The 115,343-nt window shown below is 54.1% G+C and carries 85 protein-coding genes, 6 tRNA genes and 3 rRNA genes (2 of these 94 cut by a window edge); 50 read left to right on the top strand and 44 right to left on the bottom strand.

All coding sequences use genetic code 11. The features are described from left to right. A protein-coding gene (gene mnmL / locus FH974_RS13290; protein WP_047886442.1) for a tRNA modification radical SAM protein MnmL/YtqA crosses the window boundary here: on the bottom strand, positions 1 to 324 show its start. The gene continues 618 nt to the left of window position 1, outside the view; 324 of the gene's 942 nt are visible here — the first part of the coding sequence; the start codon lies at positions 322 to 324; its stop codon lies off the left edge, out of view. A 599-nt stretch (positions 325 to 923) separates the two neighbouring features. On the opposite strand from mnmL, the gene gltB (FH974_RS13295) reads away from it, so the two are divergent. The 11 genes from gltB (FH974_RS13295) (at position 924) to FH974_RS13345 (ending at position 18,791) form a co-directional block, all read left to right on the top strand. After that, positions 924 to 5,501: a glutamate synthase large subunit gene (gene gltB / locus FH974_RS13295; RefSeq protein WP_207103340.1), complete on the top strand. Its 4,578-nt coding sequence runs from the start codon at positions 924 to 926 to the stop codon at positions 5,499 to 5,501. Further along, positions 5,494 to 6,963, top strand: a complete 1,470-nt coding sequence (locus FH974_RS13300; RefSeq protein ID WP_047886440.1) for a glutamate synthase subunit beta — start codon at positions 5,494 to 5,496, stop codon at positions 6,961 to 6,963. Before gltB (FH974_RS13295) ends, FH974_RS13300 begins: the two co-directional genes overlap by 8 nt. Positions 6,964 to 7,336: 373 nt before the next feature. Then, positions 7,337 to 11,800 carry a glutamate synthase large subunit gene (gene gltB, locus FH974_RS13305; RefSeq protein WP_047886439.1) on the top strand — a complete coding sequence of 1,488 codons (4,464 nt, stop codon included), beginning with the start codon at positions 7,337 to 7,339 and terminating at the stop codon, positions 11,798 to 11,800. Between the two features lie 12 nt (positions 11,801 to 11,812). Then, complete coding sequence (locus FH974_RS13310; RefSeq protein WP_047886438.1) at positions 11,813 to 13,225, top strand: FAD-dependent oxidoreductase; 1,413 nt, start codon at positions 11,813 to 11,815, stop codon at positions 13,223 to 13,225. 117 nt (positions 13,226 to 13,342) lie between these two features. Then, on the top strand, positions 13,343 to 14,041 hold the full coding sequence (gene mtnN, locus FH974_RS13315) for a 5'-methylthioadenosine/S-adenosylhomocysteine nucleosidase (RefSeq protein WP_047886437.1): 699 nt from the start codon (positions 13,343 to 13,345) through the stop codon (positions 14,039 to 14,041). Continuing rightward, positions 14,041 to 14,997, top strand: a complete 957-nt coding sequence (locus tag FH974_RS13320) for a cobalamin biosynthesis family protein (RefSeq protein ID WP_047886436.1) — start codon at positions 14,041 to 14,043, stop codon at positions 14,995 to 14,997. Before mtnN ends, FH974_RS13320 begins: the two co-directional genes overlap by 1 nt. After that, positions 14,998 to 15,819, top strand: a complete 822-nt coding sequence (gene btuF, locus FH974_RS13325) for a vitamin B12 ABC transporter substrate-binding protein BtuF (protein ID WP_053061902.1) — start codon at positions 14,998 to 15,000, stop codon at positions 15,817 to 15,819. Positions 15,820 to 15,935: 116 nt separating this feature from the next. Continuing rightward, positions 15,936 to 16,547 carry a TRIC cation channel family protein gene (locus FH974_RS13330; RefSeq protein WP_047886435.1) on the top strand — a complete coding sequence of 204 codons (612 nt, stop codon included), beginning with the start codon at positions 15,936 to 15,938 and terminating at the stop codon, positions 16,545 to 16,547. Positions 16,548 to 16,745: 198 nt separating this feature from the next. Next, entirely contained in the window at positions 16,746 to 17,174 is a 429-nt protein-coding gene (locus FH974_RS13335; RefSeq protein ID WP_047886434.1) for a VOC family protein, read from the top strand. Between the two features lie 46 nt (positions 17,175 to 17,220). Then, a complete protein-coding gene (locus FH974_RS13340; RefSeq protein ID WP_047886433.1) occupies positions 17,221 to 18,201 on the top strand; it encodes a questin oxidase family protein in 981 nt (326 codons plus the stop codon). After that, on the top strand, positions 18,198 to 18,791 hold the full coding sequence (locus FH974_RS13345) for a flavodoxin family protein (RefSeq protein ID WP_047886432.1): 594 nt from the start codon (positions 18,198 to 18,200) through the stop codon (positions 18,789 to 18,791). Before FH974_RS13340 ends, FH974_RS13345 begins: the two co-directional genes overlap by 4 nt. Before the next feature lie 137 nt (positions 18,792 to 18,928). Here the strand turns inward: FH974_RS13345 and tyrS are convergent, their stop codons facing one another. Continuing rightward, positions 18,929 to 20,116 carry a tyrosine--tRNA ligase gene (gene tyrS, locus FH974_RS13350; RefSeq protein ID WP_047886431.1) on the bottom strand — a complete coding sequence of 396 codons (1,188 nt, stop codon included), beginning with the start codon at positions 20,114 to 20,116 and terminating at the stop codon, positions 18,929 to 18,931. 127 nt (positions 20,117 to 20,243) lie between these two features. Between tyrS and FH974_RS13355 the strand changes: the two genes are divergently transcribed. Further along, complete coding sequence (locus FH974_RS13355; protein ID WP_047886430.1) at positions 20,244 to 21,563, top strand: peptidoglycan DD-endopeptidase ShyC; 1,320 nt, start codon at positions 20,244 to 20,246, stop codon at positions 21,561 to 21,563. A gap of 149 nt (positions 21,564 to 21,712) precedes the next feature. On the opposite strand, the gene erpA is transcribed toward FH974_RS13355, so the two are convergent. After that, the gene (gene erpA / locus FH974_RS13360) at positions 21,713 to 22,054 is read right to left on the bottom strand and encodes an iron-sulfur cluster insertion protein ErpA (RefSeq protein ID WP_047886429.1); all 342 of its coding nucleotides are present in this window, start codon (positions 22,052 to 22,054) and stop codon (positions 21,713 to 21,715) included. Positions 22,055 to 22,114: 60 nt separating this feature from the next. After that, positions 22,115 to 23,518 (bottom strand): H(+)/Cl(-) exchange transporter ClcA, encoded by a 1,404-nt coding sequence (gene clcA / locus FH974_RS13365; RefSeq protein WP_047886428.1) that lies wholly within the window; start codon positions 23,516 to 23,518, stop codon positions 22,115 to 22,117. A 262-nt stretch (positions 23,519 to 23,780) separates the two neighbouring features. Between clcA and hemL the strand changes: the two genes are divergently transcribed. From hemL to FH974_RS13385, 4 genes are all read left to right on the top strand, one after another. Continuing rightward, a complete protein-coding gene (gene hemL / locus FH974_RS13370; RefSeq protein ID WP_047886427.1) occupies positions 23,781 to 25,076 on the top strand; it encodes a glutamate-1-semialdehyde 2,1-aminomutase in 1,296 nt (431 codons plus the stop codon). A 356-nt stretch (positions 25,077 to 25,432) separates the two neighbouring features. Next, positions 25,433 to 26,518 (top strand): AI-2E family transporter, encoded by a 1,086-nt coding sequence (locus tag FH974_RS13375; RefSeq protein ID WP_047886426.1) that lies wholly within the window; start codon positions 25,433 to 25,435, stop codon positions 26,516 to 26,518. Between the two features lie 162 nt (positions 26,519 to 26,680). Beyond that, positions 26,681 to 27,703 carry a 16S rRNA (guanine(1207)-N(2))-methyltransferase RsmC gene (gene rsmC / locus FH974_RS13380; protein WP_207103341.1) on the top strand — a complete coding sequence of 341 codons (1,023 nt, stop codon included), beginning with the start codon at positions 26,681 to 26,683 and terminating at the stop codon, positions 27,701 to 27,703. Positions 27,704 to 28,017: 314 nt separating this feature from the next. After that, complete coding sequence (locus tag FH974_RS13385) at positions 28,018 to 31,404, top strand: response regulator (protein ID WP_047886425.1); 3,387 nt, start codon at positions 28,018 to 28,020, stop codon at positions 31,402 to 31,404. Here FH974_RS13385 and FH974_RS13390 read toward each other — a convergent pair. Then, a complete protein-coding gene (locus FH974_RS13390; protein WP_146149664.1) occupies positions 31,397 to 31,687 on the bottom strand; it encodes a hypothetical protein in 291 nt (96 codons plus the stop codon). The genes FH974_RS13385 and FH974_RS13390 overlap by 8 nt on opposite strands. A gap of 353 nt (positions 31,688 to 32,040) precedes the next feature. Here FH974_RS13390 and FH974_RS13395 point away from each other — a divergent pair, with 353 nt between their 5' ends. The 10 genes from FH974_RS13395 (at position 32,041) to FH974_RS13440 (ending at position 46,374) form a co-directional block, all read left to right on the top strand. After that, positions 32,041 to 33,723 carry an ABC transporter substrate-binding protein gene (locus FH974_RS13395; protein ID WP_047886423.1) on the top strand — a complete coding sequence of 561 codons (1,683 nt, stop codon included), beginning with the start codon at positions 32,041 to 32,043 and terminating at the stop codon, positions 33,721 to 33,723. A gap of 138 nt (positions 33,724 to 33,861) precedes the next feature. Continuing rightward, positions 33,862 to 34,848 (top strand): ABC transporter permease, encoded by a 987-nt coding sequence (locus FH974_RS13400; RefSeq protein ID WP_047886422.1) that lies wholly within the window; start codon positions 33,862 to 33,864, stop codon positions 34,846 to 34,848. 2 nt (positions 34,849 to 34,850) lie between these two features. Then, complete coding sequence (locus FH974_RS13405; protein ID WP_047886421.1) at positions 34,851 to 35,876, top strand: ABC transporter permease; 1,026 nt, start codon at positions 34,851 to 34,853, stop codon at positions 35,874 to 35,876. Next, positions 35,876 to 36,856: an ABC transporter ATP-binding protein gene (locus tag FH974_RS13410; protein ID WP_047886420.1), complete on the top strand. Its 981-nt coding sequence runs from the start codon at positions 35,876 to 35,878 to the stop codon at positions 36,854 to 36,856. The genes FH974_RS13405 and FH974_RS13410 overlap by 1 nt, the downstream gene beginning before the upstream one ends. Positions 36,857 to 36,871: 15 nt before the next feature. After that, positions 36,872 to 37,867: an ABC transporter ATP-binding protein gene (locus FH974_RS13415; protein ID WP_047886419.1), complete on the top strand. Its 996-nt coding sequence runs from the start codon at positions 36,872 to 36,874 to the stop codon at positions 37,865 to 37,867. A gap of 10 nt (positions 37,868 to 37,877) precedes the next feature. Then, positions 37,878 to 39,608 (top strand): glycoside hydrolase family 9 protein, encoded by a 1,731-nt coding sequence (locus FH974_RS13420; RefSeq protein ID WP_207103342.1) that lies wholly within the window; start codon positions 37,878 to 37,880, stop codon positions 39,606 to 39,608. Then, positions 39,601 to 40,488 carry a glucosamine kinase nucleotide-binding domain-containing protein gene (locus FH974_RS13425; protein WP_047886417.1) on the top strand — a complete coding sequence of 296 codons (888 nt, stop codon included), beginning with the start codon at positions 39,601 to 39,603 and terminating at the stop codon, positions 40,486 to 40,488. The genes FH974_RS13420 and FH974_RS13425 overlap by 8 nt, the downstream gene beginning before the upstream one ends. 8 nt (positions 40,489 to 40,496) lie before the next feature. Continuing rightward, on the top strand, positions 40,497 to 42,461 hold the full coding sequence (locus FH974_RS13430; RefSeq protein WP_047886416.1) for a beta-N-acetylhexosaminidase: 1,965 nt from the start codon (positions 40,497 to 40,499) through the stop codon (positions 42,459 to 42,461). A gap of 36 nt (positions 42,462 to 42,497) precedes the next feature. After that, positions 42,498 to 44,903: a glycoside hydrolase family 94 protein gene (locus FH974_RS13435; protein WP_047886415.1), complete on the top strand. Its 2,406-nt coding sequence runs from the start codon at positions 42,498 to 42,500 to the stop codon at positions 44,901 to 44,903. A gap of 58 nt (positions 44,904 to 44,961) precedes the next feature. Next, positions 44,962 to 46,374: a phosphoglucomutase/phosphomannomutase family protein gene (locus tag FH974_RS13440; protein WP_047886414.1), complete on the top strand. Its 1,413-nt coding sequence runs from the start codon at positions 44,962 to 44,964 to the stop codon at positions 46,372 to 46,374. A gap of 563 nt (positions 46,375 to 46,937) precedes the next feature. On the opposite strand, the gene FH974_RS13445 is transcribed toward FH974_RS13440, so the two are convergent. The 17 genes from FH974_RS13445 to FH974_RS13525 form a co-directional block, all read right to left on the bottom strand. Continuing rightward, positions 46,938 to 47,014: transfer RNA gene (locus tag FH974_RS13445), tRNA-Asp, on the bottom strand. Positions 47,015 to 47,057: 43 nt separating this feature from the next. Continuing rightward, positions 47,058 to 47,173: ribosomal RNA gene (gene rrf, locus FH974_RS13450) — 5S ribosomal RNA — on the bottom strand. A gap of 116 nt (positions 47,174 to 47,289) precedes the next feature. Then, positions 47,290 to 50,181 (bottom strand): 23S ribosomal RNA (locus FH974_RS13455). A gap of 313 nt (positions 50,182 to 50,494) precedes the next feature. Further along, a tRNA-Val gene (locus tag FH974_RS13460) sits at positions 50,495 to 50,570 on the bottom strand. A 30-nt stretch (positions 50,571 to 50,600) separates the two neighbouring features. Beyond that, a tRNA-Lys gene (locus tag FH974_RS13465) sits at positions 50,601 to 50,676 on the bottom strand. Between the two features lies 1 nt (position 50,677). Beyond that, positions 50,678 to 50,753, bottom strand: a tRNA-Glu gene (locus FH974_RS13470). A gap of 91 nt (positions 50,754 to 50,844) precedes the next feature. Further along, a 16S ribosomal RNA gene (locus FH974_RS13475) occupies positions 50,845 to 52,396 on the bottom strand. Together the 16S, 23S and 5S rRNA genes with 4 tRNA genes alongside form the textbook arrangement of a ribosomal RNA operon. Positions 52,397 to 52,741: 345 nt before the next feature. Continuing rightward, the gene (locus FH974_RS13480; RefSeq protein WP_047883760.1) at positions 52,742 to 52,951 is read right to left on the bottom strand and encodes a hypothetical protein; all 210 of its coding nucleotides are present in this window, start codon (positions 52,949 to 52,951) and stop codon (positions 52,742 to 52,744) included. 118 nt (positions 52,952 to 53,069) lie between these two features. Then, positions 53,070 to 54,512, bottom strand: a complete 1,443-nt coding sequence (locus tag FH974_RS13485; RefSeq protein WP_047883759.1) for an aminotransferase-like domain-containing protein — start codon at positions 54,510 to 54,512, stop codon at positions 53,070 to 53,072. Positions 54,513 to 54,693: 181 nt separating this feature from the next. Then, positions 54,694 to 54,779: transfer RNA gene (locus tag FH974_RS13490), tRNA-Leu, on the bottom strand. 107 nt (positions 54,780 to 54,886) lie between these two features. Then, positions 54,887 to 55,864: a LacI family DNA-binding transcriptional regulator gene (locus FH974_RS13495; protein ID WP_047883758.1), complete on the bottom strand. Its 978-nt coding sequence runs from the start codon at positions 55,862 to 55,864 to the stop codon at positions 54,887 to 54,889. 480 nt (positions 55,865 to 56,344) lie between these two features. Next, complete coding sequence (gene chbG / locus FH974_RS13500; protein WP_047883757.1) at positions 56,345 to 57,070, bottom strand: chitin disaccharide deacetylase; 726 nt, start codon at positions 57,068 to 57,070, stop codon at positions 56,345 to 56,347. 165 nt (positions 57,071 to 57,235) lie between these two features. Next, the gene (locus FH974_RS13505) at positions 57,236 to 58,552 is read right to left on the bottom strand and encodes a 6-phospho-beta-glucosidase (RefSeq protein ID WP_047883756.1); all 1,317 of its coding nucleotides are present in this window, start codon (positions 58,550 to 58,552) and stop codon (positions 57,236 to 57,238) included. 4 nt (positions 58,553 to 58,556) lie between these two features. Further along, the gene (locus FH974_RS13510) at positions 58,557 to 58,874 is read right to left on the bottom strand and encodes a PTS lactose/cellobiose transporter subunit IIA (protein ID WP_047883769.1); all 318 of its coding nucleotides are present in this window, start codon (positions 58,872 to 58,874) and stop codon (positions 58,557 to 58,559) included. A gap of 88 nt (positions 58,875 to 58,962) precedes the next feature. Beyond that, complete coding sequence (locus FH974_RS13515) at positions 58,963 to 60,297, bottom strand: PTS sugar transporter subunit IIC (protein WP_047883755.1); 1,335 nt, start codon at positions 60,295 to 60,297, stop codon at positions 58,963 to 58,965. Positions 60,298 to 60,415: 118 nt separating this feature from the next. After that, positions 60,416 to 60,724, bottom strand: coding sequence for a PTS sugar transporter subunit IIB (locus tag FH974_RS13520; protein WP_207103343.1), 309 nt, complete (start codon positions 60,722 to 60,724; stop codon positions 60,416 to 60,418). Positions 60,725 to 61,065: 341 nt separating this feature from the next. After that, positions 61,066 to 62,799 (bottom strand): AMP-binding protein, encoded by a 1,734-nt coding sequence (locus FH974_RS13525; protein ID WP_047883753.1) that lies wholly within the window; start codon positions 62,797 to 62,799, stop codon positions 61,066 to 61,068. A gap of 136 nt (positions 62,800 to 62,935) precedes the next feature. On the opposite strand from FH974_RS13525, the gene FH974_RS13530 reads away from it, so the two are divergent. Further along, entirely contained in the window at positions 62,936 to 63,220 is a 285-nt protein-coding gene (locus FH974_RS13530) for a hypothetical protein (protein ID WP_146149718.1), read from the top strand. A gap of 126 nt (positions 63,221 to 63,346) precedes the next feature. Here FH974_RS13530 and FH974_RS13535 read toward each other — a convergent pair. Next, positions 63,347 to 63,432, bottom strand: a tRNA-Leu gene (locus tag FH974_RS13535). A gap of 239 nt (positions 63,433 to 63,671) precedes the next feature. Here FH974_RS13535 and FH974_RS13540 point away from each other — a divergent pair. Then, positions 63,672 to 64,166 (top strand): RDD family protein, encoded by a 495-nt coding sequence (locus FH974_RS13540; protein ID WP_047883751.1) that lies wholly within the window; start codon positions 63,672 to 63,674, stop codon positions 64,164 to 64,166. 158 nt (positions 64,167 to 64,324) lie between these two features. On the opposite strand, the gene lptG is transcribed toward FH974_RS13540, so the two are convergent. Both lptG and lptF read right to left on the bottom strand, forming a co-directional pair. Next, a complete protein-coding gene (gene lptG / locus FH974_RS13545) occupies positions 64,325 to 65,395 on the bottom strand; it encodes an LPS export ABC transporter permease LptG (protein WP_047883750.1) in 1,071 nt (356 codons plus the stop codon). Continuing rightward, a complete protein-coding gene (lptF, locus tag FH974_RS13550; protein WP_047883749.1) occupies positions 65,395 to 66,495 on the bottom strand; it encodes an LPS export ABC transporter permease LptF in 1,101 nt (366 codons plus the stop codon). The genes lptG and lptF overlap by 1 nt, the downstream gene beginning before the upstream one ends. A gap of 195 nt (positions 66,496 to 66,690) precedes the next feature. Here lptF and pepA point away from each other — a divergent pair, with 195 nt between their 5' ends. From pepA to FH974_RS13575, 5 genes are all read left to right on the top strand, one after another. Next, positions 66,691 to 68,199, top strand: coding sequence for a leucyl aminopeptidase (gene pepA / locus FH974_RS13555; protein ID WP_047883748.1), 1,509 nt, complete (start codon positions 66,691 to 66,693; stop codon positions 68,197 to 68,199). A 50-nt stretch (positions 68,200 to 68,249) separates the two neighbouring features. Next, on the top strand, positions 68,250 to 68,702 hold the full coding sequence (locus FH974_RS13560) for a DNA polymerase III subunit chi (RefSeq protein ID WP_047883747.1): 453 nt from the start codon (positions 68,250 to 68,252) through the stop codon (positions 68,700 to 68,702). Positions 68,703 to 68,729: 27 nt separating this feature from the next. Beyond that, entirely contained in the window at positions 68,730 to 71,591 is a 2,862-nt protein-coding gene (locus tag FH974_RS13565; RefSeq protein ID WP_047883746.1) for a valine--tRNA ligase, read from the top strand. 198 nt (positions 71,592 to 71,789) lie between these two features. Next, on the top strand, positions 71,790 to 72,191 hold the full coding sequence (locus FH974_RS13570; RefSeq protein WP_047883745.1) for a DUF2061 domain-containing protein: 402 nt from the start codon (positions 71,790 to 71,792) through the stop codon (positions 72,189 to 72,191). A gap of 270 nt (positions 72,192 to 72,461) precedes the next feature. After that, complete coding sequence (locus FH974_RS13575; protein ID WP_047883744.1) at positions 72,462 to 73,367, top strand: bifunctional helix-turn-helix transcriptional regulator/GNAT family N-acetyltransferase; 906 nt, start codon at positions 72,462 to 72,464, stop codon at positions 73,365 to 73,367. A gap of 174 nt (positions 73,368 to 73,541) precedes the next feature. Here the strand turns inward: FH974_RS13575 and rraB are convergent, their stop codons facing one another. After that, positions 73,542 to 73,943 carry a ribonuclease E inhibitor RraB gene (gene rraB / locus FH974_RS13580; RefSeq protein ID WP_047883743.1) on the bottom strand — a complete coding sequence of 134 codons (402 nt, stop codon included), beginning with the start codon at positions 73,941 to 73,943 and terminating at the stop codon, positions 73,542 to 73,544. 767 nt (positions 73,944 to 74,710) lie between these two features. Between rraB and FH974_RS13585 the strand changes: the two genes are divergently transcribed. The 9 genes from FH974_RS13585 to FH974_RS13625 all read left to right on the top strand — a co-directional run bounded on the left by FH974_RS13585 (position 74,711) and on the right by FH974_RS13625 (position 85,316). Beyond that, complete coding sequence (locus tag FH974_RS13585) at positions 74,711 to 76,159, top strand: YfcC family protein (RefSeq protein WP_047883742.1); 1,449 nt, start codon at positions 74,711 to 74,713, stop codon at positions 76,157 to 76,159. A gap of 1,304 nt (positions 76,160 to 77,463) precedes the next feature. Further along, the gene (arcA, locus tag FH974_RS13590) at positions 77,464 to 78,687 is read left to right on the top strand and encodes an arginine deiminase (RefSeq protein WP_047883741.1); all 1,224 of its coding nucleotides are present in this window, start codon (positions 77,464 to 77,466) and stop codon (positions 78,685 to 78,687) included. Between the two features lie 131 nt (positions 78,688 to 78,818). Further along, entirely contained in the window at positions 78,819 to 79,730 is a 912-nt protein-coding gene (arcC, locus tag FH974_RS13595) for a carbamate kinase (RefSeq protein WP_047883740.1), read from the top strand. Between the two features lie 131 nt (positions 79,731 to 79,861). After that, the gene (locus FH974_RS13600; protein WP_047883739.1) at positions 79,862 to 80,872 is read left to right on the top strand and encodes an ornithine carbamoyltransferase; all 1,011 of its coding nucleotides are present in this window, start codon (positions 79,862 to 79,864) and stop codon (positions 80,870 to 80,872) included. A gap of 475 nt (positions 80,873 to 81,347) precedes the next feature. Next, complete coding sequence (pyrB, locus tag FH974_RS13605; RefSeq protein ID WP_047883738.1) at positions 81,348 to 82,277, top strand: aspartate carbamoyltransferase; 930 nt, start codon at positions 81,348 to 81,350, stop codon at positions 82,275 to 82,277. A 17-nt stretch (positions 82,278 to 82,294) separates the two neighbouring features. Next, positions 82,295 to 82,759: an aspartate carbamoyltransferase regulatory subunit gene (gene pyrI, locus FH974_RS13610; protein WP_047883737.1), complete on the top strand. Its 465-nt coding sequence runs from the start codon at positions 82,295 to 82,297 to the stop codon at positions 82,757 to 82,759. Between the two features lie 234 nt (positions 82,760 to 82,993). Further along, a complete protein-coding gene (locus FH974_RS13615) occupies positions 82,994 to 84,034 on the top strand; it encodes a serine protease (protein ID WP_207103344.1) in 1,041 nt (346 codons plus the stop codon). A gap of 248 nt (positions 84,035 to 84,282) precedes the next feature. Continuing rightward, entirely contained in the window at positions 84,283 to 84,762 is a 480-nt protein-coding gene (locus FH974_RS13620) for an arginine repressor (RefSeq protein WP_047883736.1), read from the top strand. A gap of 167 nt (positions 84,763 to 84,929) precedes the next feature. Further along, positions 84,930 to 85,316, top strand: a complete 387-nt coding sequence (locus FH974_RS13625) for an enamine/imine deaminase (protein WP_047883735.1) — start codon at positions 84,930 to 84,932, stop codon at positions 85,314 to 85,316. A 96-nt stretch (positions 85,317 to 85,412) separates the two neighbouring features. Here FH974_RS13625 and idi read toward each other — a convergent pair whose 3' ends face one another. The 8 genes from idi to nudF form a co-directional block, all read right to left on the bottom strand. Then, positions 85,413 to 85,946: an isopentenyl-diphosphate Delta-isomerase gene (idi, locus tag FH974_RS13630; protein WP_047883734.1), complete on the bottom strand. Its 534-nt coding sequence runs from the start codon at positions 85,944 to 85,946 to the stop codon at positions 85,413 to 85,415. A gap of 71 nt (positions 85,947 to 86,017) precedes the next feature. Continuing rightward, positions 86,018 to 86,743: a 1-acylglycerol-3-phosphate O-acyltransferase gene (locus tag FH974_RS13635; protein ID WP_047883733.1), complete on the bottom strand. Its 726-nt coding sequence runs from the start codon at positions 86,741 to 86,743 to the stop codon at positions 86,018 to 86,020. Between the two features lie 149 nt (positions 86,744 to 86,892). After that, the gene (parC, locus tag FH974_RS13640; RefSeq protein WP_047883732.1) at positions 86,893 to 89,157 is read right to left on the bottom strand and encodes a DNA topoisomerase IV subunit A; all 2,265 of its coding nucleotides are present in this window, start codon (positions 89,155 to 89,157) and stop codon (positions 86,893 to 86,895) included. A gap of 87 nt (positions 89,158 to 89,244) precedes the next feature. Next, a complete protein-coding gene (parE, locus tag FH974_RS13645) occupies positions 89,245 to 91,128 on the bottom strand; it encodes a DNA topoisomerase IV subunit B (RefSeq protein ID WP_047883731.1) in 1,884 nt (627 codons plus the stop codon). Positions 91,129 to 91,245: 117 nt separating this feature from the next. Next, a complete protein-coding gene (gene yqiA, locus FH974_RS13650) occupies positions 91,246 to 91,824 on the bottom strand; it encodes an esterase YqiA (RefSeq protein ID WP_207103345.1) in 579 nt (192 codons plus the stop codon). After that, the gene (gene cpdA / locus FH974_RS13655; protein WP_047883767.1) at positions 91,825 to 92,649 is read right to left on the bottom strand and encodes a 3',5'-cyclic-AMP phosphodiesterase; all 825 of its coding nucleotides are present in this window, start codon (positions 92,647 to 92,649) and stop codon (positions 91,825 to 91,827) included. 29 nt (positions 92,650 to 92,678) lie between these two features. Next, positions 92,679 to 93,107, bottom strand: a complete 429-nt coding sequence (locus FH974_RS13660; RefSeq protein ID WP_084712448.1) for a DUF1249 family protein — start codon at positions 93,105 to 93,107, stop codon at positions 92,679 to 92,681. Between the two features lie 39 nt (positions 93,108 to 93,146). Next, positions 93,147 to 93,770, bottom strand: a complete 624-nt coding sequence (gene nudF, locus FH974_RS13665) for an ADP-ribose diphosphatase (RefSeq protein WP_047883729.1) — start codon at positions 93,768 to 93,770, stop codon at positions 93,147 to 93,149. 292 nt (positions 93,771 to 94,062) lie between these two features. Between nudF and tolC the strand changes: the two genes are divergently transcribed. Continuing rightward, positions 94,063 to 95,346 (top strand): outer membrane channel protein TolC, encoded by a 1,284-nt coding sequence (gene tolC, locus FH974_RS13670; protein WP_047883728.1) that lies wholly within the window; start codon positions 94,063 to 94,065, stop codon positions 95,344 to 95,346. A gap of 119 nt (positions 95,347 to 95,465) precedes the next feature. On the opposite strand, the gene hldE is transcribed toward tolC, so the two are convergent. The 3 genes from hldE to FH974_RS13685 all read right to left on the bottom strand — a co-directional run bounded on the left by hldE (position 95,466) and on the right by FH974_RS13685 (position 101,669). Next, a complete protein-coding gene (gene hldE, locus FH974_RS13675) occupies positions 95,466 to 96,896 on the bottom strand; it encodes a bifunctional D-glycero-beta-D-manno-heptose-7-phosphate kinase/D-glycero-beta-D-manno-heptose 1-phosphate adenylyltransferase HldE (protein ID WP_047883727.1) in 1,431 nt (476 codons plus the stop codon). 203 nt (positions 96,897 to 97,099) lie between these two features. Next, positions 97,100 to 99,961 carry a bifunctional [glutamate--ammonia ligase]-adenylyl-L-tyrosine phosphorylase/[glutamate--ammonia-ligase] adenylyltransferase gene (glnE, locus tag FH974_RS13680; RefSeq protein WP_207103346.1) on the bottom strand — a complete coding sequence of 954 codons (2,862 nt, stop codon included), beginning with the start codon at positions 99,959 to 99,961 and terminating at the stop codon, positions 97,100 to 97,102. A gap of 106 nt (positions 99,962 to 100,067) precedes the next feature. Then, on the bottom strand, positions 100,068 to 101,669 hold the full coding sequence (locus FH974_RS13685; protein ID WP_047883725.1) for a methyl-accepting chemotaxis protein: 1,602 nt from the start codon (positions 101,667 to 101,669) through the stop codon (positions 100,068 to 100,070). Positions 101,670 to 101,823: 154 nt separating this feature from the next. Between FH974_RS13685 and FH974_RS13690 the strand changes: the two genes are divergently transcribed. After that, positions 101,824 to 102,609 carry a potassium channel family protein gene (locus FH974_RS13690; RefSeq protein WP_047883724.1) on the top strand — a complete coding sequence of 262 codons (786 nt, stop codon included), beginning with the start codon at positions 101,824 to 101,826 and terminating at the stop codon, positions 102,607 to 102,609. A gap of 74 nt (positions 102,610 to 102,683) precedes the next feature. Here FH974_RS13690 and FH974_RS13695 read toward each other — a convergent pair whose 3' ends face one another. Then, positions 102,684 to 104,201 (bottom strand): CYTH and CHAD domain-containing protein, encoded by a 1,518-nt coding sequence (locus FH974_RS13695; protein WP_047883723.1) that lies wholly within the window; start codon positions 104,199 to 104,201, stop codon positions 102,684 to 102,686. 184 nt (positions 104,202 to 104,385) lie between these two features. Between FH974_RS13695 and FH974_RS13700 the strand changes: the two genes are divergently transcribed. The 3 genes from FH974_RS13700 to FH974_RS13710 all read left to right on the top strand — a co-directional run bounded on the left by FH974_RS13700 (position 104,386) and on the right by FH974_RS13710 (position 107,108). Then, the gene (locus FH974_RS13700; RefSeq protein WP_047883722.1) at positions 104,386 to 105,066 is read left to right on the top strand and encodes a TIGR00153 family protein; all 681 of its coding nucleotides are present in this window, start codon (positions 104,386 to 104,388) and stop codon (positions 105,064 to 105,066) included. Between the two features lie 28 nt (positions 105,067 to 105,094). Continuing rightward, the gene (locus FH974_RS13705) at positions 105,095 to 106,363 is read left to right on the top strand and encodes an inorganic phosphate transporter (protein ID WP_047883721.1); all 1,269 of its coding nucleotides are present in this window, start codon (positions 105,095 to 105,097) and stop codon (positions 106,361 to 106,363) included. A 127-nt stretch (positions 106,364 to 106,490) separates the two neighbouring features. After that, the gene (locus tag FH974_RS13710) at positions 106,491 to 107,108 is read left to right on the top strand and encodes a TIGR04211 family SH3 domain-containing protein (protein WP_047883720.1); all 618 of its coding nucleotides are present in this window, start codon (positions 106,491 to 106,493) and stop codon (positions 107,106 to 107,108) included. A 196-nt stretch (positions 107,109 to 107,304) separates the two neighbouring features. Here FH974_RS13710 and FH974_RS13715 read toward each other — a convergent pair whose 3' ends face one another. Both FH974_RS13715 and FH974_RS26335 read right to left on the bottom strand, forming a co-directional pair. Next, the gene (locus FH974_RS13715) at positions 107,305 to 108,234 is read right to left on the bottom strand and encodes a general secretion pathway protein GspB (protein WP_053061715.1); all 930 of its coding nucleotides are present in this window, start codon (positions 108,232 to 108,234) and stop codon (positions 107,305 to 107,307) included. After that, on the bottom strand, positions 108,234 to 109,946 hold the full coding sequence (locus tag FH974_RS26335; RefSeq protein WP_207103347.1) for an ExeA family protein: 1,713 nt from the start codon (positions 109,944 to 109,946) through the stop codon (positions 108,234 to 108,236). Before FH974_RS26335 ends, FH974_RS13715 begins: the two co-directional genes overlap by 1 nt. Before the next feature lie 214 nt (positions 109,947 to 110,160). Between FH974_RS26335 and FH974_RS13725 the strand changes: the two genes are divergently transcribed. After that, positions 110,161 to 111,390, top strand: coding sequence for a multifunctional CCA addition/repair protein (locus tag FH974_RS13725; RefSeq protein WP_047883718.1), 1,230 nt, complete (start codon positions 110,161 to 110,163; stop codon positions 111,388 to 111,390). 154 nt (positions 111,391 to 111,544) lie between these two features. Here the strand turns inward: FH974_RS13725 and FH974_RS13730 are convergent, their stop codons facing one another. From FH974_RS13730 to folB, 3 genes are read right to left on the bottom strand one after another with little or no spacing between them, the layout of a single operon-like run. Beyond that, on the bottom strand, positions 111,545 to 112,348 hold the full coding sequence (locus FH974_RS13730; protein ID WP_047883717.1) for an undecaprenyl-diphosphate phosphatase: 804 nt from the start codon (positions 112,346 to 112,348) through the stop codon (positions 111,545 to 111,547). A gap of 9 nt (positions 112,349 to 112,357) precedes the next feature. Next, positions 112,358 to 112,843, bottom strand: coding sequence for a 2-amino-4-hydroxy-6-hydroxymethyldihydropteridine diphosphokinase (gene folK / locus FH974_RS13735; RefSeq protein ID WP_047883716.1), 486 nt, complete (start codon positions 112,841 to 112,843; stop codon positions 112,358 to 112,360). After that, on the bottom strand, positions 112,840 to 113,193 hold the full coding sequence (gene folB, locus FH974_RS13740) for a dihydroneopterin aldolase (RefSeq protein WP_047883715.1): 354 nt from the start codon (positions 113,191 to 113,193) through the stop codon (positions 112,840 to 112,842). The genes folK and folB overlap by 4 nt, the downstream gene beginning before the upstream one ends. Positions 113,194 to 113,396: 203 nt before the next feature. Between folB and plsY the strand changes: the two genes are divergently transcribed. Beyond that, a complete protein-coding gene (plsY, locus tag FH974_RS13745) occupies positions 113,397 to 114,020 on the top strand; it encodes a glycerol-3-phosphate 1-O-acyltransferase PlsY (protein ID WP_047883714.1) in 624 nt (207 codons plus the stop codon). Between the two features lie 76 nt (positions 114,021 to 114,096). Here plsY and tsaD read toward each other — a convergent pair whose 3' ends face one another. Further along, on the bottom strand, positions 114,097 to 115,116 hold the full coding sequence (gene tsaD / locus FH974_RS13750; protein WP_047883713.1) for a tRNA (adenosine(37)-N6)-threonylcarbamoyltransferase complex transferase subunit TsaD: 1,020 nt from the start codon (positions 115,114 to 115,116) through the stop codon (positions 114,097 to 114,099). Positions 115,117 to 115,300: 184 nt separating this feature from the next. Here tsaD and rpsU point away from each other — a divergent pair, with 184 nt between their 5' ends. Next, on the top strand, positions 115,301 to 115,343 hold the 5' portion of the coding sequence (rpsU, locus tag FH974_RS13755) for a 30S ribosomal protein S21 (protein ID WP_005301411.1). 173 nt of this gene lie beyond the right edge of the window; 43 of the gene's 216 nt are visible here — the first part of the coding sequence; the start codon lies at positions 115,301 to 115,303; its stop codon lies off the right edge, out of view.

Raw genomic sequence — 115,343 nt, forward strand, 5'->3', positions numbered from 1 at the left:
GGTGGTACGCAAGGCTTCTTCATACATCTGTTCCAGGCGCTGCACTTCCGCATAAGTACTGGTGTATGCCTGAAAATAAGCCAGATAGCGCTGGGCCCGGTTCACTTCTCCGGCGCGCGTCGCCAGCTGGACGCTGATGGGCTGATACTGGGCCTGCTCATCGGCAAAAGAGGCCACATTGCAAAACGTGCATCCTCCGCGCCCGATCGTACCGTCCCGGTTGGGGCAGCTGAATCCACCGTGCAGGGTCAGTTTATGGACTTTTTCACCGTAGCGGCGCTGTAAATCCTGGCCAAATGTATTCACCAGCTCATGCAGTTGCATTCTGTTTTTCCTCGGCTTGCAGGGAGTAACAAAGAGCCGCACAGCGTACCAGTCTCAGCACATTCCAAACTTGTGCCAAAGCAAGAAAGATACTTTTTATTTCATTTCACCAAGATGAAAATAACCTACATTTAAGAATGTAAAGAACATTCCACTTCCTTATTGGCTTTTTACTTACTTGACCCACACCTTCCAAAAATATGCAAAATGAGAACCATTATCGAATATTTAGCCAAATTAAATTACAAAACTATTCAAAGAGCACCTCGTTCAGGCTTTTCAGGGGCCAATTTTTGTTGGTAATTAATAAATCAAAAATGTAGGATAGTTACAGCTGTGTGCAATTAATGAACAATAAAAGCAACTGAACCTCACGTTTTGTAACGGTTTATGTTGCCTACCCTCAGAGCTGTCAGTGCTTTTGCATACCAGAGCAAAGAACAACAGCATTTCGTTTGCTTTGACAGACAACATCCCACAGCAACGCCATCGGCACAGCCGGACAGGAGTCCACCATAGGCTGACGCCGGTCGGAACAATAATCATAGGGATAACTCAAGTGCCCGGAAGGTACTTGTTGCAACTGGAAGGAAGTATCTATGACAGAGCAAGAGCTGAATGCTCAGGGCCTGTATGTGCCTGAACTCGAGCACGATGCCTGTGGTATCGGCTTTGTAGCCCACCTCAAGAACCGAAAATCCCACGACATTGTCACCCAGGCCCTGGATATGCTTGCCCGTATGGAGCACCGTGGTGGTCAGGGTTGTGACCCATGCAGTGGTGATGGTGCCGGTATTTTGCTGCAGAAACCCCACGAATTCCTCCTGGAGGAAGCCGTAAAACAGGGGATTCGTCTGCCGTCGTTTGATCAGTACGGCGTGGGGGTCGTTCTGTTCCCGAAAGATGAATACAAACGTCAGCAGTGCCGCGACATTCTGGAGCGCAATGCCAAACGCCTGGATCTGGAAGTGCTGGGCTACCGGGTGTTGCCGGTCGATAACTCGATGATCGGGGAAGACCCGCTCAGCACCGAACCCCAGTTTGAGCATGTGTTCATCAGCGGTGGCCCGAGCCTGGAGCCAGCGGCGCTGGAACGTAAACTGTATGTGCTGCGCAATTACACCATCCGTGTGTGCCTGGAAAGCATCTCGAATATCGGTGACGATTTCTACATTAACTCTCTGTCATACAAGACGCTGGTTTACAAAGGCCAGCTGACCACAGAACAAGTGCCGCAATATTTCCTAGACCTGCAAAACCCGTCGATGGTCACGGCGCTGGCGCTGGTTCACTCTCGCTTTTCAACCAACACCTTCCCGAAATGGCGCTTGGCTCAGCCTTTCCGTTACATTGCCCACAACGGTGAAATCAACACCGTGCGCGGTAACCTGAACTGGATGAAAGCCCGCGAAGCCATTCTGGAATCCGACCTGTTTACCCAGCAGGAAATCGACATGCTGCTGCCAATCTGTCAGGAAGGCAGCTCCGATTCTGCCAACTTCGACATGGCACTGGAACTGCTGGTACTTTCCGGTCGCAGCCTGCCGCACGCACTGATGATGCTGATCCCGGAAGCCTGGCAGGAAAACAAAACCATGGATCCGAAGCGTCGTGCGTTCTACCAGTACCACGCCAACCTGATGGAACCGTGGGATGGCCCGGCTTCGGTCTGCTTTACCGACGGCGTTCAGGTTGGGGCCACGCTGGACCGAAACGGTCTGCGCCCGTCTCGCTATACCGTGACCAAAGACGACTTCCTGATCATGGCCTCAGAATCGGGCGTGGTGGAAATCGTGCCGGAAAATATCCAGTTCCGGGGCCGCCTCCAGCCGGGCCGGATCTTTGTTGCCGATCTGGAACAAGGCCGCATCATTTCCGATGAGGAAGTGAAAGATACCATCGCATCGGCTCAACCTTACGAGCAATGGGTGCAAGACAACCTGCTGAGCCTGAAAGCGCTGCCGGATGCCGGGAACGTGCATCACCAGCCCTCACCGGAACGCCTGCTGCATCACCAGCAAGCCTTCGGCATCAGCTCGGAAGAAGTGAACGACATTATCGTGCCTCTAGCCCAGACAGGCTACGAGCCTCTGACCGCCATGGGGGCCGACTGGCCGCTGGCTGTGCTGTCACACCAATCCCAGCATTTATCGAATTACTTCAAGCAGCTGTTTGCTCAGGTGACCAACCCACCGATTGACCCAATCCGCGAACGGATGGTGATGTCGCTCAACACCTATCTGGGCAAAGATCAGAACCTGCTGACCGAAACCCCGCTGCACTGCCAGAAAGTGGAACTGGAATCCCCGGTTCTGAGCAACGCCGAGCTGGAAAAACTGCGCGCCATTGACAACGAGCACTTACAGGCGAAAACGCTGGATATCGTGTTCCGCGCCAGTGGAGAGCCGGGCAAACTGGAACGAGCTCTGAAGCGGATCTGCCAGTACTCGGAAGATGCGGTGATCGACGGTTACTCCATCATTATCCTGACGGACCGCGCCGTGAACTCCAACCATGCGGCAATTCCGGCCATGCTGGCTGTGGGAGCGGTTCACCACCACCTGATCCGCAAAGGTCTGCGCGCCAAGTGTGACATCGTGGTGGAAACCGGTGACGCCCGTGAAACCCACCATTTTGCCACCCTGCTTGGCTATGGGGCCAATGCCGTCAACCCGTATCTGGTGACGGAAACCATTGTGGATCTGCAGCGTACCCGCAAGCTGGATCCGGCAACATCCGCGGAAGCGCTGTTTGAAAACTACCGCAAAGGGATCAACGGCGGCCTGCTCAAGATCTTCTCAAAGATGGGGATTTCGACCCTGCAATCCTACCACGGCGCTCAGATTTTCGAAGCGCTGGGGATCAGCAAAACGGTGATCGACAAATACTTCACCGGCACTGTCTCCCGTATTCAGGGGCTGACTATCGACGACATCGCCAGAGAAGTGCTGATCCGTCACCGTGTCGGCTACCCGACCCGCGAAGTGCCTATCCAGATGCTGGATGTAGGCGGGGTCTACCAGTGGAAACAGCGTGGTGAGAAACACCTGTTCAATCCGGAAACCATTTCGCTGCTGCAACAGTCGACCCGTAACAAAGACTATGCTCAGTTCAAACAATACGCCAAAACCGTCGATGATCAAGGAGACCATGCGGCGACCCTGCGCAGTCAGCTGGAATTTGTGAAAAACCCGGCCGGTGCCGTACCGCTCGATGACGTTGAACCGGTTGAGCACATCCTCAAGCGTTTTGCTACCGGGGCGATGAGTTTCGGCTCGATTTCCTATGAAGCGCACTCGACGCTGGCCGTCGCGATGAACCGTATCGGCGCCAAATCCAACTCCGGTGAAGGCGGTGAAGATCCGGCGCGTTTCGAGAAAAAAGACAATGGTGACTGGGAACGCTCAGCCATCAAGCAGGTTGCCTCCGGTCGTTTCGGGGTCACGTCATACTACCTGACCAACGCCGATGAGCTGCAAATCAAGATGGCACAGGGCGCCAAGCCAGGAGAAGGCGGTCAGTTACCGGGAGATAAAGTCGATGACTGGATCGGGGCAACCCGTCACTCCACGCCGGGCGTCGGCCTGATCTCACCACCGCCGCACCACGATATCTACTCGATTGAGGATCTGGCGCAGCTGATCTATGACCTGAAAAATGCCAACCGCACCTCACGGGTTAACGTCAAGCTGGTATCCGAAGCCGGGGTCGGCACCATCGCCTCCGGCGTTGCCAAAGCCAAAGCCGATGTGGTCCTGATTGCCGGTTTTGACGGCGGAACAGGGGCATCACCGATGTCGTCAATTCGTCACACCGGCTTGCCGTGGGAATTGGGACTGGCTGAAACCCACCAGACGCTGCTGAAAAACGGCCTGCGTAACCGGATCGTTGTCCAGTCAGATGGCCAGATGAAAACGCCGCGCGACCTGGCGGTTGCCACTTTGCTGGGTGCCGAAGAATGGGGGATCGCCACCGCCGCGCTGGTCGTGGAAGGCTGTATCATGATGCGTAAGTGTCACAAGAACACCTGTCCGGTGGGTATCGCAACCCAGAACAAATCCCTGCGCGAGCGCTTTGATGGCCGCGTTGAAGACGTAGTAACCTTCTTCCATTACATGGCACAAGGTCTGCGTGAAATCATGGCTGAACTGGGCTTCCGTACGATAGACGAAATGGTTGGTCAGGCGCAGAAACTGAAAGTTCGTGACAATATCGGCCACTGGAAATACCAGAACCTCGATCTCAGCCCGGTGCTGTTCATCGAGCAGCCTCGTGACGAAGACGGCATCTACAACCAGCGTGAGCAGAACCACGGCCTGGAAGACGTGCTTGATCGTAAGCTGATCGAGGTTGCCGCCCCTGCCCTGTATGAAGGCAAACCGGTTGAGGCGGAATTTGACATCATCAATACCGACCGCAGCACCGGCACCATGTTGTCGAACGAGATCTCCAAGATCTACAAAGACAAAGGCCTGCCGCAGCCAATGAACATCAAGTTCAACGGCTCTGCCGGACAGAGCTTCGGTGCCTTCCTGGCCAAAGGGGTCAAGTTCGCCGTGGAAGGCGATGCCAATGACTACTGGGGCAAAGGCTTATCCGGCGGTACGCTGGTGCTGTACCCGGATGCCCGCGCCGACATTGTGCCGGAAGACAACATCGTGGTCGGTAACGTCTGCTTCTATGGCGCGACGTCCGGTGAATCCTTTATCCGCGGCAAGGCCGGTGAGCGCTTCTGTGTGCGCAACTCCGGTGCCCATGTGGTTGTAGAAGGTGTCGGCGACCACGGTTGTGAATACATGACCGGCGGGGTGGCGATCATCCTGGGTCAGACCGGCCGCAACTTTGCCGCCGGGATGAGCGGCGGGGTGGCCTATGTCTGGGATCAGTTTGACGACTTCGCGACCAAACTCAACCCTGAGCTGGTTGACTTGGATCCTCTGGACAGTGACGACCAGGCCCTGCTGCGAGACATGCTGACCAAACATGTGGAATACACCGGCAGTACCGTCGCACAGACCTTCCTGGCACATTTTGAAGCCAATCTGGGCAAAATGGTTAAGGTAATGCCGCGCGACTACAAAGCGGCACTCGAGAAACGCAAAGCGGAAGCAGAACAAGCGACAGTTGCAGAGGCAGACGTCGCAGACAAGGACGTGTTGGAGGCCATCGATGGGTAAGCCTACTGGATTTCTGGAATTTGGCCGCGAGCTGCCAAAGAAAGTTGACCCGAGCGTACGAATTCAGGACAACAAGGAATTTGTCCTGAACCAAGAGTTCGGAGAGAAAATCAACACGCAGGCTGCGCGTTGTATGGACTGTGGGGTGCCGTTTTGCCATAACGGTTGTCCTATCGGCAACATCATTCCGGAGTTTAATGACGCGGTTTACCGCGACAGCTGGGAAGAAGCCTGGAATATCCTGAGCTCAACCAACAACTTCCCGGAATTTACCGGTCGTGTCTGTCCGGCACCTTGTGAAAGCAGTTGTGTGTTGGGGATCAATCAGGATCCGATCACCATCTGTAATATCGAGAAAACCATTGTCGAGACGGCGTACCGTGAAGGGTACGCCAAACCGAGAACGCCTCGCAGCCGTACCGGCAAAACCGTGGCGATCATTGGTTCCGGACCATCCGGCCTCGCCGCCGCCGAGCAGCTAAACAGCGCCGGTCACAGCGTTACCGTGTTTGAGCGCGACGAAAAAGTGGGTGGCCTGCTCCGCTTTGGCATTCCGGATTTCAAGCTCGGCATGGACATCATTGATCGCAAAATCAACCTGATGGCCGACGCCGGGATCAAATTTGAAGTCAACGCGCATGTAGGAGTGAACATCAATGCCCAACAGCTGCGTCAGGACTTTGATGTGGTGCTGCTGACCGGTGGTTCCACCGTTCCGCGTAACCTGCCCATCCCGGGCCGAGAGCTGAAAGGCGTTCACTTTGCCATGGAGTTTCTGGCACAGAACAACCGCCGCGCCAACAACATGGATCTGAAAACGGAAGAAATCCATGCCAAAGGCAAACACGTGGTGGTCATCGGTGGCGGTGACACCGGCTCCGACTGTGTCGGCACCTCTAACCGCCACGGTGCGGCCAGCATTACTCAGGTGGAGATCATGCCGATGCCGCCGGAAAAACGCCCGGTGAATCAGCCATGGCCGTCTTACCCGATGATCCTGCGGACCTCGACGTCTCACGAAGAGGGCTGTGAACGTCACTGGAACATCCTGACCAAAGAGTTTATCGGCGACGAAGCAGGCAATGTCAAAGCCCTGCGTATTGCCGATATTCAGTGGCAGGATGCCAAGCCAGGCGAGCGTCCGGGGTTTGAGGAAATCCCAGGGTCAGAGCGCATTATCCCTTGTGATATGGCCTTCCTGGCGATGGGCTTCTTGCATCCGGAACCACACGGGGTGCTGGCACAGCTGGATATCGCCCTGGATGAACGCGGCAACGTGGCCACCCAAGGCTTCGCCACCAACCAGAAAGGCATTTTTGCCGCCGGTGACATGCGAACCGGCCAATCGCTGGTCGTCCGCTGTATCAATGAAGGACGTGAATGCGCCCGTGAAATTGATGCTTACCTGATGGGTAACAGCAATCTGGAAGCGAAAGCCGACTCCCTGATGCTTTCTGCCTAAGGGCAGAATCGCTGCCAAAATCAGTATTTGTAGCATATAAAACAAACCGGCCTAACCAGGCCGGTTTTTTATGCTTTTCGTTTTCCTGAACGTCATATTTATTCACTTTCAATTTGTTAACTCCGTCGCATTCTTTGCTTCCCGCGCACCAAATATTAACGGTTTGTTAAACCCGCGAACAATGTTTGACCTTTCTGTAATTAGCCGTTAACGTGAAAGGTCGCTGGAAGCACATGAATACCTTTAGCCGTACCTGAACAACAATAAAAACGTGGAAAGGAAACAGTGCTTAGGTAAGTTTTGGACGGTCAGGATGACTGTCAAAAAAATGCAGTAACACTGCTTATTCAGGCAGATGCTAGGGAGAGTTGCAATGACACTGTATGACCCAACGCTGGATAAGGACAACTGTGGCTTCGGGCTAATCGCCCATATAGAAGGACAAACCAGCCACAAGCTTGTACGTACCGCGATTTCCGCTCTTGACCGAATGACCCACCGTGGTGGTATTGCCGCCGACGGGAAAACGGGTGACGGTTGCGGACTTTTAATGAAGAAGCCCGATAGTTTTTACCGAATTATCGCCGAAGAAAAAGGCTGGAAACTCTCACGCGAATTTGCGCTGGGGATGGTTTTCCTCAGTCAGGATCCGGTATTGGCCGAACAGGCCCGTACCATCATCAATGAAGAGCTGGCCAAAGAAACCCTGTCGCTGGTGGGCTGGCGTGAAGTGCCTATCAACCCGAAAGTTCTGGGCCCGATTGCGACAGAAAATCTGCCGAACATCGAGCAGGTCTTTGTCAATGCCCCGGCCGGCTGGAAGCCGCGCGATATCGATCGCCGCCTATACGTTGCCCGTCGCCGTATCGAAAAACGCATCAGCAGCGACCCGGATTTCTACATCTGCAGCCTGTCAACGCAAGTCACGGTCTACAAAGGCCTGTGCATGCCGGCGGACCTGCCGCGCTTTTATAAAGACTTAGGCGACATCCGTCTGGAGTCTTCTATCTGTCTGTTCCACCAACGCTTTTCAACCAATACCCAGCCCCGCTGGCCACTGGCACAGCCGTTCCGCTATCTGGCGCATAACGGTGAAATCAACACCATTGCCGGTAACCGACAGTGGGCACGCGCCCGGGCATATAAATTCGCCTCGCCGCTGCTGCCGGATCTGCAAAATGCCGCGCCGTTCGTTAATGAGACCGGTTCGGACTCCTCCAGCCTCGATAACATGCTGGAGCTGTTCCTGTCCGGCGGGATGGATCTGTTCCGCGCCATGCGAATGCTGGTCCCGCCAGCATGGCAAAACCACCCGGACATGGATCCTGAGCTGCGCGCTTTCTATGATTTCAACTCCATGCACATGGAACCGTGGGACGGCCCGGCCGGGATCGTGATGTCCGACGGTCGCTACGCGGCCTGTAACCTAGACCGCAACGGCCTGCGCCCGGCGCGCTATGTGATCACCAAAGACAAACTGATCACCCTGGCGTCGGAAGTCGGGATCTGGGATTACGCTCCGGATGAAGTGGCTGAAAAAGGCCGCGTTGGCCCGGGCGAGTTGCTGGTAATCGATACCAAGTTCGGCAAGATCTGGCATTCTGATGACATCGATAATGATCTGATGGAACGCCATCCCTATAAAGAGTGGATGGACAGCCACGTTAAGCGTCTGGTGCCGTTTGAAGATCTCGGCGACGATCAGGTTGGCAGCCGTTCGCTGAGCGACAACGAGTTGTCGACCTACCAGAAGCTGTTCGGCATCAGCCGGGAAGAGCTGGATCAGGTCATCCGAGTGATGGGCGAGATAGGTCAGGAGGCAACTGGCTCCATGGGCGATGACGCCCCGATGGCCGTGCTCTCGTCCAAAGAGCGCGCGGTTACTGATTATTTCCGCCAGATGTTTGCCCAGGTCACTAACCCGCCAATCGATCCGCTGCGGGAAAAACACGTGATGTCGCTGGCCACCTGTATCGGCCGCGAGATGAACGTCTTCTGCGAAACCGACGGTCACGCATATCGGGTAGCCTTTGCCTCACCGGTCCTACTGTACTCAGATTTGGTACAGTTGCTGGAGCTGGACGATCAGCATTATCGCAACAGCATCATCGACATCAATTTCGATCCTAGCGAGAAAGATCTGAAGCAAGCGATTCTGGATGTCTGTGATCAGGCTGAGCGGCTGGTGCGTAACGGTACCGTTCTGCTGGTGCTGTCTGACCGTGGCGTAACGCCAGAGAAACTGCCGATTCCGGCAGCGATGGCGGTCGGCGCGGTCCAAAACCGACTGGTGGCGCAAAACCTGCGCTGTGATGCCAACATCATTGTGGAAACAGCTGCAGCACGCGATCCGCACCAATTTGCGGTACTGCTCGGCTTCGGGGCCACCGCGATCTACCCTTACCTAGCCTATGAATCACTGGGTAAGCTGGCTGACAGCGGCGCTCTGACCCACCCTTACCGCGAAGTGATGCTGAACTTCCGGAACAGTATCAACAAGGGTCTGTACAAGATCATGTCGAAGATGGGGATCTCAACCATCGCCTCTTACCGCTGCTCCATGCTGTTTGAAGCCGTGGGTCTCGACAGTGAAGTGGTTGATCTGTGCTTCAAAGGCGTCTCCAGCCGTATTCAGGGCGCAGGTTTCAGCGATTTTCAGCAGGATCTGTTTAACCTGTCCCGTCGGGCTTGGCTGAAACGCAAGCCTATCGAGCACGGCGGTCTGCTCAAATACGTCCACGGCGGTGAATTTCACGCCTATAACCCGGATGTGGTCGGCACCCTGCAAAAAGCCGTACGCAGTGGCGACTACCAGGACTACCTCGCGTTTGCCCGCGAGGTCAACGAGCGTCCGGTGGCCGCCATCCGTGACCTGTTCAAACTCAAAACCAGTGGCGACCCGATTGCCCTGGAGCAAGTGGAAGCGGCTACTGAGCTGTTCAAACGCTTTGACTCCGCGGCAATGTCTATCGGTGCTTTGAGTCCGGAAGCGCATGAAGCGCTGGCCATTGCGATGAATCGCCTCGGCGGTTACTCAAACTCCGGTGAAGGCGGTGAAGATCCGCGTCGCTTCAACACCGAACGTAACTCGCGTATCAAACAGGTGGCCTCCGGTCGCTTCGGGGTCACACCGCACTATCTGGTGAACGCCGATGTCCTGCAAATCAAGGTCGCCCAAGGGGCAAAACCGGGTGAAGGTGGCCAGTTGCCGGGGCACAAAGTCACGACGGAAATCGCCAAGCTGCGCTTTGCGGTACCGGGCGTCACTCTGATCTCACCACCGCCGCACCACGATATTTACTCGATTGAAGATCTGGCGCAGCTGATTTTCGACCTCAAGCAGGTCAATCCGGATGCACTGGTGTCCGTCAAACTGGTTTCTGAGCCGGGCGTCGGCACGATCGCGACCGGGGTTGCCAAAGCCTACGCCGATCTGATCACCATTTCCGGCTACGACGGCGGTACTGGTGCCAGCCCGCTCACCTCTGTGAAATATGCCGGTAGCCCGTGGGAATTAGGACTGGCCGAGACCCAGCAGGCACTGGTGGCCAACGGACTGCGCCACAAAATCCGCCTGCAGGTGGACGGCGGCCTGAAAACCGGGCTGGATGTGGTGAAAGCCGCCATTCTCGGGGCCGAAAGCTTTGGTTTTGGTACGGCGCCCATGGTAGCTCTGGGCTGTAAATACCTGCGTATCTGTCACCTCAACAACTGCGCTACCGGGGTCGCGACCCAGGATGAAACCCTGCGCCGTGATTTCTTTAAAGGGCTGCCGGATCAGGTCATGAACTACTTTATCGGCCTCGGCCAGGAAGTGCGTGACCTGCTGGCCACTCTGGGCGTCGAGAAACTGACTGACCTGATTGGCCGCACTGACTTACTGGAAGTTGTGGAAGGTTACACGGCCAAACAGAGCAAATTGGATCTGTCGCCTATCCTGGCAACCGCAGAACCGCAGCCGGGCAAAACGCTGTACTGCAGCGAGCCTAATACACCGTTTGACCCGGCAACCCTGAACGCCGCGCTACTGGAGCAAGCACTACCGGCCATCGAAAGCCGCAGCGGAGCCGATATTTTCCAGAATATCCGTAACACGGACCGCTCAGTCGGTGCCCGCCTGTCGGGTGAAATAGCCAAACGCTGGGGCAACCAGGGCATGGCAGCCTCACCGATCAACCTGCACCTGACCGGCACCGCCGGGCAGTCGTTCGGGGTCTGGAACGCCGGCGGCCTGAATCTGTACCTGACCGGTGATGCCAACGACTACGTCGGTAAGGGCATGGCGGGCGGCCAGATTGTGATCCGCCCACCGGTAGGCTCGGCATTCAAGTCCAGCGATGCCACAATCGTCGGTAATACCTGCCTGTACGGCGCCACCGGCGGTAAGTTGTATGCAGCCGGTAAGGCCGGGGAGCGTTTCGGGGTACGTAACTCCGGCGCCATTGCGGTGATTGAAGGAGCCGGGGATAACGCCTGTGAGTACATGACCGGCGGTATCGTGGCAATTCTGGGCAAAACCGGGGTGAACTTCGGGGCCGGGATGACCGGTGGCTTCGCGTATATTCTGGATGAAGACGGCGATTTTGCCGGCCGGGTAAACCCGGAACTGGTTGAAGCCCTGCCACTGGCAGAGCTGAAAATCCACCAGGAGCACCTGCGCGGCCTGATTGACCAGCATCTGGAACACACCGGCTCCAGCCGGGCTCAGGAGATATTGGCTGAATTTGACCAGTGGATTCCGAAGTTCTATCTGGCGAAGCCAAAATCTGCCGATGTAAATACCCTGCTTGGTCACCAAAGCCTGTCGGCGGCCGAGCTGCGCGTTCAAGCACAATAGGGAGGGAGTCCGATGAGCCAGAACGTATACCAGTTTATTGATGTGGCGCGTATCGACCCACCCAAGAAACCACTGAAAGTGCGCAAGATTGAGTTTGTCGAAATTTACGAGCCGTTTACCCAGCAGCAGGCCAGCGCACAGGCTGACCGCTGTCTGGATTGTGGCAATCCGTACTGCGAATGGAAGTGCCCGGTGCACAACTACATTCCGCAGTGGCTAAAACTGGCCAATGAGGGACGGATTATTGAAGCGGTGGAGCTGTCCCACCAGACCAACACCCTGCCGGAAGTTTGTGGCCGGGTCTGCCCGCAGGATCGCCTGTGTGAAGGGTCCTGTACCCTGAATGACGATTTCGGCGCGGTCACTATCGGTAACGTGGAAAAATACATTACCGATAAAGCGTTTGAAATGGGCTGGAAACCGGACATGTCGCAGGTGGAATGGACCGACAAAAAAGTCGCGATTATCGGGGCCGGCCCTGCCGGTTTGTCATGTGCCGACATTCTGGTCCGCAACGGGGTCAAACCGGTGGTGTTTGACCGCTACCCGGAAATCGGAGGCCTGCTGACCTTCGGCATCCCGTCGTTCAAGCTGGAAAAAGAGGTCATGATCAATCGCCGCAAGGTCTTTACCGAAATGGGGGTGGAGTTCCGCCTCAATACCGAAGTCGGCAAAGATGTCTCGCTGGCTGAGCTGGTCAATGACTACGACGCGGTTTTTCTTGGTGTCGGCACGTACCAAAACATGCGTGCCGGACTGGACAACGAAGACGCGCCGGGAGTGTACGATGCCCTGCCGTTTTTGATCTCCAACACCTACCGGGTGATGGGGCTGGAAAGCGGCCCGGATTACATCGACATGAAAGGCAAAAACGTGGTGGTACTGGGCGGTGGTGATACCGCGATGGACTGCGTGCGCACCTCTGTCCGTCAGGGTGCCAAGAACGTGATCTGTGCATACCGCCGTGATGAAGCCAACATGCCGGGGTCAAAGCGGGAAGTCAAAAATGCCCGAGAGGAAGGCGTAAAATTCCAGTTTAACCTGCAGCCGATTGGTCTGGAACTGAACGATAAAGGCCACATCTCTGGGGTGAATATGGTGAAAACGGCGCTGGGTGAACCAGACGAAGCCGGTCGCCGCCGCCCACAGCCTGTCGAAGGCAGCGAGCACGTTCTGCCGGCGGATGCCGTGGTCATGGCGTTTGGCTTTCAGCCTCATGCGATGCCTTGGCTGAGCGAGTTTGACGTGGCGCTTGATGACTGGGGACGCATTAAAGCGCCAGCTCAGGCCGAGTTTGCCTACCAGACCACCAACCCGAAAATCTTTGCCGGTGGCGATGCGGTACGGGGCTCAGATCTGGTGGTGACCGCCATCGATGAAGGCCGCAAAGCCGCAGACGGTATCCTCAGCTATCTGGAACTCTGAATCTGGGCGTAACAAGGGCGGCAATTTGGCAATTGCCGCCACGCTCATGTTACAATCACACCATTCTAATCAGGCTCCCATTCGGGAGCCTTTGTTCACCAGCAAGAGATCCTATTGATGAAAATCGGCATTATTGGCGCGATGGAGCAAGAGGTTGCGATCCTGAAATCGCAACTGGCAAACTGTGAAACTCACCAGAAAGCAGGCTGTACCTTCTACACCGGGACGCTGAACGGCGCCGATGTGGTTCTGCTTCAGTCTGGCATTGGTAAAGTGGCAGCCGCTGTTGGCACAGCCGTTCTGCTGGAAGTGTTCCAGCCAGATGTCGTACTGAACACAGGTTCAGCCGGTGGTTTCGACAGCTCACTGAATGTAGGTGATGTGGTTATCTCAACGGAAGTACGCTACCACGATGCTGACGTAACGGCGTTTGGCTACGAAATTGGCCAGATGGCACAGCAACCAGCCGCTTTCCAGTCCGACGAAAAACTGATGGCCGTGGCAGAAAAAGCCCTGGCAGCAATGGGGGATATCCACGCCGTACGCGGTCTGATTTGTACAGGTGATGCTTTTGTTTGCTCAGCCGACAAACAGGCCTTCATCCGAGAACACTTCCCGTCAGTCGTTGCCGTCGAAATGGAAGCCGCAGCTATTGCTCAGGCTTGTCATCAGTTCAACGTTCCGTTTGTCGTTGTCCGTGCGATTTCAGATGTCGCGGATAAAGAATCGCCAATGAGCTTTGAAGAATTCCTGCCACTGGCCGCGAAAAGTTCTTCAGCCATGGTCAGCAAAATGGCTGAGATTCTGAGCCAATAATGAACGAAGCCATTGCCCTGCTGACCGCATCCCCTTACCTCCTGGCACTGTGGGGTGCCCTGGCATTGCAATGGCTGCTCCCCCTGCCCGCCGCCCTTCATCCGCTGCAAATATGGCAGCAACTGGCCCGCGCCATAGCTGACAGAGTCAACCACCCTGATGACGCCCCCCGCCAGCAACAACTGGCTGGTGCGCTGGCCTGGAGCGTAATGTGGCTGACCGTGCTGGTACTGCTGATTTGCCTCTACCAGCTGGTATGGATAGAAACGGCCTTTCACCTGCTGCTGCTCTGGATTGCGCTAGACTGGCGCAACACCCGCCAATTCAGTCAGGCTTTTATCCGGCATTACAGCCGGGAAGACAAGCAAGGCTGCCGCTTTCTACTCTCCACCCGTATCAACCGCCACACCGACTCATTGTCGTTGCTGGGGCTGGGTAAAGCCGGTGCGGAAACCCAACTGCTGGCATACGGCCGTCTGGTCGCAGGCGTGCTGTTCTGGTTTGGCATTGCAGGCGGCATCGGCGCCATTCTCTACCGGCTGGCGGTGTCACTGGCGCGGGTGTGGTCGCCAAGCCGACAGCAATATCGCCAGTTTGGCTTGCCGGCAGTAAGAATTCTGGCGCTGCTGGATATCGTCCCGCTTCGCCTGTTTGCCGTCCTGATCAGCCTCGGCCAAAACGTGCGCGTCGCCTGGCGCGGGCTCGCCAGTCAGGGAGAAGCCTGGCTGCTACCCGGTCCGGGCTGGTTACTGGTGGCAACCGGACACAAACTGTCGCTCTCTCTCGGTGGCCCGGCCATTTACGATACGATCAAGCGGGAGCGTCCGCGCCTGGGCGGCCCCATCTCCCCCGCCGCGCTGCACCTTGCCCAGATTGATCGACTGGTTAACCAACGCCTGATTGGCTGGGTGATCCTGCAAAGCCTGTTACTACTTCTGACTCAAGGAATGTTCTGAGTGCGTCTGCTTGCTTTCTGTTTTCTGTTGCTCAGCGCAGCAACCGCGACCGCCGCTGTGGAGCGGGTGATCAGTCTGTCCCCCCACACCACCGAACTGGCCTATGCTGCAGGGCTGGGCGATAAACTGGTTGCCGCCAGCGACTACAGTGACTACCCGGAAGCAGCCAAAGCCCTGGAGCGGGTCGCCAACTACCGCGGCATTAAACTGGAACGTATCGTGGCTCTGCAACCGGATTTGATTCTGGCATGGCAGGGCGGTAATCCGAGCCGGGAGATGGAGCGACTGGAGCAGCTCGGCTTCACCGTTTTTTATTCCAATCCGAAGACACTGACTGACATTGCCACCAGCCTGGAGGCCCTCGGCAAGTATGCCGATTCCCCGCAGCAGGCGAACGCGGCCGCTACCGATTTCCGCCAGCAGTTAAACGCACTGCAGCAAAGCCACCAGACCCAACGCCCGGTGAAATACTTTTATCAGCTCAGCGATGCCCCGATGATCACCCTGTCCGGCGAAAGCTGGCCAAGTCAGGTTTTTGCCCTGTGCGGGGGCCAAAATGTGTTCGCAGACAGTCCGGCAGCCTACCCGCAGGTCTCCGAAGAGCAAGTCATTATTCGCCAGCCGGAAGTGATTTTTGGCACCAACCATGCGGGCAGCCAACTGGCGCGCTGGAACAAGTGGCAGCAACAATTACCGGCCGTTGCCCGCGGTAATCTGTTCTTTCTGACCTCCGACTGGCTGAACCGCCCGACCCCCCGTACGCTTAAAGCGGCCCAGGAGGTATGCCACTACTTGGATAAGGTTCGCCAGCAGCCACACTGAGCCTTGTTAAAGTTATGTGACAACACTCACAAAGCCAATGTATCCGGTTGTGCGGCGAACGATTCCTCGTACAATCACGCGGTTTTTTAACTGACTTTGCGCAGGCGAGTAACCCCATGCTTATCTACATTCTTGATATGTTCGGAACGGCCGTGTTTGCCGCTTCGGGCGTTTTGCTGGCTGGCCGTCTCCGGATGGACCCGTTTGGGGTCGTGGTACTGGCCAGCGTCACGGCTATCGGCGGCGGTACCATCCGTGATATGGCGCTCGGCGCAACGCCGGTCTTCTGGATCACCGATACCAACTACCTGTGGGTGATCTTTATTACCTGCCTCATCAGCATGGTGGCAATCCGGCGCCCGCGGCAAATGCCTTGGTATATCCTGCCGGTTGCAGATGCCATCGGACTTGCCGTATTTGTCGCGATTGGCGTCGAGAAAGCCCTGCGCTTTGGTGCCACCCCGATGGTCGCGGTCATTATGGGGGTCATTACCGGTTGTGGCGGTGGGGTGATACGTGATGTGCTTGCCCGCGAAATCCCGATGGTTCTGCGTACCGAAGTCTATGCGACCGCCTGTATTCTTGGGGGAATTGTGCACACGGTGGCGCTGATAATGGGCGTGGAAACCGCACTGGCAACGCTGGTCGGCGTCATCACCACCCTAAGCATTCGACTGGCCGCTATCCGCTGGCACCTGTCATTGCCAACCTTCGCCTTAAGAAATTGATCCAGCCGGCAAAATAGCCTCAGTTTTTGCACCCATACATAAAAAGACTGCCAAACAGGCGGTCTTTTTTACGTCCCACACCAATTAAATAAACAAAAAACTTTATTTATCTACACCACCGCCTATCCTATTAGTAAATCAAAAACATTACTAATATGCTTTTACTAAAACCATACGCAATATACTTCAGGAGGCAACATGAGCACTGATCACGTCCCGTATGTCGAACACGCCAATCTCACCGTCAGCAACATTGACCACAGCATCGCATTTCTGCAAACCGCCCTGCCCGGTTTCTCTGTCCGACATCGCGGTCAGAGCGAGCTCTATCGCTGGTGCCATATTGGCACTGAACACACTTACCTGGCCCTGCAGGATGTCGTGAATCGCGACAAGATCGATCGTGCGCCTTACCTCGACAGCGGAATCAATCACATCGGTCTGGTCACGCAGGATGTTAACGGCGTCAGACAGCGCTTACTGGCTGCCGGTTATCAGGAAAATGACATCGAAACCACACACCCGTGGCGAAAACGCTGTTACTTCTGGGATCCCAACGGCATTGAGTGGGAGTTTGTCGAATACCTCAGTGACGATCCCGCCCAGCGCAACGACTATCACCTATAACCAAAGTACCCATCCGTTTTCTGTTTACGGCAACCAGGAGAAAGGCATGTTTCATCCTATTTCTGAGCACTGCTTGCAACTGATTCGTCAAGGGCAACGGTATGATCCTGTCTACGGCCGCGGTCTGGCCAACCACTTGCCAATGGCGCTGGCCGCCCTGGCTTTTCAGGGGGCGTCCGAGAACCAACTGGATGCGTTTTATCACCACTATACCGGCCAGTTGGTGCCCATGCGTCCGGCCTGCACCGATGCACAAACGCCGACACTCGGCAACAGGGCCGATTTCGGCCGCTTTCTGTCCCGTTATCGCAGGCAAATCCACCAGCAGGGAATTGAGCAAACCGTGCGCCATGCCCTGCCCGAACTACTGCCAGGGCTGATCAGCGCCGCTTTTCATGGGGTGATCCGCCTCAGCTACGGCGTTACCCTGCAAGATCCCGACGAAGTGGCCATTGCCCTGGCCTACTGGGCCAGTGAATACCAAACCCTGGGGGCGTTGCACCAAAGTGAGACGATACAGGCCGAGCAGCAATTGCGTCTTGTGCAGCATCACTTTGCCGCGCACTCATATCAGCCCGGCCTCATTGTCGATCGGATCGCTGAACTCAGCAGCCTGCCCGAATTTGCATCGCTTGCCGTCACTCCGGCCGACCTAAACGAGCCGCTGGTCGCCCGGCTCACGATCCGTCACTATCTTGCCACCAACAATTTCACCCTGCTGCACGGGGTTACCGGTTTTCAGGCCCTGCACCAATTGCAGCCTTACCTCGCTGAGCCAGCGCTGGCGCTACGCTACTACTGGCAGGCCTTCGTCGCTGCGTTGGGGGTTGCCGGGACTGCTGCGCCTCCAGTCTCGATTAGGGATTGTCCGCCGTTACAGTGGGCCCACTGGCAGGCGCAAACCTGCACCAGCGATGATGATCACACTATCAAGCTGATCTATAGCTGCCAGTACCTGTATCACCATTTTTCGTTGCCGGAATACCCGGCCGCTATCATGAGGCGACTTGCCAAGGAGAACCCATGACCTCAGTCTTTATTGTCTACTTTTCCCAATCCGGCTGTACCGAACAATTAGCCCAGGCGTGCGCGGCGGGAATCAGCCAACAGCCAGGGGCACACGCGACGCTCTATCCGATCCGGGGGGAGCGCATCCTCAACGGCCGATTTCGCGATCCGGCGTTATTCAGGGCGTTGGCCAATGCCGATGCGATCATCTTTGGTACCCCGACGTTCATGGGCGGACCGGCGGCTCAATTTAAAGCCTTCGCCGATGCCAGCAGTGAAAATTGGGAGCAGCAACACTGGCGCGATAAGCTGGCCGCAGGTTTTACCGTCGGCGGTAGCTTCAATGGCGAGCAAGGGAGTACCCTGCAGTCTCTGATCACTCTGGCGTGCCAACATGGCATGTTATGGGTGGGAATGGATATGCCCTTCAGCTATACCGACAAATCAATCAACCGCCTTGGTGTCCAATACGGCAGTTCAGCCCATGCACCGGAAGGGACGGTTCATGCTCAGGATTTAGCCACAGTTCGCCATCTGGGCAGCCGTGTCGCGAGACTGGCAGCACAGCAAGTCATTGCCCGACAGTGTGCCCAAGCGACAGACAGCTAATTGGCCCCAGAACCTGTCTTATCGCAGTTGATGTAGCTGAAGCTGAAGCCATTTCCGGCTTTTGCATTTATCCGGAGGCATAAACAAACAAAGGCGCCTGAGGCGCCTTTGTGGTGTGTCACGGGTATAAATCGGAATTATTTTACGGTAACACGGGCAAATTTACGCTTGCCGACCTGGTATACGTTCGTACCAGCCGCTGGAACCAGCTTGGTATCATCCAGCTTTTCACCGTCGATCTTCACCGCGCCCTGACGAATCATACGCAGTGCGTCAGACGTTGAATTCACCAGATCAGCGTCTTTCAGCAGGTTAGAAATGGCAATTCCGGCTTCAAACTCGAATTCCGGCATTTCATCTGGCATTGCACCTTTCTGGAAGCGGTTGATGAACTCCTGCTCTGCCGCGTCAGCATCCGCTTCAGAGTGGAAACGAGCGATGATTTCTTTCGCCAGCAGAATTTTCACATCACGAGGGTTCTTACCTGCTGCGATGTCTGCTTTGAACTGCTCGATTTCTTCCAGCGGACGGAAAGACAGCAGCTCGTAGTAGTTCCACATCAGGTCATCAGAAATCGACATGATCTTACCGAACATTTCGCTTGGCGCATCAGCCACACCGATGTAGTTGTTAGCCGACTTAGACATTTTCTTCACGCCGTCCAGACCGACCAGCAGTGGCAGCGTCAGTACAACCTGTGGTTTCTGACCGTTGGCTTTTTGCAGCTCACGGCCCATCAGCAGGTTGAATTTCTGGTCGGTACCGCCCAGCTCAACGTCAGTGTGCATCGCCACCGAGTCATAGCCCTGCAGCAGCGGGTACATGAATTCGTGAATAGCGATTGGACGGCCTTCCGTGTAACGTTTTTTGAAGTCGTCACGCTCTAGCATGCGAGCAACCGTCTGGTTAGCCGCCAGACGAATCATGCCTTCTGCGCCCAGCTCGGACAGCCAGGTCGAGTTGAACTCAATCTTGGTTTTCGCCGGATCCAGGATTTTGAACACCTGCTCTTTGTACGTTTCAGCATTACGCAGTACGTCTTCGCGTGTCAGCGGCGGACGCGTGGTGTTTTTGCCGGTTGGATCGCCGACCATCCCGGTGAAGTCACCGATCAGAAACGTCACATCATGGCCCAGTTCCTGGAACGTACGTAGCTTGTTCAGAATAACAGTGTGGCCCAGGTGAATATCCGGTGCTGTCGGATCGGCACCCAGCTTGATGCGCAGTGGACGGTTTTCTTTCAGCTTGGCAATCAGCTCTTCTTCCGGAATCAGCTCATCAACACCACGCTTAATTTCAGCTAATGCTTGTTCAATACTGGCCATTCTTGTTCGCTCCCACAGAATTGGCAAAAAAGTAATAATCGTCAATATTACTTGAATAGCGATGTTTTTTGAAACCAGTTAGACTACAGGTTGATTTATTTTTTCCTAATACACAAAAAAATCACTAATGCTATTAACGATACTGCGCCGGCTGCCAAGGATGCACCAAGTCTCAATCACAGTGATTACCCTGTTTATGGGGTTGTTGCTGTTGTGGCCGGGCACCGAGGATAGCGCCCATCCGGAGCGAAAATTCGAACCCGGCAAACATTACCCGCTGGCTCTGGATCTGAACATCACCCAGCTTCGACCGATGGCCGGGGAAGAAAAACCGGCAATTCCGGCTTTGCGCTGGAAAGAGTATAAGGTAAAGCCGGGTGAAAGCCTGGCCGTGGTGTTTGATAAAGTCGGCCTCTCTCCTCTGGATCTCTACCAACTCGTCAACGCTGATGAAGGCACCAAAGAGCTCGCCAACCTGCGTCCCGGTGAAACCCTTCGCTTCGGGTTTGATGAAAAAAACCAGTTAGTTCAGCTTGTTCAGCCACAAAGCGCGACAGAACGCCTGATCGTCACGCGCACGGCTGACAGCTTCTACTCCGCCAAAGAAAGCAAACAAGTCGACATCCAGCTTAATTACGCCCAGGCTATTATCACTTCCAGCTTCTGGAACGCCGCCGACAAAGCCGGACTGACCGCCAACCAGATCATGGAACTGGCTGGCATTTTTGGCTGGGATATCGACTTTGCCCTCGACATTCGGGCCGGAGACAGTTTTTCCGTCCTGTTTGAAGAAAAGCTGGTGGAAGGCGAACCCATTGGCCGCGGCGATATTCTGGCAGCCACCTTCACCAACTTAGGCCAGACTTTTACCGCCGTGCGTAGTGAAGACGGTAAATACTATGATGCAGAAGGACGCGCCATGCGTAAGGCCTTCCTGCGCTCGCCGATAAACTTCCGCTACGTCAGCTCCAACTTCAACCCTCGTCGCCTTCACCCGGTCACCGGACAAGTGAAAGCACACCGTGGAACTGACTATGTCGCGCCGGTCGGCACCCCAATCTGGGCCGCCGGTGACGGAGTGGTCATGAAATCCGGCTATAACCAGTTTAACGGCAACTATGTCTTTATCCGCCACAGTTCCACCTACATCACCAAATACCTGCACATGACCAAGCGCAAGGTCAAAACCGGCGATCGGGTCAAACAGGGAGAAGTCGTCGGGACTCTCGGCGGCACCGGTCGGGTTACCGGCCCACACCTGCATTATGAGTTCCTGGTCAACGGCGTGCACAAAAATCCGCGCACGGTGGATCTGCCGCAGGCCCGCTCGCTGAGCGGCAAAGAGAAAACCCGCTTCAAAGCGCACGCCCGCGAGCGAATGGCGCAACTGAACCAGTTCAGCCAGTTCATTGCAGATAACAGCCCGCTACTGACAAACCGCAGTTAAGCGGTCCAAACCAGCGCGCCCCAAACACAGCCCCTAGACCAGGGCATTCCCAGATATGCAGCCCGGCGCCACAGGGCGCTTCCCGGACATAAAAAAACCGCAACATCAGGTTGCGGTTTTTTTTGTCTCGCGCAGGGCGCACAGTCAGCTTACACGCTGAATGATGCCCCACAACCACAAGTCGTGGTCGCATTCGGGTTGTTCACAAAGAAGCGTGAACCTTCCAAACCTTCGGTATAGTCAACAATGCCGCCGATCAGGTACTGCAGACTCATAGGGTCAACGACCAAGGTTACGCCACTGTTTTCGATGGTGAAATCACCTTCATTCACTTTTTCGTCAAAGGTGAACCCGTACTGGAAACCGCTACAACCACCACCAGTGATGTAAACACGCAGTTTCAGATTCGGGTTTTCTTCTTCGGCGATCAACGATTTGACTTTATTCGCTGCAACATCGGAAAAACTCAGCGGCAAATTAGCATCGCTCATTCAAAACCTCTCAAATACACTCGGTCATTGCGTTGATTATCTAATACCTGACTATCTCGTTCAAGTATTGACCACCTCTGAGGACGACTGCTGGGCCATTTTTTCTTTCGCAATGGTACGATGCAGCAGTTGCGAGTAAATAGGCTGTCCACCCAGAACCTGCGCCAGCATGGTCGCGCCCAGGGTCGTAATAATCAGCGGCAGGATCAGATGATAGTTGTTCGTCATCTCAATCACCAGCAATATACCGGTAATCGGTGCCCGCACCGTCGCGGCGAACAGCGCTCCCATTCCGGCAATCGCAAACATTCCGGCGTCCAGCCCCATATCCGGAAAAAGGTGTTGCGCCACGGCACCGAAGAACGTGCCGAATAAGGTCCCCAGAGCCAACATCGGGGCAAAAATACCACCGGGCGCGCCAGAGCCAAAACACAACAGGGTTGTCGCTACCCGCGCCACAAAAAGCAGAAACAGCAGCCCGACCCCGTACTCGCCCTGGGTCGCACTCGGAATCAGGCCGATCCCACCGCCGGTCAGCTCCGGCAAATAGAGCAGCAACAAGCCAAAACAGCCGCCTAATAAGGTACCGGTCAGCAGGTAACGGCGCCGCTCGTTACGGTGAACCCTGACGAACAAATCCTGCGCCAGCGTGATCAGGCGGTTAAAAATCACGCCGAAAATACCAAACAGCATCCCGAGGATCAGAAACAGCCACAGTGAATGCAAGTGCGGCGCGGCATATTGCGGCATGGTGATCACTGCGTTCTGGCCGGCGATACTGCGAAAGACGATATTGGCCACAACCGCTGAAATCATCACGCATTTTATCGAGATCAGGCTGTAACGAAACTGCGGCCGCATCTCCTCAACCACAAACATGATACCGGCCAGCGGAGCATTGAACGCTGCGGCCAGCCCGCCAGCTGCCCCGGACGCCAGCAACGCATGACGGCCTTCTTTGTCTTTCAGGCGGAACAGGTCGGAGACCATGCGCCCGATATTGCCGCCCATCTGCACCGAGGGGCCTTCCCGCCCCAGAACCATGCCGGAGCCCAGCGCCCCCAGCCCGCCGATAAATTTGACCGGCAGCACCCGCCACCAGCGTACCGGACGGATATCATCCATCGCCCCTTCAATTTCCGGGATCCCGGAGCCTGCCGCCTCGGGCGCAAATCGGCTGACCAAGTAATAACCGACCAGCGCCAGCCCGGCACTGATCAGAAACGCCGACAACCACAGCGGCAACACATTGCTGATTTCATTGCGCAGCCATTCGGTGCGCTGCTCCGAGACCCAATGCACCGAGATTTCAAACAGCGTTGACAGCAACCCGGCTCCCAGTCCGACCAGCGCCGACAGAAACAGAACTGAAATCGGGGTTTTATCGCGGGAAAGAAAGCGCCGTACCAGCCCGCTGGGCTGCAGTCGTTCAGGCGCAGGAGTGCCTTGGTTTGTATCCGTCATTGAACTCGCCGTATGTCGATGATATCCCGTGGAACCGGGGCAAAAAGAAAGGGACGCGAAGCGTCTTACCAAGGATAGTCGACCCGCTCTGGTTTTTACATCGGCATTCTTGAAAACTAGCTTTTCATTGCTGCACGCAATTTTCCGCGCTAAGAGGTTGAGCTGACGCAGAGTTCCCCCGCCGGGAAATTGAAAGCCCCCCACCGCCTAGGTACAATGCCGGGCAGTTCACATCGGACAATTATTCAAACAGGACAACCCTATGAGCAAATCAGCTGATTTATTTGCCAAAGCGCAACAAACAATCCCAGGTGGGGTTAACTCTCCGGTACGTGCTTTCACCGGTGTCGGCGGTACTCCGCTCTTTATCGAACGAGCAGACGGCGCGTATATCTTTGATGCAGACGGCAAAGCCTACATTGATTACGTGGGCTCATGGGGTCCGATGATTCTGGGCCACAACCACGTGGCAATCCGCGATGCCGTTATTGAAGCGGCTCAGCGCGGCCTGAGCTTCGGTGCGCCGACAGAAATGGAAATCACCATGGCTGAGCTGGTGTCGAAGCTGGTGCCGTCAATGGAAATGGTTCGTATGGTCAGCTCTGGTACCGAAGCCACCATGAGCGCCATTCGTCTGGCTCGTGGCTACACCAACCGCGACAAAATCATCAAGTTTGAAGGCTGCTACCACGGCCACGCCGACTGCCTGCTGGTGAAAGCCGGTTCTGGCGCCCTGACGCTGGGCCAGCCAAGCTCACCAGGTGTACCGGCAGATTTTGCCAAGCACACTCTGACCTGTACCTTCAACGATCTGGACTCAGTTCGTGAAGCCTTTGTTGAGCACCCAGAGCAGATCGCCTGTATCATCGTTGAGCCAGTAGCCGGCAACATGAACTGCATCCCACCGGTTGCTGGCTTCCTGGAAGGCCTGCGTGAGATCTGTGACGAATTTGGCGCCCTGCTGATTCTGGATGAAGTGATGACCGGTTTCCGTGTTTCACACGGCGGGGCACAGGGTTACTACAACATCAAACCTGACCTGACAACGCTGGGTAAAGTGATCGGCGGCGGGATGCCGGTAGGTGCCTTCGGTGGCCGTCGTGATGTGATGGAATACATTGCGCCAACCGGTCCGGTTTACCAAGCGGGTACCCTGTCCGGTAACCCAGTAGCCATGGCAGCCGGCCACGCCTGTCTGAGCGTTCTGACTCAGCCTGGCAATGAGCAGCGTCTGGCTCACACCACTCAGCGTCTGGCAGAAGGCTTCCAGGCTCTGGCTGACAAATACGGCATCCCACTGAAAACCCATCAGGTCGGCGCCATGTTCGGTTTCTTCTTCACTGACCAAGAAACGGTTAACTGCTACGGCGATGTGGCGAAGTGTGATATCGAACGCTTCAAGCGCTTCTTCAACCTGATGCTGGAAAAGGGCGTTTACCTGGCTCCGTCCGCCTACGAAGCCTGCTTTACCTCTCTGGCGCACGGTGACAAAGAGATTGAAGCCACGCTGGACGCTGCAGAATTCGCGTTTGCCAAACTGGCAGAAGAAGCGGCGTAATTCGCATCGTCCAACCCTACAATGCCGCTCAACGAGCGGCATTGTACTATCTGCAAGTCGCCGTTTTCAGCCCGAAAGCGTGCTAGGGTTGCCAGGCTGAGTTTTATATCTGGATATGGAGAACAACCTATTGCCAGAACAGCACAGTCAGAACCGCTATCCCCAAAACCACCCACAGTGCCAGTGGCACCCGGCGCTTTTTCTTTTCATCGCATCCGCAATCACAGCACCCCATCGCAAACTCCTTAATATTTCCTGAACAGGCTACATTGATAATTGCCACACCTGACCGGTGATGCAATCATAAGTACCACAAAACAGTATCATACAACACTGACCTTAATAAGGATTTGACCGTGCCGTCTTCCGTCAAAATCGAGTCCCGCCATTGGGTGCTCATTGCGGCGCTTGCGCTTGCCGCCTACGCCAGTTACCAGCTGATTGCGCCTTATCTCGGCCCCATCGTCATGGCCTTTATCATCTCGCTGTTGTTTTACCCGATCCACTGCCGGATCAGCCACCGACTGCCGACATTACCCAATCTCTCAGCCGTGCTGTCCTGCACCCTGCTGACCTTTATGATCGTGATCCCGCTGCTGGTGGTCTTCAGCTCTATCATTCATCAGGGCTCAACGTTTTCCCGCGACAGCTACAACTGGCTGACAACCGGGGGCGTCAAGGAGGTGCTGGGGCACCCGTATGTGGTCAAACTGATGGCACTGTTCGATAAATATCTGCCTTTTGAACCGCTGGATGCCCAGGAAATTGTCCGCAAAATCGCGGCAACAGCCTCTAAATTTGGCGCCCAACTGCTGAACACCAGCGCCAAGCTGCTCGGGGATGCCACTAACTTTCTGATCAACTTCATGCTGATGCTGTTTGTGCTGTTCTTCCTGCTGCGGGATCATGACCGCATCGTCGCCACGATCCGCCATGTATTGCCGCTCTCCCGCAGCCAGGAAGACGCCGTACTGAACGAAGTCGAGCAAGTGGCCAAATCGGCAGTACTGGGCTCTTTCCTGACGGCACTGGCACAAGGCGCAGCAGGTGGCTTTGCCATGTGGCTGGCTGGATTCCCAGGGCTGTTCTGGGGCTCAATGATGGCATTTGCCTCGCTGATCCCAGTGGTCGGCACCGCGCTGATCTGGATCCCGGCGACCCTGTATCTTCTGCTCGTCGGTCAATGGGAATGGGCTCTGTTCCTGGCCATCTGGTGTGCCGTCGTGGTGGGCTCCATCGATAACTTCCTGCGGCCAATGCTGATGCAAGGCAGCTCAGGCATGAGCACTTTGCTGATCTTTTTCTCAATCATCGGCGGGTTGAACGTCTTCGGACTGATCGGCCTGATTTACGGGCCAATTATTTTTGCCATCACTCTAGTGCTATTCAAACTGTATGAAGTGGAATTCAAAGATTTCCTCCGTCATCAGGATGAGCACTGAGTCAGGCGCCTCAGTTTTACCGCCGTCCCCGCACGGCTTATGCCCGGGGACACGGCACCTTGCCTAACATCAGCCGGACGGCCCCGCCCTCCGGCTTTTCTTATCCCTGAATTTATGGAACAATTCGCGCCCCATATTCCTGTCACCGTTTCTGAGGCCGATATGTCCTATAGTGCTGCAAGCCAAGTCGCTCTCCGCCAGATTGAGTTTTTTGAAAACCGCAATGTCCTGATTGCCGGTGAGCTGGCGGATGCGTTTCCGATTGAGCTGGCGCAAACCGCCGCCTCAGTCACAGTCTTTACCACCAACTACGGGTTCTACCGCTCTCTGGCTGCGCGCCCTCAGGTAACTGCCCATTTTGGTGCCGAATTTGACGGTGACGCCGCATCCATCGATATGATCCTGCTTTACTGGCCGAAAGCCAAAGCGGAAGCGGAATACCTAATGGCCATGCTATTGGCGAAAGTGGCGCCGGGCACCGAGATTTGTGTGGTAGGAGAGAACCGCAGCGGCGTGCGCAGCGCCGAAAAAATGTTTGGCCCGTTTGGTCCACTGACCAAATACGACTCGGCCCGACGCTGCAGTTTTTACTGGGGTCGCTGTGACCACAATGCACCGGCGTTTGTCCTGCAGGACTGGTTCCGCAGCTACCCGCTGGAGCTGGGCGGACAAAGCCTGACGATCCGTTCGCTGCCAGGCGTTTTCAGCCACGGGGAGTTTGATAAAGGATCCGAACTTCTGTTGAAAACTCTGCCGGCACTGCACGGCAAGGTACTGGACTTCGGTTGTGGTGCCGGTGTTATTGGTGCATTCATGAAAGCCAACCACCCGGACATTGACCTGGAGCTGTGTGACATCAGCGCGCTAGCCATCGCCTCAGCACAGGAAACCTTCCGTGTTAATCAGCTGGAAGCCCGTTTTACCGCGACGGATGTATACAGCGACCTTCAGGGTCACTACGATTTTCTGATCAGCAACCCGCCGTTTCACGCCGGCCTGAAAACCTTCTACGCCGCCACAGAAACCTTGATTGCTGAAGCCCCCCAGCACCTGACCACTGGTGGCGAGTTGATCATTGTCGCCAACAGCTTCCTGCGTTACCCGCCGCTGATCGAAGCCAGCCTGGGCCACTGTGAGCAGCCGGCCGGCAACAATAAATTCAACATTTACGCCGCGAAAAAATAGCGCAATGTTCTTTCGTTACCCGGTGAGTTTCACCGTCTCACCGGGTAAAAATACCGACAAATCCCGTCAATATGGGCAAAAAACAGCCCCTCCCAACCGTTAACTCCGTCAATTCTGTGTGTCGCCACACGCTTCCCCGCCTGCTTTCTTGATAATGCAAAAAAACCACGTATAAGGTGACAGAAGATCCCATTTTTCGTGTTATGACGTAAATTTCGTCAAAATAAGAGCATTTTTTCACTGTCACGCCAGTCAGCTTCTGCCAAAGAAGTCGGCTGCATTTAGAGTATTACAGGTAAATTTCAGGCACCGGAATGCAGAAGACTACCCGTTTCAAGCGACTGCAGCATACCCTAATGCTGGCATTTCTCGTTCTCAGTATCACTCCCCTGCTCCTCTCAGCATTATTTTTCCTTCGCTCCCACACCACTGATTTAGCAGAGCAAAGTACCAATCACCTGGCGTCATTGCTCGACAACAAACGCAAGCAGTTGGAGAGCTTCATTACGGCACGGGAATCGGAAGTGCAGAGCTTTGCCCGCTCTGAGCTGGCCAATGCCAGTGGCGGACGGTTCTACGGCCTGGTCGGTGCTTATAACCAACTGGGTGACATCAGCGGGCAATTGCAGGAACTCGGTCGCAGCACATATTTTACGGAGCGGCTGACCATGAGGGCGCCGGCTGAGAACGGAGTCACGAATTACGCCAGCCATGAACGATACCGGCTGATGTACAAACGCTATAACTGGGCTTTCGACGAATACCTTAAGCGGTCGCATTTCAGCGACATTCTGCTGGTCGACTTACAGGGCAATATTGTCTATTCCGCCAACAGTCCCGAGACATTCAGCGTCAACCTGCAGCAAACCACCCACACGTTTCAGGCACTGAGCACTACTTTTACCGCGATTTCGACCCTCACCCGGCAATCCGGCTACAGCGCGGATCAGGTTCCGGTCGTATTCACGGATTTCAGTGCTGAGCCAGATCACCCGGATCTCGCCGCCTGGTTTGCCGCCCCCATCATTCAGCAAGGCTATCTGCACAGTTATGTCTTTTTTAAGCTAAGTAACCGCTCCATCCGGGACATTCTCAGCGACACCGTGGCCACAACCAATCATCAGGTGCAGACCCTGTTGGTAGGCCAGGATCACCGCTCATTGCTGCCGCAAAGTACTCAGGCCCCCGCGACCTATTCCAGCCCGAGCATCGATCAGGCACTGGCCGGCAACAGCGGCGTGGGCAGCTTTGCCAACTTCAGCGGGGTGCCGGTACTGAGCGCCTTCGCCCCCATCAGCCTCAAGGGCAGTGAGTGGGCGCTGGTCGTCGAGCTGCCAGAAAAAGAAGCCTTCGCCCGCATTCGCCAGCTGGAAAAAATCTTCTTTGCGGCCATGCTGACGGCCGTGGTGCTGGTGATTATCGCTTCGCACTGGCTCTCCAACTCCATCACCGCGCCTTTGCTGCGCCTGACCTGGGCCGCTGAGCGGGTATCCGCCGGGGATCTGGATCAGAAGATAGGAAGCACCGAGCGCAGCGACGAAATCGGCCGCTTGGCCACCAGCTTTGCCCGCATGCAATCTTCCATTCGGGATAAAATCACCCTGATCCGCGAACAAAACACGGAGCTGGAGCAAAACCTGCTGGTGATACGGCAGAAGAACAACGAGCTGCAGACCGCTGATAAACTGAAAGATGAGTTTCTGGCCACCACATCCCATGAACTGCGGACCCCGCTGCACGGGATGGTCGGCATCGCCGAATCGCTGCTGGCCGGTGCCAACGGCCCGTTACAACATTCGCAACGACGCCAGCTGGAGATCATCATCAATAGCGGCCAGCGCCTGACCAACCTGGTCGATGATCTGCTGGATTATCATAAGATGCGTTATGGCGATCTTGATATACAGCGCCATGCGGTAGATCTGGCCTCGGCCGTGCGTCTGGTACTGGAACTGTCCAGCCACCTGCTGGGCAACAAGCCGATCCGCATCATCAACCAGATCCCTGATGACCTGCCGCTGGTGCTGGGCGATGAGCAGCGTATCGAGCAGGTACTGTACAACCTGGTCGGTAACGCCATCAAATACACCTCTGAAGGTAAGATCATCCTTTCAGCCACGATTTTGCAAAAGCAGCTTCGGATTCAGGTCGTAGATACCGGCCAGGGGATCCCTGCCGAGCAGCTGGAGCATATCTTTGAGCCGCTGACCCAGGCCAATACGCAATCCGCCCATTACCGCCAGGGCTCCGGACTGGGGCTGTCCATTAGCCGCCAGCTGGTGGATTTAATGGGGGGACGCCTGTACGTCAGCAGCCAACCGATGATAGGCACTACGTTCAGCTTCACCCTGAACCTGGCCAGCGAGCATGACATTGCTAACAGTCAGTTGGCCAACCGCAACCTTCACTTTCAGGCTCCGATCAGCGACCCAACGGTGTGTGAGCTGGAAGATTTACCGGATAATCCGGATGGCGACCTGTTGCTGGTCGTGGATGATGAACCGGTCAACCTGCAAGTTCTGCATAACTTCCTGCGACTGGAAGGGTATCGGGTGATCACTGCAGAAAGTGGCCAGCAGGCGCTTCAGCTGGTTGATGAACAACAGCCCGCACTGGTGTTGCTGGATATTATGATGCCGGAGATGTCCGGCTATGAAGTCTGTGAGCAACTGCGGAAAACCTACAGCATGCTGGATTTACCCATCATCATGCTTTCTGCCCTGGGACAGGTTCAGGATCGGGTACGCGGCTTTGAATCCGGTGCCAACGATTACCTGACCAAGCCATTCAATAAAGAAGAGCTGACCGCCCGGATCGGGGCACACCTGAAAGCTGGACAAACTGAACGCCAGCGCCTGGAAAATCAGATCTTGGCCGAAGAAGTGGCACGGCGAAAAGAAACGGAAGCGGGCCTGCTGGAAACCCAGAGCCGCCTGCTTGGGCTGCTCGAATCCACCAATGAAGCGATACTCTGTGTCCGTAACGACGGCCTTATACGCTATGCCAACAGCGCCGCCGGTAAACTGTTTGAACGCACTCCTGAGCAACTGGAGCGCCACAACCTTTACGATATTCTGGCCACTCATCTGCCGGAAGACATCGCCAGCCGCCACCATTTCCACGGCAAGCTGATGTTCCGCATCGGGGATGGCCTCAGTTCCCTGAGCACTGACGTGATTAACCTGCCGGAAGCCTCCGGGTTACAGCGGATGTTTATTTTTGACAACCACGGTCCGACTGAAGAGCACCGTATCAAAGTGCTGGAAAATGCCGTCGACGTTTTATCCGGCTTTGCCTTCAACCGTGACCGGCACAGCCTGGACCAACTCCGTCATCTGGGCGAGGAATTCAGCGAACTGGCGGATCGCCTGGATGACAAAGGCGGCAGCAAGCACGATACCCTGCGCGAACTGCTGGTCGATACCATGAAGACCACCCTTGGCGTCTGGGAACGCTATACCAGGAAAACCAAATTTGAACTGGCCGAAGAAAGCGGGCTCTGGCGGGTCTACCTCGACCGCAGTACCCTGCAAACCCGGACACTGGATAAATACCTGCACCTTGAAACTCTGCCCAAAACACCGCGCTGGCGCACGGTACTCAGCACCGTGGATTTTGTGCTGGAACGCTGTCAGGTGCCCGCCGATGAAAGAGAACAACTGCAACTGATGAGGCAGCAACTGCAACACCTTATCAGCTGATCTCTGCCGGGATGCCTCCTTGCTTCGGTATAAACCGCGCCTTTTTCAAGCCCGCCTGGCGGGCTTTTTTTCGCCTCAAATTATGCGTTGTAAAAACCGAAAAAACGCCTTCTCCAGTCGGATTTATACTGGTCAATTTCCCATCAAAAGCTGTTTTTTCAGCCTCGTTCCGTCTTGGAAACGGGGTTAATACGTATTCTGAGAGCATAATCACAACAAATGCAGGGGATAAATTTTCCGCAAGGAAATATCCTCCCAACTCCTCTCCCGTTACATCACTCACTCCAAAGTCAGCCACTAAACATCAATAAAATAAAAGTAAAAATCGATAGTAAACGCTCACATTGAAAATATAATCGATAAAATTATCTGTGAGATACCGCACAGAGGATTTCCGCCGCTGAGGCAGATCACACTCAGATATTTACGGTTTTAACGGTACCACCGGGTATTTTGACGGTTTTAACGGGAAGCCAGATTGACCTATTTGTTATTCCGGAGTTTCCTTAAGGTCACTGAGAGCCTACAAGGCCATTTGTTTGGGCCGCGTTACTCAGCTCAGATGAAGTAGGTTTGAGGGTCCCGTTCAACGGGTATTTTCATAAGTGAAACAAAAGCAAAGAGTAAGGAACAGCTATGCTTGCCAATATCAAAAAAACTCAGTTAGCACTCGCCGTTGTCGCCGCCGCGTCAACCCTAGTAACCGCGCCAGTGGCTTCTGCTGCTGAACGCAGTGAGCTGACTATCGTACCTCAGTTTTATCCTACAATGGTCCGTAACTTTAACCCGTTCCTGGATACCGATCTGGACACCACCACCGAGTTCATCTATGAGCCACTGGTGATTTTTAACCAGATGCACGGTAACGAGCCGGTTATGCGTATCGCGAAAAACTACTACATGTCTGACGACCTGATGCAGGTAACGTTTGAACTTCGCGATGGGGTTAAGTGGTCTGACGGCAAACCTTTCACCGCCAAAGACGTGGTTTACACACTGGAACTGCTGAAGAAAAAACCTGAGCTGGACCGTACCGGTATCAATAACTGGGTCACGGCAGTGAAGCAGCAGGGCAACAACAAAGTGATCTTCAGCCTAACAGAAGCCACTTCTAACGCGCCGTTTGAAATTGCCAAAGTGCCAATCGTGCCAGAACACATCTGGAGCAAGATTAAGAACCCAGAGTCGTTCACCAATGACAATCCGGTCGGCTCCGGTGCTTTCACCGAGATCGACACCTTCACTCCACAGCTGTATGTTCAGTGCCGTAACCCACACTACTGGGATAACGACAATCTGGACGTAGACTGTCTGCGCGTTCCTCAGATTGCCGGTAACGACCAGCTGCTGGCGAAAATCATCAACTCGGAGCTGGACTGGACCTCATCGTTCATTCCTGACATCGACAGCACGTATGCAGCAGCAAACCCTAACCACAAATACTGGTATCCTGCGGCCGGTACACAATCCTTCCTGCTGAACTACAAGTCGCCGAAAGAAGGCAACCACGAAGCAATCAATGATGTCGAGTTCCGCCGTGCTTTCTCTATGGCACTGGATCGCCAGACCATCATCGATATCGCGTTCTACGGCAACGGCAAACCTAACAACTACGCCTCGGGCCTCGGCGAAGCCTTTGCTTCCTGGTCTGACAATACCATCTACAACAAGTACAAAGGCTTCAATACCTACAACACCGCAAATTCCAAAGCGCTGCTGAAGAAAGCCGGCTACAAAGATATTGATGGTGACGGCTTTGTTGAAACCCCAACCGGTAAGAAGATTGAGCTGGAAGTTCAGTCGCCGAATGGCTGGACTGACTTCAACAACACCGTTCAGCTAGCTGTTGAGCAACTGCAGGAAGTCGGCATCAACGCCAAAGCCCGCACTCCGGACTTCGCGGTTTACAACAAAGCGATGCAGGACGGTACCTACGATGTGGCCTACACCAACTTCTTCCACGGTGCAGATCCTCACACTTACTGGAATGATGGCTACAACTCCGCACTGCAGGAAGGTGAAGGTAAGCCTCGTTTTGCCATGCACCACTACAAGAGCGCGGAGCTGGATAAACTGCTGAACAGTTTCTATAAGACCGCTGATAAAGATGAGCAGCTGAAAATTGCCCACATCATTCAGAAGATCATCGCTGAAAACCAGATCACTGTGCCTGTCATGTCCGGCGCATTTAACTTCCAGTACAACACGACCCGCTTTGACGGTTGGTGGAATGAAAACAATCCGAAAGGCCGTCCGATGATTTGGGCCGGTGTTCAGGAACGTGTTCTTCAGGTACTGGATCTGAAACCTAAGTCGTAAGTTCTGCTTCATTTGCGGTGCGCCCCTTGCGCACCGCCTCTTCCCCCTCACTTGTGCAATGTATGGCGCCAGTCGTCAGGGGGTTTTTCGTCCTGAATCCAGCCGCTAGTGAAGGGTTGGTTTGGAAAGGTGTGAGTTATGGGATTCTTTCTACGACGTTTGTCATTCTACTTTATCGCGTTCCTTGTGGCCGCTACGCTGAACTTTATCATACCGCGCGCCATGCCCGGCGACCCGGTGACCATGATGTTTGCTAACGCGACCGTACAGGTCACGCCAGAACGTATTGCCGCCATGTCAAAACTGCTCGGGTTTGTCGACGGGCCACTGTACGAACAGTATTTTACCTACCTTAAAAGCATTCTGAGCTGGAACCTGGGGATCTCTATCCAGACCTACCCTCAAACGGTCAACGACATGCTGGGTAACGCCGTCGGCTGGTCACTGTTCCTGGCCGGGACAGCAGTTATTCTTTCGTTCTGCATCGGCTCCATTCTGGGCATTTTTGCTGCCTGGAAACGCGGCAGTAAATACGATGCCTTCATCTCTCCGGCCATGCTGGTTGTGCAAGCTGTTCCTGCGGTGGTCACCGCCATGATCGCGCTGTACACCTTTTCCATCAGCATGCGCTGGTTTCCGACCGGTTATGCCTATACCCCCGGGGTAATTGCAGACTGGACCAGTCTTGAGTTCTACAAAAATGTGGCTTACCACGCCGTCCTGCCACTGGTTTGTGCCACCATCATCCAGATTGGCGGCTTCCTGATCAGCATGCGTAACAACATGATCAACCTGCTAAACGAAGATTACATCACCATGGCCAAAGGCAAGGGCCTGAGCGAAAACCGGGTCGTGTTCAACTACGCAGCCCGAAACGCCATGCTACCGAGTGTTACCGCTCTGTCGATGGCCCTAGGGATGGCTATCGGCGGCCAGTTGATTATCGAGATCATCTTCAACTATCCGGGTCTGGGTACCGTGCTGCTGAACGCCATTAACGGCCGGGATTACCAGGTTCTGCAAGGTCAGCTACTGATCATGACCCTGTTCATGCTGTTCTTTAACTTCCTGGCCGACCTGCTTATCGTCGCGCTGGATCCTCGCCTACGCAAGGGAGGGAAATAATCATGAATGCACTAATTAAACTACTGAGTAACAACGGTAAGGCACTGCTGGGCCTGAGCATTATCTGCACCTTTATTCTGGCGGCCATTTTTGCCCCACTGATCACCAAGCATGCGCCGGATCGTAAAACCGGTAACCCACACGAGTACCCGGCATTTATCGTCAAAGCCGCCCAAAACAACCCGGATGGCTGGGTGGCAACCAACCTGGCAGACAACCGCCGTACCCTGCTGATGTCAAAAGAGGCCGATCACATGATGGGAACGTCCCGCATGGGCCGCGATATCTGGTCTCAGGTGGTTTACGGCACCCGTACCTCACTGGCTGTCGGCTTCGGTGCCGGTCTGGTGGTTTGTTTTCTGGCCACCGTTATCGGGGTATCAGCCGGATACTTTGGCGGCCGGGTGGATGACATCCTCACTGCCGCGATGAATATAATGCTGGTTATTCCGCAGTTCCCGCTGCTGTTTGTGATTGCCGCTTTCATTGGCCAGGCCGGGCCGGTCACCATTGCGATCGTCATCGGAATGACCTCCTGGGCGTGGGGAGCAAGGGTCGTCCGCGCTCAGACCCTCTCACTGCGGGAGAAAGAGTTCGTCAAAGCGGCAGAGGTTCTGGGGGAATCGTCATGGCGCATTATTTTCGTCGAAATTCTGCCTAACCTAGTCTCGATTGTCGGCGCAAGCTTCATTGGCTCCGTCATGCTGGCCATCATGACCGAAGCCACCCTTTCCTTCCTCGGACTGGGCGACCCGAATTCCATCAGCTGGGGCGTCATGCTTAACAACGTCCGCACCTCTTCGTCGATGCTGGTCGGCGCCTGGTGGGAACTGTTTGCACCGTGTCTGGCCCTGATCTTCATCGCCATCGGCCTGGCGCTGCTCAACTTTGCCGTCGATGAAATTGCCAACCCGCAACTGCGCTCTCACAAGGGAATGCGCCGCTGGAAGAACATGGCCAAGCAACAAAACACTGAAACAGAAGCTGAAATTAACGCTAAGCCTGCACTGGAAGGGGGCGAAAAATAATGACCAATCCGCAAATTTCCATTCGAAACCTGTGCGTCGATTACATCACTGACGCCGGTGATGTCCGTGCCGTCAACAATGTCAGCTTTGACATCGGCAAGGGTGAAATCTTTGGTCTGGCGGGTGAGTCAGGCTGCGGTAAATCAACCGTTGCCTTCTCACTGATGCGCCTGCATAAGCCACCTGCATTCATTACCGGCGGTGAAGTCATTTTCGATGGTCACGGCGATATCCTTAAACTCAGCGACTCGCAAATGAGTGCGTTTCGCTGGAGCGAAATCTCAATGGTGTTCCAGAGTGCGATGAACGCCCTGAACCCGGTGCTGCGTCTGGAAGAGCAGTTCTGCGATGTGATTATGCGCCATACCAACCTCAGCCGTGAGCAGGCCGTACGCCGGGCCGAAGGGCTGCTGGAAATTGTCGATATCCACCCGAGCCGACTGCAGGATTATCCGCACCAGTTTTCCGGCGGGATGCGTCAGCGTCTGGTGATCGCGATTGCTCTGGCTCTCAATCCGAAGATGATCATCATGGATGAGCCCACCACCGCACTGGATGTGGTGGTACAGCGTGAGATCCTGCAAAAGATCTACGCCCTGAAAGAAGAGTTCGGGTTTTCTATCCTGTTTATTACGCACGATCTGTCCCTGATGGTCGAGTTCTCCGATCGCATCGGGATCATGTACTCCGGTGAACTGGTGGAAGTGGCGCCTTCCAAACAAATCCTGGAACGCCCGTACCACCCCTACACCGAGGGACTGGGTAACTCGTTCCCGCCGCTGACCGGCCCAAAAACCCGGCTGACCGGGATTCCGGGGAACCCGCTTAACCTGCTGGAAATTCCTCAGGGTTGCCGTTTCCAGGCTCGCTGTAGCAAAGCCCATGACGCCTGTTTTCGTCAGGCAACTCAGCTGCGTCAGCTTGAACCCGGCCGTTTCAGTAACTGCCACCTATTCAACCAAAGCCGTTCATCCCAATAAGAATATGGAGGCATGATGAGCAAGCCAACCGGACAACCAATTATCGAAGGGAAGAACCTGGTCAAAGACTTCCCGGTTAGCAGCAACTCGCTGAAAAAGTCCATGATGCGGGCAATCAATGACGTGTCATTCAAGATGTACAAGAGCCGTGGCTTGTCCGTTGTCGGGGAATCCGGCTCGGGCAAATCCACCACCGCGAAAATGATCGCCAAAATGTATGCGCCGACACACGGCCATATCGAATACTTTGGCCGTGACATCCGTACTATTGAAAAACGCGATGACCTGATGAAATACCGCCAGGGCGTCCAAATGGTCTGGCAGGATCCGTTTGGCTCCCTAAACCCGACCCATACCATTTTTCACCATATTGCCCGCCCGTTGCTGATTCATAACAAAGTCAGCAAAGGCAATAAAAAAGAGCTGGAAGACACCGTCTACAGCCTGCTGGAGCAAGTGGGCCTGATCCCGCCGAAGGCAACCGCCGAGAAATATCCGCACCAGCTGTCCGGGGGCCAGCGTCAGCGGGTCAACCTGGCGCGCAACATTGCGGTTGGGGCCGAAGTCGTGCTGGCCGATGAGCCCACTTCGATGCTGGATGTATCGATTCGCGCCGGAGTGCTCAACCTGATGGAAGAAATGAAATTCGAACGTGAAATGGCGCTGCTGTATATCACCCATGATATCGCAACGGCCCGTTATATCGCTGAAGATCTGGCTGTGATGTACGTCGGCCACATGGTTGAGTGGGGAGACACGGAAGAGATCATCCACGATCCGCAACACCCTTATACCCAGTTACTGGTTTCTGCCGTGCCGGATCCGAAAAAATCGATCCATGAGAAGCTGAAGGGGAATAAAGGGGAAATTCCACTGTGGACACCAGAGAGCCTCGGCTGCCCGTTTGCAGGTCGCTGCACCCACGCAACCGACAAATGCCGGACGCAACTACCAGGCATTACCCAGTTATCTGACAACCACTTTGTTCGTTGCTATCTGTATGAAAACTGATGGAGGCATCATGCAGCTGCTAACCAATCACCTGGGCTATGAGCGTTTCGGTACCAAGCAGGCCGTCATCCAGACAGCAATGCCACTGACAATCACAACGGCACAGATTGTTTGCGACACCAGCCAGCAACCTCTGCTGACACTGCCGGTGCAAACACATGGCGAGGTGGATCAATGGCATACCGGACTGACTTATCTGGTCGACTTTTCCGCGCTGCAGCAATGCGGCTGGTTCCGGCTGCAGGTGGGTGAGCAGCTGTCTGCACGTTTTCAAATCGCCGACGGGCTGCTGATGAAGCAGACCTTCAGCGATGTTCTGCACTATTTCAAATCGCAGCGCTGCGGCGGCAAATTTGATCAGGCGGATCATCAGGTGCGTCTGTTTGACTCCAGTCAGACCGTGGATGCGCATGGTGGCTGGTACGACGCCTCCGGGGATGTCAGTAAATACCTGAGCCACCTGTCGTACAGCAATTATTTCAACCCGCAGCAGACACCGTTGGTGGTCTGGAACATGCTCACCGCGTTCAGCCAGCTGAGTAACCAGCCGGAGGTGGCGCCGTTCACCCGTGTTCGCCTGCTTGAAGAGGCCCTCCACGGTGCTGATTTCCTGTGCCGGATGCAGTCACCGCAGGGTTACTTTTACATGACGGTATTCGATACCTGGAGCAAAGACACCGCCCAGCGCGAAATCTGCGCATACGCGACCCAGAACGGCCATAAATCTGCCCAGTATCAGGCAGGCTTTCGTCAGGGCGGAGGGATGGCGATCGCCGCCCTGGCCGCTGCGGCCAGGATTCTGGGTTCGCACGGCACATCACTGGGATTCGATACCGCCTCCCGGGCGCAATACCTGACGGCCGCGCAGCAGGGCTATTGGCATCTGGTAGAAATGAACACCCGGTATGTAGATGACGGGGTTGAAAACATCATTGACGAGTACTGTGCACTGCTGGCTGCCGTGGAACTATACCGGGCAACGGACGACAGGCGCTTTCTGACCGGGGCGCGCCGCTGGGCAGGCCGCTTGGCCCAACGGCAGATGAGCGATGACCAGTACCGCTATTTCTGGTCCGCCAATCATGACGGCAGTCGGCCGTATTTCCATGCCTCTGACGCCGGACTACCGGTACTCAGCCTGCTGCATTACCTCGATATTGAGCCGGACCACCAGCAACAGCAGACCGTAACGACCGTCATCCTGCAAGCGCTACAGTTTGAACTGGCGATCACTGCGGAAGTGACTAACCCGTTCGGCTATCCGCGCCAGTATGTCAAAGCGGTAGAGGGCGACAAGCACAGCAGTTTTTTTATTCCGCATCACAATGAAACCGGTTACTGGTGGCAAGGGGAGAACGCCCGGCTGGCTTCTCTGGCCAGCATGGCGTATCAGGCAGCCGCCCTGCCCGCTTTCCGCGATCTGAAACTCCCGTTGGAAATCTATGGTCAGCGACTGCTGAACTGGATACTGGGGCTCAATCCTTTTGATATGTCCATGCTGGATGGGCATGGTCGCAATAACCCGGATTATCTGCCAGACCTAGGGTTCAGCAATGCCAAAGGCGGCGTCTGCAACGGGATTACGGCCGGTTTTACCAACGAGCGGGACATCGCCTTCAACCCGCAGCCACAGGCAAACGACATGCTGCAAAACTGGCGCTGGGGAGAGCAATGGATCCCCCATGCCGGCTGGTACCTGCTGGCCGTGACCCTGCAATACAAGGAGAGACAAGATGTCTGATTCCGTTCAATTTTATGTCGGTGTCGACGGCGGCGGAACCTCATGCCGAGCCCGGATTACCGAGCTAAACGGCCAGGTGCTTGGTGAAGCCAAAACCGGCAGCGCAAATATTTTGCTGGGAAGCGAAGTCGCGATGGCATCCATTCAGGATGCTATCGCAACCGCAGCCGCGCAAGCTCATCTCGGGCCGGAGCACTACGCCCATATGCGGGTCGGCCTGGCTTTGGCCGGGGCCGAGCAAAAAAGCGCCTGGTATGACTTTATGGCCCAGCCCCATCCGTATGCTGCCGTCACTCTCAATACCGATGCCTACGGTGCCTGTCTCGGCGCATGGGCTGGGAAGGACGGCGCCATCCTGATTGCCGGCACCGGCTCATGCGGGATTTACCTGAGTGAGGGGACACAACATGTGGTTGGCGGCCGTGAATTTCCTATTTCCGATCAGGGCGGTGGCGCGGTCATGGGGCTGCGCCTGATCCAGCAGGTCCTGCTCGCCCAGGATGGTCTCAGGCCGGTGACCCCGTTGGTCAGCCATGTCATGGCCCATTTCCGACACGACATTGATGCCATTGTCAGCTGGTCGAAATCCGCCAGGCCTTGCGACTACGGTCAGTTTTCGCCAGCCATTTTTGACTATGCCTATCAGGGAGATGCGCTGGGTATCGACTTGCTCAACCAGACCGCGGCCGATATTGAAATGTGGATGAAAGCCCTGATTCAGCGCGGGGCCAGCCGTATCTGCCTGATGGGCAGCATAGCGGAACGCATTATTCCCTGGCTGATTCCTCCAATGCAGCAACGTGTCGCCGTCCCTCAGGGCGACGCCATGGATGGTGCTCTGGCCATGGCCCGAGGGCATCACAACCTTTACCCACTATGAGTCAACCTATGAGCTATCGCCTAGATTTAACCGTCATAGAGCAGCAGGAGAACCTGTCCCGCTTTGCGCTCACATTGCATAACCTGGCTGACCAGCCGCTGGAAAACTGGTCCCTGCATTTTGTGATCGGACGTTGGATCAATCAGGATTCGCTGAGCAACGGTCGCCTGCACCAGATAGGCAGCTACTGCACCCTGACGCCTACCACATCCGAACCGCTGGTCTCCAACGGGCATTTTTATACCGAATTCACGGCCCACACCAAGCCGTTCACCTTATTTGATGACGGCATTCCGGAAGCCTTTATCCACTCGACAGCGCACAATCCCAGCGGGGATGACATCGCAACTAAGATGCAAACGCTGATCCACCCCCAACCAGTCGAAGTCACCACGATCAATCTGGCCTCGCCAAGCCAGGAGCGTTTCACGACGCCCCTGCCGGCAGCCAAATCCATCAACCTGATCCCAGCCCCCCATGCGCTGAAAGTTCTGGGGGGGAGCTTTTCGCTGCACCGCCACAGTGCGATCAGTGCCGAACATGAAGCCGCGCAAGGCAGCAGCCACTGGCTGCAAGCCACTCTGACCGGGTACTTGCATGACGAACTGCCGCTTCAGCCAAACGGCAACATCATCTATCAGTACAATCCGAAGCTGCCGGAAGGGGCATACAAACTCTTGGTCGAATGGGATCACATCTGGCTACAAGCAGGCTCCGAAGCCGGTTTCTGTCATGCGACGGCAAGTCTGATCCAGCTGTTACCCAATGCATCCAGCCACTCCGCGCACGCGGCATGTCTGCTCCCTATGGTCGAAATTGAGGATGCCCCGCATTATGGCTATCGGGGAATGATGCTGGACTGTGCCCGCCACTTCCACCCGGTGCCGCGCCTGAAGTTTTTGATTGACCAACTGGCACGCTACAAATTCAATACGTTCCACTGGCATCTGACCGATGATGAAGGCTGGAGGCTGGAAATTGATGCCTACCCGGCACTGACCGACATGGGTGCATGGCGTGGTCCGAACGAAACCCTTGCCCCACAGTTCACCACGATCAGCCAGCGTTATGGCGGTTACTACACCAAAGATCAGGTCAGGGAGCTGATTACCTATGCAGCTGATCGCGGCATCACCATTATCCCTGAGATCGACATGCCAGGGCATTGCCGCGCCGCCATTCGTGCGCTCCCAGAGTTGCTGGTGGATCGCAACGACCACTCCCAGTACCGCAGTATCCAGGGCTACCCGGATAACATTCTGACCCCAGCCCTTCCGGGAACCTATGCCTTCATCCAAACCGTTCTGGCTGAAGTGTGTGAGCTGTTCCCCGCCCCGTACGTACACATTGGTGGTGATGAGGTGCCCCATGGCGTCTGGACCGACAGCCCGGGCTGCCGGGCTCTGATGGTAGAACATGGTTACCGCGATCCAAAAGAGCTGCAGGGCCATCTGCTGCGCTATGCCGAAGAGTGTCTGGCAGCGCACGGCAAGCGCATGATGGGCTGGGAAGAAGCGACCCACGGCGACAAAATCAGCACCAATACCGTGATATTTTCCTGGCAGAACGAAGAGGCCGGCGAGCAGGCGGCGAAGGCAGGCTTTGACGTCATTATGCAGCCGGCGCAGTACACCTACCTCGATCTGGCACAGGGCTTCTCGGCGGATGAGCCCGGCGTTGACTGGGCCGGGAAACTCCCGCTGGACAAAGTCTATCAATATCACCCGCTGGCTAACCTGCCAGCCAGCGATCCGGCGCAACAGCGCATTCTGGGAATTCAGTGTGGCCTGTGGTGTGAACTGGTTAACAGCCAAAGCCGCCTCGAATACATGCTTTTTCCACGCCTCCTGGCGATTGCCGAACTGGGCTGGACCTCACCAGATCAACGCAGCTGGCCAGATTTCAAAGCGCGTCTAAACGGACAATTAGCTTACCTGGACAAAGCAGGCATTAACTACCGTCGCTGCGAATAACGCTGCAGCTGACTGATTAAACAAGGATTGAAAACCATGAATTACGGCTATTTTGACAATACCAACCGAGAGTACGTCATTACTCGCCCTGATGTGCCTGCACCCTGGACCAACTACCTGGGTACAGAAAAGTTCTGTACTGTCATTTCTCACAACGCCGGGGGCTACTCGTTCTACAACAGCCCGGAGTACAATCGTGTAACCAAGTTCCGTCCAAACGGCACCTTCGACCGCCCGGGCCACTATGTCTACCTGCGCGACGACGAAACCGGTGATTACTGGTCAATCTCCTGGCAGCCGGTGGCAAAAAGCCTGGAAGAAGCCACGTATGAAGTGCGTCACGGCCTGTCTTACTCCAAATTCAAATGTGAATACAACGGCATCACAGCGCAGAAAACCCTGTTCGTACCAAAAGGCGAAGACGCGCAAATCTGGGATGTAAAAATCAGGAACGACGGCGATCAGCCACGCACCATCAGTGCATTCTCGTTCGTGGAATTCTCGTTCAGCCACATCCAGTCTGACAATCAGAACCACCAGATGAGCCTCTACTCAGCCGGAACGGCGTACAACGAAGGCGTAATTGAGTACGACCTGTACTACAACACCAACGATTATGAAGGCTTCTACTACCTCGCTTCCAGCTTCGATCCAGACAGCTATGACGGTCAGCGTGACAGCTTTATCGGTATGTATCGTGACGAAGCGAATCCCATCGCGATCGAAACCGGTCGTTGTTCTAACCATGTGCAAACCTGTTACAACCACTGTGGCTCACTGCACAAGCAATTCGTAATTCAGCCGGGCGAGGAAGTTCGTTTCGTCCTGATTCTGGGGATCGGCAAAGGTGAAGGCCAGCGCCTGCGAGCGAAATACCAGGACGTTGCAAATGTTGACGCTGCGCTTGCTGACATCCGCGCGCACTGGGATACCCGCTGTGCCAAGTTCCAGGTGAAATCACCGAACGAGGGGCTGGACACCATGATCAACGCATGGACCTTGTACCAAGCGGAAACCTGCGTGGTGTGGTCACGCTTTGCCTCTTTCATCGAAGTAGGCGGCCGTACGGGTCTGGGTTACCGTGATACCGCGCAGGACGCGATTTCCGTGCCTCACGCAAACCCACGCATGACCCGCAAGCGCCTGGTGGATCTGCTGCGCGGTCAGGTGAAAGAAGGCTACGGCCTGCACCTGTTCGATCCAGACTGGTTCGATCCAGAGAAAGCCGATGTTAAACCATCTAAATCACCAACCGTGGTACCAACCCCAAGCGACGAAGACAAGATCCACGGCATCGAAGACACTTGCTCTGACGACCACCTGTGGCTGGTGCCAACCATCTGCCGTTACGTACAAGAAACCGGTGAAGAGAGCTTCCTGGATGAAACCATTCCTTACGCCAACGGCGGCGACGCGTCTGTTTATGAACACATGAAAGCGGCGCTGGACTTCTCTGCTGAATACGTGGGGCAAACCGGTATCTGTAAAGGTCTGCGTGCAGACTGGAACGACTGCCTGAACTTGGGTGGCGGAGAGTCAGCAATGACGTCCTTCCTGCATTTCTGGGCACTGCAGGAATTCATCAAACTGGCGAAATACAAAGGCTTGGATGCGGACGTACAGAAGTACACCGAAATGGCAGCCAATGTGCGCGAAGCGTGTGAACAGCATCTGTGGGACGAAGAAGGCGGCTGGTACATCCGTGGCCTGACCAAAAACGGCGACAAGATCGGCACCGCGCAACAAGCTGAAGGCCGCGTGCACCTGGAATCTAACACCCTGGCTGTTTTGTCTGGCCTGGCGTCGCAGGAGCGTGGCGAAAAAGCGATGAACGCCGTTGATGACAACCTGTTCTCTGAATACGGCCTGCACCTGAACTCGCCATCATTCGCAACGCCCAACGACGACATCGGTTTTGTTACCCGCGTCTACCAAGGCGTGAAAGAAAACGGCGCGATCTTCTCGCATCCAAACCCATGGGCTTGGGTAGCCGAAGCGAAACTGGGACGTGGTGATCGTGCCATGAAGTTCTACGATGCACTGAACCCATACAACCAAAACGACATCATCGAGAAGCGAGTTGCCGAGCCGTATTCATACGTTCAATTTATCATGGGCCGCGACCACGAAAACCATGGCCGTGCCAACCACCCATGGCTGACCGGTACGTCTGGCTGGGCATACTTCGCAGTCACCAACTTCATCCTGGGTGTCCAGACCGGTTTCGACGGCCTGACCGTGAATCCATGTATCCCGACCAGCTGGCCTGGCTTTGAGGTGACCCGCGAATGGCGCGGCGCGACTTACCACATCAAGGTACAAAACCCGAACGGCGTCAGCAAAGGCGTCACGGCCATCACCTTGAATGACACTCCTGTTGAAGGAGCAATCCCGGCTCAACCGGTCGGCAGTATCAACACTGTCAACGTGATCATGGGCTAATTGAATTGGGGCGCCCGATTGCGCCCCGTATACCGACGAGAGAAATAGGAGTTCCATCATGATCCAATTCGGAACCGGTGGCTGGCGCGCCTTAATTGGCGAAACCTTCACCAAGGATAATGTCCGGTTAGTCGCTCAAGCGCTAGCCAATATTATGGTCGCCGAGCAGGTGACCCAGAACGGCTTTGTCATTGGCTACGACCGGCGTTTCTTATCTGATAAAGCCGCAGCCTGGTTTGCTGAAGTCCTGGCGGCCAATGACATTAAAGTAAGCTTTATCAACAAGTTTGTGCCAACGCCGATTGTTATGTTTAAAGCCAAGCATATCGGTGCCACCTATTCGGCCTGTATCACCGCTTCGCATAATCCCGCGGACTACAACGGGATAAAAGTGTTCATCGAAGGGGGACGAGACGCTGACGAGATCATCACAGCTAAGATTGAACAGCAAATTTCCCAGTTAACTTACGATTATATTCAATCCGTGGATTTCGATGACGCCATCGCATCACAACAAATTACCCTGATCAATCCAATGAATGAATTTGTGGATTCCATTGTCGATTTCATCGATATCGAAGCCATTAAACGCGCGAATCTGCGTGTGCTGATTGATCCTATGTTTGGGGTGGCTAAAAATGCCTTACAAACTGTGTTGATCAGCGGCCGCTGTGATGTCGATGTAATTCACGACGGGCACAACCCATCATTTGGCGGTCTGATGCCTTCACCCAGTGCAGCAACGTTATACCGCCTGAAACACTTAGTGGCTCATGAAGGTTACGACATCGGTATCGGCACCGATGGCGATGCCGATCGCCTGGGGATCATTGACGAAAAAGGAAACTTCGTTCACCCCAATGAAGTCCTGATGCTGCTCTATTACTACTTACTGGAATACAAAGGCTGGAAAGGGTCAGTCGTACGTAACATTGCAACCACCCACCTTCTCGACAGAATTGCCGCCGCACATGGTGAGAAGTGTTTTGAAGTACCAGTAGGCTTCAAACATATCAGCGCCCAGATGGAGGCCGATGATTCATTGATTGGCGGTGAAAGCTCCGGTGGCCTAACCATCCGAGGACATATCAAAGGAAAAGACGGTGTCTTCGCTTCCAGCCTGTTAGTGGAAATGATCAGCGTAACAGGTAAGAAGCTCTCCGAACTGCTTAGTGAAATTTATGGCAAGTACGGCTTCGCCTACACTGCAGAAGGTGACTGTACTTTCCGCGCGGCCGATCGCCAGCGGCTTTACGACAAGATTTACGTGGAAAAATCCCTTCCTGAATTTGAATGGGAAATCGAGCAGGTCAGCTACGCGGATGGCGTAAAAGTCTACTTCAAAAATGGCGGATGGGCCCTGGCACGCTTTTCCGGCACTGAGCCACTGCTACGTCTCTTCTGTGAGATGGCATGTCAGGAAGAAGCCGAAAAAGTTGTCCTCCAGATGAAAAGCTTTCTTAACCTCTGAGTACACCGATGCCCGCTCAACACTGCCTGACGGGCGTATTGGCTGCATAGCGGTACGTTGCGCAGGCTGCTCACCAGCCTTAGCGCCAAGGGTAGATTCTCAGCTACCCTTTTCTTTTTTACTTTCCCAGAAACACATTCCGCTTAACTCAGCATACAGATTTTATTCTGCCCTTCATCTCTCACCCATAGGTTCTCTCTGCGAGTTTATCATCGTCTAAATACACGTGCTTTTAACTATCATGTCAGACCATACTCAAGGGCCAATTGTGAAAGAAAGCCATCATCGGACGAGGTTCCATCGACTAGCTCTACGCTATTGAGTCAAGGTCAGCCTCGCTAGTTTCAGCCATGTAGTTAAAACAATTTCCCCCCAAACGAAACGCAAAAAGACAGTACCTCGCATTTTGTCTGAACATACGGATGCAAAAAGCCCGAATCTTTCAACTCGGGCTTCGTATGAACGGCCGGGCTGGCGCTCCAGCGGGACTCATTCGACCTCAGGGCGAACATTATCTTTAAACGTAAAAAAGCCCAGTCTTTCGACTGGGCTTTTTTAAAGAGTGGCGGAGCGGACGGGACTCGAACCCGCGACCCCCGGCGTGACAGGCCGGTATTCTAACCAACTGAACTACCGCTCCACTCAGAATTAGCGTTTGTTCAGAACGCTAACCTAAATTGGGTGCCTGGCGATGTCCTACTCTCACATGGGGAGACCCCACACTACCATCGGCGCTGCTGCGTTTCACGTCTGAGTTCGGCATGGGATCAGGTGGGTCCACAGCGCTATGGTCGCCAGGCAAATTCTTTGATTCACCGCCCGCAGGCCGCAAATCACAATCTTGGAAAAAACTGACTAAAGTTCAAGCACACCATTCAAGTGCTCGTGGAGTCCGTAAAACCCCTTGGGTGTTGTATGGTTAAGCCGCACGGGCAATTAGTACAGGTTAGCTCAACGCCTCACAGCGCTTACACACCCTGCCTATCAACGTTCTAGTCTCGAACAACCCTTCAGAGAGCTTAAAGCTCTGGGGATGACTCATCTTGAGGCTCGCTTCCCGCTTAGATGCTTTCAGCGGTTATCGATTCCGAACTTAGCTACCGGGCAATGCGTCTGGCGACACAACCCGAACACCAGAGGTTCGTCCACTCCGGTCCTCTCGTACTAGGAGCAGCCCCTCTCAATCATCCAACGCCCACGGCAGATAGGGACCGAACTGTCTCACGACGTTCTAAACCCAGCTCGCGTACCACTTTAAATGGCGAACAGCCATACCCTTGGGACCGACTTCAGCCCCAGGATGTGATGAGCCGACATCGAGGTGCCAAACACCGCCGTCGATATGAACTCTTGGGCGGTATCAGCCTGTTATCCCCGGAGTACCTTTTATCCGTTGAGCGATGGCCCTTCCATTCAGAACCACCGGATCACTATGACCTGCTTTCGCACCTGCTCGAACCGTCATTCTCGCAGTCAAGCGGGCTTATGCCATTGCACTAACCTCACGATGTCCGACCGTGATTAGCCCACCTTCGTGCTCCTCCGTTACGCTTTGGGAGGAGACCGCCCCAGTCAAACTACCCACCAGGCACTGTCCGCACCCCCGATGAGGGGGCGACGTTAGAACATCAACACTACAAGGGTGGTATTTCAAGGACGGCTCCACAGATACTGGCGTACCTGCTTCGAAGCCTCCCACCTATCCTACACATGTAGGGTCAATGTTCAGTGCCAAGCTGTAGTAAAGGTTCACGGGGTCTTTCCGTCTAGCCGCGGGTACGCAGCATCTTCACTGCGATTTCAATTTCACTGAGTCTCGGGTGGAGACAGCGTGGCCATCATTACGCCATTCGTGCAGGTCGGAACTTACCCGACAAGGAATTTCGCTACCTTAGGACCGTTATAGTTACGGCCGCCGTTTACCGGGGCTTCGATCAAGAGCTTCTCCCTAAGGATAACCCCATCAATTAACCTTCCGGCACCGGGCAGGCGTCACACCGTATACGTCATCTTTCGATTTTGCACAGTGCTGTGTTTTTAATAAACAGTTGCAGCCACCTGGTATCTGCGACTGCCAGCAGCTCCAAGAGCAAGTCTCTTCACCGCCGGCAGCGTACCTTCTCCCGAAGTTACGGTACCATTTTGCCTAGTTCCTTCACCCGAGTTCTCTCAAGCGCCTTGGTATTCTCTACCCGACCACCTGTGTCGGTTTGGGGTACGATTTCTTGCTATCTGAAGCTTAGAGGCTTTTCCCGGAAGCATGGCATCAATGACTTCAGCACCGTGGTGCCTCGACATCGGGTCTCAGCCTTAAGATGGTCCGGATTTGCCTAAACCATCAGCCTACACCCTTGAACCTGGACAACCGTCGCCAGGCCCACCTAGCCTTCTCCGTCCCCCCATCGCAATAGCAAGAAGTACGGGAATATTAACCCGTTTCCCATCGACTACGCCTTTCGGCCTCGCCTTAGGGGTCGACTCACCCTGCCCCGATTAACGTTGGACAGGAACCCTTGGTCTTCCGGCGAGGAGGTTTTTCACCCCCTTTATCGTTACTCATGTCAGCATTCGCACTTCTGATACCTCCAGCGCCCCTTACAGGACACCTTCAGCGGCTTACAGAACGCTCCCCTACCCAATACGCTAATGCGCATTGCCGCAGCTTCGGTGTATCGCTTAGCCCCGTTAAATCTTCCGCGCAGGCCGACTCGACCAGTGAGCTATTACGCTTTCTTTAAATGATGGCTGCTTCTAAGCCAACATCCTGGCTGTCTGAGCCTTCCCACATCGTTTCCCACTTAGCGATAACTTTGGGACCTTAGCTGGCGGTCTGGGTTGTTTCCCTCTCCACGACGGACGTTAGCACCCGCCGTGTGTCTCCCGGATAGTACTTACTGGTATTCGGAGTTTGCAAAGGGTTGGTAAGTCGGGATGACCCCCTAGCCTTAACAGTGCTCTACCCCCAGTAGTATTCGTCCGAGGCGCTACCTAAATAGCTTTCGGGGAGAACCAGCTATCTCCGAGTTTGATTGGCCTTTCACCCCTAGCCACAAGTCATCCGCTAATTTTTCAACATTAGTCGGTTCGGTCCTCCAGTGCGTGTTACCGCACCTTCAACCTGCCCATGGCTAGATCACTCGGTTTCGGGTCTAATCCCAGCAACTGCACGCCCAGTTAAGACTCGGTTTCCCTACGGCTCCCCTATACGGTTAACCTTGCTACTGAAATTAAGTCGCTGACCCATTATACAAAAGGTACGCAGTCACAGGACAAAGCCTGCTCCTACTGCTTGTACGTACACGGTTTCAGGTTCTATTTCACTCCCCTCACAGGGGTTCTTTTCGCCTTTCCCTCACGGTACTGGTTCACTATCGGTCAGTCAGGAGTATTTAGCCTTGGAGGATGGTCCCCCCATCTTCAGACAAGATAACACGTGTCCCGTCCTACTCGTTTTCACGCCAAATGTGTTGTCGGCTACGGGGCTGTCACCCTGTATCGCTGAGCTTTCCAGCTCATTCGCCTGACACCTAAAGCGCTTAAGGGCTAATCCGGTTTCGCTCGCCGCTACTGCCGGAATCTCGGTTGATTTCTCTTCCTCGGGGTACTTAGATGTTTCAGTTCCCCCGGTTCGCCTCATCAAGCTATGTATTCACTTGATGATAACTGCTTATGCAGCTGGGTTTCCCCATTCGGAAATCGTAGACTCAAGTGGCTCTTACTGCCTCATCTACGCTTATCGCAAGTTAGTACGTCCTTCATCGCCTCTGACTGCCCAGGCATCCACCGTGTACGCTTAGTCACTTAACCATACAACCCCAAGAGGTTTCGTATGTTCAAACAACCAAGGTTTTTCCATCTGAGTTAAGATGGTTAGTTTGTTTTGCCGGACTCTTCTTACACAAGACACTTGAATGTGTATTGCTTGAGAACTCGTTTCTCTTTCGAGAAACAATAATTTCGATTCATCTGAATCGAATTACTAGTCAGCTTTCCAGATTGTTAAAGAGCATGTGCTTGCCTTGCGGCAGCCACTTTCTAAAGACTTTCAGCGTCACGAAACTGACCCAACAACATTACTGCTATTGAATCTGCGGCTCCGTGCAGAAAAGTATTTAGAGAGTGGTGGGCGATACCGGGCTCGAACCAGTGACCCCCTCCTTGTAAGGGAGGTGCTCTCCCAACTGAGCTAATCGCCCTCCGATGTTTTACATCTTCCGAGGAGAAGATGGTGGGTCGTGCAGGATTCGAACCTGCGACCAATTGATTAAAAGTCAACTGCTCTACCAACTGAGCTAACGACCCGTGGCGTCCCATAGGGGAGTCGAACCCCTGTTACCGCCGTGAAAGGGCGGTGTCCTAGGCCTCTAGACGAATGGGACCTTTTGTTTCGGGTTTGGGTACCCGAACACATGTTCTCTACATTTCGACCAAGCAATCTGTGTGGACACTACGCAAAGCGCAGTCTTTAGGTAAGGAGGTGATCCAGCCCCAGGTTCCCCTAGGGCTACCTTGTTACGACTTCACCCCAGTCATGAACCACACCGTGGTAAACGCCCTCCCGAAGGTTAAGCTATCTACTTCTGGTGCAGCCCACTCCCATGGTGTGACGGGCGGTGTGTACAAGGCCCGGGAACGTATTCACCGTGGCATTCTGATCCACGATTACTAGCGATTCCGACTTCATGGAGTCGAGTTGCAGACTCCAATCCGGACTACGACATACTTTGTGGGATTCGCTCCACCTCGCGGTCTTGCTGCCCTCTGTATATGCCATTGTAGCACGTGTGTAGCCCTACTCGTAAGGGCCATGATGACTTGACGTCGTCCCCACCTTCCTCCGGTTTATCACCGGCAGTCTCCCTGGAGTTCCCACCCGAAGTGCTGGCAAACAAGGATAAGGGTTGCGCTCGTTGCGGGACTTAACCCAACATTTCACAACACGAGCTGACGACAGCCATGCAGCACCTGTCTCACGGTTCCCGAAGGCACTCCCGCATCTCTGCAGGATTCCGTGGATGTCAAGAGTAGGTAAGGTTCTTCGCGTTGCATCGAATTAAACCACATGCTCCACCGCTTGTGCGGGCCCCCGTCAATTCATTTGAGTTTTAATCTTGCGACCGTACTCCCCAGGCGGTCTACTTAACGCGTTAGCTCCGAAAGCCAGTGTTCAAGACACCAACCTCCAAGTAGACATCGTTTACGGCGTGGACTACCAGGGTATCTAATCCTGTTTGCTCCCCACGCTTTCGCATCTGAGCGTCAGTCTTTGTCCAGGGGGCCGCCTTCGCCACCGGTATTCCTTCAGATCTCTACGCATTTCACCGCTACACCTGAAATTCCACCCCCCTCTACAAGACTCTAGCCTGCCAGTTCCAAATGCGATTCCGAGGTTGAGCCCCGGGCTTTCACATCTGGCTTAACAAGCCGCCTGCATGCGCTTTACGCCCAGTAATTCCGATTAACGCTCGCACCCTCCGTATTACCGCGGCTGCTGGCACGGAGTTAGCCGGTGCTTCTTCTGCAGCTAACGTCAAACGATACCGCTATTAACGATACTGCCTTCCTCACTGCTGAAAGTGCTTTACAACCCGAAGGCCTTCTTCACACACGCGGCATGGCTGCATCAGGGTTTCCCCCATTGTGCAATATTCCCCACTGCTGCCTCCCGTAGGAGTCTGGACCGTGTCTCAGTTCCAGTGTGGCTGATCATCCTCTCAGACCAGCTAGGGATCGTCGCCTAGGTGAGCCGTTACCTCACCTACTAGCTAATCCCACCTGGGCCAATCTTAGCGCGAGAGGCCCGAAGGTCCCCCTCTTTGCTCCGTAGAGATTATGCGGTATTAGCCATCGTTTCCAATGGTTATCCCCCACACTAAGGCATGTTCCCAGGCATTACTCACCCGTCCGCCGCTCGCCGCCCAACAAATCCCCCGAAGGGTCAATGTTGTCGCTGCCGCTCGACTTGCATGTGTTAGGCCTGCCGCCAGCGTTCAATCTGAGCCATGATCAAACTCTTCAATTAAAGTTTTGGCTCGATGAATACTGAATTAAATTGACTGTGCCAAAATAACCGAAGTCATTTTGAATTGGTCACTCAGTTCATCGATAAATCTTTTTGACTATCAGTTCACGAGTGCCCACACAGATTGCATGGTCAAATTGTTAAAGAACTTTTCTTTCACGTCGCTGGCTTATCTCGCCGTGCTCCGTGTCAGTGAGGCGGCATTATAGAGAGATTAGTTTTCTGCGCAACCCCAATTATCAAAAAAAATGCCCCACACGAACCAACCGAACAAAAAACAATCACACCTACCTTTTTATGCTTATTTTCATCTCATCAGGGCATTCACTTTCGTCAAAAACAGCTTTATGAGCATTTATCATTAGCTAACGCAAACTTCACCGCGAATACCCCAATGCCGAATAACAGAAATGGAATCGCGGCAGCCAAATACTCAACCCACAACTTGTCAGCCAGGCTTTTTGCCAGAATGAGATGCCCAATGACCAGCAGTGCCGCACAAATTAATGAAACCGCAATGAGTTTTACTTCCGACCGTTCGTTTGTTTTTAACATATAGCCATGTCCCTTCTCTTATTAATGAAGGCGCAATTGCAACATGGCACAACACAATGAAGGTAGTACAGAGCAAAGGGTTAACCTCTAGAACAGTGAGGTCTTAATTTGAACTGGATTATTGTTCCAGGCACTGCTGGCGCAAAAACTCAGCCAGAACCAATAAGGCTTGTTCTGTTTTTTCACTCCAAGCGTAAGATCCGTTTATTCGCAGACAGTGACGATATCTGGCATCTGATGAAAATAACGTACCGGGTGCGATACTAATTTGATGTATCTGCAATACAATCGATAAAACCTGTGAGGTATCTACTCGTTGGTTCGGTAACTCGACCCATAAAAAATAACCTCCGCTGGGTTGAGTCACTTGAGTTCCATCGGGAAATGCCGCAACGATGGCCTGACGCATTTGTTTCAGTCGCTGCATCAGTGTACGGCGTAATTGTCTGAGGTGGTTGTCGTACCCGCCATGCTGAACATACTGAGCTAACGCATATTGATTGGGCACCCCGACCGAAAGCGTTGACATAAATTGCAGCTCTTCAATTTGCTTAGCATACCGCCCTGCCGCCACCCACCCGACGCGAAACCCCGGCGCCAGGCATTTAGAAAATGAGGAGCAATGTAAGATCAGCCCTCTGTCATCCAGTGATTTGATGGGAGCTGGTTTTTCTTTCCCAAAATACAGCTCGGCATAAACATCATCTTCTATTAAAGGAACATCATTCTTGGCCAGCAGCTCATAGACAGCTTTTTTCTTTGTTAAAGACAGGCTGGCACCAAGAGGATTCTGAAACTTGCTCATCAGCCAGCAGGCTTTGACTGACTTATCAGAAAGCGCTGCTTCTAGCTCCTTGATCGAAACTCCCGAATAAGGATCTGTCGGCAGCTCAATCGCCGTTAAGCGAAGCCGCTCAATCGTTTGTAACGCGCCGTAAAAAACCGGTGATTCAATCAGCACTGTGTCACCCGGCTGAGTGACGGCCGCCAGACTTAACCCCAATGACTCCATTGCACCAGAAGTGATGACGATATCATCCAGACTTACCGGCACTCCTTCGCGCAAATAACGTTGCGCCAACACCCGTCGTAGCTCTAGGCTGCCAGGCGGTAAGTCCACCAACCCACTGTTAGCAGGTAACCCCTTACAGGACTGACTGAATATTCGGCCCAGTTGTTGAAGCGGAAATAGATTGGGATCAGGGAAGGCGGAACCAAAGGGCATGACATCCGGCTGCTTGCAGGCACGTAAGACATCAAAAACATGTTTATTAATGTTAATGGAGCGGTTTACCCGCTGCGGAATGCTCACATCCGGTGAGGGCAAGCGATTAAAATGAGGTGACACAAAATAGCCAGTCTTGGCTTTGGCATGAATCCAGCCTTCACTTTCGAGATACTCATACGCTTTGAGGACCGTCATTACACTGACCCCGTGCGCTTTACTCATTTCCCGGACAGAAGGAACCCGTTCGCCCGGTCGCCAAATCTTTTGCTGAATTTCAGATTTCACCCGTTCGACAATGCTGCCGTAGCGGCTGTTAGCTAATCGCGAAGACAACGTCCCTGCTCTCTTAAATAATTAAAAAGAAAGATGTATTTTAGCGGGATATTGGTCCGATTCAGAGCTGAAGTAGAATGATCACAGGTTAATTGTGATAAAGAACAAAAATGGGGGAGAAAATGAGGCATGGCAGAAACAACAAAGCCCCGACTTTCGTCGAGGCTTTGTTGTTTGAAATTGGTGCCCGGGGCCGGACTTGAACCGGCACAGTTATTCACCGGCGGATTTTGAATCCGCTGCGTCTACCAATTTCGCCACCCGGGCAGATGGCGCTCATTATACGTATACGGATTTGATATACAATTATTTTTCTCGCATTTCACGCTGCTGCACGTTCAATCGCTGAAATTTTCCGCAACGGGCAACAAAACTCAGCGTAGTCTAAGTTGAGGGGCAAAGTGTTGGGGGCCCCAGAAGCTGGTATCATTGATTTTGCTAATCAATAATTTAACCGCTGATTGGGCCATTTCGCTGAGAGGAAAATACACTTCGGACACTGGAGGATAAAGCCCCTGACACAAATCCACACTGTCAAAGCTAATCAGGGCGACCTGACGAGGGATATCAATCGCGTGCTCATGGAAATACAACACCGCTCCCAGCATCATTTCTTCATTACAGGAAAACAGAGCCGAAAACGTCATCCCGGTCTGATACAGCTCCCGAACCGCCTGATATCCGCTTTCCCGTTTGTAATCACCAAACACAGTCAGCCCTGGGTTAACCGGTAACCCGGCTTCCTGCATAGCCAGTAGGTAGCCCTGGTAACGCTGTTGGCTGCTGATTCTGTCCATCGGGCCGGAAATACAGGCGATATTCCGATGCCCCTGCTGAATCAGATGCTGTACAGCCATTTTCGCGGCCAACGTATGATCAAACGTGATACAACGATCCTCTAACCCTTCGACCAGGCGATCCAGCAATACAAAGGGTGTGGACTCGGCAGCCAGCTCTCTCAGCTCGTCATCACTTAAATAACGGCTGTTAAGCACGTACCCCTCACAGCGCAAAGCGTGGAAGCGATCAATCGCCTCTCTTTCTCCATCAGCACTGTGGTGTCCCTGCGCAGTAATCAGAAATTTTTTGTGCAGATCCAGTTCATTCTGTACCTGCTCCATCATCTCACCAAAAAAGCCACCGGTGTAATAGGTCACCAACAAACCCGTCATGTTCGAAGATGCGGTCGCAAGAGAGCGGGCTATTGCACTGGGACGATAATTTAGCGTCGCCATAGCCTGCTCAACCTTGCGTCTGGTATCAGAACGAAACTTTCCTTCGCCATTAATAATGCGCGACACTGTTGAACGATGCACACCGGCCAGACTGGCCACATCCTGAATACTTGCCATTCTTTACATTTAGCTCCCTGAGACCGCTTGCCACTTATTGCTATGATAGATACCTGTGCCAAAGGGCACTGTTTATTCCCTGACGATGGTATTCAAAACCACACCCGTCCAGCCAAACTTCAGCACTTTACAAAACACGCTCGGCAAAATCGACCCGCCTGCCGTAAAGAACCGCAAAGCCCCCCAAGAAAGGGTAAGCCGCCGGTAACCTGTGCCTGCAAAAGGGGGAAAGGCCGGTACCGGCAGCTTACTTAACCTGACATCATGTCACCAGTTCGACAGCGCCCGATTCAACGGTGATTGTAACGTCAACGCTGATAGTGCCTGTGATCTTGGCGACCATGTTCACGAATAGCTCACAATTTTGCCGCGCTTCTGTTCAGGGCGTTTGCAGAACATTTGCCGTAGCTTGCCACGCCTTACCGTACAAAGGTATCCGCTCCACCCCATTCAGACATCTCTGAGCATCATCGGGGGGGATCAGAATAATGACGAATAATCCGCAACGGTTATTCCCCGCTGCTTCAACAATTCAGGCAAACGAGGATCCGTCAGGACCGCCAGTTCACGGGTACGGGCGATGTTGTACGAGCTCAGCTCGAGCAACGACTGATCAACCAGAGCCGGGTGGGTCATGACTTCCAGCACATCACACCGCCCCTGATGGCCATCAAGCAGTGCCGTCAATCGGGACAAGGTCAGCTCTTCGCCATAAAAACCAGACTCAAAGGCATAACGACACGTACTTCCGGCTAACCCGCTTCCCCTGAGCGGTACCCGATACCCCTGCACCACTTCCTCAATAACCGGCAGCAACTCAGGATGCGTATGCGCATGATGATGGCTGTCAACATGGCTCAACGCTAACCCCTGCGCCAAAAAGTGCTCAATTTGCGCCGTGGTTTCGTCAGCGATTTGCTGCTGGGACATTCCCTGATGCGCCCAAAACGCCGAGTAAGGTAAGAACTTTCCCTGCTCGTTCACCAGGCTGGATGCCGCCGTGAGTGGCGAGCCTGCGGTAAAACGCAGATGCACCCCGACTTTTAATGCCGGTGTGTTGCCCGCCAGCTGCACAGCCTGCTGCTCCGCGGGCATCCCAACCATTAGGGTGGTTGAGCGTACGACCCCGGCAACACATGACTCCACAATGCCTAAGTTCACTCCTAGGGTAAGCCCAAAATCATCGGCATTAAATATGACGTGCATCTTTCCTTTACTCCTTGTGATGGATGGCACCTTGATAGATAGGGTCTTGTAACCCATGGCAACCGCGACACCTTTGCAACACCTTTGCGACACTTAGCTATACCTGACTACTGTGGCATTACATCAGGGCCTTGTTGAACCTAAAACACTAAGCCACGGCCTTGCTCAGCCAGCATGAAACTGAGGTAAATAGTCGTGGTTTTCTCTGAGGATGTCGTCCAGGATTGCTTTGGCACGATGGATATCCGGAACCAGCGGGTTATTCGCCAGTGCCATCAGTCCCTGGTTATAGTTACCATGAACAGCCGCCTCAACCGTTAACTGTTCATAGGCTTTCACCTGACTGATCAAGCCCAATACTGCCGGGCTCAGGCTGCCCACCGTGATTGGTTTGGCTCCCCAGCTCCCGACCACCGCACTGCACTCAATCACGGCAGCATCTGGCAGCGCAGAGATAGTGCCGTTATTGCGGACATTCACCACATGTACGGTTTTACGATCGTTGTAAATCGCATCCACCAAGTTCAGGGAAGCATCCGAATAGTACGCACCTCCCCGGTTTTCCAGCTGAGCTGGTTTTTCTGCCAACGTTTCATCCCGATAGAGGTCAAACAACTCCTGCTCGGTTTTCATCACCTGCTCGGCTCGGGTACCTTCAGTCTGCGCCGTCGCTTTTTCTTCCGCTAACATGGCATCCGGCTGATAAAAATAGCGATGATAAGGGCACGGGATCGCGCCTAATGCATTCAGGAAATCCGGATCCCATGGCTCTTCTGCAATATTCTTCATGGTATAGCCGGCACCATCACCGACTTTTTGCAGCACTTCCGCCGTTACGTCCTTACCGTTCAACCAGGCGCGATGAGCCCACACCAGGTGGTTAAGCCCTGCGCATTCCAAAGATAATTCATCAGGCTCACAATCCATCATTGCCGCGATCATCATCTTCATGGATACCGGCACGTTACACAAACCAATCGCTTTCACCTTGGTGTATTTCAGAACCGCTTCTGTCACCAGACCGGCCGGGTTTGTGAAGTTCAGCATCCAGGCATCAGGAGCCAACTCCTCAATGTCCTTACAAATATCCAGGATCACGGGGATCGTCCGCAATGCCTTGGCAAAACCGCCCGGCCCCGTGGTTTCCTGACCAATAACGTCATACTTCAGCGGGATCCGCTCATCACGGGCTCTGGCTTGTAAGCCGCCCACCCGAAATTGGGTCATCACAAAATCGGCTCCGGCGATGGCTGCCCGGCGATCTAACGATGCCGTTACAGTGATGTCCGCCCCGGCTTTGGCAATCATCCGTCGGGTCAGCGCGGCAATGATCTCCAGCTTTTCCAACCCGGCTTCGACATCCACAAAATGGATTTCACTGACCGGTAACTGCTCCCGTCGTTTCAGCACTCCTTCCACCAACTCCGGGGTATAACTGCTGCCGCCCCCGATAATCGCAAGTTTGATCGGTAACTTTGCCATGCGTCTATCCTCTGTCTGCAGCCATGTTTTCGTACATTGTCACCATTTCCGCTACCAGTTCATGGGCCAGAATGGTGGTCATCAGGTGATCCTGAGCATGTACCATCACCAGGGTCATTTTGACTTTCCCCTCTCCCTGATCCGCTTCAATCAACTGGGTCTGGGTCAAGTGTGCCCGGTTAAGACAAGCTTTGGCCTGCTGCAAGTGCTCCCGGGCAAGCGGGTAATGCTGCTGGCGAGCAGCTGCCAGCGCTTCATAGCACAAGCTTCTTGCTTCACCCGCGTTAACAATAATGTCCATCACGACTGCTTCCTGATCCAGGTCTTGCACCATACTGTTTCTCCTTTAATACAATGCTTAAATGCGATGTCGGCTGCAGCCATCCCGCAGCCGACAAATGTTACAAATGTTATGCCGTTACCCCAGTTCCGGCTGTGGTTTTGGCCTTCGCCGGTGGTTCCGACACCGCGCGCTCTTGTTCCAACAGCTGTTTTTCAAACATGCGGAAAAACGGCAGGTAAATCAGCAGGTCAATGATGAGCAGACCGATCACCAACAGCACCGGGGTCAATGTCCATCCGGCTCCCCAGGAAGCACCAATAATGGCCGGCGTTGTCCACGGAGTGGTTGCGACTCCCATCCCGACAAACCCGACCTGAACGGCAAAATACGCAATTACAGCATTCACTATCGGGGCAAAGACGAACGGGACAAACAGCAGCGGGTTCAACACAATCGGGGCCCCAAAAATAACGGGCTCATTAATCTGGAAAAATCCCGGCACAGCACTCATACGTCCGAGGCTGCGCAAATGAACCGAGCGGCTGAACACCATCAGAATCGCCAGCGCCAGCGTGGCCCCGGAGCCGCCAATGAAGATGTAGAAATCCCAGAACGGCTGGGTGAAAATATTCGGAATCGGCTCACCAGCAACAAAGGCATCAATATTGGCACCGATATTGGTGAGGAAAATCGGCGACAACAGTCCCACCACAATGGCCGCCCCGTGAATACCGGCAAACCACAGCAACTGGGACACCAGTAATGCCCCAATAATTGCCGGCAGTGTATTCGATGCGCTAATCAGCGGGCGGAACATCTCCATCACGGCATCCGGGATCAGCATGTCGTGCTGAGACTGGATATACAGACTCAGGGGATAAAGGGTCATGAACACCACCAAGACCGGGATCAACATTTCAAACGAGCGGGCAATAGCGGGCGGAACCTGCTCAGGCATCCGGATAGTGATGTTGTGCTTTTTCAAAAAGCGGATCAGTTCGACCGAGAAAAAGGCACAGATCACTGCGGTAAAGATCCCCGTTCCGGCCAGATGACCAGTGGGCAGCCCCCCGTCTTTGACTGGCGAAGCCACCAGAAGAAAGCTCATCAGCGCCAAGGCAGCGCTGGTGATCCCATCCATCTGGTAGGATCGGGCCAGGCTGTACGCAACGCCGAGCGAGACAAAAATGGTCATGATCCCCATCGTCATATTGAACGGCATCATGATGGTATCGAAATGGGTGGTCGCAAATGACAGCCAGGCTTTACCAAATCCATTCTGGGTGTCTTCAGCAAAAGGAGGAAAAGCGAAAATAAGAATAAAGCTGCCCACAATAATAAATGGCATCGCGGTAATAAAACCATCACGCATTGCACGAACATGTTTTTGCGAACCCACTTTCGCCGCCATTGGGGCAATATAATGCTCCACAACATGCATGACTCTTTCGTAAATCTTCATAGGTAAATCCTTTTATTTGGCAATAAGGAGCCTTACCCTATTTATGAAAATAAATAGAGAGATGATTTATTTCTTAAAAATGAAAAAACCAACAAATATTCATTTGTTGGTTTCGGAATTATTCGGTCATTAGCGATAGCGCCTGATCAAGCACTTCATCCCCTTTCATCATGCCGTACGCCATTGGGGGAATCGCTTCAACGGGCTTGCCGTAAATTCCTGCAGTTTTACGCAGTTCTTCCAGTTGAAACCGGACTTGGGGCCCCAGCAGGCAGACATCATACTGCTGGATTGTCTCTTCAAACGTACTGACCGGATGCGCCTCTATCTGACAGGCAAGGCCGCGTTCCTGCGCCGCTTTTTGCATTTTCTGAACCAACATACTGGTTGACATTCCGGCACTGCAACATAAAAGAATCTTTTTCATTTTGCTCTCCATTTCTCACATCCATAGACTTTTTACATGACAAAAAAATTCTATATGAACATGGTGAAAACAGAAAGCGCAACCGGTTGCATTAATCGTGAAGAATATCTCAGTTTAAAAAGTAAACAGCGAAAGTTTGATTTGAATTCGGTATTTGTATTTTTCGGAGTAACGTTATTTCATGAAATAATGTCAGCCATAAAATCAAGAGTGAGATCTCACTCGAAAACCACAGTAAATAAAAAAGCCCCAGCTTTTGCTGGGGCCAGGTACTTAAAATTTAATACTTAGTGCTTGATGTCAGGTGCTTAATGTCAAGTGCTTAAGGTTCCCCCGACAATTTAAGTCACGGCATTCGTGCTTTCTTCCTGCTCCTGCTTTTCCTTTTCAACTTCCAGATCCCTCATTTTGAACTTCTGCAGCTTACCGGTCACGGTCATCGGGAAGTTATCCACAAAACGGATCACTTTCGGGATCTTAAAGTGGGTCAATTGCCCCTGACAGAAGGTTTTCAGCTCATCTTCGGTCATTTCTTCTCCCGGATGCAATTGCACCCAAGCCACCACTTCTTCCCCATAAAAGGCATCCGGTACCCCAAACACCGCAACCTGCTGAATTTTGTCATTGGAGTACAGGAATTCTTCAATTTCACGCGGGTAGATGTTCTCACCGCCCCGGATGATCATTTCTTTGATCCGACCGGTAATGCGGACATAACCTTCTTCGTCCATGACCCCAATATCGCCGGAGTGCAGCCAGCCCTGCGGATCAATCGCCTCACGGGTGGCCTCTTCATTCCCGTAATAGCCTCGCATCAGGTTATAGCCGCGGAAACAGACTTCACCCGGTTGCCCTAACGGTACCGTGGCCCCGTTTTCCACATTGATCACTTTGACCTCCTGATGCGGCAGGTTCCTGCCCACCGTTTCTGTCCGGCGCTCCAGGGAATCATCAATTTCCGTCAAATGGCTCAGTGGCGCGGCTTCGGTCTGCCCGTAGCCGATCAGGATTTCACGACAGTTGAGTTCCCCCATCACTCGCATCATTAAGGCTGGCGGACAAGTCGCCCCGGCCATGATCCCGGTGCGCAGTGAACTGACGTCATACTGTTTAAACTCAGGATGATCCAGTTCCGCGATAAACATGGTGGGTACCCCATGCAAGGCGGTACATTTTTCCTGATCCACGGCTTTCAGCACCGACAGCGGGTTGAAATGCTCAGCCGGTATCACGATACAAGCCCCAACCGACAGGCACAGCAGGTTTGCCAGCACCATGCCGAAGCAGTGATAGAAAGGAACCGGCACGCACAGACGGTCATTCTCGGTAAAGTGCATCGCCAGCGCAGAGAAATAGGCATCGTTTAGAATATTAAGATGGCTGAGTACAACGGCTTTCGGAAATCCGGTGGTGCCCGAGGTGTACTGAATATTGATGGGATCATCGCAGTCCAGGCTATCCGTCACGGCCTCCAGCTGCGCATCGGAAATGGCGCGACCGGCTTCGATAATGTCAGACCAGACCGCAAACCCCTGCGCCGGGCGGGCGGTCTGCATCGGTTGCTGCGGGTCGTACACCACCACATTTCGCAGGAAAGGGAAATCCGGGTTGCCCAGCGGTGAGGCCAGATCACACGGTCGGCTTTTCAGTTCAGGCAGTAATTCCGTCAACATCCCGATGTAGTTGCTGTCGCGGAAAGAAGGAATAATAAAAATGCCCTGCACTTCTGAACATTGCAGGGCATAAGCCAGCTCGCGGGTACGGTAGGCCGGGTTGATGTTAACCAGGACAATACCAACACGCGCGGTGGCCATTTGCATCAGGATCCACTCCAGGTTGTTGGTCGACCAGACCCCCACCCGATCACCTTTGCTGAATCCGGCGGCCACTAATCCCTTGGCCAGAAGGTCAATTTCATCAGCCAGCTCGCGATAGGTTACCCGACGCTGCTGGGGAATCGAAACCACCGCTTCGTGATCCGGAAATGCAGCGGCAACTTCCGAAAACTGCTGCGAGATTGTTTTTCCGAGTAACGGCTGGTTTCCGCCACGATGAAAGTAACTTTTAGCTACCATATTATCTCCCTTATTGTGGTAGGCACGTTGTCAGACTTTTGCAGTGCGAATACAGCAAAGCCCCGGCTTCTCTCGCACTCGGGTACATAAGCGGTACGGCTGGTCGAACAGCTTCCATGGGCAAGCCTCCCCTGCTTTGAGTGAGTTTGCTTCTGTTCTGGCAGGCACGCAGACAAGCGGCAGGCATTCGGCAACCGTGTATAGAAAACATAGCCAGCTTCTAACGGGCTGGGAGGTCGGCTCTGGCAGGGAATGTCGAAAATATGAGCCTGATGGCAAACCCGTTATTTTCACAGGAAAAATAAAAAAAACAGGCTACGTTGCCTGCATTGGTCGACAAGATAACTTTGAAAAACAAGACAGTTTGATAGATAAGGCAGGATTGATAAACAAGCGTGCTTTGGCCAACAAGAAAGTTTGAACAAAAACGACAAAAGCCAGAGTGAACACGGCAACGAGATCCGGTTCAGTAGCGAAGGCAAGCAACGCTGAGAAGGTGCAGATACAACAAAGCCCCGACTTTCGTCGAGGCTTTGTTGTTTGAAATTGGTGCCCGGGGCCGGACTTGAACCGGCACAGTTATTCACCGGCGGATTTTGAATCCGCTGCGTCTACCAATTTCGCCACCCGGGCAGTTCGGCCAATTATACGTATCCGCAGAAGCAGCGCAATAGCTGTTCGTGAGCTTTCGATAAAAAGTATCATTGTTGATTTATATTTGACCAACAATGACTTATTTTTCGCTTTCACGGCCATGCCCCACCTCAAGCAACGCAGGCAGCCTCTCATTTCCGGCCCACCGGCCATTTCCCGCCTACCTGGAAGTTGTTACACTGCGCCCAGTCTTTTGTGATTAACTATTGGACGCACTTGTGAAAACGAAAAAACAACAGGACGTTTCTTCTGCCAAACAGTATCCCAGCCTGTTCCGCCGTATTGCCGCCTGGTTGTACGACAGCCTGGTCGTTGCCGCGGTTCTCATGCTGGCCGGAGGCCTGGCAATGGGGATAATGGCGATTCTGCTGTCAACCGGCTTGGTGGACATTACCGGTTACGAAGATGTCAGTGACTACATGACTCGCCATCCGGTGGTGGGGGTGATTTACCCGGCCTACCTGGCAACCGCAGTGATTAGCTTCTACACCTACTTCTGGTGCGTGGGCGGGCAGACACTAGGAATGCGCGCTTGGAAACTGCGGATTCAGAACAAAGACGGTTCAAACATTCGTCCGACTCAGGCTCTGATCCGAATGGCCACATCGGCCTTTGGCCTGGGCAACCTGATTGCGCCATTCAGCAAAGAGAAACAGTCGTTCCAGGACATCATGGCCGAGTGCGAGATGGTGGTCATACCCAAAGTGAAATGACGGCAACACTTCCGCCTGCCATCGTTACGATGCATCTTCTCAGCCTGATACACCAACAAAAAAGGAGCCCGAGGCTCCTTTTTTGTTTAGCTTGTGCAGCGTTCAGACCGACCGCTTTACCGCTTCAGCGACAACTTACAAACCACTTCAGCGACAAACTACAACTTGCGCCGCAGCAGATAAAGGGTGATAAACAGGAACACCAGACTTGGCCCGAGAGCACCGACAATCGGGTGCAGTCGGTAAACAATACTGAGTGGCCCGAACACCTCATTCGAAATGTAGAAACCAAAGCCGAAGATCACCCCGGACAAGACCCGCGCCCCCATCGTAACCGAACGCAGCGGCCCGAAAACAAAGGACAAGGCCAGCAACATCATCACGGCAATAGAGACCGGCTGCAGCGCTTTGCGCCAGAAAGCCAGTTCGTAGCGCGAGGCATCCTGCTTCGAGGCTTTCAGGTAAGATACGTAATCATAAACACCTGACAGCGCCAGCTCTTCCGGCTTCACCGTCACCACCGCCAACTTATCGGGCGTCAGCGTGGTCTGCCACGGCAATTGCTTGAACGTCTCATTACTTTGCTGAGTGGTACTCAGCGTGGTGACCGTGACATCTTCCAGTACCCAGTTCTGGTTCTCATCGAACTTCGCGGTTTCCGCAAAGGTCGAGGTTTTCAGATTGTCCTGCTCATCAAATTCCCAGATGTTGACGCCAAACAGCTTCTTCTGCTCATGCACCCGGCCGATGTAGATAAAGTCGTTGCCATCTTTCGCCCAGACCCCACGCTGTACCGACAGCATGTTCCCCCCGGAGGTCCACAAGGCCCGCAGTTCACGCGCGGCTTTCTGGGCTTCCGGTGCGCCCCACTGGCCCAACAGGGTAACCACAATCATCAGCGGCACCGCGGTTTTGAGCACCGACAGACCAATATCAAGCTTAGAGAAACCCGCCGCCTGCATCACAACCAGCTCAGAGCTGGAAGCCAGCATCCCCAGGCCAATCAGCGCGCCCAACAGTACCGCCATCGGAAAGAACATCTCGATGTCACGCGGCATGCTCAGCAGCACATACACCAGCGCTTTCCACAAATCGTAGGTGCCGTCACCGACTTTACGCAGCTGCTCAACATATTTGATGATGGCCGACAGACCAACCAGCGTGGAGAGTGTCAGGGCCGAAGTCGCGATGATCGTTCGGCCAATGTATAAATCCAGAATCTTAAACATCAGCCGCGTCTCCGAAATTTTTCTCTCAGTTGCCGAACCGGCAGCGTATCCCAGCTGTTGAGCACAATCGCCACCAGCAGCATCGCTGCGTTGATCGACCACAGGCCGATGTACGACGGCAGGCCGCCGTCTTCCACTGCGGATTTCGCGGCACTGATGGCCAGGAAGTACGCCAGATAAATCAAGACCGCCGGAACCAGTTTGGCAAAGCGCCCCTGACGCGGGTTAACCGACGACAGCGGTACCACCACCATGGTCAGCAACGGAATACAGATCACCAGCGACATCCGCCACTGGAACTCTGCCTTGGCCGCCAGTTCAGGACGCTGCATCAGCTCCAGAGTCGGCAGTGCGTCCCAGTCACGATCTTTTTCACGTACCGCACGCTGGCCAATCAAAGCCTGATAACCATCAAACTCGGTGATCGAATAATCCAGTCGCGTCGGCAGCCCTTCGTACCGGGTCCCTTCTTTCAACTCCAGGATCTGACGACCATCAGGCAGCTCACTGACATAGCCGCGATCGGCCACCAGCACGCTCGGGCGCAGTGCATCCTGCGCGGATAGCTGAGCGACAAACACTTTATGCAAACGGCTGCCGCTGTCAGTGATGTCATTGACGAACACCACCCCTTTGCCATCCGGGGCCGCCTGAAACTGACCTTTCACCAGCAGCTCCAGGCCGGAATCCGCTTCAACCTGCTCCATCACCCGGGTCTCCTGCTCAGCACTCCAGGGAGACAGCCACAACGCGTTAAACGCCGCAATGGAGCCGGTAATGATCGCCAGCCACAATGCGGCCTGGATCAGGAATTTGTTCCCGATCCCGGTCGCGTTCATCACTGTAATTTCACTTTCCGCATACAGACGGCCGAAGGTCAGCAAAATACCGATGTAAAGACTTAAAGGCAGCATCAATAATGCCATTGACGGCATGTACAGCCCCATCAGGGTCAAAATCAGATCGCTGGGGATAGAGCCTTCGGTCGCAGAGGCTAGTATGCGAATAAATTTTTGACTGATAAAGACAAGAAAAAGAACAAAAAGCACCGCAAATTGGCTTTTTAATGTCTCACGTGTCAAATACCGAACAATAATCACGCTTTATTTACCCATAGAAAACTTGTTTTTTTACCGGAATCACTATAATTTTTCGGTTAATTATGTATTTTTTAATCTTTCGGCTATTTGTTAACCCGTACTTTAAATCCTATACCGAATCTGCGGTCCAGCAAGTAAGTGCGGCATTATCTAACATTTAGCTTTAATTGTCTTTATTAGGATGTAGGAGTACGCATGGAGTTCAGTGTTAAAAGTGGTAGCCCCGAGAAACAGCGAAGTGCCTGTATTGTCGTGGGCGTTTTTGAACCACGTCGCCTTTCTCCCATTGCCGAACAGCTAGACAAAATCAGCGAAGGCTATATCAGCTCTTTGCTTCGTCGTGGCGATCTGGAAGGTAAACCTGGCCAAATGCTGCTGCTTCACCATGTACCAAACGTATTATCTGAGCGTGTATTACTGGTTGGTTGTGGTAAAGAGCGCGAACTGGATGAACGCCAGTACAAACAAATCATTAAAAAAACCATCAGTACCCTGAACGAAACCGGTTCAATGGAAGCAGTCTGCTTCCTGACTGAGCTGCACGTTAAGGGCCGCGATACCTACTGGAAAGTGCGTCAGGCAGTGGAAACCACCAAAGACAGCCTGTACACCTTCAACCAGTTTAAGAGTAACAAACCTGAAACCCGTCGCCCACTTCGCAAGCTGGTATTTAATGTACCGACCCGTCGCGAACTGTCACTGGGTGAGCGTGCGATTGCCCACGGTCTGGCTGTCGCCTCTGGCGTCAAAGCCGGTAAAGATTTGGGTAACATGCCGCCAAACGTGGCAAACCCGGCTTACCTCGCATCACAAGCGCGCCGTCTGGCGGATGACTTTGAATCTGTGACCACCAAAATCATTGGTGAGCAGGAAATGAAAGAGCTGGGCATGACGTCGTACCTCGCCGTTGGTCAGGGCTCCAAGAACGAAGCCATGATGTCAGTGATCGAGTACAAGGGGCATCCTGATCCGCAGGCGAAACCTATCGTACTGATCGGTAAAGGACTGACCTTCGATTCGGGCGGTATCTCTATCAAGCCATCGGCCAACATGGACGAAATGAAGTACGACATGTGCGGCGCGGCGACCGTGTTCGGTGCCATGAAAGCGCTGGCCAAACTGAACCTGCCGCTGAACGTGGTTGGTGTTCTGGCAGGCTGTGAAAACATGCCGGGTGGCGGTGCTTACCGTCCGGGTGACATCCTGACAACGATGTCGGGTCAGACAGTAGAAGTGCTGAACACTGATGCGGAAGGTCGTCTGGTACTGTGTGATGCCCTGACTTACGTCGAACGCTTCGAGCCTGAAGCGGTGGTTGACGTGGCAACACTGACCGGTGCTTGTGTCGTGGCACTGGGTAACCACATCAGCGGCCTGATTTCGAACCACAACCCGCTGGCACACGAGCTGATCAATGCATCTGAGCAAGCCGGTGACCGTGCATGGCGTCTGCCAATGAGCGACGAGTACCAGGACCAGCTGGCGAGCCCGTTTGCTGACATGGCGAACCTGGGTACGCCGGGTGCCGGTACGATCACGGCAGGTTGCTTCCTGTCACGCTTTGCCAAGAAATATAACTGGGCGCACCTGGATATCGCCGGGACGGCCTGGGTCGGTGGCAAAGACAAAAGTGCCACCGGTCGTCCGGTTCCATTGCTGGTCCAGTTCCTGCTAAACCGCGCTGGTCAGGACGCCGTCGAATAACAACGACACAAGGGGGCCAGACGGCCCCCTTGCTTTATAGAGTAAACACCATGACTCATGCTACTTTTTATATAATCGATGAGACGCACCTTGCCGCCGATAGTGATTATCAGTGGCATTTTGCCTGCTCACAAGCAGCACTGAGTTATCGCCAGGGCCACAAAGTCTATCTGCTGGCTGACAGTAAAGCGCAGGCAGAACAGATAGATGAGTACCTCTGGCAACAGGACCCGGACAATTTTGTGCCTCACAACCTGATTGGCGAAGGCCCCCGCGGCGGCTCACCGGTTGAAATCGGCTGGCCGGGACGGCGGCACAGCGGCCGACGCGGCGTACTGATCAATTTGGCTCAGGAAGCACCAAATTTTGCCGTTACCTTCTCACAAGTGGTAGACTTCGTCCCTTGCGATGAAAAACTCAAGCAGTTGGCGCGGGAACGCTATAAGCAGTACCGGCAAGCTGGCATCCAGCTGAAAACCGCCGCTGCCCCTGAGACGCCCTAATTCCACATAGATCCTTCTAAGAGCGCTATGGAAAAGACATACAACCCACAATCAATTGAAAAAGCGCTATATCAGCGCTGGGAAGAGGCCGGTTATTTCAAGCCTCACGGTGACACATCAAAAGATGCTTACAGCATCATGATCCCACCGCCAAACGTCACGGGTAGCCTGCACATGGGCCACGCGTTCCAGGATACCATTATGGATACCCTGATCCGCTGTGAGCGTATGAAAGGCAAAAACACGCTGTGGCAAGTCGGTACTGACCACGCGGGTATCGCTACCCAAATGGTTGTGGAGCGTAAGATTGCAGCGGAAGAAGGCAAAACCAAACACGACTACGGCCGTGATGCTTTCATCGATAAAATCTGGGAATGGAAAGGCGAGTCTGGTGGCACCATCACCAAGCAGCTGCGTCGTCTGGGCGCGTCAGTAGACTGGGATCGCGAACGTTTCACCATGGATGACGGCCTGTCGAATGCCGTGAAAGAAGTTTTCGTGCGCCTGTACGAAGATGACCTGATTTACCGTGGTAAGCGCCTGGTAAACTGGGATCCGAAACTGCACACTGCGATTTCCGATCTGGAAGTTGAGAACAAAGACAAGAAAGGCCACATGTGGCACTTCCGCTACCCGCTGGCGGACGGTGTGAAAACGGCTGACGGCAAAGACTACATCGTTGTAGCCACAACCCGTCCGGAAACCATGCTGGGTGATACCGGCGTAGCCGTGAACCCGGAAGATCCACGTTACAAAGATCTGATCGGCAAAGAAATCATCCTGCCAATCGTGGATCGTCGCATCCCAATCGTGGGTGACGAACACGCTGACATGGAAAAAGGCACCGGCTGTGTGAAAATCACACCGGCGCACGACTTCAACGACTACGAAGTTGGTAAGCGCCACAGCCTGCCAATGATCAACATCCTGACGTTCGATGCCGCTATCCGCAGCAGCGCCGAAGTGTTCACCACCAACGGTGAACCTAGTGACGCATACAGCACCGAAATGCCAGCGAAGTACCAAGGTATGGATCGTTTCGATGCGCGTAAAGCCATCGTGGCAGAATTCGACGAGCTGGGTCTGCTGGACGAAATTAAAGATCACGACCTGACCGTGCCTTACGGCGACCGCGGCGGCGTAGTGATCGAGCCAATGCTGACTGACCAATGGTACGTGCGCACTGCCCCTCTGGCAGAAGAAGCCGTGCGTGCCGTTGAAGACGGCGACATCAAGTTTGTCCCTAAGCAGTACGAAAACATGTACTTCTCCTGGATGCGTGATATTCAGGACTGGTGTATTTCCCGTCAGCTATGGTGGGGCCACCGTATTCCGGCATGGTACGACAACAACGGCAATGTATACGTAGGTCGCACCGAAGAAGAAATCCGCGAAAAACACAACCTGGCACCGGTTGTGGTTCTGCGTCAGGACGATGACGTACTGGATACCTGGTTCTCATCTGCCCTGTGGACCTTCGGTACTCAGGGCTGGCCTGAGCAAACAGATGACCTGAAGACCTTCCACCCGTCTGATGTGCTGGTCACCGGTTTCGACATCATCTTCTTCTGGGTTGCGCGCATGATCATGATGACCATGCACTTCTGTAAAGATGAAAACGGCAAGTCTCAGGTTCCGTTCAAAACGGTATACGTCACCGGTCTGATCCGTGATGAGAACGGCGACAAGATGTCGAAATCCAAGGGTAACGTTCTTGACCCAATCGACATGATCGACGGTATCGATCTGGAATCTCTGGTAGAAAAACGTACCGGTAACATGATGCAGCCTCAGCTGGCTGCGAAGATCGAGAAGAACACCCGTAAGACATTTGAAGACGGTATCGAACCATACGGTACTGACGCCCTGCGTTTCACGCTGGCGGCAATGGCTTCAACCGGCCGTGACATCAACTGGGACATGAAGCGCCTGGAAGGTTACCGTAACTTCTGTAACAAGCTGTGGAACGCCAGCCGCTACGTGCTGATGAACACCGAAGAGCAGGACTGCGGCTTTGCGGCAGGGGCGGAACTGGAGTACTCCCTGGCCGACAAATGGATCGAGTCTCAGTTCGAGCTGGCAGCGAAAGAGTTCAATGCGCACATTGAAAACTTCCGTCTGGATATGGCGGCGAACACCATCTATGAGTTCATCTGGAACCAGTTCTGTGACTGGTACCTGGAGCTGACTAAACCGGTTCTGTGGAAAGGCAGCGAAGCGCAGCAACGCGCCACTCGCCGTACCCTGATCACCGTACTGGAAAAGACACTGCGTCTGGCTCACCCGGTTATTCCTTACATCACTGAAACGATCTGGCAGAGCGTGAAGCCGCTGGTAGACGGTGTCGAAGGCGATACCATCATGCTGCAGGCACTGCCTCAGTACGACGAAGCCAACTTCAATGCCGACGCACTGGCTGACATTGAGTGGGTGAAGAACTTCATCACCAGCATCCGTAACCTACGTGCCGAGTACGACATCGCGCCGAGCAAGCCGCTGGATGTGATGCTAAAAGCCGCTGACGAGAAAGACGCAGCGCGTCTGGAAGCCAACAAAGCAGTACTGGTGTCTCTGGCGAAACTGGAAGACATCCGCGTGCTGGCTGCTGGTGAAGAAACACCTGCGTGTGCTACCGCCCTGGTCGGTAAGTCTGAGCTGATGATCCCAATGGCTGGTCTGATTGACAAAGACGCTGAGCTTGACCGCCTGGCGAAAGAAATCCAGAAGACCGAAGGCGAGATCAAACGCATCGAAGGTAAACTGGGTAACCAAGGTTTCGTTGCAAAAGCGCCAGAAGCCGTTGTTGCCAAAGAGCGTGAGAAGCTGGACGGCTACAAAGAAACCCTGACCAAGCTGGCTGAACAGCAAGCGACGATTGCAGCGCTGTAAGCTGTCGTTCGGCAGGTAACTCTGCATTCCTCTCCAAGGCCGGCGTTTATCGCCGGCCTTTTTCTTTTGGCCACTGTGCTGTCTTCGCCATACCTGCCACCATTCAATAGCTATTACCTATTGATATAATAACAACAATCGATTTTAACTATTGATAATCATTCGCAATACTATAGGTATCCAAGTGAGGAGCCTGTTATGAAAAAGACTATCAGTTTTGCTGCCATTCATTTTACCGTTGCGTTTAGTGTCGCTTACCTGCTGACCGACGATATCCTCATCGGTAGCCTGATGGCGATGATTGAACCTATGGTCAACACAGTGGCTTTCTACTTTCACGAAAAAGCATGGCAGACTGCGCCGCTGAAACGTTCCCAGTTCAACCAACCGGGGCGCAAAACCGCGAGTTTCGCCGTGGTACATTTCAGTGTGGCGTTCACGGTTGCTTATCTGCTGACCGGTGACATTCTGATCGGCAGTATTATGGCCATGATTGAACCTGCCATTAATACGCTGGCCTATTACTTTCATGAGCGTGTCTGGCAGCGCCGTGAGCAAACGCACTCAGCATTAAGTATGATGGCTTGCCACCATCACTGAGCGACAGACACTGGCACAAAGCATCCATATCAGCCCGGACGTCAATCACACCCGGGCTGAAACCGTTTTGCTGCCCTGCCTTTTCCTCTTATCCACTTCGACTTCTGGCACAGCGCAGTCCTTCCTCTCTCAAGTAACACGCCTTCTTGCTTTATTCAGTTATCCAGATAACGAGTGTGTATCACCTTGACATGGTTGCGAGTTACAAATACATTAAGTTGCGACACACAACAAGATTATTAAGACAACCGCCGACACAAGGATGCTTCCATGGACGCCCATTCACTTCGCCATCTCTCCCGCCAGCTGGTTCGCCAGCTTGGCATGTTGCACAACCAGTGCGGTGCCATGGCCCTGACACCGGTTCAGGCACACTGCCTGATCGAGCTGGAGCAAGAAAACGCAACGGTCAATGAGATGGCGGTAAGGTTGCGGGTGGATAAGTCCAACGCCAGTCGTACGCTGGCCTGCCTGCAAAATCAGGGGCTGGTTGGCGCTACGCCACACCCTGATGATAAACGCAGTCAGATTTTCCAGCTCACCGCTGATGGCAGAACCAAGCTTGAAGCTCTCCACCAGCAGCTCAATGCCGAGGTCAGTGAGTGGCTCAAACAGCTCGACACTGACGAAATCTGTCAGCTGGAAACCAGCCTGACTCGCTACAGCAAGGCCATTGAGGCCGCTGCCAATCAGAGCAACTATGAAATCCGGCCCCTGACGCCGCTGGACAATGCAGCCATTGCCGCGGTCATTCGCCGGGTGTCCGCAGAATACGGTTTGACGGCCGATAAAGGATACGGGGTGGCCGACCCGACGCTGGATAGCATGAGCGAGGTGTATCAGCCTGCTGGCAGCGCGTACTGGGTGATCGAACATCAACACCGGATTCTGGGCGGCGGAGGCATTGCGCCGCTGTCCGGAGAAGAGGGCGTCTGTGAGTTGCAGAAAATGTACTTCCTGCCCGAACTGAGAGGACGGGGACTGGCCCGCAGGCTGGCCGTTCAGGCCCTGAAGGAAGCCCGCCAACTGGGCTACCGCGCCTGCTATCTGGAAACCACCGCCAACCTGACGGAAGCTATCGGGCTATACCGTTCGCTGGGCTTTGTCCATATTTCGCACGCGATGGGCAATACCGGGCACGATGCGTGTGAAATCCGAATGCTGAAGACTTTCTGAACCCCTATTTCCTGACGATCAACATACCGACCAGCAGGGAATCTGACCGGAAATATGAGCACAAAAAAAGCTGGCCTGAGCCAGCTTTTTTGCAACTAAGAACGGTTTCGCAAGAAGGGATGATCTCACGAGACAATAATCATGACACCAGCATTGGAGCCGGATCGTTATTGATTACTCTTCGTCGTCTTCGAAGTCATCTTCGTCGTCTTCACCAGACTCGAAGTACGTACCCCAACCGTCGTAATCAATGTTGTATTTTTCAGCCAGCTTGATCAGCTTTTCTGCTTGCTCATCAATCACGTCGGCGTTCAGGGCTGATTCCATTACAGCATCAAAGCAGACAACCATGCCGCCACCGTCTTCCGGTGCCAGTTCCAGCTCTTCAGCATCCAGCACTTCAAAGCCCATCTTAAACGCTTCTGCTGCCGCCGCTTCCAGCTCTTCAAATGTATCCGCTGAGAAGTGGTGCTCAATGCTGTAAAGGGCATCAGGATCGCTGCCATCTTCCAATAGCGCAGCAATAATATCGCGTGTTTCTTCCTTCTGCTCTTCAATCAGTTCTGCATAAGACATGGGGTAACTCCACCTATGGAATAAATTCGAAGGCAAATATCGCACGGATTCAGGCAAAATGCCATGTGAAATATTACCCCCGGAGAAAGGGGCAACGCATATGGCTGAAAAGGGAAATTGATATTTATCAAACTAATGTCAGTTTCCTGCTGATACGGGCCAACACGCCAAATTGCATAATATTCCCGGTTATGCGCTTTCATCGAATACTTCTAAAGCGGTAGAAAGCATATTCACCCATTATTTCCAGAGAATTACCCTGCCACGAAAAATTCGGGCTCATCGCTGCCCAATGCAGTCCCGGAAAAGTGTGAACAACCCCAAAGTTAAACCGATGCGGGCAGCATAAAATCCACCTGCAACAAACAAAAAGAGCCGCAGCAATGACTGCAGGACACATAAGCATTAGAGAGATACGATCATGAGTAACTTCTACCAAGGCCTTGAGCCAGGGCGACGGCGCCGCAGTTCGTTGCGTCGTCCCCGTAGAGCACTCACCAACCTGACATCGGCCCTGAGCCACCCGGAATCGGGCGCGGCATCAGTCGGTTATGTGTCGGGCAGTGAGTGTACGGCTATGACACCTCACCCCGCGTTGGCTCCCTTATCCCCCACACAGGGATAACGCCACCCTACCCCAGCCACTTGCCCGGCAATCGCCAGGCCTGACAAACAACCGGAGTTAATGCCGGCGGGTCGTGTCATGCCAATTTCCGGGTCTGGTAGATGAACCCTCTGCCCTGAGCGCAGAGGCAAGGAGAAAAATTATGACAACCGAATCCATCAAACAGGAAGAAAAAGGTGGCTTCTTCGCCAACTTTAAATTCCCATCCGCCTATACCATTTTATTCACCCTTATCGCTTTGGTGGCATTGATGACCTGGATCGTTCCGGCTGGTCAGTATGACCGCGTCATGAACGAAGAACTGGGTAAAGAAGTGCCGGTAACCGGGACCTACCATGCCGTTGAAAGTAACCCTCAGGGTGTGGTCGATGTCCTGCTGGCGCCAATTGACGGTTTCTACGACCACAACAGCTACGAAGCCGCTGCGATTGACGTTTCCCTGTTTATTCTGGTGATCGGTGGTTTCCTGGGCCTGGTAACCAAAACCGGGGCCATTGACGCCGGTATTGAACGGGTAACAGCCCGCTTGCAGGGACGGGAAGAACTGATGATCCCAATCCTGATGGCGCTGTTTGCCGCTGGCGGGACCATTTACGGGATGGCGGAAGAATCGCTGCCGTTCTACACCCTGCTGGTACCTGTCATGATGGCAGCCCGCTTTGACCCTGTGGTAGCAGCAGCGACTGTTCTGCTGGGTGCCGGTATCGGTACTCTGGGCTCCACCATCAACCCGTTTGCGACAGTGATTGCCGCCAACGCCGCCGGTATCCCATTTACTGACGGTATCATGTTGCGCGTTGCCATGCTGGTGATCGGCTGGGTGATCTGCGTGGGCTATGTGATGCGCTATGCCAAAATGGTACGTGCTGACAAAACCAAGTCTATCGTTTACGACAAGTACGAAGAAAACAAAGCCCACTTCCTGGGCAACCAGACTGGCGAAATGCTGGAGTTCACCACCACTCGTAAAATCATTCTGGGTATCTTTGCCGCGTCATTCGGTATCATGATTTACGGTGTGGCGGTAGTCGGTTGGTGGATGGCTGAAATCTCTGCCATGTTCCTGGCTTCAACCATCATCATCGGCCTGATTGCCCGCATGAGCGAAGAAGAGTTTACGTCCAGCTTCATTGACGGTGCCCGTGACTTGCTGGGTGTAGCCCTGATCATCGGTATTGCCCGCGGTATCGTGGTCATTATGGACCGCGGTATGATCACCGATACCATCCTGAACTCGGCCGAACATGCCGTCACCGGTCTGTCTTCTATCGTGTTCATCAACGTGATGTACTGGCTGGAAATCCTGCTGTCATTCCTGGTGCCTTCATCATCCGGTCTAGCAGTACTGACAATGCCAATCATGGCACCTCTGGCTGACTTCGCCGGTGTGGGTCGTGACCTGGTTGTAACCGCTTACCAGTCTGCCTCCGGTATTGTCAACCTGATGACACCAACCTCGGCGGTGGTAATGGGTGGTCTGGCTATTGCCCGCGTCCCTTACGTCCGCTGGGTAAAATGGGTGGCACCACTACTGGGTATTCTGACTGTACTTATCATGGTGATGCTGAGTGTCGGCGCCATCATGGCCTGAGTATCTCACGCTTCCCTTGCATTATCTTCCTAACGAACAAGGCCGCCTGACGCGGCCTTGATTTTTTTACTCGGTAAAGCGCCCGCCACACACCTCACAGATTCGTCCCGTCACACTGTTCGTTTCAGCCTGCATCACTTCAGATTTCCAGCCAATGCCCCACCGATTCACTCCCGCTGCCACGAAGAAACATTGTGCGTATGTTCCGTGGTATCGAACAGCTCCTATCTTCAGGCGAACCGGCATGCTCAGGGAGCGAAATACTGAGAAAATTAAACACTCAGAACTTGGAAACCCGAATAACCAGCAAGAGGAAATCGAGTAAGCAATGAGGATCGGGCCTCGGATCCCAAGCCCCAACCTAGCTCTATAGCAGATAAATCTCTCCAGCATATAAAATGCACTAGCCTCAGGAACGCTCTACCTTCTGCGACCTCTTTCCACCCTTTCCACCAGCTGCCGTGGCACCACGCGACTCACCGGCCTGGGGACATCTCGCCCCCGCAAGTACTCTTGGCATCCGTGCTTCACGATTTGGATGAGAGCCGTGTTGATACAACTGGCTTTTAGCGTTTTCTGCTCGTCGATCTTCTCATCGATCGGCTCGCGATAAGGAAAAACACCTATCCCCAGTCAGACGAGTTGGCATGAAAAAATACGCCCCTCGTTACTTTAAAAATTAAGATCCATATAATTTTTACTGTGATAAAAAGCCAAGAGAAAATCATATATCCACGTTATTTCGCCAAGCCATAAGAACCATAAAAATTAAATCCAAATGACATATAAAATAGAATTTTGACTCTAAAAACCGAAATCAAACAATAAATTAATTGAGTGAAATCGTTGTTCCTAAATTACAAAAAACAATTAAACAAAAAATAAAAGGAAAAATATTTGTTACCAATAAGATAATATTAAGCAAGAATTCATATAGACAAACACATTAAGTGCATAAGATTAGTTTTGTCACATAAAATCAACAAAAATAAATCTGCATAAACTTCCACAAGAAAAACAAAAATCAATATTAAACAGCAACTTAAAATGAATGAAAACCATCCCCACCCAACTAAAGCACATAAAATCCCATTAATGAAAACTAATAACAGCTGAATTAAAAATGTTAATAAATTTAATTAGATAGGTTATAGGAACAATATAAAAAGTGTGATGAAACTCTAAGACTCTGAGGCTTTAAAGCGTAGAATAAAACTCAGAAACCAAAGCGAAGAAATAAATAATAGCTTCGCAAAAAATAAATAAGTCAGGAATCTGACTTCAAATAATAGAGAGATACGATCATGAGTAAGTTCTATGTAGGTTCAGAAATAGGTCAATTACGTCGCGTACTTCTACACCGTCCAGAGCGCGCGCTCACTCACCTGACTCCTTCAAACTGCCATGACTTGCTGTTTGACGATGTACTTGACGTTGAACGTGCAGGCAAAGAGCATGACGTATTTGCCAACACACTGCGTGAGCAGGGCGTTGAAGTTATGCTGCTGAAAGATCTGCTGGCTGAAACTCTGAATGTTCCAGAAGCCAAAGAATGGTTGCTGAACACTCAGCTGTCTGACCACCGTTTCGGTCCGACTTTCGCTAACGATGTACGCTGCTTCCTGAGCGACCTGCCTCACGCTGAGCTGGCATCTATCCTGCTTGGTGGCCTGGCCTACTCTGAGTTCCCTGTACAGTCTTCTTCTATGATGCAAGGCTTCAATGCACCAAACGATTTCATCATTGAACCACTGCCAAACCACCTGTTTACCCGTGACACGTCTTGCTGGGTTTACGGCGGCGTATCAATCAACCCAATGGCGAAAGAAGCCCGTCAACGTGAAACCAACCACGTACGCGCTATCTACAAATGGCACCCAACCTTCGCCCAAGGTGACTTCCACACTTACTACGGTGCGGACAGCAACATCAACTACGACAACGCGACCATTGAAGGCGGTGACGTTCTGGTTATCGGCCGTGGCTCAGTGCTGATTGGTATGTCTGAGCGTACAACTCCACAAGGTGTTGAACAGCTGGCTTCTAACCTGTTCAAAACTGGCCAGGCAAAACAAGTTATCGCGATGGAGCTGCCAAAACACCGCTCTTGCATGCACCTTGACACGGTAATGACGCACATGCGTGAAGACACCTTCTCTGTATACCCAGAAGTGATTCGCAAAGATGTGAAATGCTGGAGCCTGACTGGCGATGAGTCCGGCACAGTGAAAGCCACCGAAGAAAGCTACTTCGTGAATGCCATCGAAAAAGCCCTGGGGGTGGGTCAGCTGAACCTGATCACAACAGGTGGCGACAGCTTCGAAGCTGAACGTGAGCAGTGGAACGATGCTAACAACGTACTGACTGTGAAACCTGGCGTGGTTGTTGGTTACTCTCGCAACACTTACACCAACGAGAAATACGACAAAGCCGGTATCACTGTTCTGCCAATCCCTGGTGATGAACTTGGTCGCGGCCGTGGTGGTGCTCGCTGCATGAGCTGCCCAATCGAGCGTGACGATATCTAACGGGTTACCCACCCGTACTGACGGCCGGTGCTCGGCACCGGCCACACAACAGAAAACCCTCTCAGACTTTACAGGCCAAAGAGCCACTACAAACACAATAACACTGAGAGTTGACCAAGAGAGACGATCACATGACTAAGCAAACTGTCGTAGTAGCACTTGGCGGAAACGCCCTGCTTCGCCGCGGTGAACCGCTGGAAGCAGATACTCAACGCAAAAACATTGCTAAAGCCGCACAGACGATTGCTGAAATCGCCAAAGAATTCAATGTAGTACTGGTTCACGGCAACGGCCCACAAGTTGGTCTGCTGGCGCTGCAAGGACTGGAATACAAAAAAGTTGCGCCCTACCCGCTGGACGTACTGGGTTCAGAAACTCAGGGCATGATCGGCTACATGCTGATGCAAGAGTTGAAAAACCTACTGCCGGAACGCGACGTATCCTGCATGCTGACTCAGATGACAGTGGATCCAAACGACCCAGCCTTCGCTGACCCAACCAAGCCAATCGGTCCGGTATACGAAGAAGCCGAAGCCCGAGAAATGGCAGAAAAATACAACTGGACCGTTAAACCGGATGGTCAGTACTTCCGCCGCGTCGTCCCTAGCCCACTGCCAACCGGGATTGTCGAAAGCGATGCCATCACCACCCTGATCAAACAGGAGCACCTGGTGATCTGTACCGGTGGTGGCGGTATCCCGGTTAAGAAAGAAAACGGCAAGTTGACCGGTGTGGAAGCGGTAATCGATAAAGACATGTCGGCCGCTTACCTGGCGCAGCAACTGCATGCTGATGCCCTGCTTATCCTGACCGATGCCGATGCTGTTTACCTCGACTGGGGCAAACCAACCCAGAAAGCACTGCGCAGCACAACACCACGTGAACTGGCACAGTACGCATTCGACGCCGGCTCCATGGGACCGAAAATTGATGCATCCTGCGAGTTCATCAACAAAGGCGGCAAGCTGGTTGGTATTGGCTCCCTGGAAGATGGCCTGGCCATTCTTAAAGGTGAAGCTGGAACAAATATTATTGCAGAATAACGGAATAGTTATTCACAAACACTTCATAATACGTTAAACAATATAAAAACCCTCCGGCTGCGGTGAGAAGCCTAAAACAGAAGCTTCTTCCCGGTCGGGCAGAGAGATACAGATTCAGAGAGGATAACATCATGGCTTTTAATCTTCGCAACCGTAACTTCCTAAAACTACTTGACTTCACTCCACGTGAAATTCAACACCTGCTGGAGCTGTCTGCTGAGCTGAAAAAAGCGAAGTACAACGGTTACGAGCAACCACGCCTGACTGGCAAAAACATTGCCCTGATCTTTGAAAAAACCTCAACACGTACTCGCTGTGCGTTTGAAGTCGCGGCATTCGACCAAGGCGCACAAGTGTCTTACCTTGGCCCATCTGGCTCTCAAATTGGTCACAAAGAGTCAATGAAAGATACCGCTCGCGTACTGGGTCGTATGTACGACGGTATCGAGTACCGTGGCTTTGGCCAGGAAATCGTGGAAGAGCTGGGCAAATATGCAGGCGTGCCAGTATGGAACGGTCTGACTGACGAATTCCACCCAACTCAAATCCTGGCTGACTTCCTGACAATGCAAGAGCACGGTCGTGGCAAACAACTGCATGAAATGAAGTTCGCTTACCTGGGTGATGCCCGCAACAACATGGGTAACTCTCTGATGGTTGGCGCAGCGAAAATGGGTATGGACATCCGCCTGGTCGCACCAAAAGCTTACTGGCCGGAAGAAACCCTGGTTGCACAATGCCGTGCTATCGCAGAAGAAACCGGCGCGAAAATTACGCTGACTGAAGACGTTCAGGAAGGCGTGAAAGATTGTGACTACCTGTACACTGACGTGTGGGTATCTATGGGTGAAGCGAAAGAAGCATGGGCTGAGCGTATCAACCTGATGCTACCTTACCAAGTCAACATGGACATGCTGAAAGCAACAGGCAACCCACATGTGAAATTCATGCACTGCCTGCCAGCGTTCCACGGTGAAGACACCACAGTAGGTAAAGAACTGGCTCAAGAGTACCCAGTACTGAAAGACGGCGTAGAAGTTACCAACGAAGTGATCGAGTCTGAACACTCTATCGTCTTCGACGAAGCAGAAAACCGTATGCACACCATCAAAGCTGTTATGGTGGCAACCCTGGGTCACTAATGACTCTCTTGGATTCAGGGGCAAGCACTCCGATAGTCCCTGTCTCTCACTTCATACCGGCCTGCGGGCCGGTATTTTTATGCTTGTCTTTCCTCCTTTTTTAGCCTATCCCAGCCCACGACAAAGTCAGCGAAATCACGCAGTTAAAGCTACTAAAAACCCTCGGGAAGTAGCCCGAACTTTACCCCGAAAAATGCATAAACTTCCGGAAAATGAATACTTTAGGCAAACGCTTGCGTTAGCGAAAAATGGGGGTATAATCCTTCGCAATTTGTCCAGAGAGAGATAAAAAATGCGCCGTTTCGTTCAGTCAAACCTGATGAAAATCCGCCGATTTACGGCGAGCGTGCCGTTTTTTGTTTTTCCTGTTTGTATTCAAAAGAGCCTCCTTTTTTAAGGGGGCTTTTTTTTGTCTGCTACTCACAGCAGCAGGCAAGCGTCGTTCATCATAGTGATTTAAGAGGGAAGAGAAGCCATGGCGAATTCGCTGTTCAAAAAGCACATTATTTCCATCCCGGAACTGAGCCGTAATGAGCTTGAGCTGGTTGTTGAAACAGCCGGTAAACTGAAGGCCGAGCCAAATCCGGAGCTGCTGAAAAACAAGGTGGTTGCAAGCTGCTTCTTCGAGCCATCAACCCGTACCCGCCTGTCATTTGAAACCGCTGTTCAGCGCCTGGGTGGCACCGTGATCGGTTTCGACAACGGCGGTAACACATCACTGGCGAAGAAAGGGGAAACGCTGGCGGACTCCGTTCAGGTGATTTCTTCTTACGTTGACGCCTTTGTCATGCGCCACCCTCAGGAAGGTGCAGCGCGTCTGGCTTCTGAGTTCTCGCATGGTGTACCGGTTATCAACGGCGGTGACGGTGCCAACCAGCACCCAACCCAAACCCTGCTTGACCTGTTCTCTATCTACGAAACTCAGGGCCGCCTGGATAACCTGAATGTGGCCTTCGTCGGCGACCTGAAATACGGCCGTACCGTGCACTCCCTGACTCAGGCTCTGTCGAAGTTCAACAATGTGAAGTTCTTCTTCATAGCACCTGAAGCGCTGGCGATGCCGGATTACATCTGTGAGGATCTGGACGAAGCCGGTATCAGCTACAGCCTGCACACCAACATGGAAGAAGTGATTCCTGAGTTGGATATCCTGTACATGACCCGCGTCCAGAAAGAGCGTTTCGACGAGTCGGAATACGCCCACATGAAAGCGGCGTACATTCTGACAGCGACCATGCTGGAAGAAGCGCGTCCGAATCTGAAAGTGCTGCACCCGCTGCCACGTGTGGATGAAATCACGGTCGACGTTGATAAAACCCCATACGCTTACTATTTCCAGCAGGCTGAAAACGGCGTGTACGCCCGTGAAGCCCTACTGGCACTGGTACTGAACGAAACAATCTAAGCAGGAGACGCGATATCATGACTAAAGAAACTCAACTACAGGTCGAAGCGATTAAAAACGGTACGGTAATCGACCACATTCCTGCGAACGTTGGCTTCAAGGTACTGAAACTGTTCAACATGCACCAGACGAACCAACGCGTCACCGTTGGCCTGAACCTGCCGTCATCGGCACTGGGTGCAAAAGACCTGATCAAGATTGAGAATATCTTTATCAACGAAGAGCAGGCAAACCAGCTGGCCCTGTACGCACCAAAAGCGACCGTCAACCAGATTGAAAACTACGAAGTGGTGAAAAAACTGACGTTGTCTCTGCCTGAGCAAATCAACGCGATTTTCAAATGTCCGAACAGCAACTGTATCTCCCACGGTGAGCCGGTCGACAGCAGCTTCAAAGTCATCATCAAGCACGACGACGTGCAACTGAAGTGTAAGTACTGTGAAAAAGTGTTCTCGCGCGAAATCGTGACTGAACACAACTAAAAACGGGCTTTTGCCTGTCTCATTCGGGGAAAACCCTGCCCCGAACCTAAGAAAGCCGGCTCACACCTGAGCGGGCTTTTTTTTTCTCACTTCTAGAGCGGGAAACCGCTTTTTCCCTCACTACCTTTGAATCTATGTTTCGGTATTCGGTACCGGACATACCGGAAACAAGCCCGTCGACTGAGTGTTTGGCTGCGGGTTTCGACGTCTGCGAATTCATCAAAGGTCAGTAGCATGATGTACATTTTTAATTGGTATGCTAACTGTGTCCGTTTTCTTGTCTCCCGACACCCGCGAAGGAACGGGGTGGTACTCTGCGCCGCACTGCTGGCCGGGTGTGTCACCAGTAACGGCACCATCAACAACAGCCAGCCAAACAGCGCCAACCAGATGGTGATGATTGGTGTCCCGTTATTGCTCGGCGGGTTTGGCTCCGCAGTGCCGGTCAGTCATGAATACATGCTGACGGCCAAACATGTCGCCCAGCTGTCCTGGGATCTGGATGTTATCTATCACCCCTATTGCGATCTCGCCCTTATCCGGCGCCCCAGTCAGCAAGTCCCGACCTGGGGACTGATCTATCCCGACCAGCCGGTCACGCATCAGGGGCATTCTTTACTTGGAACCAGCATCAGCGGCAACGGCAAATACCTACAGGATATTATCGACACCAACACCGACTGCCTGTATTCACTGAGCGATGCCCCGGTGATGTCCGGCATGAGCGGTGGCCCGGTGTTTAATGCCCGGGGAGAAATCGCCGGGATCACCGTCGCGATCGTCCAGAATCCAGAAGACCTGCGTAACCTGCGCCCGGCAGAACGCTACAGCCAGTTTGTTCCGTCGACTTTGATTTTTGACTGGCTGCATGCGCTCGGCATCCGCGCCGAGTCGGCCAGCCAAGATCTGGCAGCCATTCAAGTAGCAGAATACGTAACCGCGCTGAATCGACATCAAAGGCCTACCCAACAGCCACGGCGGCAATCCACCCAGACGACTCCAACGTCTGCTCCATCCTCTTCCGGACAGAGTACCCTTGTCGCCAACCGCCCGGCTCCCGGGCTCGACAACACCCGTGCCAGCTCACCGCTTGGCCGCTATCGCACCCCGGTCAAAGCGGCTTATCCCGCGGCAGGGGCTCCCGGCAACAGCCGCGGCGGCGATGAAAACGGGTTGACGCCCGATGACGACGAAGGGGCGCTGACAGCACAAAAACGGGACTGGTTAAAACCTCGAACCCTGCTGGATCAATCGGGATTTAATTCGTCATATTAAGCCCCTACTTGGCGTATTGTTTTGGTGATTGGGGTCAATAAATTACGTTGTTTTTGTTGTTATGATGCTCCTGCAAGATTATGCAACAGAAGTATTATCTCTTGCGATCTTCGCCGGCTCATCGCACCCCGTTACCAGGCAATAACCTATTCAATAAACCAGCCTTACGGAGCTGCCTGAGTCGGTATTTGGATACGATCACCTATACCGAATAGAACTACAAGGAGTTGCCCGTGAGTGGATTCAGTATGCACGGCGCGATTGATGCTGTCTGCCATGAAGAAAGCATTACTACGGCCTGTAAGCGGCTGTTGCAACAGCAAAGTTTTTCAACGCAGGACGACATTCGCCATCGTCTGATTGAAATGGGCTTTAATGATGTCAGCCAGTCAACGGTGTCCCGCCTGCTGTCACGCCTTGGCGTGGCGAAGGTGCCGAACGCCTACGGCAAGAAAGTCTACTGCCTGACGGTCGAAAACGAGCCGGTTCAAGTAAGCTCGTCCATTGCCTCCCAGATTGAATACATCACCCATAATCAGCTGGTTGTCGTCGTGAAAACCCACCCGGGTGGCGCCCAACTGGTCGCCCGTCTGATTGATATCCAGCCTCATGCCGAGATCCTGGGCACTGTCGGCGGTAACGACACCGTGATGGTCGCGCCGCGCGATATCACTCGCATCGAAGAGTGCGAGAAAGTCGTCAAAGCCCGGCTGGGAATCGCCGTTTAGCAGGACTGAACCGGCCGCAACGATTACTCTGAGTAATGCGTGGAATGTCATGAATGTGGCATTCCGCAACCTTTTGGCCCGACAAAGCGGAAACTCTTTGACCTAAATCAACTTGGGCTGCAAACTAACTGCTCTGACTTTTCTAGCCCAATCAGTAAGGATTAGTAATGACTCAAGTACTTCACACAGATCAAGCACCTGCAGCTATCGGCCCATATGTACAAGGCGTAGACCTGGGCAATATGGTACTGACTTCAGGTCAGATCCCGGTGAACCCACAAACCGGTGAAGTGGCAGAAGATATCGCAGAGCAAGCGCGTCAGTCTCTGGAAAACGTGAAAGCTGTTGTTGAAGCGTCTGGCCTGAAAGTGGCTGACATTGTGAAAATGACTGTTTTCGTGAAAGATCTGAACGACTTCGGTACTGTTAACGAAGTGTACGGTAAATTTTTCGACGAGCACAACGCACCTTACCCTGCGCGCTCTTGCGTAGAAGTTGCCCGTCTGCCAAAAGATGTGAAGATCGAAATCGAAGCCATCGCGGTTCGTAAATAATTCGACCTGGCAAAATGACCACTGTGGTGGTCATCAGAAACAAGAAGAGCTGCCCCTGGCAGCTCTTTTTTGTGGGGCAAACCCTGGCGGTAAGCCTCAACCAATATGCTGAACAGCATGCGCAAGCACTTGCGGCAACCAGGCTGTAAATTGCGTTGGCTGCTGCGCCACAGCCTGCTCCAGCTCCGCTTCCGGCCACCAGCGATAAGCCATCACCTCATCCGGGTTGGGATGAATTTCCAGCTCAAGGACAGCGGCCACCAGCACATGATCCAGTTCGTGCTCCACCAGCTGGTTATCCAGCTCGGCCCGATACACGAAATGCGCAATATCCTGCAACGCCGCAACACCGGTGATCCCCATCTCTTCGGCCAGACGGCGAATACCCGCCTGTTCCAGAGTTTCGCCCTGACGCGGATGCGAACAACAGGTATTCGTCCACAAGCCGCCGCTGTGATACTTGTCCGTCGCTCGCTGCTGCAGCAGGTACTCACGCCCGGTGCTGCCGTCACGGTACAGCAGTACCGAGAACGCTAAATGGAGAGCCCCCTCGCGGTGCGCCTGCATTTTTTCCTTCACGCCAAGCGCTCTGCCCTGCGAATCGACTAAAATCACCTGTTCTTCAATCATGGCTTTTCTACTGCTCAAATAAAAAGGACACGCCACAGCATGTCCTTATTGTCGGTTCCGGCCAGCGTCCGTTATTTCGCAGAGCGACGCGCTGCCTCTTCGTTCAGGGCATTAAGCTTGCTTTCCATGATGTCGCGGCAACGTTGCGACAACTCTCGTACATCTTCCTTGGTCAGCCCTTCGGTCGATACCGGCGGCATGATTTCCACAATCACGACCCCGTTATCCCAGCGGTTAAGTCTAACATGTTCCGTGCTGCTGCACACGATCGGCACCACCGGCACTTTGGCACTGATGGCCGCGTGAAATGCGCCGGTTTTGAACGGCAGCAGGCCACGACCGCGGGAACGGGTGCCTTCCGGGAACATCCAGACTGACACGTTACGTTCTTTGATCTTTTCTACCACCTGGCCAATCGTTCCGACCGCCTTGCTGCGGTTAGCGCGGTCAATCAAGATATTACCACTCAGCCAGTACAGCTGGCCAAACAGCGGCATCCACGCCAGGCTTTTCTTACCCACGGTCACGGTACGTGGCATCACCGCCCCGGAGATAGTGAACAAATCGTAGTTATTCTGGTGGTTTGCCACATACACACTCGGGCCGACCTCTTCCGCGCCTTCCGGAATACGGATCTCCAGCTTGATCCCGAACACGCGGGACATCTTGCTGAACAGGCGACCGAACGTACAAACGTGTTTCGGGTTACGCGGGCTCAGCAGACAGTAAGCGCAACCAAATACAAACATGACAACAGCAAAAATTGCCACGGCAATCATGCGCAATACAAAAATCATTTACTTCTCCTCAGCGTACAGGCGTGCGCTAGTATACTCAGGATGCCGGAAAAAACATCCCTTATGTGCAGAAATTAGACCACTGAACCAGTGGGTTTCTCGCCACACAGATAAAGAAAAGCCCTCCAAAATGGAGGGCTTGCTGCAGATTATTCTTCTTCTGCCGAGGTTGGCGAGTCAATCTCCAGGCGGGTAACCCGCTGCAGCCCGCGCGGCAGCATACTGCCACGACGACCACGCTCACCCCGGAAGTTTTCCAGATCCGACGGCTTGAGCCCCAGCTTGCGCTTACCGGCATGCAGCGTAATGTGGCTGCCCGGCGGCAAGACCGCCAGGTAGGACAGGAACTCTTCCCGGGCTTTGGCTCGCGCAGCCGGGATATTGATGATCTTGTTACCCTTACCTTTGCCCAGTTGCGGCAGGTCTTTGACCGGGAACAGCAGCATCCGGCCTTCGTTAGTAATAGCCAGAATTTCATCCTGATCCAGATCCTGCACCGGTTGTGGCGCAATCACTTCGGCATTTTCCGGCACCGTCAGCAGCGCTTTACCATTCTTGTTCTTCGACACCATGTCGCTGGCTTTGCAGACAAAGCCGTAACCGGCATCCGAGCCCAGCAGCCACAGCTGATTGTCTTCAGCCATGATCACCTGGCGCATATGGCTGCCCGGTGTCAGGTTCAGGCGGCCGGTGATCGGCTCACCCTGGCTGCGCGCTGACGGCAGGGTATGGGATTCCAGCGCATAGCTGCGCCCATCAGAGCCAAGGAAAATTGCTGGCTGACTGCTCTTACCACGCGCGTGGGCGAGGTAGCTGTCACCGGACTTGTAGCTCAGTGACGACGGATCCACATCATGGCCTTTGGCATGACGGATCCAACCTTTGTCAGACAGCACCACAGTGATAGGTTCAGACGGGATCAGCTCACGCTCAGTCAAGGCTTTCGCCTCTTCCCGCTCGACCAGCGGAGAACGACGGTCATCGCCGTATTTTTCCGCATCGCTCTGAATTTCTTTTTTGATCAGGGTGTTCAGGCGACGCTCCGAGCCCAGCAGTTTTTCCAGCTGTTCACGTTCTTTGGACAACTCGTCCTGCTCACCACGGATCTTGATCTCTTCCAGCTTGGCCAGCTGGCGGAGTTTGATTTCCAGAATCGCATCGGCCTGAATCGTGCTCAGGTCAAAGCGAGCCATCAGCACCGCTTTCGGATCATCTTCAGTACGGATGATCTCAATCACCTCATCGATGTTGAGGTATGCTGCCAGCAAGCCTTCCAGAATGTGCAGCCGGGCGATGACTTTATCCAGTCGGTATTGCAGACGGCGACGCACGGTTTCGCGACGGAAGGTCAGCCATTCAGACAGAATTTCCACCAGCCCCTTGACCTGCGGGCGGCCGTCCAGCCCCAGCATGTTCAGATTCACCCGGTAGCTGCGCTCCAGGTCGGTTGAAGCGAACAGGTGGTTCATCAACTGCTCACAGTCAATCCGGTTCGAACGCGGCACTACCACGATACGGGTCGGGTTTTCATGATCCGACTCGTCACGCAGATCTTCCACCATCGGCAGTTTCTTAGCCCGCATCTGCGCTGCGATCTGCTCCAGCAGTTTGGAGCCCGAGACCTGATGCGGCAGCGCGGTGATCACGATATCACCGTTCTCTTTGTGCCAGACTGCCCGCATTTTGATCGAACCACGCCCGCTGCGGTAGACCTTTTTCATGTCCGCTTTTGAGGTGATGATTTCCGCTTCAGTCGGGTAATCCGGCCCCTGCACAAACGTCATCACCTCATCCATATCCGCTTTTGGGTTGTCGATCAGATGCACCGCCGCGTTTGCCACTTCGCGGGCATTGTGCGGCGGAATGTCCGTCGCCATCCCCACTGCGATACCGGTTACCCCGTTTAGCAGGATATGCGGCAGGCGGGCAGGCAGCATTTTTGGCTCTTTCATGGTGCCGTCAAAGTTCGGCCCCCAGTCCACGGTGCCCTGGCCCAGTTCGTTCAGCAGCACTTCCGAAAAACGCGACAGGCGGGATTCGGTATAACGCATGGCCGCGAACGATTTCGGGTCATCCGGCGCACCCCAGTTACCCTGGCCGTCAATCAGCGGGTAGCGGTAAGAAAACGGCTGCGCCATCAGAACCATGGCTTCGTAACAGGCGGAGTCGCCATGCGGGTGGTATTTACCCAGCACGTCACCCACGGTACGGGCAGACTTTTTGTATTTCGCCGTGGCTGACAGGCCCAGCTCAGACATCGCGTAAATAATACGGCGCTGCACCGGCTTTAAGCCGTCGCCGATAAACGGCAGGGCACGGTCCATGATTACATACATGGAATAATTCAGATAAGCGTCTTCGGTAAACTTCCGTAGCGGAAGCTGCTCTACGCCATCCATTGAGACATCAGTCATCGTCGGGTATTCCGTTCTATCTTGTGCGGTACAGGCCGGCACTATGCTGCCCGCCTGCCCATTGTGTCTTTCTTGTTCAGCAAACGCTTACACGTCCGCTTTATCGCCTTTGCTCTGCAGCCAATGACGACGGTCTTCCGCGCGCTTCTTACCCAGCAGCATGTCCATCATCTGAGTCGTCTGCTCATCGTCATCAATGGTCAGCTGTACCAGACGGCGGGTATTCGGATCCATGGTGGTTTCACGCAGCTGCATCGGGTTCATCTCACCCAGACCTTTAAAGCGCTGTACATTCACTTTACCGCGCTTGCTGCTGAGGCGCTCCAGAATGCCTTCTTTCTCGGCGTCATCCAGGGCGTAGTAGACTTCTTTACCCAAGTCGATACGGTACAGTGGCGGCATCGCGATATACACGTGACCGGCACGCACCAAGGCTTCAAAGTGCTTTACGAACAGGGCGCACAACAGCGTGGCAATGTGCAGACCATCGGAGTCCGCATCGGCAAGCACACAGATCTTACCGTAGCGCAGGCCACTCAGATCGTCGCTGTCCGGATCAATCCCCAGCGCCACCGAAATATCGTGCACTTCCTGAGAAGCCAGTACCTGATCGGCAGAAACTTCCCAGGTGTTCAGGATCTTACCACGCAATGGCATGATGGCCTGGAACAGACGATCGCGCGCCTGCTTGGCTGAACCACCCGCCGAGTCCCCTTCCACCAGAAACAGTTCGGTGCGGTTCAGGTCTTGCTGTGAACAGTCAGCCAGTTTACCCGGCAGCGCCGGACCAGAGGCAATCTTCTTACGCACCACTTTCTTGCTGGCACGCATCCGGCGATGGGCGTTGGCAATACAGACTTCCGCCAGTTGCTCGGCCAGTTGCGGACGCTCGTTCAGCCACAGGCTGAAGGCATCTTTCACCACGCCGGAGACAAACGCCGCACACTGACGCGACGACAGACGCTCTTTGGTTTGCCCGGCAAACTGCGGATCCTGCATTTTCACTGACAGCACGTAGGCACAGCGTTCCCAGATATCATCAGCGGTCAGCTTCACGCCGCGTGGCAGCAAGTTACGAAATTCACAGAACTCACGCATCGCATCCAGCAGGCCCTGACGCAGGCCGTTGACATGGGTACCGCCTTGGGCAGTCGGGATCAGGTTAACGTAACTTTCCCCGACCAAATCACCGCCTTCAGGCAGCCACAACAATGCCCAATCCGCCGCTTCCGTCTGGCCGCTGAACGAACCAGTAAACGGCTCTTCCGGTAGCAAGGTGAAACCTTTTACGCCTTCGGCCAGGTAATCTTTCAGACCGTCTTCGTAACACCAGGTCAGGGTTTCATTGTTCACCTTGTCAGTGAAAACAATTTCCAGCCCCGGACACAGCACAGCTTTGGCTTTCAGGTTGCTCTTGAGGCGAGAAACCGAGAATTTCGGGCTGTCAAAGTACTTGGCATCCGGCCAGAAATGGACGCGTGTCCCGCGGTTACGACGACCACAGGTACCGATCACTTCCAGCTCAGAGACTTTGTCGCCATGTTCAAACGCGATCTGGTAGATCTGCCCATCGCGTTTTACCGTGACTTCCACTCGGTTCGACAAGGCGTTAACGACCGAGATCCCCACCCCGTGCAGACCACCGGAGAACTGGTAGTTCTTGCCTGAGAATTTACCCCCGGCGTGCAGTTTGCAAAGGATCAGTTCGACCCCGGAGACCCCTTCTTCAGGGTGAATATCTACCGGCATCCCCCGGCCATCATCAATGACTTCCAGGGACTGATCCGCATGGAGGATTACCTCCACCTTACGAGCATGGCCAGCCAGGGCTTCATCGACACTGTTGTCGATCACTTCCTGGCCGAGGTGGTTTGGCCGAACCGTATCGGTATACATCCCCGGACGACGGCGGACGGGCTCGAGGCCATTCAGAACCTCAATGGCTCCGGCGTTATAGCTTTGATCTGTCATAATTACGGAAAGTTACGGAAAATTTTTGCCACAATAGTCAGAAACCCCGGCTCGGTTGTCAAGCCAGGGCGATATTTGTGCCCCACATTTTACGTAGGGGATGAATCCAATTGGAGCTTACAGCTCAAGAAATCGGATGATTTGGGCAGGATAGCGGTCAAATCCGACAAAACTATGATCCCCCAGCGGTTCTACCGTCTGACGGCATGCCGCGTACTTGTCCACGGCCTGGCGGTAATCCAGCACTTCGTCACCTTCCTGCTGCAACAGCCAGAACTGTTCCGGCCGGGCTAGCTGAGCCACATCCAGCTGGCAAAGTTCCGCCATGTGTTTCGGCTCCAGCAGGTAACGCTGGCCGGTATACGGGTTTTCCTGCTCGCCAAGATAATCCTGCAGCAGCTCATACGGTTTAACGGCCGGGTTCACCAGCACCGCCGGCAACTGGTGCCGGGCATTCACCCAGGTCGCCAGATATCCACCTAGAGAGCTGCCGACCAGCCCAATGCGATACTCATGTTTAAGCGACTGGATCAGCGTCTCAATAAAATCTGCGGCATCCGCCGGGTAACACGGCAGCTGCGGAATTTCGACCCGGATATCCGGGCGCGCCTGACGGCAGTAATCCGCCATCAGCGTGGCTTTGAGTGATTGAGGTGAACTGTTGAATCCGTGAAGATAAAGTAACAGCGGCTGCATTTAATACCCTGCTGCATCAAACTGGGGCGTGAACTGACGCCCGGTCAGACGATAAACCTGTGTGTCAATCTGCCCGTCCGCCAGCAACTCAAGGATACGCCACCCTGGATTATTGTTATCCAGGGCAAAATCGTGCGAATCCGGCTGGAACTGAATGCAAGTTGAAGGCGTGGCCATAACACGTACCCCTTGGTACAAACAATCCAGCTCCTGATGAATGTGGCCGCACAGCACCGCTTTAGCCTGCGGATGACGCGCCAGCACCGCCCAGAACGCGTCGGCATTATGGAGCTGATGCTGATCAAGCCAGGTGCTGCCCGCAGGCAGCGGATGGTGGTGCAATAATACCAGCGCGTGACGCTGAGGGTGCGCGGCCAACGCCTGCTCCAGCATGGCGAGCTGACTGTCACTCAGCTCGCCGTGCGGCACGCCTTTGACCTGGCTGTCGAGCAGGATAACCTGCCAGTGCTCACCGGCCAGCACCTGATGACACGACTTAATTTGCGGGGACGGCAGCACAGACTGCATGCTCGGCTGATAATCATGGTTTCCCGGCAGCCAGAAACACGGCTGCGGCCAGCGGGCAATGCCGTCGCAAAAACGCTGATAGGAGGCTTCCGTGTGATCCTGAGAAATGTCCCCGGTTGCGACAATGGCTTCAAACGGGCGCGCAGCTGCCTCTACCGCATCCAGCACGGCATGAAAACTGTCTTTCGTCGCGACGCCCAGCAAGCTTCCGCCATCATCGGCAAATAAGTGGGTGTCGGTAATTTGAAGAAGAACCACGCGATCCGGATCCTTCTGTGGCAGATCAAACTTCTGCAAAACGTCAAAAACCTTGATATCTGTTATTGTTAACAAACCGACTGTCTGCTGATTCCATTCTTCAGGCAATGAGCCAACCAGTCTCCCAGAAAGCGGTTTACCTGATGTTTTTCGTCTTTCTGGTACATCCGCAAATTGGGGTAATCATAGCGTGGCTTCCAGCGGGAAGTCTGTTGAGCGGCACACACTTCTGCCACCCTGGCGTCATGGTAAAGCCGGATGGTCATGCGTGGGATCAGGTATTCCGGCATGGCGTTCTCAGCCAGCAGGCGTAACTCAACCACCGTGGTATAACGGGTGGATTCGGTGATGGTCAGGCAGTATTCCTGCTCTGACACGGCGTATACACACTGGTCACCGACCTGATCGCTTTTTGGCAACAATGGAAGCAACTTCGCATAGTTGGTCTCGTAAAGCCGCATAATGTCTGCCAAATCAACAGTGTATCTTTTATTCAATCGGTATCCTTAGCGCCGGTGCATGGATGATGTTCGGGGTTACAGGCGTTTATGGTTAAGTTGCAACCATTGTAGCGCAATGATAGAGGCCGCATTTTCAATTTTACCAGATTCTACCCACTGGTAGGCCTCTTCCCTGGACACCACCCGTACCCGGATATCTTCACCCTCATCGGCCAGACCGTGAATGCCACCAGCCTGCGTGCTGTCCACCAGCCCGACAAAGATATCCAGGGTTTCCGAGCAGCCGCCTGAACTGGACAGATAGCGGGTGATCTTATGCAGCTCCCCCACCTCCAGTCCGGCTTCTTCCACGGCTTCGCGACGAACGACCTCGTCCGCCGATTCACCCGGCTCAATAATGCCGGCCACGATTTCCAACTGCCACGGGGTACACTCGGCGGCCAGGGCGCCAATTCGGAACTGCTCGACCATCACCACACTGTCGGTGGCCGGGTCATACGGCAGCAGTGCCGCCGCATGGCCACGCTCAAACATCTCGCGATCCATCGGTGCGCTCCAGCCACCGGCGAACAGACGATGGCGAAAACGGTACTTCACCATCCGGAAAAATCCTTGGTAGAGCGTGTCCTTGGCCAGCACCTCTACATCCTGAGCCGAAAATACGACCGGCTCATTGCCTTTGGTGTGTGACTTTGTCATGCAATTTTTTATCCCTGAATCCGTCCACAAAATAGGACAATGGCTGACAAAACATGTCATGTGCCTATTTTTCCATCTTCTTCAAGGCACAACAATGACGTGATTCAACAATTATGACAATTATTGTTAATTAATTTAAGTCAAAATTTAAATCTGTTTAGATTACAATCACACATACAACAGTAAACATCGTAAAATAAGGTAAAACTGTTGAATGATCAGTTTCACGCAAGGAAACATACGTTAAACTGGAGCCTTGCTCATATTTTTGTCAGGACCAGGAAAGGCATACATGAAAAAATTGCTTCCGCTTATTATTAGCGTTGCGCTTGGCGGCCTCAGCCAGTCAGCAATGGCCGATGACCTCGCCGAGATCTACGAACAAGCCAAACAGAATGACCCGCAGCTGCTGCGTGCCGCTGCTGATAAAGATGCTGCTTTTGAAGCAATCAACTCAAGCCGAAGCGCGTTACTGCCTCAAATTAACCTCACCGCCGGCTACAATGTCCTGCGCTTGGACGGCGATACTGAGGGCTTCAATGGTGGTGTCACCCTGGATCAATCCATCTACAACCGCTCAAGCTGGGTAAGCCTGGACATCAGTGAGAAGCAGGCGCGCCAGAGCGATGCGGCCTATGCATCGACTCAGCAGAACCTGATCCTGCGCGTCTCTACAGCTTACTTCGATGTACTGCGTGCTATCGATAACCTGGAATTTGTCCGCGCCGAGAAAGCCGCCGTGGGCCGCCAGCTGGAGCAAACCAAGCAGCGTTTTGAAGTCGGTCTGTCCGCAATTACCGACGTACACGATGCTCAGGCACAGTATGACAGCGTACTGGCTGATGAGATTCTGGCGCAGAACACCCTGACAAACAGCTACGAAGGTCTGCGCGAGATCACTGGCCAAGAGCACACTAACCTTAACATTCTGGATACCAAACGTTTCTCAGCCAGTGCGCCACAAGCCCGTGTGCTGGATCTGATCCAGGATGCCGAAAACGAAAACCTGAGCCTGCTGACGTCTCGCATTACCCAGGATATCTCCCGCGATCAAATCGCCCTGGCGGAATCCGGTCACCTGCCGACGCTGTCGTTCAACGCCGGTTATGAATATGACGATAAACAGTCCTTCACTGACGAAGGTACACTGAACGCCGGTATCAACCTGAAACTGCCGGTTTACACCGGTGGCCGTACGACCTCGGAAGTGAAACAGGCTCAGTTCGCGTATGTTTCCGCAAGCGAAGGGCTGGAAGCCAGCTACCGCGGCGTGGTACGTGACGTGCGTGCGTTCTACAATAACATCAACTCTTCAATCGGTGCCATTCGTGCATACCAGCAGGCCGTAGTCTCTGCCCGCTCAGCACTGGAAGCGACCGAAGCTGGTTTCGATGTGGGTACCCGTACTATCGTTGACGTGCTGGATGCGACCCGTCGTCTGTACGATGCTAACCGTCAGCTGTCGAATGCCCGTTACGATTACATCATCAGCCAGCTTCAGCTGAAACAGGCTGTTGGTTCGCTGAACGAGCAGGATGTACTGGATATCAACGCCGGTCTGGTAAAGGCTCGCTGATTCAGGCCTGACCGCAAGCCAATAAAAAAGCGCCATCCTTGATGGCGCTTTTTGTTTATCCGCAGGCTGAGTAATTAACCGCCACCGTGTAAGTCCCGTCGATGACGATCTCGGACAACTTATCCTCGTCCGCCGCGGATCGCTTCGATGATTTCCGTGGTTGAGCAGCCATCTTCAAAGTTCAGCACCCGAACTTCCCCGCCCGCGGCAATCACTTCCTGTCCACCAGCGATCTGCTCAGGTTTGTAGTCACCACCTTTGACCAGCAGCGACGGCAGAATCTCGCTGATCAGACGCTGCGGCGTTTCTTCACTGAAGGACACCACCCAATCAACGGCGCCCAACCCGGCCAGCACTGCCATCCGGCGATCTTCCGGGTTCACCGGACGCCCCGGCCCCTTCAGCGCGCGAACCGAGCTGTCAGAATTCACCGCCACAATCAGGCGATCGCCCAATTTGGCCGCCTCATTGAGGTAAGCCACATGGCCGGCATGCAGAATATCAAAACAGCCGTTGGTCATGACCACTTTCTCCCCGCGGGCACGAGCAGCCTGTACCGCCAGCTTCAGCTGCGCTTCGCTGATCACCCCAAAACCACTGTCCTGGCTGCCGTGAATCGCTTCGGTCAGCTCAATGGTCGACAAGGTCGAAGTGCCCAGCTTGCCAACCACTACACCGGCCGCGGCATTCGCCAGTTTACAGGAATCCGACAGGGACTTACCGGCTGCCAGCGAGGCTGCCAGTACCGAAATCACCGTATCACCAGCACCGGTCACGTCGTACACTTCTTTGGCCTGGGTTGGCATGTGCAGTGGTGCCTGGCCTTTTTGCAACAGGGTCATCCCGTGCTCACTACGCGTCACCAACAAAGCTTCAAGCTCAAACTGCTCAATCAGCGCCATGCCTTTGGTTTCCAGCTCTTCATCGGTGCGCGCACGGCCAACCACCGTCTCAAACTCTGACAGGTTCGGGGTCAACAGCGTGGCACCGCGGTAACGTTCAAAATCAGCCCCTTTCGGGTCAACCATCACCGGCAGACCGGCATCACGCGCCGCCCGGATCATCACCTGAACGTGTTCCAGCGCCCCTTTGGCGTAATCAGACAGTACTACCACTTTGGCTGAGGGCAATGCCTGCGCCATGCGTGGCAGAATCATGTCCACCGGGACATCGTGGAAACCTTCCTCAAAGTCCAGACGAATCATTTGCTGACCACGGCTCATGACCCGCAGTTTAGTGATGGTCGGATACTCCGCCAGAGTCACAAAATCACAGCGTACATCCAGTGACGTCAGTTTTTCGGTCAGCGCTTTGGCTGGCTCATCAATCCCGGTCAAGCCAATCAGGCGGGCATGGCCCCCTAGCGCCGCGATGTTCATCGCCACGTTTGCCGCGCCGCCCGGGCGCTCTTCGACCTGATCAACCTTCACGACTGGCACTGGCGCCTCTGGCGATATACGCCCGGTTGGGCCATACCAGTAGCGATCCAGCATGACATCGCCTACAACCAGCACGCCTGCTTGATCATAATCAGGAAGGGTCAGTTTCATTTTTTTCTCCGGGATTGTGATAACCCCCAAATCTTAACACAAAGCCAATTTCTCGTGCATCTGACCTGGGGGCTCAGTTCTGGTATTCCGTGGTTCCGGTTTAATAGGGAACTCAATTTTAAGGGCTAAGGGGCTATGACTCAGCCGCTGTAACCAAGCAGCTATAACTAAACCGCTATAACTAAACAGCTATGGATAAACCGCTATGACTTAACCTCAGGCTCCAGCCATTGTTGCCACAAAGCTTCCACCGCCTGACGTTCGGCATGACAGGCTTGCTCATCAACATAAGCAGGCAGCCCCAGCAAGCTGAGACGGTGGATTTCATCACGCAGGGTACAATAGGCCTGCTTGAGCAGCATCGCCTCTTGTGGCGAAAGAATGTCGTAATCCGCCATGGTTTCAAAAATCCGGACATTGTCCGACCAGCGGGTCAGCGCCGGCTCTTCGGCTGAGTGACGCAGCACCAGATACTGGGCCAGAAATTCTATGTCGGTGATCCCGCCTTTGTCCTGCTTGAGGCCAAACAGACCGGGTTTCTTGCTCCCGAGGTGCTGACGCATTTTATGGCGCATAGCGACCACTTCCTCACGCAGCGTGTGCTCGTCGCGAGGACGGGTCAGGATCTGATGCCGCACCTGGGCAAATGCCTGTTGTAACTGGCTGTCACCGTAAATCATCCGGGCACGCACCAGCGCCTGGTGTTCCCAGGTCCAGGCTTCCTTCTCCTGGTATTCCGCGAAAGCCGCAATGGGGCTGACCAGTAGGCCGGATGCACCGGACGGACGCAGCCGGACGTCAACCTCGTAAAGCACCCCGGTTGCGGTGCGGGTAGAAAACAGGTGGACAATACGCTGCACCAGCCGCAGATAGAACTGGCGCCCGTCAATCTCTTTCGGGCCGTTGGTGTAGACGTTGTCCGGACAGTCATGAAGGAAAACCAGGTCGAGATCAGAGCCATAGCCCAGCTCCCAGCCTCCGACTTTGCCGTACCCCAGAATCCCGAAGCCACGGCCGCCCCGCTCCGCCAGATGAGTCGGCTCGCCGTATTTTTCGACCATTTGCAACCATGCCTGATTGACCACCGCAGCGACTATCGCTTCAGCCAGATAGGTCAAGTGGTCGCTGACCTTCATCAGCGGCAGGGCACCGGCAATGTCCGCGGCGGCGATACGCAGCAACTGGGTCTGTTTGAACTGACGAATGGCTTCCATCTGCTGCTCCATGTCCTCTTCCGGGATACGGGCAAGGTACTCGCGCAGCTCGTCAGCGTAGTTCTCCAGTAGCGTCGGGTTATACAGGTGTTGCGGGTCAATCAGTTCATCAAGCAGGATCGGGTACTGTGCCAGCTGTCCCGCGACCATCGGGCTGGCGGCACACAGCCGGATCAACTGCTCCAATGCCGCCGGGTGTTCGCCCAGCAGCTCCAGATACGTGGTACGGGTGGCAATGCGCACGATCAGTTTACTGATCCGCTCCATCACCGCGACCGCATCATCCCGGGTCACCACCAAGGCCAGCACCGCCGGCATCAGTCTGCTCAGCACTTCCCGGCCGCGCGGACCGAGGGTACGTTTGGACAGTTCCGCCTTCATGTTTTCCAGTACGCCCGCCAGCGCCGACACATCCGGTGTGGCCAGTTCGGTCAGAATATCGCGCAGCACCTCCGGCTCTTTGAGCATCTCCCACAATTCCTGGTACTGCACCGGTACATCATTGTGCGGCTCATCCTCTTCCGAGCCGACGATAGTGGCAAACACCGCATGGACGGCGCTCATCTGCTCATGCACCGCCTGTGACAAAGCTGGCCAGTCCGCATAACCCATTGCCAGTGCCAGACGACACTGATCCAGCGGCTTGTCCGGCAAGGTCTGGGTCTGTTTGTCATCAATTGCCTGCAGCAGATTCTCCAGCCGCCGCAGGAAACCATACCCCTGTTCCAGCACAGCGACCTGATCCGGCGGCAATAAGCCATGTTCGCGAATTGCCGCCAGGGTTTCACGCAGACCGCGACAACGCAGATCCGGAGTTCGCCCGCCCCGAATCAGCTGGAAGGACTGGGCGATAAACTCGACCTCGCGGATCCCGCCCGGCCCCAACTTGATGTTATTGTTCAGTCCGCGACGACGCACTTCTGTGCTGATCATCGATTTCATCCGCCGCAGCGACTGAATGGCGCTGAAATCAATATAGCGGCGGAACACGAACGGGCGCAGCATCTGACGCAGCTCATGGTACTGGGCATAGCTCTCCCGCCCCATGACCCGCGCTTTGATCATCGCGTACCGTTCCCAATCACGTCCCTGCTCCTGATAGTAATCTTCCAATGCCGCAAAGCTCATCACCAGCGGGCCGCTGTCGCCAAACGGCCGCAGTCGCATGTCCACCCGATAGCAGAAGCCATCGAAGGTCTGTTGATCCAGCGCCTTGATCAGCCGCTGACCTAACCGGGTAAAAAACTGGGCATTGGCCAGACTCCGGCGACCGCCCTGGGTCTCGCCGTTTTCCGGATAGGTGAAAATCAGATCGATGTCGGAGGAGAAATTAAGTTCGCCGCCACCCAGCTTGCCCATTCCCAAGATCAGCATCGGCTGTGGGTCGCCGTCCGCATTACAGGGGGTTCCCCACTCTTCGCAACAGCGGGCATACAGCCAGTTATAGGTTTCCACTATCATGGCTTCGGCCAACAGAGAAAGGTGAGACAGACTCTGGTCGAGCGTCGCCGCGCCGGTAAAATCACGCCAGGCAATCCACACCATTTCCCGGCAGCGGAAATGACGCAGCACCCGCATCAGCCCGTTATCGTCGATCACGCCGGCCAGCAACTCCGCCAAGGCCGGGCGATAACTGTCGCTCCGCGTCTCCTGCTCAAGGTGCTCGGCCAGCCACGGCAGCAGGGTGGCATCCCGGACAATCGAGGCGGTGATAAAGTCGCTGTAACCCAGCACTTGCTTCAGCGCGGCAGCCAGCGGAGCTGGCCATTGCGCCAGCGCATCCGGATGCGCCTGTGCGACCTTCTCCCAGGCCAGTTCCGAAGCGGCGTTGATGTGATCTTGCGGAGTCATAATATGTCCTTGTCTGTCTCTGCTGCGGTGACGATGAAAAATCACCTTACGATAGCACAACGCCCGCAAATGCGGGCGTTGAAATCAAGTGAAAGTTATTGTCGGATCACACCGTAAATGCCTGGATTTTTTTCTCCAAATCAGTGGCATGGTTCTGCATCACATCGGCGGTTTCCGTCAGCTCCGTCACCACGTTCACGGATGCCTGAACCAGCTCCCGGACATTGGTCAGGTTCTGGTTCATTTCATCCGCAACGGCACTCTGCTGCTCCGCCGCCGACGCAATCTGGAAGTTCATGTCATTGATCAGACGCACCTGCTCGACAATCTTATCCAGCTCGCCGCCAGCACTGGTGACCTGCTCGACCCCTTCTGCCGCTTCCACCACACTTTGCTCCATCAGCTGCACCGCCTGCTGCGCACTTCCCTGCAGCTGGCTGATCATTTCCTGAATCTCAATGGTCGCGGTCTGAGTACGCTGCGCCAGGTTGCGCACTTCATCCGCCACAACCGCAAAGCCACGTCCCGCTTCACCGGCCCGGGCCGCTTCAATGGCCGCATTCAGTGCCAGCAGGTTAGTTTGCTCTGAAATTCCCTGGATGGTCACAATCACGCTGCCGATCTGCTCGACCCGCTCTTCTACCTGATTAACCGCATGGGCGGACTGGGTGATGTCCTGCGACAGCAAGTTGATGATGTTAATCGTCTGGGACACAAACTGCTGACCCTGCTCTGCCTGAGCCGAGCTGCCTTCCGTTGCCGCCGACGCTTCACGGGCATGCTCTGCCACCGTTTGCACTGTGGAGCTCATTTCACTCATGGCTGAAGCCAGCTGATCAATTTCGTTGAACTCTTCCTGCGCCGATGCCTTGGTTTCCATCATGCTGACTGACATCACTTCCGCCAGCTCAGACAGCTCACTTGCCGCCTCGCGCTGATTGCAAATAACCTCACGCAGCTGGCGCCGGGTCTTCTCCAGTTCACGGGCCAGATCGCCGTACTCATCCCGGCATTCCATCTGGATCGGCTGTGACATGTCACGTGCCGCCAGGCGCTGAATGTTGTCCGCCAGGTAACGGGTCTGGCGCAGCATTACGCTGGAGCCCCCCAGCAGAATAACCATAAAAGAGACAATCATCAGTCCGGTTTGCCAGGCCACCTGCATCAGATACTGCTGGTAATACGTTTCAGCTTCCGAGGCCGGCTGAGACGCCACCACCACCCAGTTCAGCGCCGGCAGCTCAACAGCGTATTCAAACCGTGACTGGTCAGCCAGAATCAGACTGGCCGCACCGCGGTGCTGCTGCAGTTGCTGACTAAGGCTGGTACCGTTTTCCACCTGCGCGGTCAGATCCGTCAGACGACGAGCCTGCGGGTGACCCAGCACCTTCTTGGCGTCGCGCTCGACCAGATACACGTAGGCACCCGCATTCATCGCCTTGGCCTGAGCCGTTACCAGTTGCTCGACCAGCAGACTGTCACGGGTATTGTCACTGAGGATACTCCGAATCCCGGCCGCAGTAGCTTCGGCTTGTTCTTTGGCCCGATCCTGCTGGATCTCCACCACGGAGTGATAAAACGTATTGGCGTCCCAGAGCTGCTTGCATACCAGCAAGACGGTACTGAATACCATCAACAGCACCAGCTTGGGGACCAGCTTAATATTGGTTAACCCTTGTTCCCATGGCTTGAAAACCATTTTGGTCATGTGGAATCTCCATATATAGTTCTACCTTCCTTCGACTCGGCATCTGAGCCTTCAGGAGAGCGTTTTTTATTCTTGCCGCGCTTTAGATGAGTTATTTTTTGCACTAAAACAATATGAGTCATTGTATCTATCGACTGGGGACCATAAAAATTTAATGAAGAAAAAGCACGAAGCCATCAAATATGAACTCAACCCCATGAGCCTGATGGCGCTGGTACTGTCCTTCGCGTCACTGACGATTGTGACCACCATGATTTTTGTGCCACGCCAGAGCAACAGTTACCACCTGCTGCTGGCCATCGATACCATGATTTGCCTGGTGTTCTGGCTCCAGCTGCTGACAGATCTGGTTCGTTCTGATAATAAACGCGCCTACCTGAAGGCCCACTGGCTGGACTTTCTCGCCAGCATCCCGGTGATCGAACCTTTCCGCTTTGGCCGGCTGCTCCAAATTTTCCGCGTCATACGCCTGATCCGCTCCAGCCGCCACGTTATAAACCAAATCCGCAGTCACCGGCGGGAAGCCACCCTAGCCAGTATTTTCCTGCTGCTTACCGTGTTGATCTCGGTCGGTTCTGCGATGATGCTAATCATTGAGGGGAACGTGCCGGAGTCAAACATCAAAGATGCCTTCGATGCCCTGTGGTGGGTTATTGTGACTATCTCAACGGTCGGCTACGGCGACCATTACCCGGTGACTCTGCTGGGCAAAATGCTGGCAACGGTGATGATCATTTGTGGGGTGGGTCTGTTTGGTATGGTCGCCGGTCTGGTGACGTCCTTTATTTCTGATCCAGAGCACAGCCAGCAACGGAATGCCGAACGCCATGAAAAAGAGTGGCAGCAAATGCTCAGACATCAGGAAATGCTGCTGAACCGGCTGGAAGCACTGGAACAGCGCCTGAGCCAGCGAGAACAGCAGGATAAGCAGGACAATTAAAAATGCCCGGCTACATGCCGGGCATTTTTTACGCATTAAATCTTACGTATTAAAGCGCTGCGTCACACCGCGCATTAAGGCCAGTAAGGCGTCAAGTCAATGCCAATCTGGCGAGTCTGATCCATGGCATGGATCAGCGAGTCTTCCTGACGGGACAGCCATTTTTCAACCTGACGACGATCTTCTTCATCGTCCTGCAGGGCAGCCAGTTCACGTACCGGCTCCAGCTGACGCAGGTCTTCAATCCCTTGCAGCAAATCAAGCCAAGGCATCCGGAACATCCGGCGTTTTTCCTCGTCATACAACGCCGCAAAGCTCAGGCCGCTCAGCAAATTGCGGGTCAGGCGCGGCTGCTGATCGAGGTAGTCAACCCGGTTGAGCTGACGCTCGGCCGGAAACACATCCAGCAATTCCTGCCAGGAGCGGGACAGGGTTAGATCGGCAAAGCCTTTCAGCGGGCTACTCAGCCGGGCACGGGCTTTGTCGTCCAGAAACGGCTGCCAACCCCGACTCAGAATCCAGCGGCTCAGGTCAAGCAACAGGCCACAATAACGTGACGACTGGATCAGCTGCAGCATCTCCCATTCATCCGGCAGATCGGCCTGACGGGCTTCTAACTGCTTCATCAGCGCTTTACGGGCATTGAGTTTTTTCAGGGCGTAACCTTTTTCGGCCAGCAGGTAATCAATGCCGGAAGCCTCGGTCAGCCACTCCAGCTCACCTTCCAGCCATTGCACTTCCTGGCGCACCAATGCACTGGCACGACGCGGGATCATCCCGCCAAACACCACCAGCGACTGCCGCAGCAGTCCCAAAGCCTGCTGAATCTGGATCAGTGCCGCGCGTTCCTGACGCTCGGCGTAAATCTGCTCATGGTAATGCCAGTGTCCCAACGCGTGTTCAAGGGTTTTGACAAACGCGCTTTCCACATTGTCTTCATCTGTGACCGGCACGTGGTCGAGCGGTTTGACGTCATCCCCCTGGTAACCGGCGGCAAGGCGGTAGCCACGGGCCGCCTTGCTCAGGTTACCCAGGCGCATCCCACCTAAGGCACACAGCTCTCGGGCCAGAATAAACAGGGCATCGGTCTGACCGGATTTCAGCTCCAGCTCGACTTCGCAAATCGGATCGGTATTGCCGTTCGCTTTGACTTCGCCTTGGTCGAAAGCCAGCTCAATCTGGCTGCCGTCCGGCATCGCGATCAGCCATTGCTGGCGGACAAAGTCCGTTGAGAATATGGGGGTCAGTTGCTGCTGTACCTGGCTGACGTTCAGCGTCTCCGGCCAGGCATCCGCAGGATGCAGGGAAAGATCAGGATCGGTACCATTGGTTTCAGCATTGTATTCCGGGCGCTGGTGCAGTCCTGCGACCACGCGACCTGCTGTCTTCAATGTCTGAACAAAAACATCATCAAAACGACGAACCCGAAGGCCGATGTCGTGCTGGCGAAGAATTTGGTCTGGCGTGTCGAAGTAGATGTTGCCTAACTCACGACGACTTTGCTGCAGAATTTTCGCTTCGGCGATTTTAGCCAGTAATTGGTTCGAAAATTCTGGTGAGACGAAAAACTTCAGTTCTATCTCGGTTTCCATAGTCCTACCTATAAACAGTGGCAAACCAAGGATATTGGCAATTTCCTTTAGGGGCAAGCACGAAATATAAACAAAACCTTGATCAAAATTAGTTCCCCTATACTTACTTATGCGTTACCATGCGCGCCTTAATGACCATCGAACAAGAATTCGCCAATATCGGCTCTTTCTAGGTTATTCGGCTATGCCAGTAAATACGATTATGGGGCTCTTTGCTAAATCCCCGATTAAACCGCTGCAACGTCACGTTACTCGTGTAAATGAATGTTGCGATCTACTTGTCCCGTTCTTTGAGGCTTGTAAAGCCGGAGATTGGGAGCAGGCTACGGTCGTGCGCGAGCAAATTTCCCAGCTTGAAAAAGATGCGGATGTGCTCAAACGCGAAATTCGCCTGAAACTTCCTCGTGGTCTGTTTATGCCAGTCGACCGGACTGACATGCTCGACCTCCTCACTCAGCAGGACAAACTTGCCAACCTGGCCAAAGATATCGCAGGCCGTGTGTTGGGACGCCAGCTGCAAATTCCTACCGAAATGTATCCTGACTTCCTCGCTTATGTTCAGCGTTGTCTCGATTCCGCCAGTCAGGCGAACCGCGTGATCAACGAACTGGACGAGCTGCTGGAAACCGGCTTTAAAGGCCGTGAAGTCACCCTTGTGGCCGAAATGATCAACCAGCTTGACGTTATCGAAGACGATACCGACAGCATGCAGATCAGACTACGGCAACAGCTCATGTCCATCGAAGACCAGCACAGTCCGGTGGATGTCATGTTCCTATACAAAATCCTCGAGTGGATTGGCGCAATTGCTGACCAAGCACAACGCGTCGGCTCGCGCCTGGAAATCATGCTATCGCGTTCTTAAGCGAAGGTAACAAAAACAAGGTTTTACAATGGAAATCCTGGCTAACTACGGCACCATGATCATCTTGGTGGCGGCTTTCTTTGGTTTTTTAATGGCTATCGGTATTGGTGCGAACGACGTTGCCAACGCCATGGGTACCTCTGTAGGTTCGAAAGCGCTGACCGTTAAGCAAGCAATCATCATTGCGATGATTTTCGAATTTGCCGGTGCTTACCTGGCGGGTGGTGAGGTAACAGACACTATCCGTAAAGGGGTCATCGAAACTTCCCATTATGCCGCCAATCCGGAAATCCTGGTGTACGGTATGATGTCAGCTCTGCTGGCGGCTGGTACTTGGCTGCTGGTTGCTTCTTACATGGGCTGGCCGGTTTCAACCACTCACTCAATCATTGGTGCCATCATTGGTTTTGCCTGTGTGTCAGTGGGTACTGAAGCCGTTGACTGGAGTTCGGTACAAGGCATCGTCGGCAGCTGGATCATTACTCCGCTGATCTCCGGCTTCTTTGCCTACGCCATTTTCATCAGTGCCCAGCGCCTGATCTTCGATACTGATAACCCGCTGATCAACGCCAAGCGTTTCGTCCCGGTTTACATGTTCATCACCTCAATGGTGATTGCACTGGTAACCATTAAGAAAGGTCTGAAGCACGTTGGTCTTCACCTGTCTAACGGCGAAGCCTGGCTGGCAGCAATAGCGGTTTCAGCTGTCGTCATGATCTTCGGCTACATCTACATCAGCCGTAAGTACACTGACGATGGTTCTTCTATCGACAGTAACGGTTACGCGGGTGTTGAGCGAGTATTCAGCCTGCTGATGGTTGTGACAGCCTGTGCGATGGCTTTTGCACACGGTTCGAATGACGTAGCTAACGCCATTGGTCCTCTGTCTGCCGTTGTGTCAACAGTTGATCACCTGGGCCAAATTGCAGAGAAAAGTGAAATTGCTTGGTGGATCCTGCCACTGGGTGGCATTGGTATCGTTGTCGGTCTGGCCACCATGGGCCACAAAGTAATGGCAACTGTCGGTACCGGTATCACTGAACTGACCCCAAGCCGCGGCTTTGCTGCTCAGCTGGCTACTGCGTCTACCGTAGTACTGGCTTCAGGTACGGGTCTGCCGATTTCTACCACGCAAACTCTGGTCGGTGCAGTATTGGGGGTGGGCTTTGCCCGCGGTATTGCCGCCCTGAACTTGGGTGTAGTACGTAACATCGTGGCTTCTTGGGTCGTTACCCTGCCAGCTGGTGCTCTGCTATCCGTCATATTCTTCTATGTGATGCAAGCCCTGTTCAGTTAAAACCTGTCAAACCGGAGTCTGGTTCACAAAAGAGGGAGGCTATGCCTCCCTCTTTTCTTGCACCGGGAAGCCAAAGTTTTTAGTATTTGTGCTCCCAAGAAAACAGGCTCCCGCAAGGAATCAAATTGTGAAGCAACTAATCAGCTTACTTGTACTGGCTTTTGCGGTAATTACGCTGCCAGCCAAAGCCGAACAGACTCGCTATATCTCGGATGATCTGTTCACATACATGCACACGGGCCCTAGTACCCAATACCGTATTATGGGCAGTGTGAACGCAGGCACGAAAGTGGACCTGCTAGAAGTAAACCGCGAAACCGGCTACAGTAAAGTCCGCGATGACCGAGGCCGCACCGGCTGGGTGAGCAACGACTTCATTTCCAAGCAGGTGGGTCTGAAAGAGCGTGTTCCTGCGCTGGAAAAAGAGCTGACTCAAGTGAAAGCCTCACTAGCAGATGCATTGCAGTCAACGGATGAGAAAACCGCAGGCATGCAGAAAACTCTGCAACTGCGCGCCAAGCAGGTAACCGATCTGGAAACCCAGAACAGTCAGCTCAATGAGCAACTGATGGCGTCGCAAACGGAAATCCGCGAACTGCGTGCCAAGCTGGATACTCAGAAAGATGACCTGCTGATGAAGTGGTTCACATACGGCGGCATGGTGGCCGGCGGTGGTCTGCTGTTTGGTCTGATCCTGCCGCACCTGATCCCACGTCGTCGTAAGCGTAACAACGGCTGGGCTTAATTGTCGCGCGAGCCATCAGCGCTGGCGGAGTACTAAAGCATTGTCCCCCGTCAGAACAACACGATAAAAAAGCAGCCTGTTGGCTGCTTTTTTATTTGGGCGCTGGGCCGACTTACCAGTCGGCTCGATTATCGTTTACTGGCGTGACGTCGTGCTCGACAAAACAAATTTGCAAACCAGCAAACCAGCAAACCAACTACCATTCCGACAGCGCTGGCATAGCCACCAGGTAGGCGTCAAAATCGAACACCACCTGACGCGGTTCGATCCGGCGCAGTACCACTCCCGGCGCAATCTCATCCCCTTCATAGGCTTCACGACCATTCACTTTGACCCAACGGCTGTTCGCCGTGGAGGCGTAGATATGGGTCTGGAAATTCAACGTCGGGATCCGTTTTTGTACCGAAGCCGGTAAATCGCCAATTGCGATCGGCTCAGGCTCAGTTTTTACCGGGGCCGGTGCCACCTCATCAACCACCATTTTCTGTGCATACCCAGCGGATGTTTCATCGCCACGGGTCGCAGCAATCGCCGATCGCAGATGGGCAGCCAGCTCAGGAGAGACATCGGAATAATCCAGGCCATCCAGATCCCAGCTGTCCGCGGCTGGCTCCGCCTGGGACAGGGTGTCATCGGCAGGCAGCGCTTCCGCATACGGATCAACATACGGGTTGTCAGCATCAGCCTGGGACGAGGCGCTTGGCGCGTACCGATACGATTCGTCAGCAGCCAGGCTCAGGCGAGGCAGCGGCTCCGTATAAAACTCCGGGTAAGGTAAGCGTTCAATGCCTGCGGGATACGTTCGGCTCCCTGCCCCTTCCAACATTGCCCCGGCGACGGTGTCATCCGGGGCAGACAATGCTGGTGCTGGCTCCGTTGCTTGCGTCATTGGCGAAGACACATCAGCGGCAAGCTGAGGCACACCGCCAGCCAGCCAGCCCTGCGTATACCCGGTATAAACCAGCATCCCCGCTACCGGGAGCAGAAAGCTCAGCAGCGGCAGACCCCAGCGTCGTACCGGCGGTTCAGTGACGACCGAACCGCTCGTGCGGGCCCGGCTGAGTGACGGTGAACGCGGCTGGCGCTGGGCTTCGGACTGGGCAATGGCAGATAATAACTTGGACATTAACTTCTCTCCGGTTGCAGCGTCGGGCCCGGTAAATTCAGAGCGGCATCAATCACCATCAGAGTCCGGGGACCGGCGATGCCGTCGGCAGACAAATCCTGTGCGCGCTGGAACCGGCGCAGTTTATCCAGCAACCTCTGCTCGAAGGTATCCTGCCCGCTCTGCGCCTCACCCAGAATACTGCTCAGCTGACGATCCAGCCAGCGGACTCTCGGCCCCTGTTGGCCATAGCGGATCGCACTCTTATCCCCCAGCGGCGGCCGCCATAACAGGGTGTACTCCCCGTTCCAACGAGCATTCAGCCAGTTCGGGCTGACCGCAATGCGCTCCCCCGCCAGCAACAACTCAACCTGATCACGCCCGATAGCGTATAAGGTGGCGTAATACGCGGGGCCAGCTGGATCGCTGAGCGACAAAATGGCCGGGCGATTGGTAATCCCCAACTGCTCCAAATCACCTTTGCCGCGGAAACAGCTCATGGCAATCAGGCTGCCGGATTCACAGTTCGCCTGATTCAGGTTGGTCTCATAGCCCCACAGGCGAAACAGCTCCTGCATCGCCTGACGCTCTGAATCAGCCAGGCGGATCAGGTGCTGCCAGCGGGCGTCAGCGGTGGCTGTCTGCATCGCAAGCGACGTTGACGACGTCTGCTGTGCGGTCACCGGTATTGCCGTTTCTGTCACGGCTCCTGTCGATATCACTGGCTGCCCGGCAGACACAGACGTTGCCGGTTTGGCCATGGATGCGGATAGCAGCTTCGGAAACGGCGCACTGACGCCCGGAATAGCGCCGAGCAGATACGCGCCGCCCAGCGCCACAGCCAAGCCAGCGGCCAACGCCAAGCTGGCCGGACGACCTGTGGGTTTGGCCGCGCCTGACATCGCTTCTGCCGGTTGTGAGGGCAATTGCCAGCTCAAAACCTCATCGCACGCTTTCGCAACCACATCACGGCTGAGCTGGTGCATACTGTGCTGGTGTCCCAGCTGCATCGCTTTGTCACACACCAGGTTAATCAAGCGCGGGATGCCACCGGTCGCCTTGACAATTTGCTGGGCCTGCGCTGGCGCAAACACCTGATGTAAACAATCCACCGCCCGCAGGCGGTAATTAATGTATTCGCACACTTCCTCACCGGTCAGCGGCAACAGGTGGTAACGGGTGGTGATCCGTTGTGCCAGCTGACGCAATCTTTCCTGTTGGAGCAACTGTTGCAGCTCCGGCTGGCCGACCAGCACCACCTTAAGCAATTTGGTACTGTCCGTTTCCAGGTTAGTAAGCAACCGCAGTTGTTCCAGCACATCTGGCATCAGATGCTGCGCTTCATCAATCAACAGCAGGGTCTGCCGACCGTTGCGGTGGTTTTCCAACAGATGCTGATAAATAGCGTCAGTCAGCTGCTTGAGATTGGCATCAGCCGGATAGCTGATAGCCAGCTCATCGCACAGGCTGGCCAGCAGATCACGGGTCGACAGCGAAGGGTTCAGTACGACGGCCACCTGAGTTTCCTGCGGCAACCGAGCCACCAGGGAACGCAGCACCGTGGTTTTGCCGGTACCGACCTCACCGGTTAGCAGGCCAAAACCGCCGCCTCCGTTCAGGCTGGCCAGCATATGCGTCAGTGCTTCACGGTGGCGCTCGCTCAGATACAAAAAGCGTGCGCTCGGCACAATTGAAAACGGCGATTCCGATATGCCGTAGAATTCCTGGTACATGCCATCAGCTCTCATCAATGGGCGTAAGGGGAAATAGGGTTACGTTACCTGTACCCTGCCTGAATGTATAGCCCCGACCCCCTGTGATCGCCGTCATTTCATAACGGATCACAATCAGTTAAGCCATTCGTGTTCAGTGCCCGGTTTGATATACTTGAAAATAAAAAGTTCAGCGCAATTCGCGTTTCAGTCCGCGAAACAAGAGGAAAAGACATTGCAGACATATTTGGTTGGCGGGGCCGTTCGAGATGCCTTACTCGGATTGGCAGTGAAAGACAAAGACTGGGTGGTGGTCGGTGCCACTCCGGCACAAATGCTGGAGCGGGGCTATACCCAGGTCGGCAGCGACTTTCCGGTCTTCCTGCACCCGAAAACCAAAGAGGAGCACGCCCTGGCCCGCACCGAGCGGAAATCCGGCAAAGGCTATACCGGTTTTGTCTGCTACTCCTCCCCCGATGTGACCCTTGAACAGGATCTGATGCGGCGCGATCTGACCATCAATGCCATTGCGCAGGCCCAGGACGGCAGCCTGATTGACCCTTACCACGGCCAGCAGGATCTGGCGCAACGGCTTCTGCGCCATGTTTCTCCGGCCTTTGTTGAAGACCCGCTGCGCGTGCTGCGGGTGGCCCGCTTTGCTGCCCGGTTTGCGCATCTGGGCTTCAGCGTTGCCCCGGATACCATGGCACTGATGCAAGAAATGGTGGTGGCCGGCGAGCTGGAAGCGCTGACCCCTGAGCGGGTCTGGATGGAATGGGAAAAGTCACTACAGACTCCGAACCCGGAAGTTTTCCTCAAAGTCCTGCGCCAGTGCGGGGCTCTGGCGGTGATCATGCCGGAGATTCACAACCTGTTTGGCGTTCCGCAGCCGGAAAAATGGCACCCGGAAATTGACTGTGGGATCCATACCATAATGGTGGCCAAGCAGGCCGCGCTCCTCAGCGAGTCGCTGCAGGTGCGTTTTGCCGCTCAGGTACACGATCTGGGTAAGGCACTGACTCCGCCGGCGGAGTGGCCAAGCCATAAGATGCACTGCCAGACAGGACTGGGCGCAATCAAGCAACTGTGCCAGCGCCTCCGGGTTCCGAACGAATATCGGGACACCGCCCTGTTTGTCTGTGCCCAACACACGAAAGTGCACCACGCCAACGAACTGCGTCCGGCCACCTTCGTCACTTTGTTTGATCAGATCGATGCCTGGCGCAAACCGGAGCGGGTCGAGCAACTGGCGCAATGCTGCCGCGCAGATATCCGCGGCCGCACCGGGTTCGAGCAGGATCCGTACCCGCAGGCTGACTGGCTGCTGGCCGCTTTTTCGGCGGCACAGGCGGTCGAGGTCAAACCGATTGTAGAAGCAGGTTTTCAGGGTAAGGCGATCAAAGAGCAACTGGCACTGCGCCGGGCCGAAGCGATAAAAGCCGTTCTGGCCCCGCTCCGGGGATAACTCCAGACAGGCAGTTCATCGCCAAACTGTCCGCCGCACCCGCATAAACAAAAAGCCCGGCAAGATGCCGAGCTTTTGCAATGTTGTGATCTGTCGTTTGTAACTTGTCTTGGTACGTTGTGACGACGCGATAGCGTGCCTAATCAAACAAGCCTCAGTTACTCATCAAGAAGGCCAGCAGACCCACACCCAGCAGCAGGCGGTAAATCACAAACGGGAACATCCCTAAACGCGTCACCAGCTTCAAGAACACGTGAATACACGCGTAAGCACTGACAAACGACACAGCGAAGCCAATCCCCAGCGCGCCGACCTGAATAGGCGCACCGCTGGTCACCAGTTTGGTACCCAGGTAGCTGCCCGCCAGCAGAATGATCGGAATCGACATCAGGAACGAAAAGCGCGCTGCCGCTTCACGGGTAAAGCCCAGGTACAGCGCCGCAGTCATGGTCGCCCCAGAACGCGAAGTGCCCGGGATCATCGCTGCGGCCTGTGCTAGGCCAATAAACAGTGAACGTTTCCAGTCAGCCGCGTACTCGTCAACCTGCTGGCTGGCACGCTTATCCACCCACCACAACAGCAGGCCAAATACGATGGTGGTGATCGCAATCACCCAGGCCGAGCGCAGGTAGAGTTCAATAAAGTCTTTCATCATCAGGCCGAAAATACAGGCCGGAATCGTCGCCAGCACAATCATCCATGCCAGCTGAGATTCCGCCGTATGCTTGCGGCGGAAGATCGAACCCACCCAGGCACTGAGCAGGGTCACCACTTCCTTACGGAAATAACCGATCACCGCCGCCAGCGTCCCGACATGCACAGCCACATCAAAAGCCAGTCCCTGATCTTCCCAGCCCAGTACGGCCGACGGCAAAATCAGGTGAGCAGAACTTGAGATCGGCAAAAATTCCGTCAACCCCTGGATCAGGGCCAACACAAAGGCTTCAAAATGACTCATTAACTGTCCTTAAAATACAAAATCTTCCACAGGCCACAACGCCTGCTCAAACGTGCTTACCTGCCACAGCTGAGCAATGGTCCGACCGTCACCGGGGATTGTCAGCTCAGGGCTCAGCTCTGCCAGCGGCTGTAAGACAAACGCAAACCGAAAAATATCCGTACGCGGTAAAATTGGTTGGCTTTGTTGAATGGTGTCGCCGTACATCAGCAGATCCAAATCCAGCGTCCGGCTCTGGTATTTGGCCGCCTCCGGTGAGCGGCCATACTTAATTTCCAGTTGCTTGAGCGTCTGGTGCAGCTTATCCAACGATAACGACGTTTTCATGGCAACCACACAATTGTAAAAGTTCGGTCCGGAGAAACCGACCGGCTCAGCCTCGAACACGGTCGAAACCTGAAAATCCGCACCGAGTTTTTGCAATTCCGCGATCGCAGCCTGAATATGGTATTCCCGCTCGATATTCGAGCCCAGGCTGATATACACAGTGGTCACTTAGTGCCTCGTTCAATCACCACACCGACACCACGGGCATTAGCAACCGCGCCAGGTTTGGTCACTCGTACCCGAAGCCAGGGCACGGAAAATTGGGTCATGATCAAGCCGGCAATTTCCTCTGCCACTCGCTCCACCAGCAAGAAACGGCCATTCTGAATATGGTCGGTAACCGCCTGGCTAACCGCCGCATAATCCAGGGCATAGGCCACATCGTCACTGTCTGCTGCCGGACGGTTATCGTGAGCCATCTCCAGATCTAGCACCAGCTTCTGTTTGATTTCCTGCTCCCAGTCATACACTCCAATAGTGGCAATGACTTCAAGATGTTCGATAAATACTGAATCCATGTTCAATCGCTAATTTTGTTAGAGGTCGGATACCTAATTTGAGCTAAAACGCGTATTATCGGGTCGAAATCGTCGATATAATACGTTGTTGATTTCAAGCTCACCCAGTTGCCTATGTGAGGCGGGCTAGCACTATACCATAGGCCGGCCAATGAGTGAGTAAGGATTTAATCAGCGCGGCGCGCTGGCAAACGGAGCCCTGCATGACCCCACTTGTTCTCTTGATCATTATCGGCGCCTATCTGCTTGGCTCAATATCCAGTGCGGTATTGATCTGCCGACTGTACGGCCTGCCCGATCCGCGAGAATCAGGCTCCGGCAACCCCGGTGCAACCAATGTGTTACGGCTGGGCGGTCGCGGTGCGGCGGCAATGGTGCTGCTGTGCGATATCCTCAAAGGTATGCTTCCGGTCTGGCTGAGTTACCTCATCGGGGTGAATCCGTTTCTGCTGGGTTTCATCGGCATCGCGGCCTGTCTGGGCCACATCTACCCTATCTTTTTTCATTTTCGCGGCGGGAAAGGGGTGGCGACGGCGTTTGGTGCCCTCGCGCCAATCGGCTGGGATCTGAGCGGGATGCTGGCTGGCACCTGGCTGCTGACGGTACTGGTCACCGGTTATTCATCCATGGGGTCAATGGTCACGGCACTGGCAGCGCCGCTGTTTACCTGGTGGGTCAAACCGGAGTACACCATGCCGGTAGCAATGCTGTCGTGCCTGATTGTATTTCGTCATCACGACAATGTCCGGCGCTTGCTAGATGGCAAAGAATCGAAGATCTGGAAAAAATTCAGCCGCACCGGTAAAACCACGCCCCCTCAGGAATAACCGCTTCCCGGATAGCGCCGCTTACTCAGTACGGCCGTTTGGTCACTGCCGTGGCAGGTACACGCGACAGCGCAACTCAGTTGTCGATGGGCTTTAGCTGATCAATCGGCCAACGCGGATGAGCTTTCACGCTCAGATCAGAGCTTTCCTGATTTTTCAGACGCTGCATCCCCGCATACGCAATCATCGCACCGTTGTCGGTACAAAACTCAGTCCGCGGGTAGAACACTTCCCCGTTCATTTTGGTCATCATGGCTTCCAGCTGCTCACGCAGGTGCTTATTCGCACTGACCCCACCGGCAATCACCAGACGCTTAAAGCCTGTCTGCTTCAGAGCACGCTTGCATTTGATTGCCAGAGTATCCACCACGGCCTCCTGGAACGCGTAAGCGATGTCAGCACGTGTCTGCTCATCGTCACCGTTGGCACGGATGGTGTTGGCAGCAAATGTTTTCAGGCCAGAAAAGCTAAAGTCCAGCCCCGGACGGTCGGTCATAGGACGCGGGAAGGTGAAACGCCCCGGCATGCCTTTCTCTGCCAGACGAGACAGCAGCGGGCCCCCCGGATAATCCAGTCCCATCAGCTTCGCCGTCTTATCGAACGCTTCACCGGCCGCATCATCAATTGATTCACCCAGAATCTGATACTCACCGATAGCACGTACTTCCACCATCATGGTGTGTCCGCCGGAAACCAGCAGTGCCACAAACGGAAAGGCTGGCGGATTGTCTTCCAGCATCGGGGCCAACAGGTGGCCTTCCATATGGTGAACCGCAACCGCAGGCAGGTTCCACGCATACGCCAGGCTGCGCCCGATGGTTGCGCCAACCAGCAGTGCACCGACCAGGCCCGGCCCCGCGGTGTACGCCACACCATCCAGATCAGCCGGTGTCAGGCCAGCGTTTTTCAGCGCTTCTTTGATCAGCGGAATGGTCTTTTTGACATGGTCACGCGAAGCCAGCTCAGGCACCACACCACCGTAGTCAGCATGCAGTTTTACCTGGCTGTACAGCTCGTGGGCCAACAGGCCTTTTTCATCATCGAAAATCGCTACACCTGTTTCGTCACAGGAGGTTTCGATGCCCAGTATACGCATAACAACCTCTATACTTATGGTAATTGGAGGCCATACTACCGCTGTTGACAGAAATTAACCAGTTCAGGGTTGTAGAATGCTTTACAAACGCCCCCAGATCAGATTAGAATTTCGCACCATTTTTAATCAGCTGACACTTTATTGAACGTCAGCGTTAACCGAATCACTCTGAGGTGAGTATTACATGCCAGTAATCAAAGTACGTGAAAACGAACCGTTTGACGTAG

This window comes from Photobacterium ganghwense (assembly GCF_017329545.1).
Classification (GTDB): domain Bacteria; phylum Pseudomonadota; class Gammaproteobacteria; order Enterobacterales; family Vibrionaceae; genus Photobacterium; species Photobacterium ganghwense.

Bases quoted from the DNA above. Each gene is read 5' to 3' on its own strand.
- FH974_RS13600 (WP_047883739.1), top strand. From the start codon at position 79,862: ATGGCTTTTAATCTTCGCAACCGTAACTTCCTAAAACTACTTGACTTC.
- FH974_RS13430 (WP_047886416.1), top strand. From the start codon at position 40,497: ATGAGCTATCGCCTAGATTTAACCGTCATAGAGCAGCAGGAGAACCTG.
- folB (WP_047883715.1), bottom strand. From the start codon at position 113,193: ATGGATTCAGTATTTATCGAACATCTTGAAGTCATTGCCACTATTGGA.
- parE (WP_047883731.1), bottom strand. From the start codon at position 91,128: ATGACAGATCAAAGCTATAACGCCGGAGCCATTGAGGTTCTGAATGGC.
- FH974_RS13560 (WP_047883747.1), top strand. From the start codon at position 68,250: ATGACTCATGCTACTTTTTATATAATCGATGAGACGCACCTTGCCGCC.
- FH974_RS13715 (WP_053061715.1), bottom strand. From the start codon at position 108,234: ATGTCCAAGTTATTATCTGCCATTGCCCAGTCCGAAGCCCAGCGCCAG.
- arcC (WP_047883740.1), top strand. From the start codon at position 78,819: ATGACTAAGCAAACTGTCGTAGTAGCACTTGGCGGAAACGCCCTGCTT.
- gltB (WP_047886439.1), top strand. From the start codon at position 7,337: ATGACACTGTATGACCCAACGCTGGATAAGGACAACTGTGGCTTCGGG.
- FH974_RS13440 (WP_047886414.1), top strand. From the start codon at position 44,962: ATGATCCAATTCGGAACCGGTGGCTGGCGCGCCTTAATTGGCGAAACC.
- clcA (WP_047886428.1), bottom strand. From the start codon at position 23,518: ATGACGGATACAAACCAAGGCACTCCTGCGCCTGAACGACTGCAGCCC.
- mtnN (WP_047886437.1), top strand. From the start codon at position 13,343: ATGAAAATCGGCATTATTGGCGCGATGGAGCAAGAGGTTGCGATCCTG.
- FH974_RS13310 (WP_047886438.1), top strand. From the start codon at position 11,813: ATGAGCCAGAACGTATACCAGTTTATTGATGTGGCGCGTATCGACCCA.
- FH974_RS13480 (WP_047883760.1), bottom strand. From the start codon at position 52,951: ATGTTAAAAACAAACGAACGGTCGGAAGTAAAACTCATTGCGGTTTCA.
- FH974_RS13335 (WP_047886434.1), top strand. From the start codon at position 16,746: ATGAGCACTGATCACGTCCCGTATGTCGAACACGCCAATCTCACCGTC.
- FH974_RS13525 (WP_047883753.1), bottom strand. From the start codon at position 62,799: ATGGTAGCTAAAAGTTACTTTCATCGTGGCGGAAACCAGCCGTTACTC.
- FH974_RS13415 (WP_047886419.1), top strand. From the start codon at position 36,872: ATGAGCAAGCCAACCGGACAACCAATTATCGAAGGGAAGAACCTGGTC.
- FH974_RS13410 (WP_047886420.1), top strand. From the start codon at position 35,876: ATGACCAATCCGCAAATTTCCATTCGAAACCTGTGCGTCGATTACATC.
- FH974_RS13320 (WP_047886436.1), top strand. From the start codon at position 14,041: ATGAACGAAGCCATTGCCCTGCTGACCGCATCCCCTTACCTCCTGGCA.
- FH974_RS26335 (WP_207103347.1), bottom strand. From the start codon at position 109,946: ATGTACCAGGAATTCTACGGCATATCGGAATCGCCGTTTTCAATTGTG.
- lptG (WP_047883750.1), bottom strand. From the start codon at position 65,395: ATGTTTAAGATTCTGGATTTATACATTGGCCGAACGATCATCGCGACT.
- FH974_RS13695 (WP_047883723.1), bottom strand. From the start codon at position 104,201: ATGGAAACCGAGATAGAACTGAAGTTTTTCGTCTCACCAGAATTTTCG.
- hemL (WP_047886427.1), top strand. From the start codon at position 23,781: ATGAGCAAATCAGCTGATTTATTTGCCAAAGCGCAACAAACAATCCCA.
- FH974_RS13330 (WP_047886435.1), top strand. From the start codon at position 15,936: ATGCTTATCTACATTCTTGATATGTTCGGAACGGCCGTGTTTGCCGCT.
- FH974_RS13505 (WP_047883756.1), bottom strand. From the start codon at position 58,552: ATGGCAAAGTTACCGATCAAACTTGCGATTATCGGGGGCGGCAGCAGT.
- FH974_RS13385 (WP_047886425.1), top strand. From the start codon at position 28,018: ATGCAGAAGACTACCCGTTTCAAGCGACTGCAGCATACCCTAATGCTG.
- FH974_RS13690 (WP_047883724.1), top strand. From the start codon at position 101,824: ATGAAGAAAAAGCACGAAGCCATCAAATATGAACTCAACCCCATGAGC.
- FH974_RS13585 (WP_047883742.1), top strand. From the start codon at position 74,711: ATGACAACCGAATCCATCAAACAGGAAGAAAAAGGTGGCTTCTTCGCC.
- glnE (WP_207103346.1), bottom strand. From the start codon at position 99,961: ATGACTCCGCAAGATCACATCAACGCCGCTTCGGAACTGGCCTGGGAG.
- hldE (WP_047883727.1), bottom strand. From the start codon at position 96,896: ATGAAACTGACCCTTCCTGATTATGATCAAGCAGGCGTGCTGGTTGTA.
- yqiA (WP_207103345.1), bottom strand. From the start codon at position 91,824: ATGCAGCCGCTGTTACTTTATCTTCACGGATTCAACAGTTCACCTCAA.
- FH974_RS13570 (WP_047883745.1), top strand. From the start codon at position 71,790: ATGAAAAAGACTATCAGTTTTGCTGCCATTCATTTTACCGTTGCGTTT.
- gltB (WP_207103340.1), top strand. From the start codon at position 924: ATGACAGAGCAAGAGCTGAATGCTCAGGGCCTGTATGTGCCTGAACTC.
- rsmC (WP_207103341.1), top strand. From the start codon at position 26,681: ATGTCCTATAGTGCTGCAAGCCAAGTCGCTCTCCGCCAGATTGAGTTT.
- idi (WP_047883734.1), bottom strand. From the start codon at position 85,946: ATGATTGAAGAACAGGTGATTTTAGTCGATTCGCAGGGCAGAGCGCTT.
- parC (WP_047883732.1), bottom strand. From the start codon at position 89,157: ATGACTGATGTCTCAATGGATGGCGTAGAGCAGCTTCCGCTACGGAAG.
- nudF (WP_047883729.1), bottom strand. From the start codon at position 93,770: ATGACAAAGTCACACACCAAAGGCAATGAGCCGGTCGTATTTTCGGCT.
- FH974_RS13420 (WP_207103342.1), top strand. From the start codon at position 37,878: ATGCAGCTGCTAACCAATCACCTGGGCTATGAGCGTTTCGGTACCAAG.
- FH974_RS13700 (WP_047883722.1), top strand. From the start codon at position 104,386: ATGCCAGTAAATACGATTATGGGGCTCTTTGCTAAATCCCCGATTAAA.
- FH974_RS13620 (WP_047883736.1), top strand. From the start codon at position 84,283: ATGCACGGCGCGATTGATGCTGTCTGCCATGAAGAAAGCATTACTACG.
- FH974_RS13435 (WP_047886415.1), top strand. From the start codon at position 42,498: ATGAATTACGGCTATTTTGACAATACCAACCGAGAGTACGTCATTACT.
- FH974_RS13575 (WP_047883744.1), top strand. From the start codon at position 72,462: ATGGACGCCCATTCACTTCGCCATCTCTCCCGCCAGCTGGTTCGCCAG.
- tolC (WP_047883728.1), top strand. From the start codon at position 94,063: ATGAAAAAATTGCTTCCGCTTATTATTAGCGTTGCGCTTGGCGGCCTC.
- plsY (WP_047883714.1), top strand. From the start codon at position 113,397: ATGACCCCACTTGTTCTCTTGATCATTATCGGCGCCTATCTGCTTGGC.
- FH974_RS13625 (WP_047883735.1), top strand. From the start codon at position 84,930: ATGACTCAAGTACTTCACACAGATCAAGCACCTGCAGCTATCGGCCCA.
- FH974_RS13400 (WP_047886422.1), top strand. From the start codon at position 33,862: ATGGGATTCTTTCTACGACGTTTGTCATTCTACTTTATCGCGTTCCTT.
- FH974_RS13355 (WP_047886430.1), top strand. From the start codon at position 20,244: ATGCTATTAACGATACTGCGCCGGCTGCCAAGGATGCACCAAGTCTCA.
- tsaD (WP_047883713.1), bottom strand. From the start codon at position 115,116: ATGCGTATACTGGGCATCGAAACCTCCTGTGACGAAACAGGTGTAGCG.
- FH974_RS13515 (WP_047883755.1), bottom strand. From the start codon at position 60,297: ATGAAGATTTACGAAAGAGTCATGCATGTTGTGGAGCATTATATTGCC.
- FH974_RS13340 (WP_047886433.1), top strand. From the start codon at position 17,221: ATGTTTCATCCTATTTCTGAGCACTGCTTGCAACTGATTCGTCAAGGG.
- FH974_RS13300 (WP_047886440.1), top strand. From the start codon at position 5,494: ATGGGTAAGCCTACTGGATTTCTGGAATTTGGCCGCGAGCTGCCAAAG.
- pyrI (WP_047883737.1), top strand. From the start codon at position 82,295: ATGACTAAAGAAACTCAACTACAGGTCGAAGCGATTAAAAACGGTACG.
- chbG (WP_047883757.1), bottom strand. From the start codon at position 57,070: ATGCACGTCATATTTAATGCCGATGATTTTGGGCTTACCCTAGGAGTG.
- FH974_RS13685 (WP_047883725.1), bottom strand. From the start codon at position 101,669: ATGACCAAAATGGTTTTCAAGCCATGGGAACAAGGGTTAACCAATATT.
- FH974_RS13395 (WP_047886423.1), top strand. From the start codon at position 32,041: ATGCTTGCCAATATCAAAAAAACTCAGTTAGCACTCGCCGTTGTCGCC.
- tyrS (WP_047886431.1), bottom strand. From the start codon at position 20,116: ATGGCCAGTATTGAACAAGCATTAGCTGAAATTAAGCGTGGTGTTGAT.
- FH974_RS13345 (WP_047886432.1), top strand. From the start codon at position 18,198: ATGACCTCAGTCTTTATTGTCTACTTTTCCCAATCCGGCTGTACCGAA.
- FH974_RS13705 (WP_047883721.1), top strand. From the start codon at position 105,095: ATGGAAATCCTGGCTAACTACGGCACCATGATCATCTTGGTGGCGGCT.
- FH974_RS13565 (WP_047883746.1), top strand. From the start codon at position 68,730: ATGGAAAAGACATACAACCCACAATCAATTGAAAAAGCGCTATATCAG.
- erpA (WP_047886429.1), bottom strand. From the start codon at position 22,054: ATGAGCGATGCTAATTTGCCGCTGAGTTTTTCCGATGTTGCAGCGAAT.
- FH974_RS13615 (WP_207103344.1), top strand. From the start codon at position 82,994: ATGATGTACATTTTTAATTGGTATGCTAACTGTGTCCGTTTTCTTGTC.
- FH974_RS13425 (WP_047886417.1), top strand. From the start codon at position 39,601: ATGTCTGATTCCGTTCAATTTTATGTCGGTGTCGACGGCGGCGGAACC.
- FH974_RS13495 (WP_047883758.1), bottom strand. From the start codon at position 55,864: ATGGCAAGTATTCAGGATGTGGCCAGTCTGGCCGGTGTGCATCGTTCA.
- pyrB (WP_047883738.1), top strand. From the start codon at position 81,348: ATGGCGAATTCGCTGTTCAAAAAGCACATTATTTCCATCCCGGAACTG.
- FH974_RS13730 (WP_047883717.1), bottom strand. From the start codon at position 112,348: ATGAGTCATTTTGAAGCCTTTGTGTTGGCCCTGATCCAGGGGTTGACG.
- rraB (WP_047883743.1), bottom strand. From the start codon at position 73,943: ATGTCTTATGCAGAACTGATTGAAGAGCAGAAGGAAGAAACACGCGAT.
- FH974_RS13635 (WP_047883733.1), bottom strand. From the start codon at position 86,743: ATGATTTTTGTATTGCGCATGATTGCCGTGGCAATTTTTGCTGTTGTC.
- pepA (WP_047883748.1), top strand. From the start codon at position 66,691: ATGGAGTTCAGTGTTAAAAGTGGTAGCCCCGAGAAACAGCGAAGTGCC.
- arcA (WP_047883741.1), top strand. From the start codon at position 77,464: ATGAGTAAGTTCTATGTAGGTTCAGAAATAGGTCAATTACGTCGCGTA.
- FH974_RS13520 (WP_207103343.1), bottom strand. From the start codon at position 60,724: ATGAAAAAGATTCTTTTATGTTGCAGTGCCGGAATGTCAACCAGTATG.
- FH974_RS13405 (WP_047886421.1), top strand. From the start codon at position 34,851: ATGAATGCACTAATTAAACTACTGAGTAACAACGGTAAGGCACTGCTG.